Annotated in this window: 113 protein-coding genes and 1 pseudogene (2 of these 114 cut by a window edge); 55 read left to right on the forward strand and 59 right to left on the reverse strand. The window is 71.4% G+C overall.

Annotated features, from left to right (window positions below; all coding sequences use genetic code 11):
- Positions 1-530: the 5' portion of a carbohydrate ABC transporter permease gene (locus tag EDF28_RS12330; protein WP_123291962.1), read on the reverse strand. 418 nt of this gene lie to the left of the window's left edge; the window shows 530 of its 948 coding nt (coding positions 1-530); the start codon lies at positions 528-530; its stop codon lies beyond the left edge, outside the window.
- Between the two features lie 11 nt (positions 531-541).
- Positions 542-1804, reverse strand: coding sequence for an ABC transporter substrate-binding protein (locus EDF28_RS12335; RefSeq protein WP_243698072.1), 1263 nt, complete (start codon positions 1802-1804; stop codon positions 542-544).
- 168 nt (positions 1805-1972) lie between these two features.
- Between EDF28_RS12335 and EDF28_RS12340 the strand changes: the two genes are divergently transcribed.
- A complete protein-coding gene (locus EDF28_RS12340; RefSeq protein WP_123938511.1) occupies positions 1973-3229 on the forward strand; it encodes an ROK family protein in 1257 nt (418 codons plus the stop codon).
- Here EDF28_RS12340 and EDF28_RS12345 read toward each other — a convergent pair.
- Positions 3135-3863, reverse strand: coding sequence for a CoA pyrophosphatase (locus EDF28_RS12345; RefSeq protein ID WP_123938512.1), 729 nt, complete (start codon positions 3861-3863; stop codon positions 3135-3137). The two genes, EDF28_RS12340 and EDF28_RS12345, sit on opposite strands and share 95 nt — an antisense overlap.
- A 134-nt stretch (positions 3864-3997) precedes the next feature.
- On the reverse strand, positions 3998-4828 hold the full coding sequence (locus tag EDF28_RS12350) for a siderophore-interacting protein (RefSeq protein WP_185094232.1): 831 nt from the start codon (positions 4826-4828) through the stop codon (positions 3998-4000).
- A gap of 113 nt (positions 4829-4941) precedes the next feature.
- Between EDF28_RS12350 and EDF28_RS12355 the strand changes: the two genes are divergently transcribed.
- Positions 4942-5478, forward strand: a complete 537-nt coding sequence (locus tag EDF28_RS12355; protein WP_123938513.1) for a hypothetical protein — start codon at positions 4942-4944, stop codon at positions 5476-5478.
- Entirely contained in the window at positions 5475-6089 is a 615-nt protein-coding gene (locus EDF28_RS12360; protein ID WP_123938514.1) for a bifunctional 2-polyprenyl-6-hydroxyphenol methylase/3-demethylubiquinol 3-O-methyltransferase UbiG, read from the forward strand. The genes EDF28_RS12355 and EDF28_RS12360 overlap by 4 nt, the downstream gene beginning before the upstream one ends.
- A 31-nt stretch (positions 6090-6120) precedes the next feature.
- Here EDF28_RS12360 and EDF28_RS12365 read toward each other — a convergent pair whose 3' ends face one another.
- The gene (locus tag EDF28_RS12365; RefSeq protein WP_185094233.1) at positions 6121-6567 is read right to left on the reverse strand and encodes a DUF4279 domain-containing protein; all 447 of its coding nucleotides are present in this window, start codon (positions 6565-6567) and stop codon (positions 6121-6123) included.
- A 129-nt stretch (positions 6568-6696) separates the two neighbouring features.
- On the opposite strand from EDF28_RS12365, the gene EDF28_RS12370 reads away from it, so the two are divergent.
- The gene (locus tag EDF28_RS12370) at positions 6697-6945 is read left to right on the forward strand and encodes a hypothetical protein (RefSeq protein WP_235035885.1); all 249 of its coding nucleotides are present in this window, start codon (positions 6697-6699) and stop codon (positions 6943-6945) included.
- A 113-nt stretch (positions 6946-7058) separates the two neighbouring features.
- Here EDF28_RS12370 and EDF28_RS12375 read toward each other — a convergent pair whose 3' ends face one another.
- The 11 genes from EDF28_RS12375 to EDF28_RS12425 form a co-directional block, all read right to left on the reverse strand.
- Positions 7059-8042: a glycoside hydrolase family 16 protein gene (locus EDF28_RS12375; RefSeq protein WP_123938516.1), complete on the reverse strand. Its 984-nt coding sequence runs from the start codon at positions 8040-8042 to the stop codon at positions 7059-7061.
- 266 nt (positions 8043-8308) lie between these two features.
- Positions 8309-9502 (reverse strand): alpha-hydroxy acid oxidase, encoded by a 1194-nt coding sequence (locus tag EDF28_RS12380; protein ID WP_123292314.1) that lies wholly within the window; start codon positions 9500-9502, stop codon positions 8309-8311.
- A gap of 128 nt (positions 9503-9630) precedes the next feature.
- Entirely contained in the window at positions 9631-11109 is a 1479-nt protein-coding gene (locus EDF28_RS12385) for a rhamnulokinase family protein (RefSeq protein WP_123938517.1), read from the reverse strand.
- Between the two features lie 51 nt (positions 11110-11160).
- Positions 11161-13263: a bifunctional aldolase/short-chain dehydrogenase gene (locus EDF28_RS12390; RefSeq protein ID WP_123938518.1), complete on the reverse strand. Its 2103-nt coding sequence runs from the start codon at positions 13261-13263 to the stop codon at positions 11161-11163.
- A gap of 4 nt (positions 13264-13267) precedes the next feature.
- Positions 13268-14440 carry an L-rhamnose isomerase gene (rhaI, locus tag EDF28_RS12395; protein WP_123938519.1) on the reverse strand — a complete coding sequence of 391 codons (1173 nt, stop codon included), beginning with the start codon at positions 14438-14440 and terminating at the stop codon, positions 13268-13270.
- Between the two features lie 335 nt (positions 14441-14775).
- The gene (locus EDF28_RS12400) at positions 14776-17082 is read right to left on the reverse strand and encodes an alpha-L-rhamnosidase (protein ID WP_123938520.1); all 2307 of its coding nucleotides are present in this window, start codon (positions 17080-17082) and stop codon (positions 14776-14778) included.
- Positions 17083-17202: 120 nt separating this feature from the next.
- Positions 17203-18009 carry a carbohydrate ABC transporter permease gene (locus EDF28_RS12405; protein ID WP_235036067.1) on the reverse strand — a complete coding sequence of 269 codons (807 nt, stop codon included), beginning with the start codon at positions 18007-18009 and terminating at the stop codon, positions 17203-17205.
- Positions 18010-18095: 86 nt separating this feature from the next.
- Positions 18096-19031 carry a carbohydrate ABC transporter permease gene (locus EDF28_RS12410; protein ID WP_243649937.1) on the reverse strand — a complete coding sequence of 312 codons (936 nt, stop codon included), beginning with the start codon at positions 19029-19031 and terminating at the stop codon, positions 18096-18098.
- A 4-nt stretch (positions 19032-19035) separates the two neighbouring features.
- Positions 19036-20385, reverse strand: coding sequence for an ABC transporter substrate-binding protein (locus EDF28_RS12415; RefSeq protein WP_123938521.1), 1350 nt, complete (start codon positions 20383-20385; stop codon positions 19036-19038).
- A gap of 326 nt (positions 20386-20711) precedes the next feature.
- Positions 20712-21797, reverse strand: a complete 1086-nt coding sequence (locus EDF28_RS12420) for a LacI family DNA-binding transcriptional regulator (protein ID WP_123938522.1) — start codon at positions 21795-21797, stop codon at positions 20712-20714.
- Positions 21798-21876: 79 nt separating this feature from the next.
- Entirely contained in the window at positions 21877-22887 is a 1011-nt protein-coding gene (locus tag EDF28_RS12425; RefSeq protein WP_123938523.1) for a LacI family DNA-binding transcriptional regulator, read from the reverse strand.
- A 390-nt stretch (positions 22888-23277) separates the two neighbouring features.
- On the opposite strand from EDF28_RS12425, the gene EDF28_RS12430 reads away from it, so the two are divergent.
- The 6 genes from EDF28_RS12430 (at position 23278) to EDF28_RS12455 (ending at position 28138) form a co-directional block, all read left to right on the forward strand.
- A complete protein-coding gene (locus EDF28_RS12430) occupies positions 23278-24633 on the forward strand; it encodes an MFS transporter (protein WP_207906672.1) in 1356 nt (451 codons plus the stop codon).
- Entirely contained in the window at positions 24630-24971 is a 342-nt protein-coding gene (locus tag EDF28_RS12435) for an L-rhamnose mutarotase (protein ID WP_123938524.1), read from the forward strand. The genes EDF28_RS12430 and EDF28_RS12435 overlap by 4 nt, the downstream gene beginning before the upstream one ends.
- A gap of 78 nt (positions 24972-25049) precedes the next feature.
- Positions 25050-25307, forward strand: a complete 258-nt coding sequence (locus EDF28_RS12440) for a hypothetical protein (RefSeq protein WP_123291977.1) — start codon at positions 25050-25052, stop codon at positions 25305-25307.
- 23 nt (positions 25308-25330) lie between these two features.
- On the forward strand, positions 25331-25762 hold the full coding sequence (locus EDF28_RS12445) for a DNA methylase (protein WP_123291978.1): 432 nt from the start codon (positions 25331-25333) through the stop codon (positions 25760-25762).
- A 171-nt stretch (positions 25763-25933) separates the two neighbouring features.
- On the forward strand, positions 25934-26848 hold the full coding sequence (locus tag EDF28_RS12450; protein ID WP_123938525.1) for a metallophosphoesterase: 915 nt from the start codon (positions 25934-25936) through the stop codon (positions 26846-26848).
- A gap of 228 nt (positions 26849-27076) precedes the next feature.
- Complete coding sequence (locus EDF28_RS12455) at positions 27077-28138, forward strand: NADP-dependent oxidoreductase (protein ID WP_123938526.1); 1062 nt, start codon at positions 27077-27079, stop codon at positions 28136-28138.
- A 25-nt stretch (positions 28139-28163) separates the two neighbouring features.
- On the opposite strand, the gene EDF28_RS12460 is transcribed toward EDF28_RS12455, so the two are convergent.
- The 3 genes from EDF28_RS12460 to EDF28_RS12470 are packed head-to-tail and all read right to left on the reverse strand — an operon-like array spanning position 28164 to position 31091.
- A complete protein-coding gene (locus EDF28_RS12460) occupies positions 28164-29036 on the reverse strand; it encodes an ABC transporter permease (protein ID WP_185094234.1) in 873 nt (290 codons plus the stop codon).
- Positions 29023-29985 (reverse strand): ABC transporter ATP-binding protein, encoded by a 963-nt coding sequence (locus tag EDF28_RS12465; protein WP_123938527.1) that lies wholly within the window; start codon positions 29983-29985, stop codon positions 29023-29025. The genes EDF28_RS12460 and EDF28_RS12465 overlap by 14 nt, the downstream gene beginning before the upstream one ends.
- Positions 29986-30023: 38 nt before the next feature.
- Positions 30024-31091, reverse strand: coding sequence for a sigma-E factor regulatory protein RseB domain-containing protein (locus EDF28_RS12470; protein WP_185094235.1), 1068 nt, complete (start codon positions 31089-31091; stop codon positions 30024-30026).
- Between the two features lie 533 nt (positions 31092-31624).
- On the opposite strand from EDF28_RS12470, the gene EDF28_RS12475 reads away from it, so the two are divergent.
- A complete protein-coding gene (locus tag EDF28_RS12475; RefSeq protein WP_123938529.1) occupies positions 31625-33094 on the forward strand; it encodes an FGGY-family carbohydrate kinase in 1470 nt (489 codons plus the stop codon).
- Between the two features lie 86 nt (positions 33095-33180).
- Here the strand turns inward: EDF28_RS12475 and EDF28_RS12480 are convergent, their stop codons facing one another.
- From EDF28_RS12480 to EDF28_RS12495, 4 genes are read right to left on the reverse strand one after another with little or no spacing between them, the layout of a single operon-like run.
- The gene (locus tag EDF28_RS12480) at positions 33181-33663 is read right to left on the reverse strand and encodes a ribose-5-phosphate isomerase (protein WP_123938530.1); all 483 of its coding nucleotides are present in this window, start codon (positions 33661-33663) and stop codon (positions 33181-33183) included.
- Complete coding sequence (locus tag EDF28_RS12485) at positions 33660-35402, reverse strand: dihydroxyacetone kinase family protein (protein ID WP_123938531.1); 1743 nt, start codon at positions 35400-35402, stop codon at positions 33660-33662. Before EDF28_RS12485 ends, EDF28_RS12480 begins: the two co-directional genes overlap by 4 nt.
- 11 nt (positions 35403-35413) lie before the next feature.
- Entirely contained in the window at positions 35414-36730 is a 1317-nt protein-coding gene (locus tag EDF28_RS12490; RefSeq protein WP_207895492.1) for an MFS transporter, read from the reverse strand.
- Positions 36731-36757: 27 nt separating this feature from the next.
- A complete protein-coding gene (locus tag EDF28_RS12495) occupies positions 36758-37888 on the reverse strand; it encodes a zinc-binding dehydrogenase (protein ID WP_123672438.1) in 1131 nt (376 codons plus the stop codon).
- Between the two features lie 105 nt (positions 37889-37993).
- On the opposite strand from EDF28_RS12495, the gene EDF28_RS12500 reads away from it, so the two are divergent.
- Positions 37994-38806, forward strand: a complete 813-nt coding sequence (locus EDF28_RS12500; RefSeq protein WP_123938532.1) for a GolD/DthD family dehydrogenase — start codon at positions 37994-37996, stop codon at positions 38804-38806.
- A 25-nt stretch (positions 38807-38831) separates the two neighbouring features.
- Complete coding sequence (locus EDF28_RS12505) at positions 38832-39794, forward strand: sugar-binding transcriptional regulator (RefSeq protein ID WP_111084401.1); 963 nt, start codon at positions 38832-38834, stop codon at positions 39792-39794.
- Between the two features lie 164 nt (positions 39795-39958).
- On the opposite strand, the gene EDF28_RS12510 is transcribed toward EDF28_RS12505, so the two are convergent.
- The gene (locus EDF28_RS12510) at positions 39959-40483 is read right to left on the reverse strand and encodes a DinB family protein (RefSeq protein ID WP_123938533.1); all 525 of its coding nucleotides are present in this window, start codon (positions 40481-40483) and stop codon (positions 39959-39961) included.
- Positions 40484-40693: 210 nt separating this feature from the next.
- Here EDF28_RS12510 and EDF28_RS12515 point away from each other — a divergent pair, with 210 nt between their 5' ends.
- Positions 40694-42226: an MFS transporter gene (locus EDF28_RS12515; protein WP_123938534.1), complete on the forward strand. Its 1533-nt coding sequence runs from the start codon at positions 40694-40696 to the stop codon at positions 42224-42226.
- A gap of 232 nt (positions 42227-42458) precedes the next feature.
- Here EDF28_RS12515 and EDF28_RS12520 read toward each other — a convergent pair whose 3' ends face one another.
- On the reverse strand, positions 42459-43487 hold the full coding sequence (locus EDF28_RS12520; protein ID WP_123938535.1) for a GTP-binding protein: 1029 nt from the start codon (positions 43485-43487) through the stop codon (positions 42459-42461).
- Between the two features lie 57 nt (positions 43488-43544).
- On the opposite strand from EDF28_RS12520, the gene ykgO reads away from it, so the two are divergent.
- Positions 43545-43667 (forward strand): type B 50S ribosomal protein L36, encoded by a 123-nt coding sequence (ykgO, locus tag EDF28_RS12525; RefSeq protein WP_022905672.1) that lies wholly within the window; start codon positions 43545-43547, stop codon positions 43665-43667.
- A gap of 28 nt (positions 43668-43695) precedes the next feature.
- Positions 43696-44352 (forward strand): histidine phosphatase family protein, encoded by a 657-nt coding sequence (locus EDF28_RS12530; protein ID WP_123338752.1) that lies wholly within the window; start codon positions 43696-43698, stop codon positions 44350-44352.
- 100 nt (positions 44353-44452) lie between these two features.
- Here EDF28_RS12530 and EDF28_RS12535 read toward each other — a convergent pair whose 3' ends face one another.
- Positions 44453-46231 carry a glycerol-3-phosphate dehydrogenase/oxidase gene (locus EDF28_RS12535; RefSeq protein ID WP_123938536.1) on the reverse strand — a complete coding sequence of 593 codons (1779 nt, stop codon included), beginning with the start codon at positions 46229-46231 and terminating at the stop codon, positions 44453-44455.
- A gap of 191 nt (positions 46232-46422) precedes the next feature.
- Between EDF28_RS12535 and EDF28_RS12540 the strand changes: the two genes are divergently transcribed.
- From EDF28_RS12540 to ald, 4 genes are all read left to right on the forward strand, one after another.
- On the forward strand, positions 46423-47385 hold the full coding sequence (locus tag EDF28_RS12540; protein WP_165901120.1) for a sugar-binding transcriptional regulator: 963 nt from the start codon (positions 46423-46425) through the stop codon (positions 47383-47385).
- 49 nt (positions 47386-47434) lie between these two features.
- Positions 47435-48394: an AraC family transcriptional regulator gene (locus EDF28_RS12545; RefSeq protein WP_123938537.1), complete on the forward strand. Its 960-nt coding sequence runs from the start codon at positions 47435-47437 to the stop codon at positions 48392-48394.
- A 53-nt stretch (positions 48395-48447) separates the two neighbouring features.
- Positions 48448-49836, forward strand: a complete 1389-nt coding sequence (locus EDF28_RS12550; protein WP_123938538.1) for an FAD-binding oxidoreductase — start codon at positions 48448-48450, stop codon at positions 49834-49836.
- Positions 49837-49964: 128 nt separating this feature from the next.
- Positions 49965-51065 carry an alanine dehydrogenase gene (ald, locus tag EDF28_RS12555; RefSeq protein WP_123938539.1) on the forward strand — a complete coding sequence of 367 codons (1101 nt, stop codon included), beginning with the start codon at positions 49965-49967 and terminating at the stop codon, positions 51063-51065.
- A gap of 101 nt (positions 51066-51166) precedes the next feature.
- On the opposite strand, the gene EDF28_RS12560 is transcribed toward ald, so the two are convergent.
- The gene (locus EDF28_RS12560) at positions 51167-51967 is read right to left on the reverse strand and encodes a tryptophan-rich sensory protein (protein ID WP_123938540.1); all 801 of its coding nucleotides are present in this window, start codon (positions 51965-51967) and stop codon (positions 51167-51169) included.
- 164 nt (positions 51968-52131) lie between these two features.
- Between EDF28_RS12560 and EDF28_RS12565 the strand changes: the two genes are divergently transcribed.
- From EDF28_RS12565 to EDF28_RS12595, 7 genes and pseudogenes are all read left to right on the forward strand, one after another.
- Complete coding sequence (locus EDF28_RS12565; protein ID WP_243698069.1) at positions 52132-53115, forward strand: magnesium and cobalt transport protein CorA; 984 nt, start codon at positions 52132-52134, stop codon at positions 53113-53115.
- Between the two features lie 14 nt (positions 53116-53129).
- Positions 53130-55244: an alpha-galactosidase gene (locus EDF28_RS12570; protein ID WP_185094236.1), complete on the forward strand. Its 2115-nt coding sequence runs from the start codon at positions 53130-53132 to the stop codon at positions 55242-55244.
- Positions 55245-55315: 71 nt separating this feature from the next.
- Entirely contained in the window at positions 55316-56599 is a 1284-nt protein-coding gene (locus EDF28_RS12575) for a chloride channel protein (RefSeq protein ID WP_123338757.1), read from the forward strand.
- Between the two features lie 54 nt (positions 56600-56653).
- Positions 56654-56908: an antitoxin gene (locus EDF28_RS12580; RefSeq protein ID WP_395875205.1), complete on the forward strand. Its 255-nt coding sequence runs from the start codon at positions 56654-56656 to the stop codon at positions 56906-56908.
- Positions 56909-57042: 134 nt separating this feature from the next.
- Positions 57043-58335: an aminotransferase class V-fold PLP-dependent enzyme gene (locus EDF28_RS12585; protein WP_123938764.1), complete on the forward strand. Its 1293-nt coding sequence runs from the start codon at positions 57043-57045 to the stop codon at positions 58333-58335.
- Positions 58332-58781 (forward strand): Fe-S cluster assembly sulfur transfer protein SufU, encoded by a 450-nt coding sequence (gene sufU, locus EDF28_RS12590; protein WP_123291997.1) that lies wholly within the window; start codon positions 58332-58334, stop codon positions 58779-58781. The genes EDF28_RS12585 and sufU overlap by 4 nt, the downstream gene beginning before the upstream one ends.
- Positions 58782-58892: 111 nt before the next feature.
- A pseudogene (locus EDF28_RS12595) lies at positions 58893-59372 on the forward strand (GNAT family N-acetyltransferase); the annotation flags it as partial.
- A gap of 7 nt (positions 59373-59379) precedes the next feature.
- Here the strand turns inward: EDF28_RS12595 and EDF28_RS19265 are convergent.
- Together EDF28_RS19265 and EDF28_RS12600 are read right to left on the reverse strand one after the other, a co-directional pair.
- Positions 59380-59532, reverse strand: coding sequence for a hypothetical protein (locus EDF28_RS19265; protein ID WP_166673533.1), 153 nt, complete (start codon positions 59530-59532; stop codon positions 59380-59382).
- Between the two features lie 16 nt (positions 59533-59548).
- Entirely contained in the window at positions 59549-59980 is a 432-nt protein-coding gene (locus tag EDF28_RS12600; RefSeq protein WP_123938542.1) for a GNAT family N-acetyltransferase, read from the reverse strand.
- 63 nt (positions 59981-60043) lie between these two features.
- On the opposite strand from EDF28_RS12600, the gene EDF28_RS12605 reads away from it, so the two are divergent.
- On the forward strand, positions 60044-60613 hold the full coding sequence (locus EDF28_RS12605; RefSeq protein ID WP_123938543.1) for a uridine kinase: 570 nt from the start codon (positions 60044-60046) through the stop codon (positions 60611-60613).
- Positions 60614-60637: 24 nt separating this feature from the next.
- Here EDF28_RS12605 and EDF28_RS12610 read toward each other — a convergent pair whose 3' ends face one another.
- Genes EDF28_RS12610 through EDF28_RS12620 form a run of 3 tightly spaced genes read right to left on the reverse strand, consistent with a single transcriptional unit; the run spans position 60638 to position 62043 of the window.
- Entirely contained in the window at positions 60638-61213 is a 576-nt protein-coding gene (locus tag EDF28_RS12610; protein ID WP_173169265.1) for an HdeD family acid-resistance protein, read from the reverse strand.
- A gap of 52 nt (positions 61214-61265) precedes the next feature.
- Positions 61266-61508 (reverse strand): hypothetical protein, encoded by a 243-nt coding sequence (locus EDF28_RS12615; protein WP_243648910.1) that lies wholly within the window; start codon positions 61506-61508, stop codon positions 61266-61268.
- Between the two features lie 52 nt (positions 61509-61560).
- A complete protein-coding gene (locus tag EDF28_RS12620; RefSeq protein WP_123938545.1) occupies positions 61561-62043 on the reverse strand; it encodes a MarR family winged helix-turn-helix transcriptional regulator in 483 nt (160 codons plus the stop codon).
- A gap of 61 nt (positions 62044-62104) precedes the next feature.
- On the opposite strand from EDF28_RS12620, the gene EDF28_RS12625 reads away from it, so the two are divergent.
- The 3 genes from EDF28_RS12625 (at position 62105) to EDF28_RS12635 (ending at position 64451) form a co-directional block, all read left to right on the forward strand.
- On the forward strand, positions 62105-62473 hold the full coding sequence (locus EDF28_RS12625; RefSeq protein WP_123292001.1) for a VOC family protein: 369 nt from the start codon (positions 62105-62107) through the stop codon (positions 62471-62473).
- 66 nt (positions 62474-62539) lie between these two features.
- Positions 62540-63943 (forward strand): LLM class flavin-dependent oxidoreductase, encoded by a 1404-nt coding sequence (locus EDF28_RS12630; protein ID WP_220036386.1) that lies wholly within the window; start codon positions 62540-62542, stop codon positions 63941-63943.
- A 4-nt stretch (positions 63944-63947) separates the two neighbouring features.
- Entirely contained in the window at positions 63948-64451 is a 504-nt protein-coding gene (locus tag EDF28_RS12635) for a GNAT family N-acetyltransferase (RefSeq protein ID WP_123938546.1), read from the forward strand.
- A gap of 4 nt (positions 64452-64455) precedes the next feature.
- Here the strand turns inward: EDF28_RS12635 and EDF28_RS12640 are convergent, their stop codons facing one another.
- Together EDF28_RS12640 and EDF28_RS12645 are read right to left on the reverse strand one after the other, a co-directional pair.
- A complete protein-coding gene (locus EDF28_RS12640) occupies positions 64456-65043 on the reverse strand; it encodes a VOC family protein (RefSeq protein WP_123292003.1) in 588 nt (195 codons plus the stop codon).
- 117 nt (positions 65044-65160) lie between these two features.
- On the reverse strand, positions 65161-65916 hold the full coding sequence (locus tag EDF28_RS12645) for an SGNH/GDSL hydrolase family protein (RefSeq protein ID WP_221182563.1): 756 nt from the start codon (positions 65914-65916) through the stop codon (positions 65161-65163).
- A gap of 173 nt (positions 65917-66089) precedes the next feature.
- On the opposite strand from EDF28_RS12645, the gene EDF28_RS12650 reads away from it, so the two are divergent.
- From EDF28_RS12650 to EDF28_RS12675, 6 genes are read left to right on the forward strand one after another with little or no spacing between them, the layout of a single operon-like run.
- The gene (locus EDF28_RS12650) at positions 66090-67649 is read left to right on the forward strand and encodes an NCS1 family nucleobase:cation symporter-1 (protein ID WP_123338768.1); all 1560 of its coding nucleotides are present in this window, start codon (positions 66090-66092) and stop codon (positions 67647-67649) included.
- Positions 67650-67704: 55 nt separating this feature from the next.
- Entirely contained in the window at positions 67705-68469 is a 765-nt protein-coding gene (locus EDF28_RS12655) for an aspartate/glutamate racemase family protein (RefSeq protein WP_123938547.1), read from the forward strand.
- Positions 68466-69890 carry an allantoinase AllB gene (allB, locus tag EDF28_RS12660; RefSeq protein WP_123938548.1) on the forward strand — a complete coding sequence of 475 codons (1425 nt, stop codon included), beginning with the start codon at positions 68466-68468 and terminating at the stop codon, positions 69888-69890. The genes EDF28_RS12655 and allB overlap by 4 nt, the downstream gene beginning before the upstream one ends.
- Before the next feature lie 43 nt (positions 69891-69933).
- Positions 69934-71166 carry an alanine--glyoxylate aminotransferase family protein gene (locus EDF28_RS12665; protein ID WP_123938549.1) on the forward strand — a complete coding sequence of 411 codons (1233 nt, stop codon included), beginning with the start codon at positions 69934-69936 and terminating at the stop codon, positions 71164-71166.
- Positions 71163-72422: an allantoate amidohydrolase gene (locus EDF28_RS12670; protein ID WP_123938550.1), complete on the forward strand. Its 1260-nt coding sequence runs from the start codon at positions 71163-71165 to the stop codon at positions 72420-72422. The genes EDF28_RS12665 and EDF28_RS12670 overlap by 4 nt, the downstream gene beginning before the upstream one ends.
- Complete coding sequence (locus EDF28_RS12675; protein ID WP_123938551.1) at positions 72419-73252, forward strand: MurR/RpiR family transcriptional regulator; 834 nt, start codon at positions 72419-72421, stop codon at positions 73250-73252. The genes EDF28_RS12670 and EDF28_RS12675 overlap by 4 nt, the downstream gene beginning before the upstream one ends.
- On the opposite strand, the gene EDF28_RS12680 is transcribed toward EDF28_RS12675, so the two are convergent.
- Both EDF28_RS12680 and EDF28_RS12685 read right to left on the reverse strand, forming a co-directional pair.
- A complete protein-coding gene (locus EDF28_RS12680; RefSeq protein WP_123938552.1) occupies positions 73219-73734 on the reverse strand; it encodes an SRPBCC family protein in 516 nt (171 codons plus the stop codon). The genes EDF28_RS12675 and EDF28_RS12680 overlap by 34 nt on opposite strands.
- Positions 73731-74306: a GNAT family N-acetyltransferase gene (locus EDF28_RS12685; RefSeq protein ID WP_123938553.1), complete on the reverse strand. Its 576-nt coding sequence runs from the start codon at positions 74304-74306 to the stop codon at positions 73731-73733. Before EDF28_RS12685 ends, EDF28_RS12680 begins: the two co-directional genes overlap by 4 nt.
- Before the next feature lie 43 nt (positions 74307-74349).
- On the opposite strand from EDF28_RS12685, the gene EDF28_RS12690 reads away from it, so the two are divergent.
- Entirely contained in the window at positions 74350-75387 is a 1038-nt protein-coding gene (locus EDF28_RS12690; RefSeq protein ID WP_123938554.1) for a dipeptidase, read from the forward strand.
- 78 nt (positions 75388-75465) lie between these two features.
- Entirely contained in the window at positions 75466-76494 is a 1029-nt protein-coding gene (locus EDF28_RS12695; RefSeq protein WP_123938555.1) for a YhcG family protein, read from the forward strand.
- Here the strand turns inward: EDF28_RS12695 and EDF28_RS12700 are convergent.
- The gene (locus EDF28_RS12700) at positions 76485-77156 is read right to left on the reverse strand and encodes a DUF899 family protein (RefSeq protein WP_123938556.1); all 672 of its coding nucleotides are present in this window, start codon (positions 77154-77156) and stop codon (positions 76485-76487) included. The two genes, EDF28_RS12695 and EDF28_RS12700, sit on opposite strands and share 10 nt — an antisense overlap.
- 165 nt (positions 77157-77321) lie before the next feature.
- Here EDF28_RS12700 and cysK point away from each other — a divergent pair, with 165 nt between their 5' ends.
- Together cysK and epsC are read left to right on the forward strand one after the other, a co-directional pair.
- The gene (cysK, locus tag EDF28_RS12705; protein WP_123292013.1) at positions 77322-78260 is read left to right on the forward strand and encodes a cysteine synthase A; all 939 of its coding nucleotides are present in this window, start codon (positions 77322-77324) and stop codon (positions 78258-78260) included.
- A complete protein-coding gene (gene epsC, locus EDF28_RS12710) occupies positions 78257-78841 on the forward strand; it encodes a serine O-acetyltransferase EpsC (RefSeq protein ID WP_243692431.1) in 585 nt (194 codons plus the stop codon). The genes cysK and epsC overlap by 4 nt, the downstream gene beginning before the upstream one ends.
- Before the next feature lie 56 nt (positions 78842-78897).
- Here the strand turns inward: epsC and EDF28_RS12715 are convergent, their stop codons facing one another.
- A complete protein-coding gene (locus EDF28_RS12715) occupies positions 78898-79197 on the reverse strand; it encodes an excalibur calcium-binding domain-containing protein (protein ID WP_235035941.1) in 300 nt (99 codons plus the stop codon).
- Between the two features lie 155 nt (positions 79198-79352).
- On the opposite strand from EDF28_RS12715, the gene EDF28_RS12720 reads away from it, so the two are divergent.
- Complete coding sequence (locus tag EDF28_RS12720) at positions 79353-79727, forward strand: MmcQ/YjbR family DNA-binding protein (protein WP_123292015.1); 375 nt, start codon at positions 79353-79355, stop codon at positions 79725-79727.
- Here the strand turns inward: EDF28_RS12720 and EDF28_RS12725 are convergent, their stop codons facing one another.
- Positions 79728-80375: an MOSC domain-containing protein gene (locus tag EDF28_RS12725; RefSeq protein WP_123938558.1), complete on the reverse strand. Its 648-nt coding sequence runs from the start codon at positions 80373-80375 to the stop codon at positions 79728-79730.
- Positions 80376-80481: 106 nt separating this feature from the next.
- On the opposite strand from EDF28_RS12725, the gene EDF28_RS12730 reads away from it, so the two are divergent.
- Genes EDF28_RS12730 through EDF28_RS12740 form a run of 3 tightly spaced genes read left to right on the forward strand, consistent with a single transcriptional unit; the run spans position 80482 to position 81976 of the window.
- On the forward strand, positions 80482-81036 hold the full coding sequence (locus EDF28_RS12730) for an RNA polymerase sigma factor (RefSeq protein WP_111084365.1): 555 nt from the start codon (positions 80482-80484) through the stop codon (positions 81034-81036).
- Entirely contained in the window at positions 81033-81671 is a 639-nt protein-coding gene (locus EDF28_RS12735) for a hypothetical protein (protein WP_123938559.1), read from the forward strand. The genes EDF28_RS12730 and EDF28_RS12735 overlap by 4 nt, the downstream gene beginning before the upstream one ends.
- Positions 81668-81976 (forward strand): hypothetical protein, encoded by a 309-nt coding sequence (locus EDF28_RS12740; RefSeq protein WP_123938560.1) that lies wholly within the window; start codon positions 81668-81670, stop codon positions 81974-81976. The genes EDF28_RS12735 and EDF28_RS12740 overlap by 4 nt, the downstream gene beginning before the upstream one ends.
- Positions 81977-82142: 166 nt before the next feature.
- On the opposite strand, the gene EDF28_RS12745 is transcribed toward EDF28_RS12740, so the two are convergent.
- From EDF28_RS12745 to EDF28_RS12775, 7 genes are all read right to left on the reverse strand, one after another.
- Positions 82143-83309 carry a low temperature requirement protein A gene (locus EDF28_RS12745; RefSeq protein ID WP_260154948.1) on the reverse strand — a complete coding sequence of 389 codons (1167 nt, stop codon included), beginning with the start codon at positions 83307-83309 and terminating at the stop codon, positions 82143-82145.
- 92 nt (positions 83310-83401) lie between these two features.
- Positions 83402-84292: a phospholipase gene (locus EDF28_RS12750; protein ID WP_123938561.1), complete on the reverse strand. Its 891-nt coding sequence runs from the start codon at positions 84290-84292 to the stop codon at positions 83402-83404.
- Between the two features lie 289 nt (positions 84293-84581).
- Positions 84582-85037 carry a MarR family winged helix-turn-helix transcriptional regulator gene (locus EDF28_RS12755; protein ID WP_111084361.1) on the reverse strand — a complete coding sequence of 152 codons (456 nt, stop codon included), beginning with the start codon at positions 85035-85037 and terminating at the stop codon, positions 84582-84584.
- A gap of 186 nt (positions 85038-85223) precedes the next feature.
- Positions 85224-85874: a GntR family transcriptional regulator gene (locus tag EDF28_RS12760; RefSeq protein WP_123938562.1), complete on the reverse strand. Its 651-nt coding sequence runs from the start codon at positions 85872-85874 to the stop codon at positions 85224-85226.
- A gap of 141 nt (positions 85875-86015) precedes the next feature.
- Positions 86016-86807, reverse strand: a complete 792-nt coding sequence (locus tag EDF28_RS12765; protein ID WP_159573306.1) for a YqjF family protein — start codon at positions 86805-86807, stop codon at positions 86016-86018.
- Positions 86804-87202, reverse strand: coding sequence for a hypothetical protein (locus EDF28_RS12770; protein ID WP_123938564.1), 399 nt, complete (start codon positions 87200-87202; stop codon positions 86804-86806). The genes EDF28_RS12765 and EDF28_RS12770 overlap by 4 nt, the downstream gene beginning before the upstream one ends.
- Before the next feature lie 29 nt (positions 87203-87231).
- Complete coding sequence (locus EDF28_RS12775) at positions 87232-88506, reverse strand: phosphopantothenate--cysteine ligase family flavoprotein (RefSeq protein WP_123938768.1); 1275 nt, start codon at positions 88504-88506, stop codon at positions 87232-87234.
- 64 nt (positions 88507-88570) lie between these two features.
- On the opposite strand from EDF28_RS12775, the gene EDF28_RS12780 reads away from it, so the two are divergent.
- Positions 88571-89362 (forward strand): NRDE family protein, encoded by a 792-nt coding sequence (locus EDF28_RS12780; RefSeq protein ID WP_173169278.1) that lies wholly within the window; start codon positions 88571-88573, stop codon positions 89360-89362.
- A 57-nt stretch (positions 89363-89419) separates the two neighbouring features.
- On the opposite strand, the gene EDF28_RS12785 is transcribed toward EDF28_RS12780, so the two are convergent.
- Positions 89420-90328, reverse strand: a complete 909-nt coding sequence (locus EDF28_RS12785; protein WP_123938565.1) for an SDR family oxidoreductase — start codon at positions 90326-90328, stop codon at positions 89420-89422.
- 110 nt (positions 90329-90438) lie between these two features.
- Between EDF28_RS12785 and EDF28_RS12790 the strand changes: the two genes are divergently transcribed.
- From EDF28_RS12790 to EDF28_RS12800, 3 genes are all read left to right on the forward strand, one after another.
- Positions 90439-91548 (forward strand): LLM class flavin-dependent oxidoreductase, encoded by a 1110-nt coding sequence (locus EDF28_RS12790; protein WP_260154951.1) that lies wholly within the window; start codon positions 90439-90441, stop codon positions 91546-91548.
- A 149-nt stretch (positions 91549-91697) separates the two neighbouring features.
- Positions 91698-92327 (forward strand): hypothetical protein, encoded by a 630-nt coding sequence (locus EDF28_RS12795; RefSeq protein ID WP_123938566.1) that lies wholly within the window; start codon positions 91698-91700, stop codon positions 92325-92327.
- 360 nt (positions 92328-92687) lie between these two features.
- Entirely contained in the window at positions 92688-93179 is a 492-nt protein-coding gene (locus EDF28_RS12800) for a pyridoxamine 5'-phosphate oxidase family protein (RefSeq protein ID WP_123292028.1), read from the forward strand.
- A 135-nt stretch (positions 93180-93314) separates the two neighbouring features.
- Here the strand turns inward: EDF28_RS12800 and EDF28_RS12805 are convergent, their stop codons facing one another.
- A complete protein-coding gene (locus EDF28_RS12805) occupies positions 93315-94556 on the reverse strand; it encodes a hypothetical protein (protein ID WP_123938567.1) in 1242 nt (413 codons plus the stop codon).
- A gap of 226 nt (positions 94557-94782) precedes the next feature.
- Here EDF28_RS12805 and EDF28_RS19595 point away from each other — a divergent pair, with 226 nt between their 5' ends.
- A complete protein-coding gene (locus EDF28_RS19595) occupies positions 94783-95184 on the forward strand; it encodes a RidA family protein (RefSeq protein WP_235035960.1) in 402 nt (133 codons plus the stop codon).
- 118 nt (positions 95185-95302) lie between these two features.
- Here the strand turns inward: EDF28_RS19595 and EDF28_RS12815 are convergent, their stop codons facing one another.
- The 5 genes from EDF28_RS12815 to EDF28_RS12835 are packed head-to-tail and all read right to left on the reverse strand — an operon-like array spanning position 95303 to position 100727.
- Positions 95303-96976 carry an amidohydrolase family protein gene (locus EDF28_RS12815; protein ID WP_123938568.1) on the reverse strand — a complete coding sequence of 558 codons (1674 nt, stop codon included), beginning with the start codon at positions 96974-96976 and terminating at the stop codon, positions 95303-95305.
- A complete protein-coding gene (locus EDF28_RS12820; protein ID WP_123938569.1) occupies positions 96973-97632 on the reverse strand; it encodes a bifunctional 4-hydroxy-2-oxoglutarate aldolase/2-dehydro-3-deoxy-phosphogluconate aldolase in 660 nt (219 codons plus the stop codon). Before EDF28_RS12820 ends, EDF28_RS12815 begins: the two co-directional genes overlap by 4 nt.
- Before the next feature lie 55 nt (positions 97633-97687).
- On the reverse strand, positions 97688-98665 hold the full coding sequence (locus EDF28_RS12825) for a sugar kinase (protein ID WP_123938570.1): 978 nt from the start codon (positions 98663-98665) through the stop codon (positions 97688-97690).
- Positions 98662-99507, reverse strand: a complete 846-nt coding sequence (locus tag EDF28_RS12830; protein WP_123938571.1) for an IclR family transcriptional regulator — start codon at positions 99505-99507, stop codon at positions 98662-98664. The genes EDF28_RS12825 and EDF28_RS12830 overlap by 4 nt, the downstream gene beginning before the upstream one ends.
- Positions 99507-100727 carry an alanine racemase gene (locus EDF28_RS12835; RefSeq protein WP_185094237.1) on the reverse strand — a complete coding sequence of 407 codons (1221 nt, stop codon included), beginning with the start codon at positions 100725-100727 and terminating at the stop codon, positions 99507-99509. The genes EDF28_RS12830 and EDF28_RS12835 overlap by 1 nt, the downstream gene beginning before the upstream one ends.
- A 159-nt stretch (positions 100728-100886) precedes the next feature.
- Between EDF28_RS12835 and EDF28_RS12840 the strand changes: the two genes are divergently transcribed.
- Both EDF28_RS12840 and EDF28_RS12845 read left to right on the forward strand, forming a co-directional pair.
- The gene (locus tag EDF28_RS12840; protein ID WP_200849218.1) at positions 100887-102296 is read left to right on the forward strand and encodes an MFS transporter; all 1410 of its coding nucleotides are present in this window, start codon (positions 100887-100889) and stop codon (positions 102294-102296) included.
- Positions 102297-102460: 164 nt separating this feature from the next.
- Positions 102461-103237: an endonuclease/exonuclease/phosphatase family protein gene (locus EDF28_RS12845; protein ID WP_111084345.1), complete on the forward strand. Its 777-nt coding sequence runs from the start codon at positions 102461-102463 to the stop codon at positions 103235-103237.
- Positions 103238-103563: 326 nt separating this feature from the next.
- Here the strand turns inward: EDF28_RS12845 and EDF28_RS12850 are convergent, their stop codons facing one another.
- From EDF28_RS12850 to EDF28_RS12860, 3 genes are read right to left on the reverse strand one after another with little or no spacing between them, the layout of a single operon-like run.
- On the reverse strand, positions 103564-104181 hold the full coding sequence (locus EDF28_RS12850) for a methionine ABC transporter permease (RefSeq protein ID WP_111084480.1): 618 nt from the start codon (positions 104179-104181) through the stop codon (positions 103564-103566).
- Between the two features lie 50 nt (positions 104182-104231).
- Positions 104232-105314, reverse strand: coding sequence for a methionine ABC transporter ATP-binding protein (locus EDF28_RS12855; protein WP_123938573.1), 1083 nt, complete (start codon positions 105312-105314; stop codon positions 104232-104234).
- Positions 105314-106267, reverse strand: a complete 954-nt coding sequence (locus EDF28_RS12860) for a MetQ/NlpA family ABC transporter substrate-binding protein (protein WP_123672400.1) — start codon at positions 106265-106267, stop codon at positions 105314-105316. The genes EDF28_RS12855 and EDF28_RS12860 overlap by 1 nt, the downstream gene beginning before the upstream one ends.
- Before the next feature lie 146 nt (positions 106268-106413).
- Between EDF28_RS12860 and EDF28_RS12865 the strand changes: the two genes are divergently transcribed.
- Positions 106414-106908 carry a 2'-5' RNA ligase family protein gene (locus EDF28_RS12865; RefSeq protein ID WP_123938574.1) on the forward strand — a complete coding sequence of 165 codons (495 nt, stop codon included), beginning with the start codon at positions 106414-106416 and terminating at the stop codon, positions 106906-106908.
- A 69-nt stretch (positions 106909-106977) separates the two neighbouring features.
- Here EDF28_RS12865 and EDF28_RS12870 read toward each other — a convergent pair whose 3' ends face one another.
- From EDF28_RS12870 to EDF28_RS12880, 3 genes are all read right to left on the reverse strand, one after another.
- Positions 106978-108225 (reverse strand): FAD-binding protein, encoded by a 1248-nt coding sequence (locus EDF28_RS12870; protein WP_123938575.1) that lies wholly within the window; start codon positions 108223-108225, stop codon positions 106978-106980.
- 41 nt (positions 108226-108266) lie between these two features.
- On the reverse strand, positions 108267-109748 hold the full coding sequence (locus tag EDF28_RS12875) for an MDR family MFS transporter (RefSeq protein ID WP_123292040.1): 1482 nt from the start codon (positions 109746-109748) through the stop codon (positions 108267-108269).
- A 132-nt stretch (positions 109749-109880) separates the two neighbouring features.
- Positions 109881-110162, reverse strand: a complete 282-nt coding sequence (locus EDF28_RS12880; protein WP_228504877.1) for an acylphosphatase — start codon at positions 110160-110162, stop codon at positions 109881-109883.
- 166 nt (positions 110163-110328) lie between these two features.
- On the opposite strand from EDF28_RS12880, the gene EDF28_RS12885 reads away from it, so the two are divergent.
- A complete protein-coding gene (locus EDF28_RS12885) occupies positions 110329-111027 on the forward strand; it encodes an NrtR DNA-binding winged helix domain-containing protein (protein ID WP_123292041.1) in 699 nt (232 codons plus the stop codon).
- An 8-nt stretch (positions 111028-111035) separates the two neighbouring features.
- Positions 111036-111428, forward strand: partial view of a quinolinate synthase NadA gene (gene nadA, locus EDF28_RS12890; RefSeq protein ID WP_123938576.1) — the 5' end (the start) only. It continues 879 nt past the right edge of the window; the window shows 393 of its 1272 coding nt (coding positions 1-393); it begins with the start codon at positions 111036-111038; its stop codon lies off the right edge, out of view.

The following is a 111428-nucleotide window of genomic DNA, read 5'->3' on the forward strand; positions in this document are numbered from 1 at the left end:
GGGTTCGCCAGGATGCTCTGCTCGAGCGGACCGAAGCCGATCGCACTGGCCAGGGCCGGCAGGCTGTTCGCGAACAGGAACGAGAACACGTACGCGATGACGATGCCCGAGATGACCATCGGCAGCACGAACACCGCGCGGAGGGCGATCTTGCCGCGGATCTTCGACGTCAGCGCGATGGCGAGCAGGAACGCGATCGCGTTGACGACGATCACGGTGACGAGTGAGAACCCGAGGGTGAACAGGTACGCCTGCAGGATCGCGGGGTCGGAGAACACCGCGACGTAGTTCGTGAGCCCGATGAAGCGGAACTCACCGAAGCCGACGGAGTTCGTGAAGCTGAGCACGATGCCCATCACAGCCGGCAGCGTGATGGCGAGCGTGAAGAGCAGCAGGGTGGGGAGCAGGAAGGCGAGGAAGAGCGGTTCGATCCGCTTCCGCTTGTGGGTGACGGACGGGAGGCCCGGGGCGGCTCCGCCACGTCGGCGGCGGTCCGCCGTCGTGATGGCTTCGGTGGTCGTGGTTGCCATGGGACGTCTCCTTACGCGGCCGTGCGGAGCGCGAGACGCGCCCAGTCGGCGTCGAGGGTGCGGAGCTGGCGCTGCGGGTCGCCGCCGAAGGCGATCGACTGCGCGTAGTTCGCGACCGGGATCTCGGCGGGGATGAGCTGCGACGCACCGAGGTAGAAGGCGGCGTCGTCGTAGTACGACTGCATGCCGGTCAGCGCCGGGTTCGACGCCGGGGGAGCGTCCTTGCGGACACCGAAGCCGTTGTTGTCGGCGTTGTACTTGTCGTTGACCTTCGACTGCATCAGGAACGTCAGGAACTCGCGGGCGGCCTCCTGCTTGCGGGACGCCTCCGGGATCCAGAGCGCCAGGTCGACGTTCACCCGCACCTTGTTGTCCGCGGCGTCGTCGGTGACGGGCAGCGGGAACGTGCCGAGGTCCATGTCCTTGTTCGTCTTGGCGATCTCGCCGAGCGCCCACGGCCCCTGCAGGTACATCGCGGCCTTGCCCTGTGCGAACGCGAGGTTGCCGTCGCCGTAGCCGCGGCTGGCGGCACCGTCCTGGTGCCATGCGCGCAGCTGGGTCATGCGTTCCATCGGCGTCCGGAGGTCCTTCTCGAACGACACCGACGAGTCCTTGCCGACGCTCGTGCCCTCGCGTCGCAGTGCGTCGAACGTCTTCGGGGTGTCGATCGCACCGCCGACCGTGTAGTCGAACATGCCCTGCGCGATCGTCCAGTTGTCCTTGAACGTCCCGTAGATCGGGGCGATGCCGGCCTGCTGCAGCCGCCCGCAGAGATCGGCGAACTCGCTCCACGTCGTCGGCACCTCGAGCCCCTGCTCGGCGAACAGTGCCTTGTTGTAGATCACCGAGGCGGCGGTCACCGAGTACGGCAGCGCGCTCTTGCGACCCGGGTAGTCGGCGGTCTGCTGCATGAGCGGCCACAGGTCCGGGTTGATCGTGTCGGCCTGCGACAGGTCGGAGAGGTCCGTCAGGGCTCCGTGCTCGACGAACGGGACGACCGAGAAGTTGTAGTTCCAGCAGCCGAGGTCCGGCGGCCGGTTCCGGACGAAGTTCGCGGACATGCTCGAGGTTGAGTCGCGGACGACCCGCACCTTCGACTGGCTGTCGTGGAACTGCGCGATGACGCCGTCGAAGTACCCGATGACCTCGGGCTTCGAGACGTAGAACGTGATGGTCTCCGGCTTGGCGCTCGAGGACCCGATCGGGGCGCACCCGGCGAGCGCGAGGCCCGCTCCGATGCCGCCGGCTCCGAGCAGGAACGAGCGTCGGCTCACCGATGCCGCCGTCCTGGTCGTGGCGTGTGGTTGCACGTCGTCTCCGTCCGTCCGGACCCGGCAGCCCTGCCGTTCCGTCCTGCGATCGGCTCCGATGCCGACCGCGTGACTAAATCTAGCGACAAAATCTAATTACGCAAGGAACTCGTTGCGCGATAAGGTCACGGCATGCCGCCACCCCGTCGAACGAGCGCCGAGACACTGCTCGCGCACGCCTTCGACGCTGGCGCCTTCACCGCCACCGAGGCCATCGACGCCACCGGCCTGACCCGCTCGACCGTGCTGGCCGCGTGCGAGGAACTCGTCCGGCTCGGCTGGCTCCACGAGCTCGACGACGCCCGTGCCGCCGGGGAGTACCGGATCGGCCGGCCCGCCCGTCGCTACGAACTCGACACCGCCGCCGGGGTCGTCGTCGGCGTGGACGCCGGACAGCACCGGGTCACCGCCATCGTCGCCGACCTGCGCGGCACCGTGCTCGGGCGCGCCGAAGGGGCACTCGGTGAGTCGGGACTCGAGGTCCCCGTCCGGCTCGCAGTCCTCGCCGACACCGTGGACGACGCGCTCGCCGCCGCCGGAGCCGACCGCTCCCGCGTCCTGGTCACCGTCGTCGGCATCCCCGCGCCGGTCGACGCCGGCGGGGCATCGCCGGGCGACGGCGGCTTCTGGGACCGGATGAACCCGGGCTTCGCCGGCGCCGTCCCGCACGGCCGCGTCGTCGTCGAGAACGACGCGAACCTCGCCGCGCTCGCCGAGCGGCCGTCATCGGGGGACGCCTCGTTCGCCGCACTGCTCTCCGGCGAGCGGTTCGGCAGCGGCCTCGTGGTCGACGGTGTGCTGCTCCGCGGTGCCCACGGCGGCGCGGGGGAGATGCGTGTGCTCGACATCGTCCAGGGGGTCGGGTCGTCGGACGGCATCGGCGCGACGGCGCGGACGCTGGTCGCCGAGGCCGTCGCTGCGGGCGAGGTCCGGCCGGGCAGTCCGCTCGCGGTGGACGCCGGTGCCTCCGCCGTGTTCCGCGCGGCGCAGGACGGCGACACCGTGGCGCTGGCGATCGTCGACCGCCTCGGCGACCGACTGGCCCGCGTCTGCGTCCTGCTCGCCAGCCTGCTCGACATCGACCGCGTGGTCGTCGCCGGTGCGATCGCCCAGCCGGCGGTCGCCGTCATCGACCGTGCTCGTGCCCTGCTCGACGGCTGGCACTTCGACCCCGTGCCCGACCTGGTGGCGTCGACGCTCGGCGGCGACGTCGTCGTCATCGGGGCCGTCGCCCACGCGGTGGACGCGGTCCGTGCCGACCCGCTGTCCTTCCCCCTGGGCGGTACCGACCGGCTCAGTGTCGACGATCGAGCGGCAGTTCCCGCTCCCGATCCCAGTCCTCGGTCCACCCGAGCCGGTCGAACAACGCATCCAGCAGCATCGCGGTGAACCCCCACACCAGGTGGTCGTCGTGGTGGTCGTCGCCGTCGTCGTGGTCGCCGTGCTCCACATCGACGGTGAAGCCCGGCCCGCGCCACTCCTGACCACCGCGTCGGATCACCGTGACCCCGCGGTTCGCCGGGTCGAGCAGGTCCGCCACGGGGACCCGGAACACCGCGGCCGACTCGCGCTCGTCGACGACCCGGATCGGAGACGGCTCGCGCCACCACCCCAGCACCGGGCGCACCAGGTGGTTCGAGAACGCCAGCGGCACCGCGGGCAGCGTGCCGAGGACCTCGACGCCCGTCGGGTCGAGCCCGGTCTCCTCACGCGCTTCGCGGAGGGCTGCGGCGACGGCGTCGACATCGCCCGGGTCGATCCGTCCGCCGGGGAACGCGACCTCGCCCGGGTGCGCGCGCAGGGTCGTGGCACGCGCGAGCAGCAGGACGTCGAGGTCGCGTGGGACGTCGGCGGCGACGGCCGGGCGGTCGCTCGGGGTGCGGTCGAGCGTGCCGAAGAGCATCAGGACGGCGGCGTGCCGCGGGGTGGTCGAACCGGTGAGTTCGCCCGCCACGGGCCCGGCATCCGCCCACGCGTTCGCTGCGACGGTCGCGAGTGCCGCCCGTGCTCGCCCCTCGTCCATCACCCGCCCACCCTAGGCGTGCGGCGCTGGTGGCCGTGCGCCGTGTGCCGTGCTTCGTGAGCAGAAATGGTCGGGTCGGGAATCGGCACTCGACCATTCCTGCTCACGAAGTCGCCGAAGGTGCCCGAACGCAGTCAGCCGGACCGGCCCGCGCGCCAGTACCCGGTGAAGGCGATCCGCTCCTTCGGGATGCCCGCGCCGACCCAGTGGCGTCGCGCTCCGCCGGCGAGGGACTGCTCGCCGGCGACCCAGGCAGCGTGGTCGGGGCTCACCGACGATCGGGTGACCGCGTCGAGCGCCGCGGCTCCGGGACGTCGACCGGGTTCGCGGGTGATCCACGTCACGTCGATGCCGGTCGGGGCATCGATGGTCCGCACGTCGGCGTCCGTCGGGACCTCGAGGATCGCGGTGCCCTTCGTCGAACGGGGGAGCGACTCGAGGATCCCGGCTGCAGCGGGCAGGGCGCTCTCGTCCGCGACGATCGCGATCGGACGACCGAGGGCGTCCCGGTCGAAGCCGATGCCCTCGTCGATGAGCCCGGCCACGTCGCCGGGCTGTGCGCCGAGTGCCCACCCAGCCGCGGTCGGTCCGGTCGGTGCGTGGTCGTCACCAGTGCCGTGCACCACGAAGTCGACGTCGAGCTCGTCGCCCTGGTGCAGTCGGCGGAGGCTCCGCACGGTGTAGCTGCGGAGGATCGGTCGGCTCGCCTTCGCCATCGTCAGGAACTTCAGGTAGCTCACGGTGTCGAGCTTCTGCGGGGCCCGCGTGAGGTCACCGCCGTCCACCGGCAGGAACAGGCGGAACCACTGGTCGTAGCCCATGTGGGTGAATCGGCTCAGGTCGTCGCCGCCGAACACCACGCGGATGAAGGACGGCGAGATCCGTTCGGTCCGCACGACGTGCAGGGTGAGGAGCTCGACGCGTTCCGGCTTCGTGCGGGTCGCCTGCATATTCGTCCGTGCCATGTAGGTAAGGCTAACCTAACTAATACTCGAGCGGGAAGGCTCAGCCGACTCCCGGGCACCGTCGGCATGGTGGAGGAACCGAGGACCACTCGAACATTCGACGAGGAGACACCGTGGACCGCTTTCGACGACTCCCGCTGCCGGCACTGCTGCCCATCGTGTTCGTCCTGGTCGGCGGACTGTACTTCGCCATCGGTCTGGCTTCGAACCCCGACGGTGGCAGTCTGGCCGCTCGCGCGATCGGATCGCTCTTCTCCGCCGTCTTGATGACGGTGTTCTTCGGCTTCCTCATCGCCTACCGTCGCCGCCGAGCGGGTGGCACCGAGGGTGCTGCCGCGATCCAGCGAGCGGTGCGCTCCGGAGACCTGCCGGACGACGTCGACCACGTCGTGTGGACCCGCGAGCTCGAGTCGACCCGTAAGCGGTACCGGAACAACCGGGTCATCGTGCCGATCATGGTCATCGTCTTCGCGGCCTTCTCGGTCTGGGCAGCTCTGACGGTCAGTCCGTTCTGGTGGGCGATCCTGGTGCTGTTCGTGGGGATGTGCGCGTACTCCGTCTGGGAGACCCGACGGGCACTGCGGAACATCGACCACCTGCTGGCCACCCTGCGCGGAACCTGGACCGTCCCGCAGTCCAGCAGCCCGTGACCCAGCGCGTCCCGAGTCCGGAGCGGCGCTGGAACCACAACACGCACTTCCACGCCCGGGTGCTCGATGCCGTGCCGGACGGGGGGAACACCGCCCTGGACGTCGGGACCGGCAACGGTCTGCTCGCCCGTGACCTGTACGACGCGGGGCTCGACGTCACGGCGATCGACCTGAATGGGGACGTCCTGCGCGCCACCCGCGCCGCGAACGCCGACACCGGGATCCACTGGCTGCACGGTGACGTGATGGGACACGACTTCGGTCGGCAGTTCGACGTGGTGGCCTCGGTCGCGACGGTGCACCACCTGCCCGACCTGTCAGCCGGGCTCGCGCGGCTCGCAGACCTCACGGCGCCAGGTGGCACCCTGGTGGTCGTCGGACTCGCGAAGCCCACCCGGCTGCGTGATCACGTGCTCGGGTTGGCGGGTGTCGCGCAGCATCGTTGGTCCTCATGGCGGCGCGGTTACTGGGAGCACTCCGCGCCGACGTGCTGGCCACCACCGCATTCGTACGCCCAGGTCCAGCACATCGCGCATGCGGTCCTGATGGGGTCCGAGTACCGCCGACACCCGCTGTGGCGGTACGTGATCACGTGGCGCCGGCCGCGCTGACGCACGGGTGAACTGACGGCGCCGGGACTCATCAGACGTCGCGGTACGAGATCTCCATGTGCTCGGTCGACACGGGTGTCAGTTCGAGATCGAGCCCAGCGGCTCCCACCTGGCGCAACACCTCCGCCGGCACAACGAAGGTGTTCTCCTTGTGGTCGGTGATGAGGGACACCGACAGGCTGACCACGTAGCCCTCCTCGCGCAGATGCGCGAAAAGGTCCGCCGCGTTCTCTGGCAACAGCTGCAGGACCCACTGCACACGCCCCCAAGGGTCCTGCCCGTGGTCGGCGCGGATCTCATCGACGTGAACGACGCTGAACACGTTCCAAATCGATACGTCGAACACGTGGGGCCCCTCACCCTTGAGGTCGCCGATCTCGTACTGTTCGTCGGGCCTGACACCCAGGAGCTGTGTCACGTGCTCCGAAGAGCCCCGCTGGCCATGGATGTTCAGCTCCACCTGGATGTTCTTGATCACTCCGGCAGTGTCCCACTCGGGCTGCGCCGAGATCGCGGCGGGCTCTCCGCGTGGATGCGCCGGACTTCCACCAGCCGTGGTGTGCGCTGAGGATCGGCCAACGGACAGCGCGCACCTACACTCTCCATCGTGAGTAGACGGAGCCCGGGGCCACGCTTCTTCCGACGCCCGAAGCCCTTCGCCGGCGGGGAGGTCTGGATCGTCCAGCACGACGAGTCACCGGACAACACGGTCCTCGGCGTCTTCGCCACAGACGACGAGGCGTACGCCTTCATGGACACGGTCAAGGACGACTACGAGAACGGCGTGATCTGCTCGAGCTTCTCGATCCCGTACCGGTCCACCGACGGCGCCGTTCGGTATCAGGCCATGGACTGACGTCGACCTCGGTCGGCCTGTCGGCCACCCTGCGAGCGAGGCGCCAGTGAGCAGAAGACGTCCGGTCCCTGGTGGGAACCCGACGTCTTCTGCTCACTCAGTGGGCCGAACGCTCACTCCGTGGTGGAGACCCAGTCGATGAGCAGGTTGCCCTGGTCGCCCCAGTTGCCGACCTGGAACATGAAGCGGTGCGGGGTCGTCGGTACGTCGTGGGTGATCGTGTCGAGGACCTTGCCGTCGACGCTGTAGGTCACCGACTGTCCGGGCACCCAGTCCACCGTGTAGGTGTGCCAGTCGCGCCACGAGACGCCGGTGCCGATCTGGACGCGGTCGGCTTCCTTGCCCGGGGTCATCGAGTGGTGGAAGGCCGAGGGGCTGTCCTCGAAGTTGCCCTCGGGGAAGTCGATCTCGCCGTCGGACCAGGTGCCCGACGTCGGCCACAGCATGAACGCCGCGCCGTTGCCGTCGCCACCGGTCGCCTTGGCGCGGACGGAGAACGAGCCGCCGACGTGGTCCCAGGCTCCGGCGGAGGAGCCGAACGTGCCGGCCGCCCCCGCTCCGGTGCCGAGGGCGACGTCCATCACGCCGTCGTGCACCGAGACGGTCTTGCTCGGTGCGTAGATGCCGGAGGTGCCGTCGGGGTAGGGCTGCCACGACTGCGGGTAGAGCCGCGAGACGAGGCCGGTGACGGCGTCGGTGGTGAAGTCCTCGACGAACGAGGCGGCCGGCGCAGCGGAGGTGTCGGTGACCTCGTTCTGCGGTTCGGCCGCGTCGTCGGCTTCCGACTCCGCGGCTTCGGCGTCGTCGGTGGGCGCAGCCGCCTCGGGTTCTGCGGTCGGGGTGGTGTCCTCGATCGGCGCGGCCTCGGCGGTCGGCGCGGGCGTCTCCGTCGGCGTCGTGTCCGACTCCTCGTCGTCGGACGGGGCCGGGGTCGCAGTGTCCGAGGGGGTGGGCGTGGGGGTCACCGGGGCGTGCTGCCCGTGGCGGTGTCCGCCCCAGCCCCACCAGCTGTCAGCGGAGGCGGCGGAGGCGGTGGGGACTCCGAGTGCCAGGCAACCGGCGGTCGCTGCCGCCAGGATCGCGCGACGGCGGCTCATCGGGTGTGCCGTTCGGTGGTGAGGGTGGTGGGCGCGGGGGTCGTGCCGCGCATGGGCGTGCACGTGCTTCGGGTCGAGATGTCGGGCTCCTCGTGGTGCTCGGGCGCAGGATGCGGGGAGGGGACGGCGCGCCAGGGGGCAGGATGCCGAGGGGTTCGGTGACGCGTCCACGGACATCTTGCATCATTTGTGCCCCGTTCGGGGGTAATCGCCCGAATCGGCACTCGAACGCGCGGTGAACGGCGGGCAGCCCGCTGCCCGCCGCCTCAGCCGCGCGGCACCGGCTGCAAGCGCTGCAGCTGCGTCACGTGCCCGGGCTCGAGCTCGTCGAGCGACGTGACCCCGAGCAGCCGCATCGTGCGCTCGATCTGCTCCGACAGGATCTGGATCATCCGGTCGACACCGGCCTCGCCGCCCGCCATCAGCCCGTACAGGTACGCCCGGCCGACCATGGTGAACTTCGCACCGAGCGCCACGGCGGCGACGATGTCCGCGCCCGACATGATGCCGGTGTCGAGGTGCACCTCGGTGTCCATGCCGACCTCCTTCACCACGGAGGGAAGCAGGTGGAACGGCACGGGTGCCCGGTCGAGCTGGCGTCCGCCGTGGTTCGACAGCGTGATCCCGTCGACGCCCATGTCCGCCAGGCGACGCGCATCGGCCAGGGACTGCACGCCCTTCACGACGACCTTGCCCTTCCACTGGTCGCGGATCCACGCGAGGTCCTCGTAGGTGACGGTGGGGTCGAACATGTGGTCGAGGAGCTCCCCGACGGTGCCGGACCACCGGTCGAGCGACGCGAACGCCAGCGGCTCGGTGGTCAGGAAGTCGAACCACCACCACGGTCGCGGGATGGCGTTCAGCACGGTCCGGGCGCTCAGCTGCGGCGGGATCGAGAAGCCGTTGCGCTTGTCCCGCAGTCGCGCGCCGGCGACGGGCACGTCCACGGTGACGAGCAGCGTGTCGAACCCGGCCTTCTCGGCGCGGGAGACCAGCGCCATCGACTTCTCGCGGTCCTTCCACATGTACAGCTGGAACCAGTTGCGGCCGTTCGGGTTGGCGTCACGGACGTCCTCGATCGCCGTGGTGCCCATGGTGGAGAGCGAGAACGGGATGCCCGCGCGTCCGGCTGCCCGGGCCCCGGCGCGTTCGCCCTCGGTCTGCATCATGCGCGTGAACCCGGTGGGGGCGATGCCGAACGGGTACGCGACCGGCGCACCGAGCACGTCCCGCGACGTCGACACCGTCGACACATCGCGCAGGATCGCGGGCGTGAACTCGATGTCCTCGAACGCCTGCCGGGCACGGGCGAGGGAGATCTCGGCCTCGGCGGCGCCCTCGGTGTAGTCGAACGCGGCCTTCGGGGTGCGGCGGGCGGCGATGTCGCGCAGGTCCCAGATCGTCAAGGCCTGTTCGAGGCGCTGACGCCGACCGGGCAGCGAAGGCTTCTTGAACTGCATGAGCGGCGCGAGGTCACGCACCGTCGGCAGCTGCCGCTTGATCGGGGTCCGCCGGGCCGACGGGGTGCCCGGGGTGGCTGCCGGTGCGCCCGTGGCGGGGTCGACGCGGTGCTGGTCGTCGGTCGAGGTCATACAGACATCCTACGTCTCGAGGTGGATTGGCGGAGGGAAGCGTCGGAGGAACGCGGGGTGTACCGGACGGGCTCGACGGTGCGGGCGATCGTCGCGCGCAGGGCCTCGAGCGAGGCGCCGCGCAGGCCGCCGAGTCCGGCTGCCCGCGCCTGCACCAGGATGTTGCCGAGTGCCGTCGCCTCGACGGGCCCGGCCAGGACGGGCACCCCGGTGCGGTCGGCCGTCAGCTGGCAGAGCAGCCGGTTCTGCGATCCGCCGCCGACGATGTGCACCTGTCGGACGTCTTTGCCCGTGATGGTGCTGATCGTCGCAAGTGTCTCCGCGTACGCGGCGGCCAGCGACTCGAGGATCGAGCGCACGAACTCGGCCCGCGACGCGGGCGCGCTCAGCCCGTGGTCGCCGCACCAGGCGGCGATGCGCGCGGGCATGTCGCCGGGCGCCGTGAACGACTCGTCGGCGGGGTCGAAGACGGGGACCGGGGCCGTGACGGCCGCGGCGGAGGCGAGCAGGGCCTCCAGGTCGATGCGCGCGCCGTCACGTTCCCAGGTGCGGACGCTCTCGGAGAGCAACCACAGTCCGGACACGTTCTTCAGGAACCGGACGCGGCCGTCGACCCCGCCCTCGTTGGTGCAGTTCGCGTCGCGCGCCGCGTCCGACAGGACGGGTGCGTCGAGCTCGACGCCGACGAGCGACCAGGTGCCGGAGGAGATGTACGCGAAGTCCGGTTCGGTCGCGGGGACCGCGACGACGGCGGAGGCCGTGTCGTGCGAGCCGACGAGCGTGACGGGTGCCTGCCCGCCGACGGCGTCGGCGACGGACGGCAGCAGTGGCCCGAGTCGGTCGCCCGGGTCACGCAGGGTGGGCAGGAGGCCGGCCGGGAGGCCCGCAGCAGCCCGCAACGCCGGGTCCCACCCGCGGGTCGTCGCGTTCAGGACCCCGGTCGTCGACGCGTTCGTGCGCTCGGCCGCCTCGACACCGGTGAGCCAGTAGCCGAGCAGGTCGGGGACGAGCAGCGCCCGCTGCGCGAGCTGCAGGGACGGGTCGGCAGCGAACTGGAACACCGTGTTGAAGGGCAGGTGCTGCAGACCGTTCCGGGCGTACAGCTCGGCCGCGTCCATCCGTCGGTGCACGCGGTCGACGCCGCCCTCGTGCCGCTCGTCGCGGTAGTGGTACGGCAGCCCGAGCAGCCGACCGTCGCGCAGCAGGCCGTAGTCCACCGCCCACGAGTCGATGCCGATGCTCACGATCGCCGGGTGCGTGGCGAACGCCTGACGGAGGCCGTCGGTCACCTGTCGGTGGAGCTCGACGACGTCCCAGTGCAGGGCCTCGCGGTCGTGCTCGTGCAGGGTCACGGGGCCGTTCGGGAACCGGGCGACGTGCTCCATCCGGACGCCGTCGGTGTCGACGTGCCCGAGGATCACGCGGCCGCTGGTGGCCCCGAGGTCGACGGCGGCGACGGTGCCGCTGGTGGACATGCTCTTACCTCTTGTCGGACATCAGCTTGTCGTGCATCAGCTTGTCGTTCATCAGCGCAGGAACGCGGCGGCGACACCCGCGTCGACGGGCACGTGCAAACCGGTCGTGTGCGAGAAGTCGTCGGTGCAGATGGCGTAGACGGCGTTCGCGACGTTCTCCGGCACGACCTCGCGCTTGAGGATGGTGCGCTGGGCGTAGAACGCGCCGAGGTCCTGCTCCTCGATGCCGTAGGTCTTCGCGCGGTTCGCTCCCCAGCCGCTCGCGAAGATCCCCGAGCCACGGACGACGCCGTCGGGGTTGATCCCGTTGACGCGGACGCCGTGCTCACCGAGCTCCGCCGCCAACAACCGGACCTGGTGCGCCTGGTCGGCCTTGGTCGCCGAGTACGCGATGTTGTTCGGACCGGCGAACACCGAGTTCTTCGACGAGATGTAGACGATGTCGCCGCCGAGGCCCTGCTCGATGAGGACCTTCGCTGCCGCCTTGGACACCAGGAACGACCCCTTCGCCATGACGTCGTGCTGCAGGTCCCAGTCCTGTTCGGTGGTCTCGAGCAGGCTCTTGCTGAGCGACAGTCCGGCGTTGTTCACGACGAGGTCGAGGCCGCCGAAGTGCAGGAGGGTCTGCTGGATCGCCTGCTCGATGTCCGCTGCCGAGGTCACGTTCGCCGCGACGCCGATGGCCTGGTCGGTGTTCCCGATCTCGGCCGCAGCGTCTTGCGCCTTCGCCAGGTCGAGGTCGGCGATGACGACCGCGGCGCCCTCGGCGGCCAGGCGCTTCGCGATCGCCTTGCCGATGCCGCTCGCGGCTCCGGTGACCAGGGCGATGCGGGTGGCGAGCTTCTTGGGGGCAGGCATCCGTTGCAGCTTCGCCTCTTCGAGGGCCCAGTACTCGATGCGGAACTTCTCGGCCTCGTCGATGGGGGCGTAGGTGCTCAGCGACTCGGCACCGCGCATGACGTTGATCGCGTTGACGTAGAACTCCCCGGCGACGCGGGCGGTCTGGGCGTCCTTGCCGTACGAGAACATCCCGACGCCAGGCACCAGCACGATGAGCGGGTCGGCGCCGCGCATCGCGGGGGAGTCCGGGTTCGCGTGGCGGTCGTAGTAGGCCTGGTAGTCCGCGCGGTACTGCTCGTGGAGTTCGTGCAGGCGGGCGGTCTGCTCGTCGACGCTCGCGGTGGCGGGCAGGTCGAGGATGAGGGGCTTCACCTTGGTGCGCAGGAAGTGGTCGGGGCAGCTCGTGCCGAGCGCGGCGAGCTCCTCGGCGCGCGACGACGCCAGGAAGTCGAGCACGACGTCGCTGTCGGTGAAGTGCCCCACCACCGGCTTGTCGTGCCCGGCGATGCCGCGGATCGTCGGTGCGAGGGCGGCGGCGCGTGCATGGCGTTCGTCGGTCGGCAGCGCCTCGAAGCCTGCTCGGGATCCGCCGAACGGGTCGGCCTTCCCGTGCTCCGCGATGAACTGCTCGGCGGTGTCGATGATCCAGCGCGAGTTCGCCTCGGCCTCCTCGCTCGTCTCGCCCCAAGCCGTGATCCCGTGGCCGCCGAGGATCGTGCCGATCGCCTGGGGGTTGTCCCGCTTGATCGCGGCGATGTCGAGCCCGAGCTGGAACCCGGGTCGGCGCCACGGCACCCACACCACCGTGTCGCCGAAGATCGTCGACGTCAGGGCCGGTCCGTCCGCCGCCGTCGCGATGGCGATGCCGGCGTCCGGGTGCAGGTGGTCGACGTGCGCGGCGTCGACCAGGGCGTGCATCGCCGTGTCGATGGACGGGGCGGCACCGCCCTTGCCGTGCAGCGTGTAGTCGAACGCGGCGACCATCTCGTCCTCGCGCTCCACCCCCGGGCCTGTGTCTGATGCGTACATGTCCTGGAGGGCACGGACGCGGTCGACGCGCAGGACCGCGAGGCCCGCCGGGGTGAGGGTGCCGAGGTCGCCCCCGGAGCCCTTCACCCAGAGCAGCTCCACCGGCTCGCCCGTGACCGGGTCGGTGTCAGTGCCCTTCGCCGAGGTGTTCCCGCCGGCGTAGTTCGTGATCCGCGGATCCGAGCCGAGCGCGTTCGAACGCGCGATGAGCGCACTGATCGTGGTGTCTGCGTCGGTGCCGTGCGTTGCGGGGTCCACCCGAGCCTCCAGGTCGTTGATCGTCATCTGTCTACGCGCCCCAGCCGGCCTGGACGCCACCGACGCGGTCCTCGGCGATCGACTGCTGGTACCCGGAGTCCAGGTACGCGCGCATCGGGTTCGCCGGCAGACCGCGGGATTCGCGCCACGCGGCGAGGTCCGCCCGGACGTCGGTCTGGTACGCGTCCATGAAGACCTCGTTCGCGCCGAGGACGTCGTGGGCCTCCTGCGCTGCGGTCAGGGCCACGCGGTCGAGGAGCAGTGCCCGGGCCGTCATCTCCTGCACGTTGAGCACGGAGCGGATCTGACCGGGGATCTTGTCCTCGATGTTGTGGCACTGGTCGAGCATGAACGCGACGTCGTGGTTGTCGTAGCCGCCGCCGCGGATGACCTCGACCAGGATGCGGAACAGCTGGAACGGGTCCGCTGCGCCCACGATCAGGTCGTCGTCGGCGTAGAACCGCGAGTTGAAGTCGAAGCTGCCGAGCTTGCCGAGGCGCAGGAGCTGCATCACGATGAACTCGATGTTCGTGCCGGGGGCGTGGTGGCCGGTGTCGAGGCAGACCATCGCCTTGTCGCCGAGCGCGGCCGTCTGCACGTAGCTCGTGCCCCAGTCCGGCACATCGGTGTGGTAGAACGACGGCTCGAAGAACTTGTACTCGAGCACCAGGCGCTGGTCGGCACCGAGGCGGTCGTAGATCGTGCTGAGCGACTCGTGCAGGCGGTCCTGGCGGGAGCGCATGTCCTCCTGCCCGGGGTAGTTCGAGCCCTCGGCGAGCCAGATCTTCAGGTCGCGGCTGCCGGTGGCGTCCATCACGTCGATGCAGCGCAGGTGGTGGTCGATCGCCTTCTGCCGGATCGTCTCGTCGACGTGGGTCAGGGCACCGAACTTGTAGTCGTCGTCCTGGAACGTGTTCGAGTTCACGGTGCCGAGCGACACCCCGTGCTCTTCGGCGTGCCGCTTGAGGTCGCTGAAGTCGTCGACGAGGTCCCACGGGATGTGCAGTGCCACGGTCGGTGCGAGGCCCGTGTACTGGTGCACCTGGGCGGCGTCGGCGATCTTCTCGTACGGGTCGCGCGGGGTGCCGGGCGTGCTGAACACCTTGAAGCGGGTGCCGGAGTTGCCGAAGGCCCAGCTGGGCAGCTCGATCTGCTGTCGTGCGAGCTGGTCGGCGATGCCGGTGAAGGTCGGGGTCGATGTCATCGTGTCACTTCCTCGTGTGCGATTGAATCGTTTCATACAGTACGGGTCGCGGCGGGCTGCCGCAACCGCGTGGGGTGTGTTGCGTCGCGCACCCCGTTGCGGTCTTCGCGCCCCGGAGAGTCGGGGCGCGATGACCGCACGGGGGCGCGATGCGGGACGGGCGCGGGCGCGATGCGCGCACGGGGGCGCGGGACGGGCGCGGGCTGCGCGCCCCGTTGCGGCCTTCGCGCCCCGAAGAGTCGGGGCGCGAAGACCGCCCGGGGGCGCGACGCCGGGTGAGCGCCGTCAGGCGTCCCGCGCACCCACCGTGACCAGCCCACCGTCCGCTCCCCGCGCTACGCCGCCGGCACAGCAGCCGGCGCGCGCAGCTCGTGCGAGCCAGCGCCGAGCCGCTGCTCCGCAGCACCCGGCAAGCGCACGACTGCGGTGACGCCCTCCGGAACCTGTGCACGGACGAGCAGCTCGCCGTCGACGAGCTCCCACCGCACCGCGATGTGCCCGTGCACGGAGTCGAGCGACGTCGACGCCCACGTCAGGCCACCGCCCGGCTGCGGTGCGATGAGCACGGAGGCGTACCCCGGTTCGAGCGCCGACAGGCCGCCCACCACCCGGTGCATCCAGTCCGCCACGGCACCGAGTGCGTAGTGGTTGAACGAGGTCATCTCACCCGGGTTGATGGTGCCGTCCGGCAGCATCGAGTCCCAACGCTCCCAGACCGTCGTCGCACCCATCGTCACCGGGTACAGCCACGACGGGCACTCCGTCTGCAGCAGCAGCCGGTACGCGTCGTCGAGGTGTCCGGTCTGCGTCAGCGCGTCGGTGATGAACGGCGTACCCGCGAAGCCCGTCGAGATCCGGTACCCGGACTGCTCGGCCAGCTCCGCCAGGCGGTCGCCCGCACGGCGCTCGTCGTCCTCGTCGAGGATGCCGAACACGATCGCGAGCGCGTAGACGGTGGTGCAGTCGCTCCGGATGCGACCGTCGGTCACGTAGTGCTGACGGAACGCGGCCTGGAGGCCCGTGGCGAGCTCCTCGGCTTCCGTCGCCTCCGCCTCGTGGCCCGTCAACCGCGCCGCCTGCGCCACGAGGGTCGCGCTGCGGTACGCGCACGCCGTCGCGACGACGCCCGGGTCGGCCTTCGCCTTGGCGGCGTCCTCCGGCGGGGCGTCCGGGTCGAGCCAGTCGCCGAACTGGAAGACGGTGTCCCACAGGCCCTCGGGTGACAGGTGGCCCTTGATGCGGCGGAGGTGCGCCGTCATCGAGTCGAGCTGCTCCTCGAGCACCGCGGTGTCGCCGTACGCCTGGTACAGGGTCCACGGCACCCAGACGCCGGCGTCCGACCAGATGGCGGTGGCGTCGGGGGTACCGAAGTCCTCGGCGGGGGAGTACTTGAGCACGTCCGGCACCACGAACGGGATGACACCGTCGGCGTGCTGCTGCTCGAGCCACACGTCGCGGAGCCAGTCGCCCAGGAACGCGCGGGTGTCGAACAGGTAGGACGCCGTCGGCGCGAACGCCGCGATGTCGCCCGTCCAGCCGAGGCGCTCGTCACGCTGCGGGCAGTCGGTCGGGACGCTCAGGAAGTTGCCCTGCATGCCCCGGATGACGTTGTCGTGGAACGTGTTGAGCAGCTCGTGGCTGGACTCGAAGGTGCCCGTCCGGGTCAGGTCGGAGCCGACCTGCACCGCGGTGACGGCCGCGCGGAGTTCGTCGAGCGTGCCGGTCCAGCCGTCGACCTGGGCGTACCGGAAGCCGTGGAAGGTGAAGCGGGGCTCGAAGCGGTCCTCACCGCCGCTCAGGGTGAAGTGGTCCGTCGCCTTCGCGGTGCGCAGCGGGCGGGTGCCGAGCTCGTCGTGTTCGAGCACCTCGGCGTGCTTCAGGGCCAGCACAGTGCCCGCGGGCCCAGAGGCGACCACGCGGAGCCAGCCGACCAGGTTCACGCCGAAGTCGATCAGCGTCGCGCCGGACGGGCTCGTCCACACCTCGACGGGGGCGATCTCGGCGAGGGGTCGGACCGGCGGCACGGTGTCGGCGACGAGTTCGCGCTCGCCGATGTCGACGGTGCGCACGGCGCTGGTGCGTCCCTCGTGGCCGTCGACGCTCGGTGTGGTGACCTCGCCGGGCGTCAGGAAGGAGCCGTCGCGGAGTCGGGCGTCGATGTCCTCGCCGTCGTACAGCTGGTCGGCGGTGATCGCGCTGGACAGGGCCTGCCAGTCCGTGTCGGTGGCGACGAGCTGTTCGTGGCCGTCGGCGAAGGTGATGCGGAGCTCGGCGAACGCGGCGGGCTCGTCGGCGTACCAGCCGCCGCCGCCACCCCAGGCGAGCCGACCGGCGGCCCAGCCCTTGCCGAGGACGAGTGCGAGCACGGCGGCGCCACCTGCGGGCGTCTCGGTCAGGTGTGGCGTGACGTCGTGCGAGACGACGCGGATGCGCCACTCGTAGCTCGTCCACCCCGGTTCGAGCAGGTGGTCGGAGACGCGTTCGCCACCGAGCCACGCCTCGACGACGCCGAGGGCGCTGACGTCGAGGGTCGCGCTCGTGACGGCGCCGTGGCCGTCGTCGAGGGTGAACTCGCGGCGCAGGATCGGTGCGCTCCCGAGGTCGGCGTCGCTCGTGATGAACGGTGCTGTCCAGGCGGTCATGTGGTGTGTCCTTTCACGCGACCGGTCGTCGTCGACCGGTGCGGGGGTCCGGGGCCCGGCCGCCCGCCCGGGTGGGCGGTGCGGCGGAGGCGGGTCGCGCCTCCAGGCCGGGGTCGGGCGTCAGCCCTTGACGGCGCCGCTGGTCATGCCGGCGACGATCTGGCGGTTGAAGAAGATGTACAGGATCAGCGGCGGGATCGTGATGAGCAGGACGTCGGTGAACAGCAGGTTGAGCTGGCTTACCGACTGGCTCTGGAACGAGTAGAGCGTCTGCTGCACCGTGGCGTTCTCGGATCCCGGCAGGAAGTACAGCGGGTTCGTGAAGTCGTTGAACACCGTGACGGACTGCACGAGCACGACCGTGATGATGACCGGCTTGAGCAGCGGCAGCACGACGCCGAAGAACAGACGGATCGGTCCGGCGCCGTCGAGGACGGCTGCCTCGTCGAGCTCCTTCGGGATCGTCGCCACGAACGCCCGGAAGAGCAGGATGCAGAACGACAGGCCGAAGGTCGCCTCGATGAGGATCATCCCGCCCATGGTCTTGAACAGGTTGAGCCCCTGCAGCACCCAGATCGTCGGGACGATCGCGGGCGGGACGATGAGGCCCGCCAGGACGAAGAAGTTGATCACGCCGTTCCACTTGCTCGGACGACGCTGCAGCACGTACCCGACCATCGCGGAGAACACGACCATCACGATCACGCTGCCCACGGTCAGGACCGCACTGTTCAGGAACGCACGGACGATCACGCCGTCACCGGATCCGAACACGGCCTGCAGGTTCTGCCAGAGCTGCCACTCGGTCGGCAGGCTGAAGCCGAGCTGGTTCGCCTCGGCCGGGTTCTTCATGGCCTGCAGCAGGACGAAGACGAACGGCACCAGGAACACCACGAAGCTGACGACGATGGCGATCGAGCCGATGATCCACCGGCGGGTCCGGCCCGGGTGGCGGTTCCGGCTCGCCGGCGTCGGCGCACGGCCGGCGGTCCGGCGGGGGCTGGTGACGGCGGTCACAGGTCCGCCTCCTTGCGGTTGAGGAGCCACGAGATCGGGACCATGATCGCTGTGACGACCACGAACAGGACCACGTTGCCGGCGGTCGACAGGCCGTAGAACCCGGCCTGGTACTGCTTGTAGATGACGCTCGCGATGACGTCACTGGTGAACCCTGGCCCACCGCCGGTCATCGCCCAGATCAGGTCGAAGGACCGCAGCCCGCCGATCAGCGACAGGATGATGACGGTACCCATCGCGGGACGCGACAGCGGGAGGGTGATGTTCCGGAAGATCGACCACGCGCTCGCGCCGTCGACCCGTGCGGCCTCGAAGTACTCCTGCGGGATCGCCACGATGCCGGCGATGAAGATGAGCGTCGCGATGCCGACGCCCTTCCAGACGTCCACCGCGGCGACGCTCCACAGGGCGAGGGCCGGGTCGGTCAGCCACCCCGGAGTGGGGAGGCCGACCGAGCCGAGGACGCCGTTGATGATCCCGTGGAACGGGTCCATCAGCGCCTTGAACGTGATGCCGATGCCGATCGTCGACACGAGCACCGGGAAGAACACGACCGCCCGCAGGTAGCCGCGCCCCAGCACGGGCGACGTGAGGAGCAGGGCGAGGGCGAGTCCGATGACCACCTTCGCCGCGCTCGTCACGAAGCCGTACTGGAACGTGTGCACGAACCCGGAGACGAGCTGCGGGTCCTGGAAGAACCGGACGAAGTTGTCGAAACCGATGAAGGTCTGGTCGAACAGCGTCCAGCGGGTGAGGGAGAAGTAGAACCCGGCGAAGGTGGGGACCGCGAAGAACACGACGTACAGCGCGATCGCGGGGATGAAGAACCACGCGGGGTAGAACGAGCGCATCCGCTTGCGCGCGGGACCTGTCCCGCCGGAACCCGCTCGGGTCTTCGCCGGCTCGAGTGCCGTCGTGAGTGTCGCGGTCACCGTGTCACCAGCCCTTGATGCCGAGCTGCTGTGCCTGCTGGACGACGTCGTCGTCGTACTGGTCAGCACCCTTGGCCGCGTTGGTGATGCCGGAGCCGACCTGCACGCAGATCTTCTCGAGGTTCGGGCCCTTGATCGGGGACAGGAACTCGAGCGCCGGGCTCGCCTTGCCGTCGTCCAGGTACTTCTGCAGGTCGTCGATCATCGGGGGCACGTCGTCGGGCAGCGAGCAGGTCGAGATGACGTACGGGCCACCGGGGGTTCCGGTGTCGTTCTGCACCTTGCAGCCGTCGGCCGAGTTCGCGAAGGCGATGAACTTCTTCGCGGCGGCGAGCTCGTCACCCTCGGTGGTCTTCGGGATGTACAGGCCGTTCGGCTCCCAGATGGTCAGGTTCGTGTCGTCGGCGTCCTCGGCCGGCAGCGCGAACGCTCCGATGTCCGCGACCGCGTCGGGGCTGTCCTGCTGCAGGGTCGAGATCGCGTTCGTCAGCATCGGGTACTGCGCCCCGGTGCCGTCGGCGAGCATCTTCAGGCCGTTCGCCTGCGTGGCCGAGGCGTAGTCCTCGTTGTAGAGGTCCTTGTCCTTGCCCTCGGCGAGGTGGTCGAAGCCGGCGAGTGCGGGGTCCTTGGCGTAGGACTCCTTGTTCGCGGTGTAGTTCTCCGCCCAGTCCTTGTCCTGCGCCGTGATGTTGGCGAAGTCGCCGAGCACGAACAGCTGGCTGGTCCAGGTGTCGCCGTACGTCTGGATGATCGGGGCGACCTTGCCGGCGTCCTTGATCTTCTCGCTGTTGCTGATGAACTCGTCCCACGTGGTGGGGACGCTGAGTCCGAGGTCGGCGTAGACCTTCTTGTTGTACATGACGCCGCCGCCGAAGCTCGTGCCGAAGGGAGCGCCGTAGACGCCCTTGTCGGTGCTGACGACCTTGGTGAACTGCTCGTCGACGTCCTTCGTCCAGCTCTCGTCGGACAGGTCCACCAGGGTGTTGTCCGGGTTGAGGGCCTGCATGAGCGAACCGGAGTTGTAGTTGAAGACGTCGGCCATCTCGCCGGTCGACAGCTGGGTCTTCACCAAGTTGTCGCCGTCGGTACCCTGCGGGCGGGTGTCGAACTTGACCGTGATGTCGGGGTTGGCCTTCTCGAACGCCTCGATGAGCGGCTTCGCGGTGGCTGCGGTCGCGGGTGAGTTGTCGGCCTGGTAGGTGATCTGCACCTTGCCGCCGCCTTCGTCGGCGGAACCGCCGGACGAACACGCCGCGAGCCCGCCGATCAGGACCGTGGCGCCGCCGATGGCGACGAGCCGTTTGACGACGGCGCGCTTGGTGAGCGTCCTCGTGGTCAGGGAACGAGCTGACATTCCTTACCTCCTCGTAAGGCCCGGGGCGGGGTACCCCGGGTGAAACGGACCCGGATCCCGCGTCGTCGTGGGCTCCGGTTGCTGCTGTTTAGAACGTTTCAATCAGGATGGAACCACGTGGATTGAAGCGTGTCAATCGCTGTGCCGATTTCGTTACGGGAACGCGCATGCCTGGTGCGCGCGGTCCGCGTTGCCCGGCCTGCCCGCCCCGCCCCCACTCCACCCCACCCGCGAAAGCGACAGTGTGCCGCGAACTGTTCGCGCGGATCTGTCGCTTTGCCGGACCAGACGGCGTCCCGTGCCGCAGGACTGTCGCTTTCGCGCGCTCAGGCCTCGGTGCGGCGCGGGTCGCTCGGCGCCGTGGCCCGCGCGGCCGCTGCACCGGCGCGGCCGAGCGTGCTCTCGCGGGGCACGAGCTCGCTGCCGAGCACCACGGTGCGGTGGACGTGCATCGGGTCGGAGAGCTCCTCGAGCAGCAGGGCCACGGCAGTGGCGCCCATCTCCTCGCCGTGCATGGTGACCGAGGTCAACGGCACCGCGCCGCCCCACGCCACCGAGTTGTGGTCGCACCCCGACACCGGGATGTCCTCCGGCACGCGGATGCCGGCGGCTCGGAGCTCGGAGACGACCGCCATGGCGAGCAGGTCGGTGACGCCCAGGACGCCGTCGGGCCGTTCGGCGACCGGCATCGCGGCGATCCGCGCGCCGGCGTCGGTGCCGCCGGGCGGGTCGATGTCACCGGCGTCGACGTCGACGAGTTCGACTCCGGGGTGTTCCGCGATCGCGCGGAGGAGCCCCGCGCGGCGACGGGCCACCGGCTGCAGGTCGGGCCGGGCACTCACGAAGCCGATGCGTCGGCAGCCCTGCTCGATGAGGTGCTGCGCGGCGACGTACCCGGCCTGCTCGTTGTCGACGACCACCGAGCAGGCGTCCACCTCGGTCGGTTCGTAGTTGACGTAGACGACGGGCAGGCCGTGCTGCTTCGCCGCCTCGACCTGTGCGCGGGACTCCGTCATCGAGGCCAGCAGGATGCCGGACACCCGGGTGCTCTCGAGGAACGCGAGGTGTTCGCCCTGCGCCTCGAGGTCGTTCTCGCTGCTGGCGACGAGCAGGGTGCGCCGGCGTTCGCGGGCGGTCGTGTGCGCACCGCTCACCACGTCCGTGAACAGCGAGTTGCGGAGCGAGGCGACCACGAGACCGATCGCCCGGGTGCTGCCGGACACCAGTGCCCGGGCGTTGCGGTTCGGCGTGTACCCGAGTTCGGCGATCGCGTCGTGCACGCGTGTGGCCGTGGACTCGGCGACCCGCTCGGGGTGGTTCAGGACGTTCGAGACCGTCGCCAGCGAGACGCCGGCGCGAGCTGCGACGTGGTGCACGCTCGGCGGGCCGTCGCGCCGGGGGACATGCACCATGCTCCGATCGTAGGCCGCAGTGGCGGCCGATCCGTGCCGCAGAGCCGGTCAGGCTGGTGGGCAGACGCGAGGCGGTCGGCTACGCGTCGGCGACGGAGGACTGCCGGACCACGAGCTCCGGCGTGAACTCGACGTGCTCGAGGTCGATGCCCTGCCCGAGCTCGACCTGCTTCGTCAACAGCTCGATCGCCTGGCGCCCGAGGTCCTGTGCAGGCTGGCGCACCGAGGTCAACGGGACGACGGCTGCCTCGGCGAAGGCGATGTCGTCGTAGCCCACGATCGCGATCTCGTCCGGCACCGCGATCGTGCCGCGCATGATGAACGCCTGTTCGAGGCCGACCGCGAGCAGGTCGTTCGCCGCGAACACCGCGTCCGGCCGTTCGGCGCGGGCGCGTGCCTGGAGTTCTTCGCCGATGCGACGCCCTTCGAGCACCGACAGTGACGCGGTCGGCAGGACCTCGAGCTCGATACCAGCTGCCCGGGCCGCCGACAGTGCGCCGGCGTGCCGGTCGGCAACCTGGCGGATGCTGGACGGGCCGCCGACGAACGCGATGCGCGTCCGCCCGATGGCCGCGAGGTGCTCGACCGCGATGCGACCGCCCGCGACGTCGTCCACCGACACCGAGGCGAAGTGCTCGTCGTCGGCGCGGCGGTCGACGAGCACGACGGCGGTGCCCTGGTCACGCAGGCGGGCGAGGCGGGACAGGTCGTCACCGGCGGGGGAGATGAGCAGGCCGGCGACGCGGCGTTCCTCGAACAGGTCGACGTAGGTGCGCTCGCGGTCGGTGGACTCGTCGGAGTTGCCGATCAGGACGGCCAGGCCCTTGTCCATCGCGGCGTCTTCTGCACCGCGCGCGACGTCGGTGAAGAACGGGTTGCCGCCGTCGAGCACGATCAGGCCGACGGTGGAGCTGCGGCCGGCCCGGAGCTGGCGCGCGGAGTCGTTGCGGACGAAGCCGAGCGCGGCGATGGCGGACTGCACCCGGTCCACCGTGGTCGGGGCCACCTTGTCGGGGCGGTTCAGGACGTTCGACACTGTCCCCAGGGACACGCCGGCGAGCGCTGCCACCTCTCGCACACTGACCGCCATGTGGCCATCCTGGCATCGCACCTGCGCTTCCGGGCGGTGCGCGCCGTGATCTGTGGAAAACGGCGGACGGGAGGCGCGGTGCGGGCTGGACCCGGGCCTCCCGTCCGGTGGGTGGGCAGGTCCACCGAACGGTGCGAGATTGTAGGTGCGGCCGCGCCCCGTGCGTGCTCCGTTCCGGCGTCGCACCGTGCGTGCTGCGCCGCCACGTGCGAGGTTGGCCGCTCGGTGCGCGCTTGCAGCGCCGCACGGAGCGGGCAACCTCGCACCGAGTGAGCGACCGCGCACCGTGCGGACGCGCACAGCACGGACTTGCCAACGCCCGCTGGGTCGCACTATCGTCTCGCTGTCCCGTTGAAACGATTCACTGACGAACACGCGAACGGAGGACCAATGGCGGTCCGAATCGGAGCCCGGAGCACCACGGGCTGGAAGGCGACCGTCTCGGTCGCCATGTCGAACTACATCGAGTCGGGGTCGATCATCGCGATCGCCACGAGCCTCAGTCTGTGGCAGGCGCAGTTCCACGTCGGCGACCTCGAGGTCGGCCTCCTGGCGAGCCTGTCGGCGAACGCGTTCGGCGCCGCCGCCGGCGCCATCATCGGCGGGCCCCTGTGCGACCGCTACGGCCGGAAGTTCATCTACACCTACGACCTGCTGCTCTACATGCTCGGCATCCTGCTCGCGGTCTTCGCCGGCAGCTACGGCATGCTGTTGGTCGGCTTCATCCTGACCGGCATCGCGGTCGGCGCCGGGGTGCCGGCGAGCTGGACCTACATCGCCGAGCAGGCACCAGCGGACAAGCGTGCGGCCCACGTCGGCACCGCGCAGCTCGCCTGGTCGATCGGCCCGATGGTCGGCTTCGGGTTGGCCATCGCCGCCGCACCCCTCGGGCTGCTCGGCAGCCGGCTCATCTTCGCGCACCTGTTCGTCGTCGCCGCCGTCGTCTGGTGGCTCCGCCGCGGGCTGCCGGAGTCGGCGATCTGGAAGGACGAGCGCGCCGCGACCGGCACCGCGAACTTCTTCCACGGGATCACCCAGCTGTTCAGCCGGCGCCGGAACCTGACCGCGATGCTGTTCCTGTTCGGCGTCTACGCGCTCTGGAACACCGTCGCCGGGCAGGCCGGCATCTTCCAGCCGCGGGTGTACTCGGCCACCGGGGTCACGAGCGTCACCGAGCAGTACGGCCTGCAGATCCTGGTGTGGGGCTGCACCGTCGCCGCGACCTACTTCGGCTTCATGCGCTACGGCGACCGGGTCAGTCGACGGTTGCTGTTCGCCCTCGGCGCGGTGCTCGCGATCGTCGCCTGGGCCGTCCTGATCTACGCGCCGGCGAACCTCGGCACGCTGCTGTTCTTCGCCGTGGCGTGGGGCATCTCGTCGGGCATCGGTGCCCAGGCGTTCTACGGCCTCTGGACGAGCGAGCTCTTCGCCACCCGGTACCGGGCCAGTGCGCAGGGCGTGCTCTTCCTCGCCGCGCGGGTCATGGTCGGTCTGCTGAGCATCTGGTTCCCGCTGCTGCTGTCCGACATCGGGCTCCGTGCACTCGGTGGACTCATCCTGGGGCTCCTCGCGATGTCGTTCCTGGTCGGCACCATCTGGGCGCCGCGCACGCAGGGCAAGACGCTCGAGGCGATCGAGGCCGAGCGGTACGGCACCGTGACCACCGTCACCGGTACCGTGCGCACCGCCGACGAGCGCGCCGTGCAGGACGCCGAACAGCGTCGCCGTGCCGAGGCCGACCGGTGACCCGCGTCTGCTTCCGACTGCAGGTGCAGGCCGAGCACCTGGACGCCTACCGCGAGCGGCACGCCGCGGTCTGGCCGGCGATGCTCCGGGCGATCGCCACGGCGGGGCGGCGGAACTACTCCCTGTTCCTCGACGACGACGGCCTGCTGATCGGCTACTACGAGACCGACTCAGTGGCCGATGCCGACGCGTCGCTCGCGGCCTCCGAGGTCGCGACCGCATGGGAGGCGCACATGCAGGACCTGTTCGACGGTGCCACGGGTCGGGCGGACCAGACCGCGCGGGTGCTGCCCGAGGTGTTCAACCTGGAGGACAAGCTGGCCGCCGCCGCCGAGTGAGCCTCGCGCGGGCACCAAGCGCTCGGCACCTCGAACGGGGAGTCGTACGCCGTCGGTCCGCGGCCCTACGGTGGCGGGATGCGATTCCTGCGTGGCCGAAACCCGTTCCAGTTCGCCCTCGGTGCCCTCGCGATCCTGGGTGCGGTGATCCTCGTCGTGCGGTGGATCACGAGCTTCGTCGCGCCGCACACGTACAGCTACGCCTACATCGCGGGCGCCGGTGTCTCGATCGATCTGCCGTTCATCGTCGTCGTCGAGCTCGTCACGATCCTGTCGTTCGTCGGGTGGCTCGTCGTCGGCGCGCTGCACTGGGGGCCGCGGCGCACCGACGGCTGAACACCACGGGTAGCGTCCGGTCCATGGCCGACGTGACCCACGCCGCGGACCTCGGGATCGACCTGTCCGACGGCAAGCCCCAACAGCTCTACCGGTGGTTCCTCGCGAGCATGCTCTTCGGCCGGCCCATCCGGCAGGAGCAGGCGGCGGCGACCTACCGCGTCCTCATCGACCACGGGTTCACCAGCCCGGGGAAGTTCGCGGGCGCCGGACGCGAGCAGCTGCGGAGGGTTCTGGACGAGGGCGGCTACGCGCGGTTCGACTACCAGATGACCGATGCCCTGCACGAGACGATGCACACGCTCGACGCCGACGAGGGCTCCGTGTCGCACCTGGTGAAGACCGCGGCGTCGCGGAAGGACCTGCGCGAGCGACTCGCCGCGCTCAAGGGGATCGGTCCGAAGACGATCGAGATCTTCCTGCGGGACATCCCGGACGCGGTGCTGCCGGACTGACCGCCGGTGCGTGCCCGGGTGACTTCGTGAGCAGAAACGGTCGAGTCTGACGCCCCGACCCGACCGTTTCTGCTCACGAAGCGCTCGCGAAGCGCCCCGCCCTCGTCACGTCGAACCAGCGCCGACGACCCGCCCAGCCCGCCCATCGCCCCCATGGCTACCGTGGACCCCATGCAGCCGCCCGCAGCAGGAACCCTCCGCGTCCTCCACCTCTCCGACACCCACCTGACCGGCGACGGCGCCCTGCACCAGGGGTCCGTCGACACCACCGCAGCGCTGGACGGCGTGCTCGCCCGCGTCGACGGGGTGCCCGGCATCGGCCTCGTCGTCATCTCGGGCGACGTGTCCGAGGACGGCACCCCCGAGTCGTACGCCGCCGTCCTCGAGCGGGTCGGCGGATGGGCCGAGCGCCACGGAGCCGCCCTCATCGCGGTCCCGGGCAACCACGACCTGCGCGAGGGCTTCCGCCAGGTGCTGTCCAACGGCCACGTCCTCGGCGAGGGCGGCCGCCCCGTCATGCACACGATGGAGTACCACCCGCCGACCGTTCCGGTGTGGGGGCAGTCCCTCGTCGCCGGCCGGAGGATCGTCACGGTCGACACCAGCGTGCCGGGTGCCGGCTACGGCGAGCTGAGCGACGCCAGCCTCGAACGGCTCCGCACCGCGCTCGCCGGGGACCACGCCCCGCACGGCACGGTCGTCGTCCTGCACCACCCGCCCCTGCCGGCCCCGACCGAGCTGCACGAGGCGCTCCGGCTGCAGAACCCCGAGGCGCTCGCCGACGTGATCCGGGGTTCCGACGTGCGCGTGGTCCTGGGCGGGCACTACCACCACCACTTCGCCGGCTCGCTGGCCGGGGTCCCGGTCCTCGTCGCCCCCGGGGTCGCGAACGACACGGACGTCACCGGCGCCTACGACGAGGAATCGGCGACCGTCGACAGCGGCGCCCTCGTCGTCGACGTCGCCGAGGACGGCTCCGTCTGGTCGACGCCGCTGCGCGTCCCACGCCCCGACGCCGACCCACTCGCGTTCCACCTCGACGCCGAGACCGTCGCGTCCGTCATCGCGGCAGCCGGCAAGCACTGAGCGGCAGCCGGAAAGCATCGAGCGGCCGGCGTGCACTGAGCGCGCGACGCGCACCGAGCGCGCGAGGCGCACTGGACGTGCGCGACGGACGGACGGGAGGCCCGTGGCGGCGCCGCCACGGGCCTCCCGTCCGCTCGTCGGTACCGCCCACGGCCGGTACCCCGCCTGCTCGGGCTGCACGCGGGGAAACCGAGTAGGCCGGAGGCACACGCCAGCGAAGGAGCACCCATGCGGAACGGCAAGGCAGTCCAGTACGACCGGTACGGCGACTTCAGCGTGGTCGAGCTCGTCCCGCAGGAGAAGCCGACGGCCGGCCCCGGCGAGATCGTCGTCGAGATCGTCGCCGCCGGGCTGAACCACATCGAGCGCTTCCTGCGCGAGGGGAAGCTCCGGGACCACATCGAGCTCGAGTTCCCGGCACGGCAGGGCGTCGACTTCGCCGGTATCGTCCGGGCGCGGGGTGACGGCGTGAAGGACCTGCGGGTCGGTGACGAGGTCATGGGGCACGCGCCCCAGGGCGGCTCGCACGCGAACTGGATCGCGGTGCCGCGTGGTGCCGTCATCAAGAAGCCCGAGTACGTCGGGTGGGAGGTCGCAGGTGGCCTGTACCTCGCCGGGTGCACGGCGGTGTCGGTGGTGCGATCGCTCCGCCTCGGACCGGACGACACCGTCGTCATCACCGCTGCAGCGGGCGGTGTCGGCCACATCGAGAGCCAGCTGGCGCACGACGCCGGTGCGACCGTGATCACCCTCGGCAGTGCGCGCAACCACGACTACCTGCGGCAGATCGGCACGCTGCCGGTCGTGTACGGCGAGGGCGAGGAAGACCGCATCCGAGCGATCGCGGACGGCCGGCCGATCACCGCCTTCATCGACAACCACGGGGAGAGCAACGCCGAGCTCCTGGCCGAACGCCTCGGGGTCGGGGCCGAGCGCTTCGTGTCGTCGGACGAACGCCGCGACATCGAGCTGCGGTTCCTGCGCGCCCCGGCAGAGGACGAGGAGACCCGGGAACTCCTGACCCTGCTGGCGAAGGCCCTGCAGGAACGTCGCTTCCAGGTGCTCATCTCGGGCTTCTACCCGTTCGAGTACATCGTCGAGGCGTACGAGGACCTCGCCGAGATGAAGTCACGCGGCAAGGTCGTCATCGGGATGCAGACGGTCGAGACCGGAGCACGGCTCGACTGGTACCGCTCCGAGAAGGCCCGCGACCTGCGGGACCGCTACGCGGATGCGCGCGGCTCGGAGGCGGAGACGATGGCGGGCGGCTCAGCGAGCCCGGCGAGCTGACGGCGGTCGGGCTCGGCGGTCGGGCTCAGCTCAGGATGTCCTTCGAGGCGAACCGGCTGTACGCCAGCGCGCCGAACACGACGACGTAGCCGAGCTGCAGCAGTGCGTTCGACCCGAACGAGTCGAACGAGATCGGGTCGCGGAGCAGGTCGCCGAACCCCAGCCACTGGTGCGAGAACAGGTACGGGTGCAGCCAGTCGAGCTGGGGGAGCTGGTCGAGGACCTGGGAGGCCCCGGCCAGCACCACCGTCGCGGCCATCGCCCCGACCGGCACGTTCGTCAGCGTCGACGCGAACATGCCGATCGCCACGAGTCCGAGCATCGACATCGCCACGTACAGGGCGAGGAGCAGTGCCCGACCGGCGTACGACGCTCCGCCGACCTGGGTGCCGGACAGCAGCGTGACCGGACCGATCGGGAACAGCACGGCACCGATCGCCGCACCGACGAGCACCACGAGCAGCGTCGCCGCCAGGCAGAACGCGACCGCGCCGGCGAACTTGACCAAGATGAACCGCACCCGGCCGGTCGGTGCGACGAGCAGGTAGCGGATGGTGCCGTGGCTGGCCTCGCCCGCGACGGTGTCGCCCGCAACGACGCCCACCGTGAGGGGCAGGAACAGCGGGATCGACACCGTCAACGCGGTGAACGCCACGAACAGGCCGTTGTTGGTGATGTCGCCGAGGAACGCCGGGCCGCCGTCGTCGCCGTCGGTCGTCAGCTTCACGGCGACCGCGATCAGGACGGGGACGAGCGCGAGCGCCCCGAGCATCGCCCAGGTACGGCGACGTCGGAACACCAGTGCGAGTTCGGAGCCGAGCAGGGCGAAGGGACGCTGGCGGCGCGGGGCCTCGGCATCGGCGTCGGGCAGTGCACGGGCAGTGTCAGGCAGCGACATCGAAGCCCTCTCCGGTGAGCGCGACGAACAGGTCCTCGAGCGTGCCGCCGCCGACCGTCAGCCCACGGACGCGGACGTCGGCGCGGACGAGTTCGGCGGTGATGGTCTCGGGCAGCAGCTCGTGCGGCAGGTCGGCGACCAGGACGTCCGCGCCGCCGTCGTGCCGGGGGACGAGTCCGAGCCGGCTCAGCACGCTGCCGGCCTGCCCGATGTCGGGCGTGCGGACGGTCACGGTGCGTGCTCCGGCGGACCGCAGCTCGTCGAGTTCGCCCTGTGCCACGAGCTTGCCGGTGCGCATCACCGCGGCGTGGGTGCAGACCTGCTCGATCTCGGCGAGCAGGTGGCTCGACACGAACACCGTCGTGCCGTCGTCCGCCAGGGACCGGATGAGGTTGCGGACCTCGCGCGTGCCCTGCGGGTCGAGCCCGTTCGTCGGTTCGTCGAGCACCAGCAGGTCCCGCGGGGAGAGCAGTGCGTTCGCCAGGCCCAATCGCTGCTTCATGCCGAGCGAGTACGCGTGCGCCTTCTTGTCCGCCGCGTGCGTCAGGCCGACACGGTCGAGGGCGCTGGCCACGCGGGCCTTGCGGGTGCGCGGGTCCGACGTGGGGTCCGCCGCGTCGAAGCGCTGCAGGTTCGCGCGCCCGGACAGGTACGGGTAGAAGGCCGGCCCTTCGACCAGGGCACCGACGCGCGGCAGCACCTGGTGGAGCGCCTTCGGCATCGACTGGCCGAGCACCTCGATCGTGCCGCCGGTCGCGCTCGACAGCCCGAGGAGCATCCGGATCGTGGTCGTCTTGCCGGAACCGTTCGGCCCGAGGAAACCGAACACCGCGCCGCGCGGCACCGACAGATCGATGCCGTCGACCGCGCGCTGCTTGCGGAAGACCTTCTGGAGGCCCGTGGTGCGGATCGCGAGGTCGTTGCCCGTGGTCGGACGGGTCGCGTCCACGGCGGCCGGTTCCGTCGTGTGCGCGGGTTCCGGTGCGCTCACTTCGCGGCGGCGACCAGCGACGACACCGGCACGGCGCCGGCGAGGACCCGGCCGTCGTCGGTCAGGTAGACCGACACGAGCGAGGTCTGCACGGCACGGCCGCCGTCGACGGCCTTCGTGAGCTGGCCGAGCAGGCCCGAGGCCTCGTCGCCGAGGGACGACTGGTCCACCGTGCCGGCGGGGAGCTCGGCGATCGTGCCCCAGCCCTCGCCCGTGAAGGTCGGCTCGTCACCGTCGTGCGCACCGCGGGCGTGGTCGCCCTTCGCGTGCGCACCGTGCTCGGCGTCGGACAGGTCCTTCTCGGTGACCTTCGCGTTCGCCGGGGGCGTGAAGTCGAAGAGCCGTGCGGCCGGTGCGCCGTAGTCGAGGCTCGTGAACCCGACCTGCACCGCGGGGTCGTCCTGCCCGGCGGCCTGGATCGTCGCGCGCAGCGGGAGCCCGGTCTGCTGGTCGACCGCCAGTCGGACCGTGCCGACCAGGGTGTCGGAGGACTTCGGCGTCAGCGTGATCTGCCAGGCGTCGTGACCCGCGACGCTGACCTCGGTCGGCTTCGAGACCGTGGTGCTGGCGTCGATGGCCTGCTCGGCGATGTCGGTCGGCGTGGTGGCGCCGTCCTGCAGGTCCTTCGCGGTGTCGGAGGGCAGGGTCACGTGCGTGGCCGTGCGCTCCTTCGAGTCCCAGGTCCAGACCTCGGACCCGTTGCGGACCACGTCCTGCTCGGCGAGCTGCTGCGTCAACTGCACGCGCTGCTTGTCAGCGCCGTCGACGTACACGCGGGCGGTGTGCGACGAGGTGAGCAGCCCGAGCACGTCCGAGGCGTCGCCCTCGAGCGAGGAGCCGCCGGAACCGGTCGGCAGTTCGGGGAGTCCGAGGTCGCTCGACTGCGAGAGCTTGCCGGAGTACTGCGCGTCCGAGGACTTCGCGATGCTGGCGATGACGTCGGCCGCGGTCGGGTTCGTCCCCGCGATCGGGTCGTTCGCCGCGTTCGCGATCATCGGGGCGGCGACGGCGCCGGCGACGACCACCGGCGCGATGACTGCTGGCAGCCAGGCTGACTTCTTCATCGGGTTCCCCTCGTGGAGCATCGGAGTCGTGAGTACGGTACGTCCGGCCCCCGACAGGACGCTGGGCGTCTCGACTGGGGAGAACATGTTGTCCACACTCGTTCATCGGACCCCACCGCGTCGTCAACCTCCGGTATGATCGGACCCATCACGATCAGCCCGTCGCCATTCGGCCCGGGCTGATTTTCTTTTCACCTGGGGGTGTGGTGGTCGAGTACTCGAAGCCCTGGCTCACGCTGGATCAGCAGGTCGAGCAGAGTCGGTTACTACCGCCTGACGGGGCTACCTCCACCCGCTCCGACAGCCGGACTCCGTTGATCGTGGATGCGAAGTCGCGGGGCACATCACGCTGCGTGAGACGTACCGAACCGGAGCGTCGATCGAGCACGCCCGTTCCCTGATGGACTTCGACCGCGCGCTGCGGATCTCGGCGCGCCGGAGAGTTGGGGTCTGGAGTCGATCTGGCGGCCCGCGGAAGGTTCGTAGACTCGGGACGCGACCGACGGCGGTCGCGTGGCGGCGAAGGAGGCGGCATGCGGGCGGTGCTCGGTCTGGACATCGGGACGTCGAGCACGAAGGCGCTGCTGGCCCGGTTCGACGGCACCGTGATCGCCGAGGTGAGCCGTCGGCACGACGTCGACCGTCCTGCCCAGGGACTGGTCGAGATGGACGCGGCCGTGTGGTGGGACGAGTTCACGACGTTGACGCACGAGCTCCTCGCGCTCGTCCCGGATGCCGACGTGCAGGCCGTGGGCGTGAGCGGCATCGGCCCCTGCGTCCTGCTGACCGACGACGTGGGTGATCCGCTGCGCCCGGCGGTCCTGTACGGCATCGACACCCGGACGGCCGACCTGCTCGACGAGGTCACGGCGGAGCTCGGGGGCGAGGACACGATCCGCGCCCGGTGTGGCTCCGGACTGAGCACCCAGGCCGCCGGCGCGAAGCTCGCGTGGGTCGCCCGCCACGAGCCCGACGTCTGGGAGCGGGCGGTCCGGTTCACGATGCCGGCGTCACGCGTGGTGGAGCTGCTGACGGGGGAGTACGTCCTCGACCACCACTCGGCCAGCCAGACCACGCCGCTCTACGACGTCCACGAGAACACCTGGATCACCGAGTGGTGCGAGCAGCTTGCGCCCGGCCTGCCCCTGCCGCGGCTGCTGTGGTCCGGCGACCAGGCGGGCGTGGTGACGCGCGAGGCGGCCGCGGCCACGGGCCTCCCGGTCGGTATCCCCGTGACGGCCGGCACCATCGACGCATGGGCGGAGGGCGTGAGCGTCGGGGAGTCCGTGCCGGGCCGGATGTTCCTGCAGTACGGCACCACGATGTTCATGATCGCGCCGACCGCCGAGCCGACGCCGGTGCCGGGCATGTGGACGACGGTCGGGACGCACCCGGGGCAGCCGAGTGTGTCGGGTGGGATGGCGACCTCCGGGGCGATCACCGACTGGCTGCGTCGGCTGGTCGACGGCGAGTGGCCGACGATGCTCGAAGAGGCTCGGTGTGCGGGCATCGGCGCGAACGGGCTGCTGATGCTGCCGTACTTCGCGGGGGAGCGGACGCCCATCGCCGATCCGGACGCGCGCGGGGTGATCGCCGGGCTGACGGTGCGGCACACGCGTGGGGACATCTACCGGGCGACGCTCGAGGCGACGGCCTACGCGGTCCGGCACAACATCGAGGTACTGCGTGCGGCCGGGGTCGAGGTCCGCGAGCTCGTCGGGGCCGGCGGCGGGTTGCTCGGACGGCTCTGGCCGACGATCGTGAGCGACGTGACCGGGCTGCGGCAGACGGTGCCGTCGGTGACCGTGGGAGCGTCGTACGGGTCGGCGTTCTTGGCGGCGCAGCTCGTGGCCGACGTCGACATCCGGCAGTGGAACCCGCCGGCCACGGTCATCGAGCCGGACCCCGTCGCGACGGCGGCCTACGAGCCCGGGTACCGCGACTACCGCGAGCTCTACGAGGCGACGAAGGCCGTCGTGCACCGGCTAGCCGCGCGCAGCTGACCGTTCGACACCGCGCAACGGACACAGCACCGCGCAGATGCACGGTGCTGTGTCCGGAACCTGGTTCCGCGGGAGTGCCGCCGCGCCTACGCCTGGGCGTCGACGCCGGCGGGCGCGCTGCCGTCGTACTCGCAGATGGCCTGGACCTTCGAGGCGCTCGCGCTCGTCCGGTCGAACTCGTAGCCCAACCACTCCTTCGCCATCCGGCGGGCGACCTCGACGCCGACGACCCGCTGGCCCATGCAGAGGACCTGGGCGTCGTTCGACAGGACCGAACGCTCGACGCTGAACGAGTCGTGCGCGGTGACGGCGCGGATGCCCGGGACCTTGTTCGCCGCGATCGCGACGCCGAGTCCGGTGCCGCAGATCAGGATCGCGCGGTCGGCCTCACCCGACGCGACGAGTCGCGCTGCGTCGACGGCCACGTGCGGGTACGCGGTGTGCCCGTCCGCGTCGACGCCGACGTCGACGACCGACGCCACCCGCGGGTCGGCCTGCAGGTCCTGCTTGATGATCTCCTTGTAGTCGAACCCGGCATCGTCCGAGCCGATCACGAGACGGTACGTCATGCGTGTGTTCCTTCCAGTTCGTTCGCACGGGCAGCGAGGACTTCGCCGACCCGCGTGAGGATCATCCCCATCGAGGTGGCACCCGCGTCGGGTGTCCCCAGGCTCTTCTCCGCCAGCGGCCGGGCACGCCCGACCTTCGGCGTGAGGTCGGCTGTCTTGTCGGCCTCGTCACGAGCGACTTCCGCTGCAGCCTGCCACGCGTCGGTGAGCGAGGAGCCAGCCGACACCGAGGTCCGCAGTGCATCCACGAACGGCAGCAGTGCGTCGAGCAGCGTCTTGTCCCCGCGGGACGCCCCGCCCAGGTGGACGATCGAGTCGGCGAAGGCCTGTGCGGCCTCCACGACGTCGGACGCCTCGTACGCGGAGCGGTCGTCGCGCAGCGACCGTCCGAAGGCCTCGAGTGCCGCACCCCACAGGACTCCCGAGGTGCCGCCCGCGAACTCGGCCCACGCGTCACCGGCGCGTCCGAGGACGAAGGCGACCCCTGCCTCCTGGCCGACCCGGTCGACTGCCTTCCGAGCCGCGCCGATCCCCTTGACCATGCCGCGTCCGTGGTCGCCGTCGCCGGCGACGGCGTCGATGCGGCCGAGCTCCTCCTCGTGCTCCCGCAGGAGCGCGTCGATCGCCTCGATCGCGTCGCGTGCCGTCTGCGCGGCCTGCCGGGAGGCATCACTCGCGTCCGGCACGACCGTCGCCTCGTCCTCGGCGTCGTCCACCGCGTCGGCCGGCAGCAACGCTGCGATCGGCGCGGCCGCCTTGCGGTACGCGGGCGTGTAGGTGTCGGCACGCCACAGGGGGTCGAGCTCGTCGTCGAGCCACTGCAGGGTCAGCGAGCAGCCGCCCATGTCGAGGCTCGTGACGAGTTCACCGACCTCGGGTTCGACGATCTCGAGGCCGGCGTCCCGCAGCAGCGGGAGGACGCGTCCCCAGAGCAGGAACAGTTCCTCGTACTTCGTGTCGCCGAGGCCGTTCAGGATCGGGGCGACCCGGGTACCCGCGTTCGCCGGTCGGTCGGCGAGCAGCCGTTCGACGAGCAGCCCCGCGAGGTCGGTCGCGCGGAGCAGTGGGACGTCCTCGATGCCGGGCTCGCCGTGGATGCCGAGCCCGAGTCCGAGGTGGCCGTCGGGCACGGTGAAGAGCGGCTCGGTGGCGCCGGGCATGGTGCACCCGGAGAACGCGACACCGATCGTGCGGGTGGCGGCGTTGCTGGCGTTGCCGAGGCGCTCGACTTCGTCGAGGTCCGCGCCCGCGGCGGCCGCGGCACCCATCGCCTTGAAGACCGAGAAGTCCCCGGCGATGCCACGGCGCTTCGACTCCTCGTCGGCGCTCGCGATGTCGTCCGTGACCACGACGATCCGGGTGTCGATGCCCTCGGCACGCAGCCGCTCGGCGGCGAGCCCGAAGTTCATCGTGTCCCCGGCGTAGTTGCCGAACGACAGCACGACGCCCTTCCCCTGGTCGGCCGCCTTGGCGACCGAGTACACCTGCGCGGTGGACGGCGAGGTGAAGACGTTGCCGACGACGGCGCCGGTGGCGAACCCCGGGCCGACGATCCCGCAGAACGCGGGGTAGTGGCCGGAACCGCCGCCGACGACCACCGCGACCTGGGGGTCGGCGCCGTCGGTGGGCAGGGTGACGACGCCGCCGTGGACGCCGCGGACGCGGTCGGCGTAGAGCGCGAGCCAGCCGGCGAGCTGGTCCTCGGCGAACTCGTCGGGGGCGTCGTGGATCGTGGTCATGCTGGAGTCCTTCAGTGGGAGGTGCGGGTGCCCTGCGGCACCTTGAGGAAGTGGATCATCACGAACGCGCAGGCGTACAGGCCGACGAACGTCCAGGTCGCGGCCTGACCGCCACCGCCGAGCGCGAAGACCGCGGCGACCACACCGGTGCCGAGGAACGCCGCGCCGCCGGCCGCCGTCGTGTACATCGCCATCGCGGCGCCCTTGTGCTCGGGGGCGAGCGCCGGCATGATCGCGCCCATCGGCACGAAGCCGGCGAGCAGGCAACCGAACACGCAACCGGCGACGACGGAGAGCACGTAGCCCCAGTCCGACCCGGCGGGGACGAGCTGCGGGACGTACCACCAGGCGATGAGGCCGAGGGCAGACCCGACGATGCCGAACCACTTGACGGTGCGCTGCCAGCCGATCTTGTCGCCGACCCAGCCGAACAGGGCGTTCACCAGGATGTTCGTCGCGTAGACGCACACGGTCATGAGCAGCCAGCGGCTCTGGCCCCACCCGCGCTCGTTCGCGATCACGGCGGGCAGGACGACGAACATGCCGAACTCGGGCGCGGTGTTGATCAGGCGGACCAGGAAGCCCATCAGGATCTTCGGCCGGGTGACGGTCAGACGGATGCCGCTCGTCAGCACCTGCCAGGCGCTCTCTCCGGCCGGGGCGATGCGGGAGAACCCGTTCGGCAGCCGGACGCCGAACAGCATGATGAGGAACCCGATCACGACGAGGCCGATCGAGGCGACCATCGCGCCGGTCTCACCGATCGTGCCGCCGCCGAACACCGGGATGGCGCCGATCGCGAAGAGGGAACCGAGCGTCGGCAGGCCACCCGTGAAGGCGACGTAGAACCAGCCGACCGCCGAACCGTTCCGCTCGACCGGGGTGGTGATGTTCACCCAGACCAGGAACGCGAAGGCGAAGAGCGGGTAGCCGAAGCCCCGGACGGCGTAGGCGACGGCCGCGAACGGCACGCTGCCGATGTTCAGCGCGAGCAGGAAGAGCACCTCGAAGACGACCCAGACGGCGAACCCGAGGATCATCACCCGGCGCGGCCCGATCAGGTCGGAGAGGGCGCCGGAGACGTAGCTGCCGATCAGGGCGGCGAGGCTGTAGAAGGTCACGATCGTCGCGACGGTGGCCTCGGGGCTGCCGAGGACCGCGACCATGTGCGGGGTGATGAAGTTCGACTCGACGCCGTTCCCGGTCATGAAGACCAGGACGGCGACGAACCCGAGGGCGAGCGGGCGGGGGATCCCCATCCGGTCGAGGCGGCCCTCGGCGCGAGGGGTCGTGGGCGCACCGGTGGCGCGCTGTGTCGTCGTTGACATGCTTGCTGACTCCAGGGGTCGGCGGGCTCAGGCCTGCAGGGACGGGAGGATCGAGACCTTGACGCTCGCGCCGGCGGAGTCGCCGACCAGGTCGAGGGCCTCTTGGAACCGCTCGAGCGGGAACTGGTGCGTGCAGATCTCCGACATCGGCAGGGTCTCGGCCTCGAGCAGCTTGATCGCCGCCGGCCAGGTGTGCGGGCCGAGGTGGGCACCCCGGACGTCGAGCTCCTTGTCGTCCGAGATGATCGACCAGTCGACGGAGACGGCGTCCTTGAACACCGAGTACTCGACGAAGGTGCCGAGTTTGCGCAGCAGGTTGAGGCCCTGCGGCACCGCCGACGGGTGGCCGGTCGCCTCGATGTAGACGTCGGCGCCGTAGCCGTCGGTCAGTTCCTTGACCCGGGCGACGGCGTCGTCCTCGGCGATGTTGATCGTCAGGTCCGCGCCGACCTTGCGTGCCAGCTCGAGCTTCGCCTCGACCACGTCGAGCGCGATGATCCGGAGCGGGTTCTTCTGTCGAGCACCAGCGATGGCGGAGAGGCCGATCGGTCCGGCGCCGGCGATCACGACGGTGTCGCCGAACTTGATGTCGCCCCGCTCGACGGCGTGGAACGCGCAGGACAGCGGCTCGGCGAACGCGGCGACCTGACCGGGCAGGGCGCTCGACACGGGGTGGGTCAGGGCCTTGGCGGGGACGAGCACGTACTCGGCCATCGCGCCGTCGTAGCCCTTGAAGCCGAACATGTCGTGGACGTTGCACATCCAGTACGCGCCTTCGAGGCAGTAGCGGCACTCCCAGCACGGCACGATCTGCTCGCACGCGATGCGGTCCCCGAGCGAGACCTTCCGCTTCGCCAGGGTGTCGTCGTCGCCGGAGACGATCGTCCCGACGAACTCGTGCCCGGGGATGCGGTCCGTCTCGGCCCAGGCGGCGCGGTTCTCGTCACCCCAGAACTTCGCGGCGCCGTGGTAGCACTTCAGGTCGCTCGCGCAGATGCCGACGGCGTCGGTGCGGAGCAGGAGCTCGCCGGGGCCGGGCGTCGGCACGGGGCGTTCCTCGAGCCGGTAGTCGCCCGGGCCGTGGACGACGACGGCTCGCATCGTCGTGGGGATGGTCGTGGTGGCGGTCGTGGCCGCGTTCTCGGTCGTCGTCGACATGCGCTGCTCCTTCGTTGGATGGCTTCGGCGACGACTGTACACCTCGCAGAACGTTTGTCCAGAACACAATTTCTGCTAGGTTCGACCCGACGCAAAGGAGCGAATATGACGACCAGCACCACCCCCGACTTCGCCGCAGCCCTGCGCCCGGGCCCGGACACCGTCGACCTGACGAACGACTTCACCGGCCGCACCGCAGTGGTGACCGGCGGCGCCTCCGGCATCGGGAACGCCATCGCCCGGGCACTCGCCGCACGGGGTGCGCGGGTCGCGATCGTCGACGTCCGTGCCGACGGCGCCACGACGGCGGCGGCCGACCTGCCGGCCGCGGGCCTCCCTGCCGGGTTCGGCTGCGACGTGACGGACGAGACATCCGTGGCGCGCACCGTCGCCGACGTCGTCGCGCACTTCGGTCGCGTCGACGTGCTCGTCAACTGCGCCGGGATCGCCGCACTCGCTCCGGCGGACGAACTGTCCGCCGAGACCTGGTCGAGGACGATCGACGTCAACCTGACCGGCACCTTCCGCGTCGCCCAGGCCGTCGGCCGGCACATGCTCGCCGCCGGGTACGGGCGCGTGGTGAACATCGCTTCGCAGGCCGCGCACGTCGGCATCGACGGGCACGCCGCCTACTGCGCCTCGAAGGCGGGCGTCATCGGACTCACCCGTGTGCTCGCGCTCGAGTGGGGCGGTCGCGGCGTCACCGTCAACACCGTGTCGCCGACCGTCGTGCTCACCGACCTCGGCCGTGCCGCGTGGGCGAACGAGAACGGCATCCGGCACCAGGACGAGATCCCCACCGGCCGCTTCGCCACCCCCGACGAGATCGCCGCCGCGGTGCTGTTCCTGGCGGGGGAGTCGAGCGCGATGGTGAACGGCGCCGACCTTCGGGTGGACGGCGGGTTCACGATCCGCTGAGGTGTGCCGGGGATACGATCGGCGCATGTCCGCCGAGAACCCCGCCGCCGAGGGTGCCCGGACCCGGTTCCCGCTCGACACCGTGTACCAGGCGGCGCGGATGTACTACCTCGAGGACGCCACCCAGGTCGAGATCGCCTCGCGCCTCGGTGTCTCGCGTCCGACGGTGTCGCGGCTCGTGGCCGAGGCGCGCAAGGCCGGACTCGTCCGCATCGAGGTCGTCGACCCGTTCCAGGACGAGACCGTCGCGCTCGCCGAACGGCTGCAGGTCGTGCTCGGCATCCGAGCGGTGCACCTGGCCGCCGTCACGCACACCGCCACGCTCGGCGCCGACCTCGCCGCACCCCTGGCCGCTGCGGTCGAGGGCATGGGACTCGTCCCGGGTGACGCCGTCCTGATGTCGTCGGGCCGCACGGTGTACGACGTCGCACACGCCGGCATGCCGAGCCTGCCCGGCGTGCAGCTCGTCCCGACGGTGGGCGGCCAGGCCGACCCGATGCCGTGGTTCCAGACGAACGAGATCACCCGGACCGCTGCGGAGCACTCCGGAGCGATCCCCGCCTTCCTGTTCGCGCAGGCGCTGCCGTCGCCCGCGATGCGGTCCTCGCTCGACGAGGACCCGGCCTTCCAGCACGTGGTCGGGCTCTGGGGCCGGGCGAAGGGCGCGATCCTCGGCATCGGGGCGCCGACCCCGACGCGCGACGCCCTGGCGCGGGGCGTCCCCGTCGAGGACGCCGCGTTCGACCACGCCGCCGGTGACGTCTGCCTCAACTTCTACGCCGCGGACGGCTCGCCCATCGAGTTCCCCGGCAGCGACCGGATGGTCCGGACCTCACGCGAGGTCCTGTCCGGTGTGCCGCACGCCGTCGGCGTCGCCGTGGGCAGTGCCAAGGTCGGGAGCATCGTCGGCGCGGTGCGCGGGGGGCTCGTCAACGAGCTGGTGTCGGACGCCGCGACGGCCCGCGCCCTGCTCGACGCGCTCGCCTGAGCGGTCTGCTCGGCGCCTGGCAGGTGCGCGTTCCTTCCCAGAACGGGCGCGATGGAAGGCGCTTTCGGGCATACCTGGTCGTTTCTTCGTGGCAGGTACGCCCGATTCCGGCAGGTACGCCCGATTCCGGCAGGTACGCCCGATTCCGGCAGGTACGCCCGAACCTAGTGTGTGCGCCGCACGTCCCAGAGGTGGTGGACGGGGTCGTGCGCGTAGTACGTCGCGAGGCTCGCGACGGTGAAGGCGCTGCCGTCCGACCGCAGTCCGGTGCGCTCGAGCTGGTCGTCACGGACCTCGTCGAACGCCCGCGCTGCCCGGTGTGCGGCCTCGCCGAGCTCCCGGACGACGACGGCCGGGTCCTGCTCGCCGTACCGGTCCTGGACCGCGGTGGCGTCCTGGTCCCAGTTCGGGAACGTCGGGGCGTCCTCTTTGAGCATCAGGGCGAGCCGCTCGGTCATCTTCCGGTGCACGTCGCGCACGTGGGCGCCGTACTCGAGTGCCGACCAGGTGTGGTCGTCGGGACGCTCGCGCACGTCATCCCGGCCGAGTTCGGTCGGCCACGCGGTCGTGTTCGCGTCGATGATCCCCGGCACGTCGCGGATCGACACCGTGGTGCCGTCGTAGCCGCACTCGGGGCAGGTGCCCTCGATGACCCAGGTCCAGCTCTTCGTCTCGGGTTCGATCGCCATGCGCCGATGTTATGTCCTCGTTACTCAGCCTTCCGGATCCGCAGGCGCATGCGGATCGGGCCCTCCCCCCGTTCGGGTGACACGCCGCTGCCTGGGAATCACCGGCCAATGACATTTCGGTCGCTCGGTAACGTCGCTCGCTGTTCCTGAGCCGGTCTCCACCGGCCCGAGCCGGTCCCTGCCGGCTCGTCACGATCCTCGAGGAGAGACATGGGCTCCGATCCCAGCCATACCCCGACCCGGCCGCACCGACGTCTGCGCGAGAGCGACGTCACCGTGGTCGACAAGAGCATGATGCGCCGCGCGGTGAGCGGCATGGTCGTCGGCAACACGATGGAGTGGTACGACGTCGGCGTCTACGGCTACCTGGCGGTCACGATGGGGAAGGTCTTCCTGCCGACCGCCGAGCCCGCCGTGCAGATCCTGTTCAGCCTCGGTGTCTTCGCTGCGACGTACATCGCCCGTCCGCTCGGCGGCATCGTCTTCGGCCGTCTCGGCGACCGCATCGGGCGCCAGAAGGTGCTCGCGACGACGCTCATCATGATGGCGGCGTCGACGTTCCTCATCGGAGCGCTGCCCGCCTACGCGACGATCGGGGTGTTCGCACCGATCGTGCTGGTCGTGCTGAAGCTGGCGCAGGGGTTCTCCACCGGCGGTGAGTACGCCGGTGCGACGACCTTCGTGACCGAGTACGCCCCGGACCGTCGCCGCGGGTTCTTCGCGAGCATCCTGGACTTCGGCAGCTACCTGGGCTTCGCGCTCGGAGCGACCGTGGTCTCGGTGCTGCAGATCACCCTCGGCGAGGACGCGATGGTCGCCTACGGCTGGCGCTTCCCGTTCCTGGCGGCCGGTGTGATCGGCGTCGTCGCGATCTGGTTCCGTCTGCGCATCGAGGAGTCGCCGGTGTTCCAGGCGACCCAGGCGGCGCAGGAGGCCGCGTCCGAGACCCGCGCGTCCTTCGACGGAGAGCGTCCCGCGAACGTGCTCGTGATGGTCCGGGACCACTGGCGGCCGATCGTCATCGCGATCATGCTCGTCGCGGCGTCGAACACCGTCGGGTACGCCCTGACCTCGTACATGCCGACCTACCTGACCGACTCGCTCGGGTACTCGCCGCTCGACGGCACACTGCTGACGATCCCGGTGCTCCTGCTGCTGGCGGTCATGCTCCCGCTCACCGGCAAGCTGTCCGACAAGCTCGGTCGACGCGTCGTGATGTGGATCGGTGCCGCGACGACCGTGGTGCTCGTCGTGCCGGCGTTCATGCTGATCGGGCACGGTGCGCAGTGGTCCACGCTGGCCGGACTCGGGCTGCTCGCACTGATGACCGCGCTGTGGGTGTCGAACCAGGCGGCGTCGCTGCCGGCGCTGTTCCCGACCTCGACGCGGTACGGCGGTATGGGCTTCGCCTACAACATCGCCATCGCGGTCTTCGGTGGGACCACACCCCTGATCGTGCAGGCGCTGCTCACCGTGACCGGGGACGAGCTCGCTCCGGCGTACTTCCTGATGGCGATGAGCGTCGTCGGCGCGATCGGTGTCTTCTGCATGAAGGAGTCCTCGCGCCGTCCGCTGCCGGGTTCGATGCCGGCGGTGGAGACCGAGGCCGAGGCGAAGGAGCTCGTGCTCACGCAGGACACGAACCCGAACCTGGACCTGGGGGACCTGCCGTTCGCCGCGCAGGACGCTGCCGCCCGGGCCGCGGGCGACGCCGCCGAAGCCGAGGCCGTGCCGACGCGCTGACCCTGGGGGCGCTCGCGACGTGACCACGGACGGGAGGCGCGGTGCAGGTCCGACCTGCACCCCGCCTCCCGTCTGTGCGTGCGCATGCTGCGACGATCCACGCGTCGATCGACTCGTGTTCTGTCGGAAGATGCGCACGCACCGGATGCGTGCACATGCTGCGACGATCCACGCGTCGATCGACTCGTGTCCTGTCGGAAGATGCGCACGCACGCACCCGCGCGCACCCGCCTCACTCGTGCCGGTGCTCCGACGCCGGGTCCACCGCCGGCCACACGGGGAACGGGTCCGCCCACCCGCGCCACAGATCCGGCCCGGCCAGCAGCTCCGGCGGCGTGAGCAGCGCCCCGTCGAGGGCCCGTTCGATCGCCCGCACGTCGAGCCGCTCGCCGACGAACCACAGCGCCTGCCCGATCGGGGCGTCGGCGTCCCACGACGGGTTCGCGGTGGGGTCGAGCGCGAGCATCGCCCCGAAGCTCGACCACGAGCCGACGTGGTCCGGGCGTGATGCCAGCCGGAAGAACCCCTTCGAGCGGAGCACCCGGCCCGAGGCCCCGGCGGCCAGGTCTCGCTCGATCACGGTGGCCAGCCGCCCTGGGTGGAACGGCAGCGGCTCCCGGTAGCGCATCGCGACCAGGTCGTCGCGGGCGTCCCGGCCGGTGTCGGCGCCGCTCGACAGGGCGCGCATCCACCCGGCACCCGAGGCCAGGACCCGAGCGGCCCCGCCGTTCGACGCGGGCAGGTCGCGCGCGGTCCGGAGTGCGGGCAGCGCCACGATCACGGCCTGCGGCGCGAGCCGGTGCAGCAGTGCGACCAGTGCGCGACGGCGGCGCAGGGACAGTGGCGCGAGACGGTCGAGCGCGATGACGGTCGCGTACTCGACGAGGGACGCCACCCGGTCGGCGGCCACGAACGCGTCGTCGACGTCGGACCACAGCAGGTGGGCGACGTCGTCGGCGCGCAGTACCCCGACCACGTGCCGGAGCAGCCGGTCGTCGCCGGTCTCGCTCCGGGCGGCGTTCGCGAGCATCATGCCCACGGCGCGGGCGTCGGAGCCGGGCTGCAGCGTGACGACGAGGCCGTGGTCGGCGTCGGGTCCGCAGGCGCGGTCGAGGTGGTCGGCCCGCTCGGCGACCGCGCGGGCCGCGGCGAACGCACTCCCGTCGACGTGCATCCGGTGCCCGGTGGTGATCCGGGCGGCGACGCGGTCGGCGTCGGCCTCGTGGAGGGCGGTGACGAGGGTGATGGCAGCAGCACGCATGTCGGGTACCCTACCTGAAAACCGTTCTCAACAAGAGAGCGCCGACGGAGGAGAACCATGAAGGTCCGCAACTCGCTCAAGGCACTGAAGAAGATCCCCGGCTCGCAGGTCGTCCGTCGCCGCGGCCGGGTCTACGTCATCAACAAGCAGAACCCCCGCTGGAACACCCGCCAGGGCTGACGTCGGCGGTGGTCCGTAGGGTGGATCCATGCGACTGCTGCTCATCCGCCACGGCCAGACCCCCGCGAACGTGAACGGTGTCCTCGACGCCGTGGTGCCCGGACCCGGCCTGACCGAGCTCGGCCAGCAGCAGGCGGACGCCCTGCCGGCAGCCCTGGCGGACCGGGGGATCGAGCGGCTCTTCGCCTCCACCATGGTCCGGACGCAGATCACCGCGGCGCCCCTGGCGGCGTCGCTCGGACTCGAGCCCGTCGTGCTGCCCGGTCTGCGTGAGATCGAGGCCGGGGACACCCAGGGCAAGAGCGACACGGTGTCCGTGCAGCTGTACATCTCGACGGTGCACGGCTGGTCCGGCGGGGACCGCACGACCCGGATGCCGGGTGCGGAGAGCGGGCTCGAGTTCTTCGAGCGGTACGACGACGCCGTGCGGCAGATCGAGGCCACCGGCGTCGGCGTGGCGGCGGCGGTGAGTCACGGTGCGGCGATCCGTACCTGGGCGAGCGCAGCCGCCGACAACACCCCTGACCACTTCGGCACCAAGCGCCACCTGGAGAACACCGGCATCGTCGAGCTCGAGGGGTCCTTCGCCGACGGCTGGCACCTGGTCGACTGGGAGGGCGAGCCGATCGGTGGTGACCAGCTCATCGACCGCACCGCGCTGGACCCGACCGGCGAGCGGTTCTGACGCGCGATCGCGACCGGGCGAACGGAACGAGACCAGACGAACGACGGGAGGCCCGGTACCAGCTGGTACCGGGCTTCCCGTCTGAATGCGGTCGCGTCGACTACGCGAGCTGCGACGCCGACGCCTGTGCCGTTGCGGACGCCTGTGCCGTTGCGGACGTCAGCGGCACGATCACGCGGTGCGCCTCGCGCAGCACGTCGAGCGTGCGCTGGACCTCGTCCGCGCGCTCCTCGGGCGTCCAGTCGAGCGCCCCGGCGAGCACGTCGGCCAGCTCGTCGAGCAGGTCGATCGTGACACCACCGACGAACGCCAGGTTCGTGCGGCGCAGCACCACGTCGACCAGGTGGACGGCCTGCTCGTGCTCGGCGAAGTACGCGACCTCGGCGCGGGTGAGCGACGGGTCGGACTCGAGCGCCTCGAGGGGGCCGTCGGTCAGGACGTCCACGACCTCGGCCGCACGGGTGCCGTAGCGCTCCAGCAGGCCTTCGACCAGGGACTCGTCCAGACCGTCACGGTGCGAGGTGATCCACAGGGTGCGCTGCGCGTCGGTGGTGGGGAACTCCTTGCCACCGCCGATCGCCATGCCGGTCGTGTCGACCTTGCGGGTCATGCCGAGCTTCGTGGTGGCCTCGGTCGACAGGTGCGCGGCGAGGGCACGGAACGTCGTCCACTTGCCGCCGACGAGCGACAGCACGGTCGACTTCGGCAGCCCGGCGATCTGGGTGTCCACGATCCGGTAGTCACGCGACACGAAGCCGGGGGCGGTGTCCTCGTGGCGGGGGAGCGGGCGGATGCCGGAGTAGCTGTAGACGATGTGGTCGCGGGTGACGTCGATCTGCGGGAACACGTGCTTCACGAGCCCGAAGAAGTAGTCGATCTCCTCGTCGGTGGTCGTGACCGGCTTCGAGGGGTCGGCGTCGATGTCGGTCGTGCCGATGAGGACCCGGCCCTTGAGCGGGTAGATGAGGACGATGCGTCCGTCGTCGTTCTCGAAGAACAGCTCGCGGCCCTTGGTGGCCTCGAGCAGCTCGTCGTTCTGGACGACGATGTGGGAGCCCTTCGTGCCGCCCATGAACTTCGTCTCGCCGCCGAACGCCTCGTTCGTCAGGTCGGTCCAGGGGCCGGACGCGTTGACGACGACCTCGGCGGTGAACACGAACTCCTCGCCGGTCTCGCGGTCACGCAGCAGCACGCCGCCGTCGCGGGTGCCAGCTGCCTCGACGTAGTTCGTCGCGCGGGCGGTCGCGGCGGAGCCGGTTCCGGTGCCCGCGGCGATGCCGTCCTTGAGGACGTCGAGGGCCAGGCGCTCGGGCTCGTGCACGCTCGCGTCGTAGTAGGTGCCCGTGTACTTCAGGTCCTTGTTGAGGGCGGGCATGTCCTCGAGCGCGGCCTTCTTGGTGCGGAAGACGTGCTTCGGGACGGAGCCGCCGTCGCGCGAGAAGGAGTCGTAGATCGTCATGCCGATCTTGATGAGCATCGCGCCGCGCTCCTTGGTGGAGCGCTGCTTGTGCGTCAGCATGCGCAGCGGGGCGTTCATGATGCCGGAGAACGTCGAGAAGATCGGCATCGTCGTCTGCAGCGGCTTGACGTAGTGCGGGGCGATGCGGATGAGGCCGTTGCGCTCCTGGACGCTCTCGCGCACCAGGCGGAACTCGCCGTTCTCGAGGTAGCGGATGCCGCCGTGGATCATGTGGCTCGACGCAGCGGACGCACCGGAGGCGTAGTCGCCGCGCTCGACCAGGGCGACGTCGACGCCCTGCAGCGCGAGGTCGCGGAACGTGGCGATGCCGTTGATGCCGCCGCCGACGACGAGGACCTGCGCGTTCGGGCGCTCGGTGAGGGCGGTCACCGTGTTCCGGGGCTGTGTCTTCTTCGACATGGTTCGTCGCTTCCTTCGTCTGTTCTCGTGGTCAGGATCGATCGTGCGCCGGTTTGGGAGGTCGGGCAACTTGCGTGCACGAACGTGCAGCACACGTGTCGTGCACTCGGATCCGGGGGCCGGGAGGCGCGACAGGGGTTGCAGAGGCCGTGCACGTCCGTGCATGGTTGCGTTCGACAGATCGGAGCACCATGAGCGATGCGGCTCAGCCCATGCGCACGCAGCAGGCGCTGCGCGCCGCCCACCTGTACTACCTGCAGGACCTGACGATGGACGCCATCGCGGACGAACTCGCGACCTCGCGCTCCTCGGTGTCGCGCCTGCTGAAGTACGCCAGGGACACCGGCCTCGTCGACATCCAGATCCGCTCACCCCTCGACCAGGCCGCCGCGCTGAGCCGCAGCATCCGCTCGCGGTTCGGCGTGCACGCGCACGTCGTCCCGGTGCCGGACCACACGAGCGACGTCGACCGCCTGGAACGTGTCGCCCTGTCCGCCGCCCGGATCCTGACGCAGTACGTCGAGTCGAACATGGTGATCGGGATCTCGTGGGGCTCGACGGTGAGCGCGGTCAGTCGGTACCTCGTGCCGAAGACCACGCACGGGTCGACCATCGTGCAGATCAACGGCGCCGCGAACACCCGCACCACCGGCATCGTCTACGCCTCGGAGATCCTGCGGCGGTTCGGCGAGGCGTACGGCGCGTTCGTGCAGCAGTTCCCGGTGCCCGCGTTCTTCGACGACCCCGCCACGAAGGAGGCGCTGTTCCGCGAGCGCTCGATCCGCCGTGTGCTCGACCTGCACGAGCGGATGGACCTGGTCGTGTTCGGTGTCGGCGCCCCGCAGGCCCCGGTGCCGTCGCACGTGTACTCCGGCGGCTACCTCGACCCCGCGGACCGCGACGAGCTCACGAAGGCCCAGGTCGTCGGCGACGTCTCGACCGTGTTCTACCGGGCCGACGGGTCGTGGCGGGACATCGGCGTGAACGCGCGCGCGGGCGGCCCGGACCTCGACACCATCAAGCGCGCGCCCCGTCGGGTGTGCGTCGTCGCGGGCCGGTCGAAGGCCGCGTCGTTGCGGGGTGCGCTGGCGTCCGGGCTCGTCACGGACCTGATCCTGGACGAGAGCGTCGGGCAGGCGATCCTGCAGCCCTGAGTCAGGATGTGACCCGGTTCTGTCGGGGGTGCCGGGTACGGTCTCGGCCATGGTGATCTCGATGGACCGACCGGGCGGCCGGTACTCCCGTCGCGTGGTCGGCACGGACGTCGACCAGGCGCTCGCGTTCTTCGGGCGCGACTACGACTTCCGGGCACCCGCGGTCCGGCGCACCCGCCCCACCGCGCACTGGGACTTCGCCGGCGTCGGCGACGACCGGATGTCGCTGCGGTCGTCGCGGTTCATGGTCGACCTGCGCAGCGAGAGCCAGGTCGACGACGAGTTCCTGGTGGCCTGGATGCGGAGTGGCTCCAGCCGGATCACCTGCGGCGGCGAGACCTGGGCGCTCGAAGCCGGCGCGCCCGTCGTGCTGCCGTTCGCCGAGCCGTACTCCCTGCACCACCGCGACATCGCGCTGAACCTCGTGCACCTGGACCGCGACTTCGTCCGGGCGCTGGTCGGCGAGGACGACTTCGCCTTCGAGCCGATGCAGCGCCCGACGGCTGCGGGCACGGCCGCGTGGCAGGACGTGGTCCGGACGCACTCGTCGACGTGGCTCGACGTCGACCACGACCTCGACCCGATCGCGCAGCGCGACATCGCCGAGGCCTTCGCGACCGCTGCGATCCGTGCGTTCCCGCAGCGCGATCGCTGGCGCTCGACCGTGGCCGGCGGCGGTCCGGAGCACGGCCGCGTCCGCCGGGCGCTCGACTTCGTGCACGAGCACGCCCGCGAACCCATCGGCACACCCGAGATCGCCGCGGCGGCGGGGCTCAGCCCGCGCGGGCTGCAGCAGTCCCTGCGACGGCACCTCGACCAGACGCCCGGCGACCTGCTGCGCGAGGTGCGGCTCGACGGTGCGCGGGCGGACCTGCTCGGGGGCGCGCGCGACGAGACCTCGGTGGCCGAGATCGCCCGGTCGTGGGGCTTCGGGCACCTCGGGCGGTTCTCGGCGACGTACCGTGCCCGCTTCGGCGAGCTGCCGAGCGAGTCGCTCCGCACGCGCTGACCGCCGCGGGGCACCGAGCCGGGGAGTCCACCCGGCGGCGGTAGCGTGACGACATGGACACCGTCGTCACCGCGCTCCGCTCCGCACTGCAGGACCCCGACGGCACCGTCGTCCGGACCGAACCGGGCGTGCTCGACGCCGCGCGGACCGACAAGTCCGGCTGGATCGCACCCGGCGGTCCGGTCGCCGTCGTCGAGGCCCGCACCGTCGAACACGTGCAGGCGACACTCCGGACCTGCTCGGCCCTGGGCGTCCCCGTCGTCCCGCGCGGCGCCGGCACCGGTCTGGCGGGTGGCGCGAACGGCACCGAGGGCACGGTGGTGCTCAGTGTCGCGCGGATGGACCGCATCGTCGAGGTGTCCGTCGAGGACGAACTCGCCGTCGTCGAACCCGGGGTGCTCAACGGTGCGCTGAACGCCGCCGTCGCCGAGCACGGGCTGCGCTTCGCACCGGACCCCGCGAGTGCGGCGATCGCGAGCGTCGGCGGGAACATCGCCACGAATGCCGGTGGTCTGCGGTGCGTGAAGTACGGCGTCACGCGCGAGGCCGTGCTCGGACTCGACATCGTGCTGGCGGACGGCCGGCTCGTGTCGACCGGCCACCGAACCGTGAAGGGGGTGACCGGCCTCGACCTGACGGCGTTGCTCGTCGGGTCCGAGGGCACGCTCGGCGTCATCGTCGGCGCCACGGTCCGACTCGTCCCGATCCCGGCGGGTGAGCCCGCGACCCTCGGGGCCGTCTACCCGTCCGTGCAGCAGGCGGCGGCCGCGGCAGCGGCCGTCGTGGCGGGAGCGGACCGGCCGTCGACGGTCGAGCTGCTGGACGCCCTCGCCCTCGAGGGGATCGCGGCGTACCTCGGATCCGAGGTGATCGTCGAGACGGTGGGGAGCACCGCGGCGGGCGGGGTCTTCCTGCTCGTGGAGTTCGACGGTCCGGGCGCGACCGAGGCCGCGCTGGGAGCCGTGCCGCGCCTCCAGGCCGAGGGCGGAACCGTGCACCTGGCCGGGTCGGCGGCGGAACGCGAGCGCCTGCTGACGATCCGCCGGTCCTTCCACGCCGCGATGGAGTCGCGAGGCCGGGTGCTCATCGAGGACGTCGCCGTGCCGCGCAGCCGGCTCGCCGAGATGTTCGCCCGCGTGGAGGAGATCGGTCGCGAACACGGTGTCCCGATCCCGACCGTGGCGCACGCCGGCGACGGCAACCTGCACCCGAACTTCGTCTTCGACGGCGACGAGGTGCCGGCTCACGTCTGGGACGCCGCTGATGCGATGTTCCGTGCCGCGATCGAGTTGGGCGGGACACTGACCGGCGAGCACGGCGTGGGGGTGTTGAAGCGTCGGTGGATCGGTGACGAGCTCGGCGACGACGTGCTCGAGCTGCAGCGGGGGATCCGACGGGTGTTCGACCCGGCAGGCATCCTGAACCCGGGCAAGGTCTTCTGAGCGACTGATCGCCGAATCTCATCGCACGGATGCGCCGTGCGTCGTCAGGATCTTCGGCCGTAACGCCACCGCAACGAATCCGGCGCTGAATGGTGTGGACGAGAGCACCACCCACGAAGGAGTCTGCGATGCGCATCGGCGTCCCCACCGAGATCAAGAACAACGAGTACCGCGTGGCGGCCACCCCGGCGGGTGTCGCGGAGCTGGCGCTGCACGGCCACCAGGTCCTGGTGCAGGCCGGCGCCGGCACCGGGTCGGCGTTCCCCGACGACGAGTACCGCACCGCGGGCGCCGAGATCGTCGACACCGCCGCCGAGGTCTGGGCGCGCGCCGAGCTGATCCTGAAGGTCAAGGAGCCGGTGGCGTCCGAGTACCCGCTCATCCGTCCGGGCCAGGTGCTCTTCACGTACCTGCACCTGGCGGCCGACCGCCCGCTGACCGACGCGCTCATCGACTCCGGAGCCACCGCGATCGCCTACGAGACCGTGCAGCTGCCGGACCGCTCGCTGCCCCTGCTGTCGCCGATGTCCGAGGTCGCCGGGCGGCTGTCGGCCCAGGTCGGCGCCTACAACCTGATGCGCACGAACGGCGGACGCGGGCTGTTGCTCGGTGGGGTGCCCGGCACGCCGAAGGGCCGCGTCGTCGTGATCGGCGGTGGCGTCGCGGGCGAGCACGCGGCGACGATGGCGCTCGGCATGGGGGCCGACGTCACGGTCTTCGACATCAGCCTGCCCCGCCTGCGCGCGCTCGACGCCCGGTTCGACGGGCGGATCACGACGCTGCGGTCGTCGGCGCACGCTATCGCGGAAGCCCTGCGGGACGCCGACCTGGTGATCGGTTCCGTGCTCATCCCCGGGGCGTCCGCGCCGAAGCTCGTCACCGACGCCATGGTCGCGGACATGCGGCCGGGATCGGTGCTCGTCGACATCGCGATCGACCAGGGCGGCTGCTTCGAGGGCTCGCACCCGACCACGCACGACGACCCGACGTTCGCGGTGCACGACACCGTGTACTACTGCGTGGCGAACATGCCCGGCGCCGTCCCGCGCACGAGCACGATCTCGCTGACGAACGCGACGCTGCCGTACGCGATCGCGATCGCCGACCGCGGGTGGGAGGCCGCGCTGGCCGCCGACCCGTCGCTCGCCCTCGGCCTGAACGTGCACGCCGGCCAGGTCACGAACGAGGCCGTGGCGGCCGCGCACGGCCTCGTGGCGTCGGCGCGGTAGGCCGGCCGCCTGCGGGCCCGGCGCTGGCGCGCGTTGTTTCGCGCTCAGCGACAGTTCACGCAGCCTCGCGGCCGTGAACTGTCGCTGAGCGCGAATGTTGGCTACGCCGTGCGCGCCGCCAGGCCACGCGCGCCGGACCACCCCGCACGCGCCCGCACGGCGACCGTCACCACGACGACCGCGGCGGCTGCGACCACCGCGGCCACGGCGGTCGGCGTCGACACCAGCGGACCGTCGAGCCGCGCGACCGCCACCCAGGCCAGCCCCCAGGCCAGGGAGAGCATCGGCGCCAGGCGACCCCGACCCCACACCGCCAGCAGCAGCCCGACGAGCCCGGCCACCGCTGCGACGAGCACACCCCAGACGTCCTGCCCGAGGTCGAAGCCCCGGAAGCCCGCTGCCGTCAGCACCGCGGCCGTGTTCGCTGCCGTCGCGACGCACACCCACCCGAGGTAGAGGCCGAACGTGCCGTCGGTGACGATCGCCTCGACGACGCCGGAGGGCTTCGTCCGTCGCAGGATCGTGAACGTCCAGATCAGCACCGCGAGCAGGGCCACGATGATCGGTTCGCTCGCCCACAGGAACCCGAACTGCACCGACAGGATCCACGCCGCGTTGAGCAGCAGGGACAGGATCGCCGGCACCGCCAGCTTCGCGTGCCGGTCATCGTCCGACGTGCGGAAGAGCTGGCGGATGGCGTAGGCGATGAGGCCGACGTAGACGACGCTCCAGATCGAGAACGCCGGGCCGTCCGGTGCGATGGCGGTCGACGACGCGGACAGTGCTCCGCCGGCAGCGTCTTGGATCGGCGTCCCGCCGGCCGCGCCGGACCCGACGAACGCCCCGACCACCGCGACGACGGCACTCACGGCGACTGCGATGCGCTTCCAGATCCTCTTCATGACCGTTCCCTTCGTCAGCATGCTGATGACCTGAACCGTAGGCGGGCGGTCATGTCGGGCGCGCAGCGTGCGTTCAGCCTGTGGGGGACGGCGGACTGGAGGCGCGTGGCGGGCCCGCCACGGGCCTGCCGTCCGAAAGCCGGTCACCTGCGTACGGTGGTCGCGTGAGCGTCGAGATGAACACCGTGTACGTCGACCGGATCGCCCCGATGGCGAGTCCGTCGCTGGACGACACCTTCCGGATGCTCGACGAGCAGGGCGCGAGCGCGTGCATCGTGCTGTACCAACCGGACGCGCAGGAGCTCGGCGACGTCGCGGTCGCCCTGGGCCTGCACGAGCTCGCGGTCGAGGACTCCGCCGAGGGGCACCAGCGGCCGAAGCTCGAGCGGTACGGCTCGACGCTCTTCGTGGTCCTCAAGCCCGCGCTCTACAACGACGGGCAGGAAGAGGTGGCGTTCGGCGAGGTGCACGCCTTCGTCGGCGAGGACTTCTTCCTCGTCGTGGTGAAGGCCGACCCGCGCGGCAAGCCGACCGTCCCGCGAGCGCTGCAGCGGATGAGCGGCAAGCCCGGCCTGGTGACGGTCGGACCGCAGGCGCAGCTCTGGGCGCTGATGGACACGATCGTCGACGGCTACGTGCCGGTGATCGACGGGCTGGAAGAGGACATCAACCAGATCGAGGACCAGCTGTTCGCGGGCGAGGCCGGGGTCTCGCGGCGCATCTACGAACTGTTCGGCGAGGTCGTCGACTTCCAGCGTGCGGCCCGACCGCTCATCCACATCATCGAGAACCTGCACCGCGGCGCCGAGAAGTACCACCTGCCGATCGAGATGCAGCGCCGGTTCCGCGACGTCCTCGACCACGCCATCCGCACGGTGGAGCGGCTGGACACGTTCCGGCAGCTGCTGCAGAACGCCCTGACGGTCGACTCGACCCTGGCGGCGCAGAAGCAGAACGACGACACGAAGCGGATCTCCGGCTGGGCGGCGATCCTGTTCGCCCCGACGCTCATCGCCGCCATCTACGGCATGAACTTCACGCACATGCCCGAGCTGACGTGGACCTGGGGCTACCCGCTGTCGATCGTCGGGATGGTCCTGTTCGCCGCGATCCTGTGGGTCGTGTTCAAGGTCAAGCGCTGGTTCTGAGGAAGACTGGGGCCGTGACCTCGTACGACCTCGTCCACCTGACCGCCGGGGGCGTCTCCCTCGTCCTCGACTGCCGTGACCACGCGCTGCCCGCGGTGGTGCACTGGGGAGCAGCCCTCGGGCCACTCGACGACGACGCGCTCGTCGCACTCGCCGACGCGGACGTCGCCCCCGTGGCCCAGAACGAGATGGACGACCCCGTCCGTGTCGCCGTGCTGCCCGAGCCGAACCGCGGGTGGAGCGGACGACCCGGCCTGGCCGGACACCGCGACGGCCACGACTGGTCGCCGGCGTTCACCGTCCGGTCGCTCGACGTGACCGACACGACCGTCACGACCGAGGCTGCCGACGACACCGCGGGGCTCGCCGTCCGGCTGACGATCGAGGTGCTCGTCTCCGGACTCGTCCGTGCCCGGGCTGCCGTCACGAACACCGCCGACGGCGTCTACACGGTGGACGACCTGACGGTGGCGATGCCGATCCCGTCCGGTGCGCGCGAGGTCCTGGACTTCGCCGGTCGATGGGGCAAGGAACGCACCCCGCAGCGCCGCGAGCTCGTCGTCGGTACCCACCAGCGTGAGAGCCGGAAGGGCCGGACCGGTGCCGACGCCGCGACCGTCCTGACGGTGGGGGAGCCCGGCTTCGGCTTCGCCCGCGGTCAGGTGTGGGGCGTGCACACCGGTTGGAGCGGGAACCACCGGCACCACGCCGAACGCCTGTCGACCGGGCGCCAGGTGATCGGCGGCGGCGAACTGCTGCTGCCGGGCGAGGTCCGGCTCGGCACGGGCGAGACGTACGAGGGGCCGTGGGTGTGGTTCGCCCACGGTGACGGGCTCGACGAGCAGGCCCGACGCTTCCACCAGTGGCTCCGGAGCCGGCCGCAGCACCCGACGACGCCGCGGCCGATGACGATCAACGTCTGGGAGGCCGTGTACTTCGACCACGACCTCGCCCGGCTGACCGACCTGGCGGAGCGCGCCGCGGCCCTCGGGGTCGAGCGGTACGTGCTCGACGACGGGTGGTTCCGCGGCCGCCGGAACGACCACCTCGGGCTCGGCGACTGGTACGTCGACGAGGACGTCTGGCCCGACGGGCTCGGGCCGATCGTGGACCGTGTCCGGGCGCTCGGCATGGAGTTCGGCCTGTGGTTCGAACCCGAGATGGTGAACGAGGACAGCGACCTCGCCCGCGCCCACCCGGAGTGGATCATGCAGGCGGACGGCCGACTGCCGATGCGGTCCCGCGACCAGCAGGTGCTCGACCTGGCGATCCCCGAAGCGTACGAGTACGTGCTCGAGCGGATGACGGCGATCATCGGCGAGTACGGCATCGAGTACGTCAAGTGGGACCACAACCGCGACCTTGTGGAGGCCGGGTTCCCCGGTGCCGGCGCGGCGGTGCACGAGCAGACCCTGGCGACGTACCGGCTGATGGCGACCCTGAAGGAACGCTTCCCGTCGCTCGAGATCGAGTCGTGCGCGTCGGGTGGCGCCCGGGTCGACCTCGGCGTGATCGAGCACACCGACCGCGTCTGGGTGTCCGACGACATCGACCCCCTCGAGCGGCAGCAGATGCACCGGTGGACGCAGCAGCTCCTGCCCCCGGAACTCCTCGGCGCGCACATCGCGAGCGGCAGGAACCACTCGACGGGCCGCGTCCACGACCTGGCCTTCCGGGCCGGCACCGCGCTCGTCGGGCACCTGGGCATCGAGTGGGACCTCACCGAGGCGACGGCGGAGGAGTCGGCGTCGCTGGCCGAGTGGATCGCGCTGTACAAGGAGCTGCGCGGGCTGCTGCACGGCGGCGACCTGGTGCGCATGGACGAGGTCGACGACTCCCGGCTCGTGTACGGCACGGTCACGCCGGACCGGCAGCAGGCCGTCTTCTTCCTGGCGAGCATCGGGCGGTCTGAGGTGTCCGGCACCGGTCGGGTCACCTTCCGCGACCTCGACCCGGACGTCTCGTACCGCGTCGACCCGATCGTGGTCGGTGACGGGCACGGGATCGTCCGGCCGGACTGGTGGAGCGGCGCACGGGTGTTCAGCGGTCGGGTGCTCGGCACGGTCGGCCTGCACCCGCCGCTCATGCCCGCCGACTGCGTGGTCCCGTTCCGTCTGACGGCCGTCTGACGGCCGTCTGACGGCAGGTGGGACGACCGGGAGGCCCGGTGCCGGTGATCGGAGCCGCTAGGGTTTCCGACATGCCGCGCTCCGGACACGCGACCCCCGTCTGGGCGCTCAAGCTCGCCGTCGTCACCGCCCTGGTGGGCGTCTCCGGCGGTATCGCCGGCATCGCCGTGTGGCTCGCGCTGCAGCTCATCCAGTTCGTGGCCTTCGGGTACGGCTTCGGTGGGCACCTCGAGGCGGCGGACGCACCGTCGGCGCTGAACCGGTTCCTCGCCCTCGTGGCCGCCGGTGTCCTGACGGGCTTCGCCTGGTGGGCGCTCCGGCGCTGGGGGCGTCCGATCGTGTCGGTCACCGCGGCGGTCGGCGGCAAGCGGATGCCCGCACTCGCGACCCTGGCGAACGCCGGCGTGCAGATCCTGGCGGTCGGTCTCGGCGCCTCGATCGGCAAGGAGGTCGCGCCGCGCGAGGTCGGCGCCTGGCTCTCCCAGCTCGTCACCCGTCGTGCCGGTCTGACCCCGCGCGAGACGAAGATCCTGGTCGCCTGCGGAGCGGCAGCGGGCCTCGCCGCGGTGTACGACGTCCCGCTCGGTGGTGCGCTGTTCGCCGTCGAGGTCCTGCTCGGCGAGATCAGCTTCGCCACGGCCCTGCCCGCGTTCGCCACGAGTGCCGTCGCCGCGTTCGTCGCCCGGCTCGTGATCCCGGACGAGGTGCTCTACCACGTGCCCGCGATGCACATGTCGCCGTCGCTGCTCGTCTGGGCGATCATCGTCGGGCCCGTCCTCGGCCTGGCGGGCGTCGGGTTCGTGAAGCTCACCAACCGGCTGCAGGGCATCGCGCCCAAGGGCTGGCACCTGCTCGTCGTGCTGCCGGTGGTGTTCGCGATGGTCGGGCTCATCGCGGTGCCGTTCCCCGAGATCCTCGGCAACGGCCGGGCGCTGGGCATCGTCGCGATGAACGCCTCGCTCGACGACGACACCGTCGCCGGCCTGGCGCCGATCGTGCTGCTCCTGCTGCTCGGCGTCGTCCGCACGATCACCACGTCGGCCACGATCGGTGCCGGCGCGGTCGGCGGCACCCTGACGCCCTCGATCGCGATCGGTTCGGCGATCGGCGGCGGCCTCGGTGGCGCGTGGCTCCTGCTCTGGCCGGCCGACGGCCCGGGCCTGGCTGCCTTCGCGTTCGTCGGCGCCGCGGCGTTCCTGGCGACCACGATGCGGGCCCCGTTCACGGCGCTCGTCCTGGTGGTCGAGTTCACACAGGAGGGCACCGACATCCTCATCCCGTCGCTCCTCGCGGTGTCCGGGGCGGTCGCGGTCGGGTACGTCCTGGCACGTCGACGCAGCGCACAGATGGTGTGAACACTTCGTCACGTTCCGGGACAGAGGTCGGTTCTGCGGCCTACGATCTGCGGCATGACGGAGCGATGGGCTCCGCACCGAGCTGAGGAGCAGGCCATGGCGGGGTTCGACGACATCACGAAGAAGGCCCAGGACTTCCTGAAGGACAACAAGGTCCAGGACGCCCTGAAGAGCGAGAAGGCCGAGGACATCAGCGACAAGGTCCTCGGGGGCGTCGCCGACGCGGTCAAGAAGGCCACCGGCGGCAAGTACGACGACAAGATCGACGGTGCCCGCGACGCTGCGGACAAGAAGATCGGCATCGAGTAGCCCCACCGTGCGACGGCCCAGGACCCGGCGTGGTCCTGGGCCGTTCCCGTGCCGACTGGACGCCGTCGGGAACAACGGCCACCATTGACGGGTTGCTCCGGACAGCAACACCAGGAGGACGAGACGTGACAGTCGTGGCGCCGAACCAGCCGCTCACCGAGGCCGAGGTCGAGACGATCAAGTCGGACTTCCCGATCCTCGCGCAGGACGTGAACGGGCAACCGTTGGCGTACCTGGACTCCGGGGCGACGGCGGAACGCCCGACCCAGGTCCTCGACGCCGAGCGCCGGTTCCTCGAGCACGACAACGCCGCCGTTCACCGCGGCGCGCACACGCTCGCGGCCCTGAGCACCGATGCCTACGAGGACGCCCGTGCCACCGTCGCCGACTTCATCGGCGCTGCCGGTCCGAGCGAGGTCGTGTGGACCGCGAACGCCACCGACGCCCTCAACCTCGTTGCCTACGGCATCGCGAACGCCAGCCGTGGCCGGGGCGGGGTCGACGCCGCTCGCTTCCGCATCGGACCGGGCGACGAGATCCTGGTCACCGAGGCCGAGCACCACGCGAACCTCGTGCCCTGGCAGGAACTCGCCGCGCTGACCGGTGCGACGCTCCGCTGGGTCCCGGTCGCCGACGACGGCACCTGGACCGCCGAGGACGCCGCGGCCCTGATCACCGACCACACCAAGGTCGTCGCGTTCGCGCACGTCTCGAACGTCACCGGCATGGTCGCCCCCGTCGAGCAGATCGTCGGTCTCGCCCACGCCCGCGGCGCACTGGTCGTCCTCGACGCCTGCCAGTCCGCGCCGCACCGGCCGCTCGACGTGCAGGAGCTCGGCGTCGACTTCGCCGCGTTCTCCGGGCACAAGATGCTCGGCCCGAACGGCATCGGCGTGCTCTGGGGCCGCAGCGAGCTGTTGAACGCGCTGCCTCCGTTCCGCACGGGCGGGTCCATGATCACCACCGTGACCATGGAGGCGTCGGAGTTCATGCCGGCACCCGAGCGGTTCGAGGCCGGCACGCAGCCCGTCTCGCAGGCCGTCGCCCTGGCCGAGGCCGTCCGCTACCTGCAGGGCATCGGCATGGAGCGTGTCCGCGCGCACGAGGAGCACCTCGCCCGGCGCATGCTCGACGGCCTGGCCGCCGTCCCCGGCATCCGCGTGGTCGGTCCGCCGGTCGGCGTCCCGCGATCGGGCCTGGTGTCGTTCGACGTCGACGGTGTGCACGCCCACGACGTGTCGCAGTACCTCGACGCGCAGGGCATCGCCGTCCGCTCGGGGCACCACTGCGCCCAACCCCTGCACCGCCGACTCGGCCTGGTCGCCACCAGCCGCGCGAGCACCTACGTCTACACGACCGAGCACGACGTGGACCGGTTCATCGCGGCCGTCGGCGAGGTCCGCGGCTACTTCGGAGCGACCGTATGAACTCCCTCGACAGCCTGTACCAGCAGGTCATCCTCGACCACGCCAAGGCCCGGCACGGCGACGGCGACCTGCCCGACGCCGACGCCTCGCACTTCGAGCGCAACCCCACGTGCGGCGACGAGATCACCGTCCGCATCCGTCTCGAACCGGGCACCGACCGCATCGCCGGTCTCGCCTGGCAGGGCGACGGCTGCTCGATCTCGATGGCCTCGGCATCGGTCCTCACCGACATGGCCGTGGGCCGCACGGTCCCGGAGCTCCTCGCACTGACCGACGAGTTCCGCACGATGATGCGCTCCCGCGGCATCGGCGAGCCCGACGAGGACGTCCTCGAGGACCTCATCGCCTTCCACGGCGTCTCGAAGTTCGTCATGCGGGTCAAGTGCGGCATGCTCGCCTGGGTCGCGGCGGAAGCCGCTGCGCGTGAGGCGACGGCGTCCCGCTGAGCCGGGTGCGGCTCGCGATCGCGACCACGTGACGGCCGGGAGGCCCGTGGCGGGCCCGCCCCGCGCCTCCCGTCCGTCGCCGGGAGCGTCTCGAGCGTCCGAAGCGACGAACGGAGGACAGCGGTGATCGTCGAGGTGCGCCGCCCCGGCGGGGCGGAGTCCGACCTGATGGTGCGGACGTACCTGACCGAGGTGGCCTCGCGCTGGTACGGGCACGACGCGACGCCTGCCGAGGTCGATCTCGCACTGGCCGACGAGCCGTACGACGACCTGCAAGGGGACAGCGGCGTGTTCCTGGTGGCGTCCGACGGTGGACGACCGGTCGCGTGTGCCGGCGCCCGGTTCCTCGACGACGTGGCGGAGCTCACCAAGGTGTTCACGCTGCCGAGCCACCGTGGACGGGGCGTGGGGTCGGCGCTGCTGCGCCGGCTCGAGGCGGAGTGTCGTGCGCGGGGGATCGCGTCCCTGCGACTGGACACCCGGGCCGAGCTCGCCGAGGCCTGCGCGCTCTACGAACGGCTCGGCTTCGTGCAGGTCGCGCCGTTCAACGACGACCCGTACTCCGACCGCTGGTACGCGAAGGCGCTGTAGGCCCGGCTCAGGGGCGGTACTCGTCCCGCGGCTTCGTGGATCGGGTAGGTGGCTGGGCCGGGGCGGTGGCACCGCCGGAACCGATGGCGCTCAGTACGGCGGCCAGGTACTGCAGCGTGGTCAGCATCACCCGGCCGATGGATCGCAGGACGTGGCTCATGCGTCGAACCTACCGTTCAGACGTGACGATGCGTCATGAAGACGTCGACGTCGTCCTCGGTGTCAACGCCGAAACCGTGCCGTTCGTAGAGCCGGCGTGCGGGGCTTCCCTGCAACACGTTGAGTCGGGTTGCGCCCGTGTGGGAGTCGGACAGGACGGTCCGGAGCACTGTGGACCCGATGCCGCGCCCCTGGATGTCCGGCGCGAGGTAGAAGTGCTCGACCCAGCGGGTGTCGTCGTCGATTCGTGTGGCGATCGAGCCGACATCGCGGCCGTCGACCACGACGACACGGGTGTGCTCGGGCGCGAAGGCATCACGCATCCGCCCGCGGACCCGGACCGCGTCGAAGCGGCCGAGACGCTCCAGGTCGGCACGGAGGACCTGTGCACGCAGCTCGACGAGCCACTCGATGTCCTCGGGGATGCTGTTCCGCAGTGTGACGTCCACCCGTCGAGCCTAGAAGTCGTCGGCACCGATCCCGTGCTGGTGATCGGCTCGTACGCTGGTCCGATGGATCAGGACGGTGTCATCGACCTCGTGGCGGCACGCCGCGCCTCGGCCGGGCACCCCATCGTCGTCGGCATCTCGGGGTACTGCGGCTCCGGGAAGTCCACGCTGGCGCGCAGTCTGGCCGGGACGGTGCCGGGCGCGGTGCGGATCCGTGGAGACGACTTCCTCGATCCGGAGCGGTCCCACCGGCGGTCGGGTGACTGGGACGGTGTCGATCGGGAGCGTCTGACGTCGTCCGTCCTCGAACCGCACCGGACGGGGCGAGCGAGCACGTTCCAGCGGTTCGACTGGTCGGTCCGGGCACTCGGTCCCGCGGAGCCACTGCCGACGACGGACGTCGTGGTCGTCGACCTCATCGGCCTCTTCCACCCCGACGCGATGCCGCACATCGACGTGGCGGTCTGGTGCGACGTGGACCTCCACACCGCCGCTCGTCGCGGCATGGCCCGCGACCGCCAGCTCGGACGTGACCACGACGACCTGTGGCAGGACGTGTGGATCCCCAACGAACGCGACTTTGAAGCGCAGTTCGCCCCGAGGGACGCTGCCGACGTCGTCTTCGACGGGTGACGAACCCCCGCACAGAGGCCGTGGTCAGGCCGCTCGACCGGCGGTCGTGGCGGACCGGTGAGCGCGTCCGACGGTGACCCCGAGGGCGATCTGCACGATGCCGAACAGGATCAGGAAGCCCGCGATGGCGACGACGGCCAGCGCTGCCCCGATGGACGGCAGGTTGATGACGAGCACGCCGATGACGATGCTGAGCACCGCGGCGCCGATCGTCAGGGCACGGTTCGTCGGTGTCGGGGCGTAGAGCAGGGTGATGCCCTCGACCAGCCAGGCGAAGCCGATCACGAACGCGATCCACCGCACCCCGACCGGCGGGGCGACGAGCGCCACGATGCCCCCGGCGAGGATCAGCGCACCGAGGACGACCAAGCCGATGCGGCGGCCGGTGCCGATCCCGTGGGCGAACGCACGGACGATCATCGACAGGCCGGACACCAGCAGGTAGATGCCGAACACCCACGCGACCGCGAACAGCGTCGCGTGCGGGAGCACGAGTGAGGCGACACCGACGAGGACCGCCACGATGCCGACGATCAGCAGCGCGGTCCGTAGTCGTCGATCCCCGCCGACGTCGGTGACGACGTCGTCCTGCAGCGCCATGGCGTCCGCCCTTCCCTGAGAGGATCTGGTCCTGCGCGCTTCTGCGTCAGGGCTACTCCTCGGAACTGCCCGTGTCCGGTGCCGATACGGACGCATCGGTCCGCGCGGGGTTGATGCGGCGTGGCGGACGCGCTGGCCACGTGACGAGCAGCAGCACCGCGAGCGGGCCGAACAGCAGCGTCAGGAGGAACCAGGTCCACGCCGATCGGTTCCGGGTCCGGGCGTACCCGCCGGCGAGCATCGCGACGCTGAGCCAGAGGCTCGACAGGTACAGGCCGGTGAAGTCCTCGTGCACGAACGGTTCCCTTCGAGAGATACATCAATACCGGTCGAAGGGTAGCGCGTCCTCAGACCGTGCTGGCCTCGTCGTTGGTGGTGCGGCGGAGTGAGCGCACCATGCTGCGCAGCGCCCCCCGCGCCGCCACCTGCTGCTCACCCGACAACCCGTCGAGCATCCGGACCTCGACGCCGCGGACAGCCGCGCTCGCGAGCTCGAGGCTCGCCCGCCCGCTCGCCGTCAACCGCGTCGGGAGCGCCTTGCCCACCGGCGCCTCGGTGGCCCGCGTCACGAAGCCGTCCCGTTCCAGGGCCTGCAGCAGCACGTTCATCGACTGCCGCGTGACGAAGGCGCCGCGTGCGAGCTCGGAGTTCGACAGCCCGGGCCGCTGTGCCAGGAGTTCGAGGCACGAGTAGTGCGTCATCGTCATGCCGAGCGGGCGCAGCACGGCCTCCATCGCAGCGCGGAGCGCGCTCGCGGCTTCCTTGAGCAGGTATCCGAGGGACGTCTCGAGGTCGATGACGTCGCTGCTGTCGGTGCCGTCTTGACTCATGTCAGGAGTCTGACATAGGTTGTGCCGTGTCAGAAAACTGACACAACCGAAGGAGCACCACATGCCCGTCACCGGCCCCGACTTCATCTCCCTGCAGACCCGCGACCTGGCGGCGTCGCAGGCGTTCTACGAGCAGTACCTCGGTCTCGTCCGCTCCCAGGCCGGCCCGCCACACGCCGTCGTCTTCGAGACGACGCCCATCGCCTTCGCGCTGCGGGACGTCGTCCCCGGCACCGACCTCGACGCGGTCTCGCAGCCGGGCATCGGCGCGGCGATCTGGCTGCACGCGACCGACGTGCAGGCCATCCACGACGCCCTGGTGGCCGACGGCCACACGATCGTGTCGGCACCGATCGACGGCCCGTTCGGCCGGACGTTCACGTTCGCCGACCCGGACGGCTACCAGGTCACGCTCCACGACCGCGCCTGAGCTGCGGCCGTCACGCTTCGTCACGATGGATGACGGACGCAGACCCCGCACGTAGCGTCGCCAAGCGTGACCAGCAGCAGCGAACCCCGGCAGATCCGCTTCAACGCGTTCGACATGAACTGCGTCGCCCACCAGTCCTCCGGGCTGTGGCGGCACCCGCGCGACCGATCGCGGGACTACCGCGACCTGACGTACTGGACGGACCTGGCGAAGACGCTCGAAGGTGGGGCGTTCGACGGCATCTTCATCGCCGACGTGCTGGGCACGTACGACGTGTACGGCGACTCGAACGAGGCCGCACTCCGCACCGGCTCGCAGGTGCCGGTCAACGACCCGATCCTGCTGGTGTCGGCGATGGCGTCGGTGACCGAGCACCTCGGCTTCGGGATCACGGCGGGGACCGCGTACGAGCACCCGTACCCGTTCGCCCGGCGGATCTCCACGCTCGACCACCTGACCAAGGGGCGCGTCGGCTGGAACGTCGTCACCGGGTACCTGCCGAGCGCCGCGCGGAACATGGGGCAGACCGACCAGCTGTCGCACGACGACCGCTACGACGTGGCCGACGAGTACCTCGAGGTCCTCTACAAGCTGTGGGAGGGCTCGTGGGAGGACGACGCGGTCGTCGCCGACCGCGAGTCCGGGGTCTTCACGGACCCGGCGAAGGTGCACCCGATCGAGCACCACGGCACGCACTTCGACGTGCCGGGCATCCACCTGTCCGAGCCGTCGGTGCAGCGTTCGCCCGTCATCTACCAGGCGGGCGCGTCGCCGCGCGGCATCCGCTTCGCAGCGGAGAACGCCGAAGCCGTCTTCGTGGGCGCACCGACCGTCGAGCAGCTCGCGTCGACCGTCGCGAAGGTCCGTGACGCCCTGGAGGCAGCTGGTCGCGACCGCTACGCCGCTCGCGTCTACACACTGCTCACCGTGATCACGGACGCCACCGACGAGCTGGCCCAGGCGAAGTACGAGGACTACCTGTCGTACGCGTCGGAGCTCGGTGCCCTGGTGCTCAACTCCGGCTGGATGGGCGTCGACCTGTCGCAGTGGGACCTCGACGAGCCCCTCGGCGATGTCGAGTCGAACGCGATCCAGTCGGCTGCGGCCAACATCGCGGCGGCGACCGGCGAGGACGGCAGCTCGTGGACGATCCGCGACCTCGCCCGGCACACCGCGATCGGCGGACTCGGGCCGGTCGCCGTCGGCGGGGGAGCGACCATCGCCGACCGCCTGCAGGAGATCCAGGAGCTCACCGACGTCGACGGCTTCAACTTGGCGTACGCGGTGACGCCGGGCACGTGGGAGGACGTCATCGAGTTCGTCATCCCCGAACTCCGGGCGCGCGGGGCGTACCCGACCGGCTACGAGCCCGGTTCGCTGCGGCACAAGCTGCACGGCCGCGGTGACCGGCTGCCCGACGAGCACCGTGGGGCGTCGTTCAGGATCGGCAGCAGCGCGGTCGTAGGCTGACCGGGTGATCGAACCGTCCGTGTCCGTGCGTCCAGCGGCCCCGGACGAAGTGTCGGCGTGTGTCGACCTGTGGGTCGCAGCGGTCGCGGCACGGGACGGCGTGCCGGAATCCGAGGCGGTGCGAGCCCGCGCGGCGTCGAAGTTCGCCGTGCCTCGGGTCGCCCTGCTCGTCGCTGTCGGAGCGGCCGGTGCGATCGACGGCTTCGCGCTCGTGACGGCGCCGGGGTCCGGGCGGTCGACCGACCCGTCCGACGCCGCCTACCTGTCGCTGCTCGCCGTCCGCCCGGACGTGCAGGCGCGGGGTGTCGGGCGTGCGCTCCTGGCCGCGTCGGTCGACGCGGCGTCGGCGGCGGGACACCCCGCGGTGGTCCTGCACGCACTCGCCGGCAACGAGCGAGCGCTGCGGCTCTACGAAGCCGGCGGGTTCCGGGCGGACGGGGTCGAGTTCCCGCACGCCCTGACGGGCGGGCCGACGCGGACGTACATCGCGACGGCCCCGGCGCGCTGAACCGTCAGACGCGCCACTTCGGTCGCGGGGCGTGGTCCTCGTACGACTGCCGACTCGGGTAGGTGATCAGCTCGATCGTCGATCCCCACGGCGTTCCGACGTACACGAACCGGTTGCCGAACCCACCCTCGTTGCCGCCGAGGTCACGCGGGTCGGCGTACCGCTGGCCGCCCGCCGTCTCGATGTGCGACAGCGCGTGGTCGATGTCGTCGACGTAGAACGCCACGTGCTGCCAGCCGAGGTCGCTCGCGCGGACGGCCGGGCGCTGGTCGGGGCCGTGGTACTCGAAGAGCTCGAGTCCCGGCCCGTTCGGCAGCGCGAGCATACGCAGTGCCCCCTGGGCCATGGTCTTCGGGATGCCGAGGCGCCGCTGGACGTCGGGTTCACCGCGGAGCGGTTCGCTCCGGAGGAACCGGTCGTACAGGGGGACGGCGTCGAGTCCCAGGACGAAGAAGTCGGTGGCCTGGTCGATGTCGGGCACGGTGAGGCCGATGTGGTCGATGCCGTGTGCGGTGCTGGGGGTGCCCGTCGGGGTGGTGACGGTTGCAGGACGTGTCGCGGTGGTGCCGGATGGGCGTGGCGCAGTGTGCATGGTGCCGTCTCCCCTGAGTTCGGCTCGGACGTGGATCACCCGAGTAGAACGGCTGTTCGCGGGGGAGGACAAGCGGAGCGCGGGACGCGTGCGGAGAACCGCCGCGATCGTGCGTGATCAGTCGACGGGGGTCCACGCCGGGTAGGTTGCCGAGCGTCCGTCGCCCGAGGACCGCCGGGTGACGCGGCGCTTTACCCAGGGCAGGACGTGCTCGCGGTAGTAGCGGAGTTCCTCGGAGAGTCGGGTGCGGCCGGTCTGTTCGGACGCCGGCTCGATCGGTGCCGGTCCGTCCTCGATCGCGTGCAGGGCGAGGTCCGCGACGCGCTGGTGGCCGGTGTCGTTCATGTGCAGCCGGTCCTCGGACCAGAACTCGGCACGGCGCAGGTGCGGATCACGGGACACGTCGACGAAGGGCAGGTCGTACCGGTCGGCGAGGTCGGCGAGGGCGTCCGCCCAGGCGTCGCCGCGCGCGTTGATGAGGCGTCCGAGGGGGAGTCGTGCGCTCGGGTCGGCGGGGCTCAGCAGCGCCAGCCGGACCCCGCGGCCCAGGACCGTGTCGACCGCCGCTTCGAGTGGTGCGATGAGGGCGTGGGCGTCGAACCGTGGCCGCAGCAGGTCGTTGCCGCCCGCGCAGAACGTGATCAGCGTCGGTGCGGGGTCGAGTGCGAGAGCCGCGTCGAGCTGCTCTCCGAGGACCCCGGCGAGCAGGCGCCCGCGGACCGCGAGGTTGGCGTACCGGACGTCTGCGTCGTGCGCACGGGCCATGCCGCTCGCGAGTCGGCCGGTCCAGCCGGGGAACGGTACGGCGCCGGCGTCGCCGATGCCCTCCGAGAAGCTGTCGCCGATCGCGACGTAACGGATGGTGTCGGGCATGCGGCCATCATCGTGCACATGTCTGTGCACGTTCTGGTGTGGAACGAGCGTTTCAGGACAGCGACCACGACACACGACCGTTACACGAGGGAAACGGCGGGCGCGAAGAGGCTCCCTAACTTCTGTGGTGGAGGCGATCACCGCCTCCCCACCCCACTCCCTCGGAGGACGCCATGGCTACCGATCTCGTGACACCCGTCGCAGCGCCCCACGCCCCCACCACGACCGCCGCACCCGCTGGTGCCGGCGTCGTCAAGCCCGGGTACGACCCGGCGCTCACGAACGAGGACCTCGCCCCGCTGCGCAAGCAGAGCTGGACGAGCTACAACTTCTTCGCCTTCTGGATGTCCGACGTGCACTCGGTCGGCGGCTACGTCACCGCCGGGTCGCTCTTCGCACTGGGCATCGCGAGCTGGCAGGTGCTCATCGCCCTGGTGGTCGGCATCCTGATCGTGCAGGTCTTCGCCAACCTCGTCGCCAAGCCGTCGCAGCGCACCGGCGTGCCCTACCCGGTCATCAACCGGGCGGTGTTCGGGGTGCTCGGGGCGAACGTGCCCGCGATCATCCGCGGGCTGATCGCGATGGCCTGGTACGGCGTGCAGACGTTCCTCGCCGCGCAGTCGCTCAACATCATCTTCCTGAAGTTCATCCCCGCCTCGGCCGGGCTGCTCGACCACTCGTTCCTGGGGCTGTCGGCGCTCGGGTGGATCTCGTACGCGATCCTGTGGGTCGCGCAGGGGGCCCTGTTCTGGATGGGCATGGAGGCCATCAAGAAGTTCATCGACTGGGCGGGCCCGGCGGTGTACGTCGTGATGATCGCGCTGGCGATCTACCTCGTCAGCCAGGCAGGCATCGGCAACATCTCGTTCACGCTGTCGGTGGGGGAGCCGCTCTCGTTCGGCGCGTCGATCCCGGTCATGCTCTCCGCGGTCGCCCTGGTGGTCAGCTACTTCTCCGGCCCGATGCTCAACTTCGGTGACTTCTCGCGCTACGGCAAGTCCTTCGCGTCCGTCAAGCGGGGCAACTTCTGGGGCCTGCCGATCAACTTCCTGTTCTTCTCGGTGCTCACCGTGCTGTGTGCGAGTGCGACCGTGCCGGTCTTCGGCAAGCTCATCACCGACCCGATCGAGACCGTGCAGGCGATCGGCGCCCCGTTCGCGATCCTGCTCGGCGGCCTGACCTTCGTCACGGCGACGGTCGGCATCAACATCGTCGCGAACTTCATCAGCCCCGCGTTCGACTTCTCGAACGTCGCTCCGCGCAAGATCTCGTGGCGAGCCGGCGGCATGATCGCCGCGGTCGGCTCCGTGCTGCTGACCCCGTGGAACTGGTACGGCAACGACCAGGCCATCCTGTACACGCTCGGGGTGCTCGGCGCCCTCATCGGCCCGCTGTTCGGCATCCTGATCGCCGGGTACTACATCGTCGGGAAGCAGCGCATCGCCGTCGACGACATGTACACGAAGGACACCTCGGCCCGGTACTGGTACCGCGGCGGCTTCAACCCGAACGCCATCGGTACCCTCGTCGTCACCGGGGTGGTCTCGGTCGCCAGTGCGGTCCTGCCGCCCGCGCTCGGGATCCTGCCGGGGCTGAACAACTACAGCTGGTTCATCGGCTGCGGCCTGGGACTGGTGGTCTTCTGGGGCCTCGAGCGGGTCCGGCCGAGCATGCCGGAGCTCGCCTCGGACGACCCGACGGTCGACGACGGCGCCGCCGTCGGACGAGCCTGACACGCCCCGCACCACCAGCGACACCCGCACCGCCCGCACCACCGGAAGGACCCCGATGCGCATCCGCGTCGTCAACCCGAACACCACCGCCTCGATGACCCGCTCGATCGGCGTCGCCGCCAACGCGGTCGCCGGCCCGGGCACCATCGTCGAGGCGGTGAACCCCACGATGGGCCCGGCGTCGATCGAGAGCCACTACGAAGAGGCGCTCGCGGTGCCGGGGCTCCTCGAGCAGATCGCGCTCGGGGAGCAGGACGGCGTGGACGCCTACGTCGTCGCCTGCTTCGGTGACCCGGGCCTCGACGCCGCGCGGGAGCTCGCCGCCGGGCCGGTCATCGGGATCGCCGAGGCGGGCTTCCACGCAGCGGCGATGCTCGGGCGCCGGTTCGGCGTCGTGACGACCCTGGCGCGGACGACCGGACGGGCCCACGAGCTCGCCGAGCGCTACGGCTTCGCGTCGCTCGTCACCGAGATCCGGGCGTGCGAGGTCGCGGTGCTCGAGCTCGACGACCCCGCTTCGGGCGCACGCGCCCTGGTGATCGAGGAGTGCCGGGCCGTCATCGCCGGCGGAGCCGACGCGGTCGTGCTCGGCTGCGCGGGGATGGCGGACTTCTGCGCCGAGGTCTCGCGGGCGATCGGGGCACCGGTCGTCGACGGCGTCGCCGCGGCGACCGTGCTCGCCGAGTCGCTCGTGCGGCTCGGGCTCTCGACGGGCAAGCACGGCGAGTACGCCACCCCGCCGACGAAGGCGATGTCGGGTCTGCTGGCGGGCTTCGAACGCCAGCCGGCGGCGGGCGCGACGGTCGGGGCGGGCGCATGACGGGCCTCCCGGCCGACGGCAGCACCGAGTCCCGCACCGACGTCGACACCGACACCGTCGCGGACCTCGTCCTGCGCGCAGATCGCGCCTGGATCGACGGAGCCTTCCGGCCCGCAGCGGTCGTCGTGCGCCACGGCCGCGTCGACACCGTCCTGCCGGTCGACGCAGCCGTGGCCGCCGTCGACGACCGCACCGTGCCGGCCGACCAGGTCCTGCTGCCCGGCCTCGTCGACACCCACGTGCACGTCAACGAACCCGGACGCACCGAGTGGGAGGGGTTCGCGTCCGCGACCCGGGCCGCCGCACTCGGCGGGGTCACGACCATCATCGACATGCCGCTCAACTCGATCCCCGCGACGACGACGGTCGAGGCGCTCGCCGTGAAGCGCGCGAGTGCCGAGGGGCGGGTCGCCGTCGACGTCGGGTTCTGGGGCGGGGCGGTCCCCGACAACGCCGGCTCGCTCGGCGCACTGCACGACGCGGGCGTCTTCGGGTTCAAGTGCTTCACCGCGCCGTCCGGGGTCGACGAGTTCCCGCACCTCGACGCCGACCAACTGCGCGACGCGATCGAGGAGGTCGCCCGGATCGACGCCCTGCTCATGGTGCACGCCGAGGACCCCGAGTTCCTGGTCGACCACGCCGCGCTCGGCGGCCACTACGAGGACTTCCTCGCCACCCGCCCGGTCGACGCCGAGCGGTCCGCCATCGCGCGGGTCATCGACGGCGCACGGGCCACCGGCGCGCGGGTCCACATCCTGCACCTGTCCGACGCCGGAGCGATCCCGATGATCCGCGCCGCGAAGGACGACGGCGTCCGGATCACGGTCGAGACCTGCCCGCACTACCTGTCGTTCGAAGCGGGGTCCATCCCCGACGGCGCGACCGAGTACAAGTGCTGCCCGCCGATCCGTGACGACGCGAACCGTGACGCCCTGTGGGCCGGCGTGCTCGACGGCACGATCGACATGATCGTGTCGGACCACTCGCCGTCGACCGCCGACCTCAAGGTCGACGACTGGGGACTCGCCTGGGGCGGGATCGCAGGCCTGCAGGTCGGCTTCCGAGCCGTCTGGACCGAGGCCCTCCGCCGCGGCGTCCCGCTCGAGGTGCTGTTGCCGCTGTTCACGACCGGTCCGGCAGCACTCGTCGGCTTCCCCGACCGCGGGGTCATCGCCCCCGGCGCGCTGGCCCACTTCGCCGTGTTCGACCCGTCCGCCACGGCGGTCATCGACGTGGCCGGCCTCGCACACCGCAACCCGGTCTCCGCGTTCGCCGGCCTGGAGGCCCGTGGCCGCGTCACCGAGACCTGGCTGCGCGGGCGCGTGGTGGCGTCCACCGCGTCCGGCGTCACCGCCGTCGCGGGGCAGCTCGTCGCGGCTCCCGTGACCGCGGATGCCCGGGTCACCGAAACACGTCTGTAACGATCGTTCCGGTACGCTCGTGACTGGAACGGAAGGACCAACCATGCACCCCGTGAACCCGCCAGCCCGCCTCCTCATGGGCCCCGGCCCGATCACCGCCGACCCGCGTGTGCTCCGCGCCCTGTCGACCCCGCTCGTCGGGCAGTACGACCCGTGGATGACCTCCGCCATGAACGACACCCAGGAGCTCTACCGCGGTGTGTTCGGCACCACGAACGAGGCCACCGTGCTCGTCGACGGCACCTCGCGCGCCGGGATCGAAGCGGTGCTCGTGTCGCTCCTCGCGCCGGGTGACCGCGTGCTCGTGCCGGTGTTCGGCCGGTTCGGGCACCTGCTCGCCGAGATCGCGGGCCGTGCCGGGGCCGAGGTCCACACCATCGAGACCGCGTGGGGCCAGGTCTTCACGCCGTCCGCGATCGAGGACGCCATCGTCCGTGTCCGGCCGAAGGTGCTGGCGATCGTGCAGGGCGACACCTCCACCACGATGAACCAGCCGCTCGACGAACTGGGCGCGATCTGCGAGCGGCACGGCGTGCTGTTCTACACCGACGCCACGGCGACCGTCGGCGGCAACCCGCTCGAGGTCGACGCCTGGGGCATCGACGCCGTCAGCGCCGGCCTGCAGAAGTGCCTCGGCGGGCCGTCCGGCAGTGCGCCGGTCACCGTCTCGCCGCGTGCGACCGCCGTGCTCGACGAGCGCCGCAGCGTCGAGGCCGGCATCCGCGAACCCGGTGACGACGTCGCCGACGAGCCGATTCGCTCGAACTACCTCGACCTCGCGATGATCCTGGACTACTGGGGTCCGCGGCGGCTGAACCACCACACCGAGGCCGCGTCGATGCTCTACGCCGCCAACGAGTGCGCCCGCATCCTGCTCGACGAAGGGCGCGAGCAGGCGATCGCTCGGCACGAACTCGCGGGCCGCGCGATGCTGCAGGGCGTCCAGGCGCTCGGGCTCGGGGTGTTCGGTGACGTCGCACACAAGATGCACAACGTCGTCGCGGTGGAGATCCCGTCCGACGTCGTCGGCGACCAGGTCCGTGGTTCGATGCTCGACGACCACGGCATCGAGATCGGCACCTCGTTCGGACCGCTGCACGGCAAGGTCTGGCGCATCGGCACCATGGGCTACAACGCCCGCAAGGACACCGTCGTGACGACCCTCGCCGCCCTCGAGCACGCGCTCCGCCGGGCGGGGCACGCCGTCCCGCACGGCGGTGGGGTCGACGCGGCCCTCGACGTCTTCTCCGGTGCGCCGGTCGGGGTGCTGGCGTGAGCGCGGCCCCGGTCGTGACCGCCACTGCCCTGGGCACCGCCGACGCCGAGCTCGTGGCGCGCTGGTGCGACGAGCTGGCCCTGGTCACCGAGGAGACCGGCCGGATCACCCGCGTGTACCTGTCGCCCGAGCACGCACTTGTCAACGGGATCGTCGCCGGGTGGATGCAGGACGCCGGACTCACCACCTGGCAGGACGCCGCCGGCAACCTGCACGGACGGATCGACGGCGCGACGCCGGACGCCCCCGTGCTGCTGCTCGGCTCGCACCTCGACACCGTGGTGGACGCCGGCCGCTACGACGGGATCGTCGGGGTCCTGATGGCCATCCGCACCGCTGCGCGACTGACGGCCGAGGGACCGCTGCCCGTCGCGCTCGAGGTCATCGCGTTCTCCGACGAAGAGGGGACCCGCTTCGGCAAGGCGCTCCTCGGGTCGTCCGCCGTCGCCGGGGTGTGGGACGAGTCCTGGTGGGACCTGGCGGACGGCGACGGCGTGACCCTGCGCGAGGCCTTCACCCGGTTCGGGCTCGACCCGGCCCGGGTGGGTGACGCGGCGGCCGACCCGACGACGCTCGCCGGGTACCTCGAGGCGCACATCGAACAGGGTCCGTACCTCGAGCAGGCCGGTCAGGCGCTCGGCGTCGTCACGAGCATCGCGAGCGCCCGACGCTTCTCGGTCGAGGCCGTCGGCGAGGCCCGGCACGCGGGCGGAACGCCGTACGAGCGCCGCCACGACGCGCTGCTCGCCGCGGCCGAGGCCGCCTTGGCCGTCGAGCGGATCTGCCGGGCGTCGCACCACGTCGGCACCGTCGGCACGATGACCGTCGAACCGGGCGCCGTGAACGTGGTCCCCGGGCTCGCACGGTTCTCGGTGGACCTGCGCGGCGAGTTCGACGACGGCCGCGACGCGGTGTGGGACGAGCTCACGAAGGCGTTCTCGCTGATCGGGGAACGACGCGGGGTCAGCGTCACGCCGACCGAGGTGCACCGCGCGCCGGCGGTGTTCTGCGCGCCGCGGCTGATGGACGCCGTCCGCGCCGGCATCGAGTCGACGGGCGAGGCCGCGCCGATGGAGCTGTTCTCGCGAGCTGGACACGACGCCATGTCGCTCGGGCTCGTTACCGACGTCGCGATGCTGTTCCTGCGCAACCCGGACGGCATCAGCCACCACCCGGACGAGTTCGTCTCGACGCCCGACATCGCGCTCGGGCTCGACGCGCTCGCCGTCGCGGTGGAGCGGGTGGCCCGGGCATGAGCGCCGCCGGACCGGACGTCCGCGCCCGCATCGACTCCGTCTGGGAGCAGCTCTCGCCCGCCGAACGACGCGTCGCCGCGATGGTCAGGCACGACCCGGAACTCCTGCTCGTCGGCACCTCGGCCGAGCTCGCCGCCGAGTCGGGCACGTCGAAGGCCACGGTGTCCCGGCTCGTCCGGTCGCTCGGGTTCCAGGACGCGGCCGAGGTCCGGCAGAACCTGATGTCCGCACGCGGCTCCGGCCTGCCGTGGGTTGCGGAAGACGCCGCCCACGTCGACCAGCGCGCCGTCGAGGCCCGCAACCTCGACGCGGCCTTCGCCTCGCTGGCCCGTGCCGATCGTCCGCGACTCGCTCGCCGCATCGTCCGCGCTCATCGCGTGCTCGTGTTCGGGGAGCGCGGCGCCTACCCGGTGGCGCTGCAGCTCCGCGCGCAGCTCGCCCAGGTCCGCTCCGACGTCCGGGTCGGTCCGGCACCGGGGCAGCGGCTCGGCGAAGAGGTCGCCGACCTCGACCGCCGTGACCTCGTCGTCCTGGTGACCGTGCGTCGGCACACGGCCGGGGTCGACCGGATCGTGCGGCACTGCGTGTCGACCGGCGCCGACGTCGTCGTGCTGGGCGACCCGACCGCAGCCGTCATCGCGGCACCGGCGAACACCGCGATCCTGTGCCCGGTCGACTCACCGGCGGCGTTCGACTCGATGGCTGCCCTGTTCGCGGTCGTCGCGGCCATCGCGAACGACGTGTACGAAGCCTCGGGACCGGCCGGCCGCGCGCGGGTCGACGCGGTGGCGAGTGCCTACGACGCGCTGGGGGAGCTCGCAGCGCCCTGACCGTCGGGGCTGTCGGGGCCGTCGCGGCCGTCGGCGTGCAGCTCGGTGGCGAGCGACGCGTTGCGCTCACGGATGAGCCGCGGCAGGTAGCGCTCGAGGGCGACGACCTCGGCCAGACGACCGAGCGGGCCGAACGGTGCGCGGAACGTGATGGTGTCGACCATGCGCGTGCCGCCGGCCGACGGCTCGAACCGGTGCTCGTGGTGGAAGCGGGCGAACGGCCCACGCACCTGTTCGTCGACGAACCGGTGCGGAGCCTCCAGAGCAGTGATCCGACTCGTCATCCGCCAGACGACCCCGAAGTGCCGCGCGCGCCAGGTGACGGACTCGCCCAGGCCGATCGTGCCGGACGTCGTGCCGGCGACGGCGCGTTCGTCGGTCGCAGCCATCGACCGCTCGTGCGCGCCGATGTCGAGCGACAGCGCGAACGCGCGCTCCGGCGGTGCCGCGAGCTCGGTCACCACGCGGAACGTCACCGTCACGAGGCTGGCCAGACCGTCGGCGTCGAGCGGTCGTCATCGCGCAGAGCAGCCGCGATGAGCTGGTCGTGGCGTCGTCCGCGGTGGAACACGCCGGACCGGAGCCGTCCCTCGTAGCGGAGCCCGAGCCGCTGCGCGATCGCCGCGGACGGGGCGTTCGCCGCGATCGCCCGCCACTGCACGCGGACGAGCGCGAGTCCGTCGGGCGACGGCGCGAACGCCCACGCCAGGACGGCGGCTGCGGCCTCGGTCACGAAGCCGTGGCCGCGACCGTCCGGGTGCACGGCGTAGCCGACCTCGGCCGCGCCGTCGACGAACCCGAACAGTCCGATCGTCCCGAGGAGTCGGAGGTCGTCGGCCCGCCGGATGCCGAACTCGTAGCGGGAGTCCGTGGACCAGCCAGCGCGCACGACGTCGGTGATCCAGTGGTACGCCTCGGCGTGGCCGTACGGCACCGGTACCGGCGTGTAGGCGACGACGTCGGGGTCGTTCGCGTACCTGATGACGTCCTCCGCATCGGACGGTTCCGGCACGGAGAGCACCAGGCGATCGGTCCGGAGGGTGACGGGGTCCACGCACCGAGCCTAGCCACGGGGACGTGCGCGGTAGCGTCGGGGCATGACGTTCGACGCGATCCCGTTCCCGGTCATCGACGGCCACAACGACCTGCCGTGGGAGCGCCGCGAGGCCCACGACTCCGGGGTCGAGGGCATCGACACCGAGGTCGACTCGCTGCACACCGACCTGCCGAAGCTCCGCGCCGGTGGGGTCGTCGGCCAGTTCTGGTCGGTCTTCGTGCCCGTCGACGAACCGGACCCCGTGCGGACGACGCTGCAGCAGATCGACCTGGCGCACCGGATCATCGAGCGGTACCCGGAGTCGCTCGCACTCGCCCGGACGGCGGCCGAGGTGCGGGCGGCGGTCGAGTCCGGTCGGATCGCGTCGCTGCTCGGCGCCGAGGGCGGGCACTCCATCGGCGACGACCTGGCGGTGCTCCGCGTCTTCGCCCGACTCGGCGTCCGCTACATGACGCTCACGCACAACGACGACACCCCCTGGGCCGACTCGGCGACGGGCTCGCGTCCGCACGGCGGGCTGACCGATCGCGGCCGCCAGGTGGTGGCCGAGATGGAGCGGATCGGCATGCTCGTCGACCTGTCGCACACCGCACCGGCGACCATGCGGGACACCCTCGACGTCGCCACGCAGCCCGTCGTCTTCAGTCACTCGTCCACCGTCGCCGTCGACGACCACCCGCGGAACGTGCCGGACGACGTGCTCGCCCGGTTGTCGGACAACGGCGGCATCGTGATGATCACGTTCGTCCCGAAGTTCGTCTCACGCGACTGGGCGGACTGGGAGGACGCCGGCTCGGTGGGGGAGCCGCCGCTCGTGACGGTGTCGGACGTCGCCGACCACGTCGAGCACGCCCGCGACCTCGCCGGCGCAGCACACATCGGCCTCGGCGGGGACTACGACGGCACCCCGGTGCTGCCGCCGGACCTGCGTGACGTGTCCCGGTACCCGGTGCTCGCCGCCGAGCTGCAGCGGCGCGGGTGGGGAGCGGACGACCTGCGGGCGCTCGCCGGGGGCAACGTGCTGCGGGTGCTCGAAGCGACCGACGAGCGGTTCGCGCGGACGGCGTTCGTGCGCTGACCCTGGCCATGTGCCCTCGCACGTGACGTCCATACCGATTCGTGGACGGCGCGTGCCAGCAACCCCCACGATCGGCGGATGACTGATGGATCGACGCTCCCGGCCGAGTACGAACACACGTTTCGAGTGATCCGCGAACAGGTGACCGCGACGCGGCATCGCGTGCAGCTGGCAGCGAACGCGCAACTGGTGCACCTGTACTGGTCGATCGGCACGGTCCTGCTCGAGCGGTCGAAGAGCGGGCAGTGGGGGAGCGGTGTCCTGAACCGGCTCGCCGACGATCTGCGAAGCGAGTTCCCGTCGATGAAGGGGCTGTCGGTGACGAACCTCAAGTACATGCGGCAGTTCGCGGCAGCCTGGCCTGAGGAAGCATCAATTGGTCCACAGCTTGTGGACCAATTGCCGTGGGGGCACATCCGTGCTCTGCTCCCAGTGGCGGAGCCTGATCGCCGGGCTCGGTACGCAGTAGCTGCAGTTCAGGGCAGCTGGTCGCGCAGCGCGCTCGTGCACAACCTGCGAACTCGTGTCTTGGAGCGCAGCGGGACTCCGCCAACGAACTTCAGTCGTCTCCTGGACGAAGACGGTGCCGATCTGGCTCGGCAGATGACCCGGGACCCGTACGTGCTCGACTTCCTCGCCGTCGACGGCGACCTCGACGAGCGAAAGCTCGAGCGCGCACTGGTGCAGCGGATCGAGGAAACCCTCCGCGAGTTCGGTACCGGGTTCGCATTCGTCGGGCGGCAGGTGCACTTCGACGTCGATGGCAACGACTTCTTCGTCGATCTCCTCTTCTTCCACGTCGAGCAGCTCCGGTACGTCGTCGTGGAACTCAAGACCGGGGAGTTCCGGCCGGACAACATCGGGCAGCTCTCGTTCTACGTTGCCCTCGTCGACGGCGAGCTCCGCCGCCCAGCGCACGCTGAAACCGTCGGGCTGTTGCTCGTCGCGGGCAAGAACGACGCCGTCGTCCGGTACGCACTCGGCGCGTCCAACGCCCCGGTGGGAGTGGCTTCGTTCGATCTGCTGCCAACTGAGCTGCAGCGAGCGCTGCCTTCGGAGGCGCAACTCCGGCGGGCGCTGCGGCCAGCGGAGGACGCTCAACCGTAGGTGGGGTACTGCGGCCAGCCGTCGGGGCTGTCCTCCCAGTCCTGCTGGCGGCCGTACGCGGTGCGGTCCATGATGTGCGCGACCGGCAGGATGGCCTCGGTCCCACGCGATCCGGTGGCGTACGTCAGGTAGGGCACGCCGTCGCGCAGCAGGTAGTACGAGTAGCCCGGCACCGGACCGTCGTAGTCGTCGTGGTGCAGGGTCCAGCCCCAGTCGTCGTGGTAGCTCGTGGCGCCCGACGACACCCACCGGTGCGGCCAGCCGTGCAGCTCTCGCCAGCGCTCGAGCTTCTCGATCGGAGCCTGCGAGACCATGGCGAACGCGATGCCCTCGTCGTCGAGCCGACCCGTGTTCGCCGGCAGGTTGTCCACGGCCCAGGTGCAGCTCGGGCAGCCGTCGTCCCAGTCGGGCGCGAACATCACGTTCTGCACGAGGAGCAGGTAGCGGCCGTCGAACAGCTCGGAGAGCCGGACCGGGCCGTCGGCGCCCTGGAACTCGTAGTCCTCCACCTGGACCATCGGGAGTCGGCGGCGGGCGGCAGACACACGGTCGCCGTGCCGGGTGAGTTCCTTCTCGTCGCGGACCTGGGTGGCGAGTGCCTCGTCGAACGCGGCACGGTCGACCACGGGCGGTGCGACCTCGGGTTGCTGCAGCTTGGACATGGCGACCTCCTCGTCGTTGCCCGGCACCGTACGCCCAGGTGGGCCACACGGCAACGGGAGCCGATGCCGTGGACAGGACCACCTGGGGTCCGGTCGCTAGGATCGGGCGCACACCGCGCCTCCAGGAAGAGCGATGCGCGACCTGACCCGATGAGGACGGACCGGATGAGCGGCACGATCTACGACAACATCTCCCAGGCGTTCGGCAACACCCCGCTCGTCAAGCTGAACCGGCTGCCGAAGGCGGGCGGCGCCGAGGTGCTGGCCAAGCTCGAGTTCTACAACCCCGGCGCCAGCGTGAAGGACCGCCTCGGCGTCGCGATCATCGACGCGGCCGAGCAGTCCGGCGACCTGCAGCCGGGCGGCACCATCGTCGAGGGGTCGTCGGGCAACACCGGCATCGCCCTCGCGCTCGTCGGTGCGGCCCGCGGGTACAAGGTGATCATCACGATGCCGGAGACGATGAGCGTCGAGCGTCGTGCAGTGATGCGCGCCTACGGTGCCGAGATCGTGCTCACCCCCGGTCCCGAGGGCATGAAGGGCGCGGTCGAACGCGCCGCCGCGATCGTCGACGAGACGCCCGGCGCGATCCTCGCCCACCAGTTCGAGACCGCCGCGAACGCCGCGATCCACCGGAAGACCACCGCTGAGGAGATCCTGCGCGACACCGAGGAGCACGTCGACGTGTTCGTCGCCGGCGTCGGGACCGGTGGCACGATCACGGGTGTCGGCCAGGTGCTCAAGGAGCGCGTGCCCGGCGTGCAGATCGTCGCGGTCGAGCCGAAGGACTCCCCGCTCCTGACCGAGGGCAAGGCCGGACCGCACAAGATCGCGGGCATCGGTGCGAACTTCATCCCCGAGGTCCTCGACCAGTCCGTCATCGACGAGGTGTTCGACGTCGAGCTCGACGACGCCCTGCGTGTGGCGCGGGCGCTCGCGACCGACGAGGGCATCCTCGCCGGCATCTCGTCCGGCGCGATCATCCACGCCGCGCTCGAGATCGCAGCGCGACCCGAGAACGCCGGCAAGCGCGTCGTCGCGATCGTCTGCGACACCGGGGAGCGCTACCTGTCGACGGTGCTCTTCGAGGGACTCACTGCGTGAGTCGTTCCGTCCGACGAGGCGTGCTGCGGACGGTCCGGGAGGACCTGGCCGCAGCACGCCGCGGCGACCCCGCCGCCCGTGGTGACCTCGAGAACGCGATCGTCTACTCCGGGCTGCACGCCATCTGGACCTACCGCGTGACGCACCGGCTCTGGCTCGCCAGGGGCCTGCCCGGATCGCGGTTCGTCGCACGGGTCATCGGCCAGGCAGCACGGTCGGTGACGGGCATCGAGATCCACCCTGGCGCCCGCATCGGCCGTCGGTTCTTCATCGACCACGGCATGGGCGTCGTGATCGGGGAGACCGCGGTGATCGGGGATGACGTCGTGCTGTTCCACGGGGTGACCCTGGGCGGGCGCGGTGGCGACCACGGCCCAGGGGCCCGCCGGCATCCGGTCGTCGGCGACCGCGTCGTGCTCGGCGCGGGATCGTCCCTCATCGGGGCGATCAGCATCGGGCAGGACTCCGTCGTCGGTGCGAACACCGTGGTGACGAAGGACGTCCCCGCGGGGTCGGTCGTCACCGGGGTCGCCGGGACCGCCCGCCCGAGGTCCGGGCACGAGGGCGTCCCGACGCTCTGAACGCCCCGCCGGGTCGACGGGGCGTTCGAGGGCCAGCGCTTCGGTGCGTCAGCGCGTCAGCTCTTCTCGCAGGCGATGCCGTCCTTGTCGCGGTCGAGCTTCGCGTTCGCCTTGTACAGGGCGTCGTCCTTCTTCACCGTGCCCTTGAGCGCACGGGTCGTGGTCTTGCCGCCGGAGACCACCTTGTTCTTCGTGACGGACTTCTTCGCGATGCCGCCCGAGTACACCTTGTGCACCGCGGTGCAGTTGGCGTAGGTCTTCGGGGCGGCCTGCGCGGTGGAGGCCCCGCCGACGACGACGGTGGTGGCGAGGACTGCGGTGGCGGCGGCGATGCCGAGGGTACGGATGATGCGCACGGGTTCCCCCTGGAACGAGTGGGTGATCGCCGGAGCGACCGCCGCGTCGGGTACGCGGCGACCTGATCCTACGATGTGAACGACGCTCATGACATGCCCCCGAACAGGTCCGGTCCGCGAGCCGCGGTGTCGGGCGTCTGGGGCATGCTGGGTGCATGGACGGCGCGCAGTTGCACGAGATCGCGAGTCGCACCGCGATGGGCCTGCCCGCGGTGTTCGAGACCGAGCCCTTCGGCGAGGGCGCCCTGGTCTACAAGGTCGTCGACAAGATGTTCGTGATGACGAGCGAGCTCCGTGGTGTGCCGATCGTCAACCTGAAGTGCGCGCCGCCGCACGGGGCAGCACTCGTCCGCGACCACGCCGAGATCACACCGGGGTGGCACATGAACAAGCGGCACTGGATCACGCTCGCTCCCGGTGACGGCATCGACGAGACCCTGGTCGAGGACCTCGTCGCGAACGCCTACGACCTGGTCGTCGCCGGGTTGCCCCGAGCGAAGCGGCCCCTCGACCCGACGCGCGGCGACTGATCAGGAGCTGGCGGCTGCCGAGGACCGGGCGAGCACCTTCGAGACGTCGCGGACGACCTTCGGCGCGAGACGCTCCCCGGACTCGAGCACGGCACGGGCACGCTCGGGGGTCAGCCCCGCGAAGACCTCGCCGATCGTCACGCCGTGCTCCGGCCGGTACGTCACGACGACCGGGTCACCTGCTGCCACCGGGCCGGACTTCACGACCCGCAGGTACGCGCCCGGACGGCCTTCCTCGGTGAACCGCCGGACCCACTTGTCGACGCCCATCCGGCGCGCGAACGTGCCGCACGGGATCCGCGGGATCGTCACCTCGAGCTCCAGCGTCTCGCCGATGCGCCACCGCTCGCCCGTCACGGCCCCGGTGACGTCGACACCCGTGGTCCGCAGGTTCTCGCCGAACAGGCCCGGCGGGATCTCGCGCTCCAGCGACGCGGCGAAGTACGCGGCGTCCTCGTCGGCGTAGGCGTACACGGCCTGGTCCTCGCCGCCGTGGTGCTTCCGGTCGGCCTGGACGTCGGCGTACAGCCCGAGCGGTCGGACCCGGACCTTGCCGTCGACCGGACGCTTGTCGATGGCGGTGACGCCGATCGTGCCGGAGTCGGGCAGCAGGCGGTCGACGCGGCAGACGGCGGTGACGAGCGACATGCCACAACTCTGGCGCAAGTGTGACGAGAAGTGTGACGATCCGCAGTCCTCGCGCGTCCCATCAGCGGCCGACCTCGTTCCCAGCCCCGACCAGTAGAAGGAAAGCGTGCACCACCAGTCCCTCGCCGAGCTCGACGACGCGGTCCTCGCCGGCCGGTCGTCCGATGGCGACGTCCGGGCCTTCGAGGTCCTGATCCGCCGCTACACGCCGCTCCTGCGCGCCTACGCCCGTCGGACCCTGGGATCGACCGACGAACTCGACGACGTCGTGCAGGAGACCTTCATCACCGCGTGGGACCGCCTTGACCGGCTCGAGGACCACGCCAAGGTGAAGTCCTGGCTGATGCGGATCCTCAGCCGGAAGTGCCTGGACCGCATCCGGGCCCGCCGGTTCCACGACGACGTCACCGAACTCGAGGTCGCCGCACCCGCCGACGACGCTCCCGACCGGGTCGCCGAGGCCCGCTCGCGCGAGGAAGCGGCGGAGACGGCGCTCGCTGAACTGCCCGAAGCCCAACGACGCTGCTGGATCATGAAGGAGGTGCTCGAGTACAGCTACGACGACATCGCCGCAGAACTCGACCTGCCTCCCTCGACGGTCCGCGGACTCCTGTCCCGAGCGAGGAAGAACATGATCCGACTCATGGAGGGATGGCGATGAGCGACCTCGACGCACTCGAACTCGACGACCTCGACGGCCACTCCATCGACGAGCTCGCCGACTACCTGGACGCCGGCATGCAGCCGCCGGACCCCACCATCGACGGCTCACCCGCGTGCCAGAACGCCCTCGCGGCGATCCTGCGCGTGCGGCACGCGTCGCTCGGCTCCCTCGAGGCCGCCGCCCGCGACGAAGCCCCGGCCGACGAGTCGTGGATCGGCGGCGTGCTCGCCAACATCTCGTTGGAGTCCCGCTCCGGACGGGACGTCCCGCTCCGCGCGCAGTCCGAGTCGGAGCGCCCGGTGATGACCGAGGGAGCCATCCGATCGCTCATCCGCCGGACCGGCGACGGTGTTCCCGGCGTCCTCGTCGCCCGGTGCCGGCTCGAGGGCGACGTCACCGAACTCGCCGCACCGATCCGCGTGGTCGTCGAGGTCGCGATCATGTCCGGCCCGTCGATCGTCGCGACGGCGGACCTGGTCCGCACCGGGGTCGCCCAGGCGCTGGCCGAGCAGACCGACCTGGTCGTCGAGTCGATCGACGTGGTGGTCCGCGACCTGCTCGAACCGCAGCCCGACGCCGACGACCCGCACACCGACACCGGCACCGAGATCGACACCGAGGGGATCCGATGAGCACCACCGACGACACCGTCGCCGCGGTCGAACAGGCCGTGGTCGACGTGCCCGGCGTCACCGACCTCTACCGTGCCCGCCCGACCGTGGCCAGCACGGTCAGCGCCGTCCGCGGCATGGCGTCCAGCACGGCCCCCGCACGCATCGTGGTCGACGACGGCGTCCTGCGGGTCGTCATCGGCACCGACGGACACCGCCCCGCGCCCGAGGTCGCCCGCGCCGTGCACGACGTCGCCCTGACGACGGCGTCGGCGCACGGCCTGGCGCTCACGCGGGTCGACGTGCGGGTCGCGCGGGTGGGGTGAACCCGGCTCGTCAACGCGACACAGTCCCGTCACCGTGCACGGACCGTCCCGCTGAAGCGACAGAATCCCGTGAACCGTTCGCGGGATTCTGTCGCTTCGGCGACGGCGGACGGGAGGCCCGTGGCGGCGCCGCCACGGGCCTCCCGTCCGACCCCCGGTCGCGTCCTCAGCGCACGCGGTGCGTCCCCGGCCGCCGCTCGGCGACCTCGAGCACCACGACGATCGCGGCGACGAGCACCGCGGTGGCGACGAGTGAGACGTCCGGCACCGCGATCGTCGCGAGGATCGCGACGGCGAGCACGACGACGATCGCGTTCCACCCGGCGGACAGCGACGGCCGGAGTGCGAGCGCCCAGATCGCGAGCACGAACAGCGCGACCGGGACGGCCACGGTCGCAGCCACCGTGGCGTGCGACAGGTCGGCCTCGCCGGCGTCCGCGCTGACCGCGACCTCGATCCCGGCCGGCAGCGCACCCGCGGCGGCGAAGACGAAGTAGTGGCCGTAGCCGAACACGAGCGCGCTCGGCAGGTTCCGGATGTGGTCGTGCTGCTCACGCGAGAAGTAGATCCACCACAGTCCGGCGACGATGACGAGCCCGGCCGCGGCCAGGACGAGCAGCGACGCGAGGTGGTCGGCCTGGGCGATGCCGTCGATGACCGCGTTCGCCGAGGCGACGAGCCCTTCGCCCAGCACGATGAGGGTGAACAGCGCGTACCGCTCGGCGATGTGGTGCGTGTGCCACGGCGTCGTCTCGCCCGTGCCCTCGGCGATCGGCGGGACGAGGACCTCGAGCAGGACGAGGACGGGGAACGCCCACGCCGTCGATCCCTGCGGCAGCGCGAGCATGCCGACCCAGAGCACCTGCACGACGACGATGCCCACGGCGTACCGGAGCGCGGTGCGGCGGTACCGCGAGGACGACACGGCGACGCGGAGCCACTGCGCCACCATCGCCAGGCGCATCACGACATAGCCGATCACCGGGACCGTGAAGTCCCCCTCGGCCATGGCGGCGTGCACCCCGGCGGCGAGCACGAGCACGCCGGCCATCTGCACGAACGTCGTGACGCGGTACAGCCAGTCGTCGGTGTCGAACGAGGTCGCGAACCAGCTGAAGTTCAGCCACGCCCACCAGATGGCGAAGAACACCATGGCGTACGCCACCACCGCGGAGCTGACGTGCCCCTCGGTCTCGATCTCGTGCAGGTTGGTGGCGGCGAAGCCCACCGCGACGACGAACACCAGGTCGAACAGCAGTTCCAAGGGGCTCGCGGCACGGTGTCCCTCGGCGGGGTCGCGGGGCGCCATCCGGCGTAGTCCGATCGTCGTCACCCGGCATGCCTACAGGACGAACGGCCCCGGGCGGTACCCGGGGCCGTTCGACGTGCAGGTGCGTGGGCCAGCAGGCGGCCGGCCCGCGCCGCTCAGTAGAAGTTGCTCGCTTGCGAGTGCGCCCACGCCGAGCACGGGGTGCCGTACGCGGCGCTGATGTACTGCAGGCCCCACTTGATCTGGGTCGTGGCATTGGTCTGCCAGTCGGAGCCGATGGTCGCCATCTTCGAACCGGGCAGCGCCTGCGGGATGCCGGTCGCCCCGCCGTTGGCGTTGACGGCCTGGTAGTTCCAGCCGGACTCCTTGGTCCACAGGTTGTCGAGGCACTGGAACTGGTCGGAGCCCCAGCCGTACTCGGAGGACGCCAGCGAGGTCGCCGTCGCCTTGGCGCCTGCGACGGTGTTGCCCGCCGCCAGCTTCTGCGCGGCCTCCGCTGCTGCTGCGGCGGCCCGCTTCTCGGCGGCGGCCTTCGCGACGGCTGCTGCCTTCGCGTCGACGTCGCGCTTGTCCTGCGTGGCGCTGGCCTGCGCGACGTGCGCGGTCGACTCGACGGTCGACGAGATGCGCGTCGTGAGCGCGGCGCCGGACAGCTCCGGGTAGTCACTGAGCGCGTCGATGTGCTGCTCGAGCGAGGCCGTGTCGGTCTTGGCGTTCGCCGTCGTCATCACGGTCTTCGCGGTCGAGATGGTCGCCGCTGCCTGGGCTCGGTCGAGGGCGGTGCCGCGCAGGGCGGGCTGGGCCGTCGCGGTCGCGCTCGCGGTGCCGGTCGGCATGCCGAGCGCTTCGCCGATGGCGGGCTGGGTGCCGATCGTGAGGGCACCGCCGGCGACGGCGAGGACCGCGGCGCCGCCGACGATCAACGTCGCACGGTGTCGGAGCGCACGGTGGCGGAGGGCGCGGCGCACACGCCGGCTGGGGGAGTTCAGGGCCTCACGTCGGGTCGAGGCGGTGGTGGTGGGGAGGTCGGGGGTGTGTCCTGGCATCGGTTCCGGTGGTCGGGCGGTTCGTGGTGCGGGACTCCGGGCTGCGCGGCACGTCGGGGACGGTGAGCGATGCTGCGCGCGTCGAGGTGCGCGCAGCAGGGGAGTCCGGCGAACCGGGGAGGACCGGACGGTGGTGTGGGGCCCGTCCGTCCGCCGCGACCGGCCCTAGGGAGGCCGCCGTCGGGCGAAGCCGACACGATGACTCGTCAGACTGGATGACGCGTCCAGGATCGCTGGCAGAACCGTCCGTCCACCCGTTGGTAACGGTTCGGTAACGGCCGGTTCGGACCTAGAACGTGTGAGGTTCCTGGGTGCGGTCGCCCTGGGCGACGCGTTCGAGGGCGTCGAGCGCTCCGGCGATCGCGGTGACGTCGGACTCACCGAGCTCGGCGATGAGCTCGGCGACGATCCCGGTGCGGTCCGAGCGTGCTCGTTCGACCGCCGCGATGCCCTCGTCGGTGGCCGAGACCATGAAGGCGCGGCCGTCCCTCGGGTCCGCCTCGCGCTCGATGAAGCCGCGCTGTTCGAGCTCGGTCAGGATGCGGGTCATCGTGGGCTTCGTGACCACCTCGATCCGCGACAGGTCGCCCGGGCGCAGGGGTCCTTCGCGCTGGATGGTGGCGAGTGCGGACACGATCCCGTACCCGAGCGAGGCCGAGTCCGTCCGTGCTCGCCGGTTGATCCGTCCGACCGCCGCGGCCAGACGTGCGGCGACCTCGGTACGGTCCGTCGATCGAGGACTCATGTGCTGCTCCGGGTGGGCGATCGGGTGGTCGCCAGCGATGCTATCGGCTCGCCGGATCCGCAGTCTGGGAGCGTCGTGCGCGTCGGTCGCGGGCCGGGACGGGGTGTCCGGGAGGCCCGTGGAACGCGGACCGCCCGCCTCGCGTGCGCGAGACGGGCGGGTTCCTGTACGGCGGTACAGCCGGACTCAGTGCTTCTCGCCCGGCAGCTGGTGGATCGCCTCGGTCGCGAGCTCCGCGGCGACGTTGTCGCCGGACTCGGTCGCGGTGCGCAGCCGACGGAAGTCCGCGGTCATGCGGTCCCAGTCGACGAGCTCGTCGAGGTTCGGCAGGCGCAGGCGGAAGGCCAGACCGTCCATGGTGTCGCGGCACACGCGTTGCAGGTTCTCGTTGCCGCACTCGGCGACGTAGAGCGCGAACACGTCGAGCGAGTCGTGGTTGACCGCAGCGACGTCGTGCGACTCGAGCTCGGCGATCGTCTTGTCGAGCTGCGCGAGGATCTTCTTCCGTGCACCCGCGCCGAGGCGCGGGACCGCGAGGCGGACGACACCACCGAACAGCACCCCGAGGGTCTGCATCGCCTCGATGACCTCGGCGGGGTTCGGCGTCGTGACGCGCGTGTACCGGTTCGGCGCCATCTCGATGAGGCCGGCGCGGGAGAGCTGGCTCAGCGCCTCGCGGATCGGGGTGCGGGAGACGCCGAGCCAGGCGATGAGCTCGTCGTCGTTGAGCCGCTCGCCGGGGACGAGCGTGCCGTCCATGATCGCGTCGTGGATCTTGTGCCGGACGGTGTCGCGGAGCAGCTGGTGCTCGGTCGGGGCGCTGCGGGGGACCGGCATGCGTTCTCCTTCGATCGGGGCGCGGTCAGTGCACGCGCACCGATCAACGTACCTGATATGAGACCGGCGTTCCGCTCGGCTCAGCGCGTGTCACGGGGCGGTCGAGGTCGTCCTGGGCGGCATCGTCCGTGGCGTGGTCGCTCACCGCACGACCCCACCCCAGGCGTACCGCACCGTGGTGCCGTCGACGACGAGCAGCGAGTCGGGTGCCCGGTCGAACAGCCCCGGCATGCCGACGGCGTCGGGCAGGTCCCCCTCGAGCCGGTCGAGGTGCGCGGCCCGAACGGTCAGCGGCGGGTGCTGTCGCTGCCAGAACAGCGTCTGGGCCAGGTACCGGGCGTGGATGCCGGCGCGGGTGGTGAGCTCGGCGGCCAGTGGCGTGTCGACGACGTCACCGGCGGTGACCCGGATCGAGGCCGCGTGCCGGGGTCTGGCCGTGCCCGAGGGGCGTTCCTGCCGCAGCGACCGCGCCCAGCGCACCGGGTGCAGTGCACGTGCGGGGTGCCGGACCGACCGGTGCGCGACGACCTCGCCGCGGCGGCGCGACCGGGCGTGCGCGAAGGTGTACGGCACGCCGAGCAGCGCGTGTGCGGCCACGATCGCCGGCACGTTCGCGGTGTCCACGGTGCGGTACGCGACCCCGCGCCGGCCCTGGTCGTCCACGGTCAGGACCTCGATGGTGACCTCGGTCATGCGGCCGAGGCGGCCGGCGGAGGGGAACGGCGGCACCCGCGTCTCGTGGAAGACGTAGGCCGTGAGTCCCACCCAGGCGCTGCCGTCGACCACGTCGGGGCGCGTCCCCCGCGGGACGAGTCGCGCCAGCGAGCCCGGGTCGTGTCGCCAGTGCGCGAAGACGACGTCGTCCCACGCGTGCTGGGTCACCGGCCGGTGCAGCAGCGGTGCGGCCGCGCGGGTCCAGGAGGGCTGGGTCACCGCTTCGGTGCGTGCCGACCGACGCGCACGGCCCACAGGACGAGCGGGGCCTGCAGCGGGAGCCGCAGCACGGAGACGAGCCGCATCGCCCGGGTCGACCGCGGGCTGTCGAGCAGGTCGTTCGCCATCTTCACGTTCGCGGGGAAGACCGCGGCGAACAGGGCAGCTGCAGCCCACCCCGAGGCCCGGCGAGTGGCCGGGAACACGAGCCCGGCGGCGATGCCGAGTTCGGCCACGCCGGACGCGACCGTCGTCAGCCGCGGTGGCAGTGTGTCCGGCACGATCCGGTCGTAGTGGCGCGGCTGCAGGAAGTGGGTGACGCCGGCCCCGCCGAGCAGCACCGCGAGCAGTGTGGCAGTCCGGGTGGCTCGTTTGATCCGCTCACGTCGTCGCATACCCCCATCGTGCTCGCCCGTCCTCGGAATCAGGTCAGTGCGGTCGCGACGAGGTCGAGGACCGCCGCCGCCACCTCGGCCTTCGTACCCGAGGTCTCGCGGACCACCTCGCCGCCCGGCACCAGGACCTCGATCGCGTTCTCCTCGCGCTCGAACCCGGCCGACCAGCCGACGTGGTTCACGACGAGCAGGTCGGCGGGCTTGCGCGCGATCTTCGCGCGGCCGAGTGCGATGCGGGCGTCGCGGTCGGGTTCGGTCTCGGCGGCGAACCCGACGATGACCTGCCCGGTGCGCCGCGCCGCCACCAGGTCGGCGAGCACGTCGGGGTTCCGCACCAGCTCCAGCGTCATCCGCTCACCTTGGGCGTCCTTCTTGAGCTTCTCGGCGAGGACCTCGGCCGGCCGGTAGTCGGCGACGGCAGCGGTCATCACGACGACGTCGGCATCGACCGCCGCGGCGTGCACGGCCTGGGCGAGCTCGAGCGCTGACCCCACCGGCACGACGGTCGCGTCGATGCCCGCGGTCAGGCCGGCCTCGACGTTCGCGGCGACGACGGTGACGACGGCGCCGCGCGCCGCTGCGTCGGCGGCGATGGCCAGGCCCTGCCGGCCGCTCGACCGGTTGCCGACGAAGCGCACCGGGTCGAACGGCTCGCGGGTGCCGCCCGCGCTGACGACCACGCGGACGCCGGACAGGTCGCCCTGTTCGCCGCGGGCCCCGGCGCCGGACTGCGTCCCCCCGTCGGTGCCGGCGCGACGCCCCGCCCCTGCACCGCCCGGGCCGTCCAGCACGGCGAGCGCGGCGGCGACGATGTCCTCGGGTTCCGTCATCCGGCCGATGCCGGCGTCGTCGCCCGTCAGCGCGCCGACCACCGGTCCGACCAGGTGCACGCCCCGCTCGCGCAGGACGGCGACGTTGGCCCGGGTCGCGGGGTGTTCCCACATCTGCGGGTGCATCGCCGGCGCGACGACGACCGGGGCGTCGGTGGCGAGCAGCGTCGTGCCGAGCAGGTCGCTCGCCAGGCCGTTCGCCATCCGTGCCAGGGAGTCCGCGGTCGCCGGGGCCACCACGACCAGGTCCGCGCGACGGCCGAGGGCGACGTGGCGGACCTCGGAGACGTCGTCCCAGACGCTCGTGGTGACGGGGTTGCGGCTGAGTGCCTCGAGCGTCGGCAGTCCGACGAAGCGCAGCGCCCCCTCGGTGGGGACGACGTGCACCTCGTGCCCGCGCTTGACGAGGTCGCGGACCACGCCGACGGCCTTGTAGGCGGCGATGCCCCCGGTGATCCCCACGATGACGGTCAGGGTGCGCTCTGCTGCTGCGTTCACGCCGCTCACGCTACCGGGGGCACGTGCGAGGATCGACGGCATGTGCACCGTCGTCGTCCGCGTCGACCCCGGGTCCGCGTGGCCCGTCACCGTGCTCGCCCTGCGGGACGAGTCACCCGAGCGTCCGTGGGATCCGCCCGCTGCGTGGTGGCCCGATCGCGACCCCGGGGTCCGCGGCGTGCGTGACCGTGCTGCCGGCGGTGCGTGGCTCGCCGCCTCGGACCGCGCCGGACTGGCGGTCGTGCTCAACCGCGGCGAACCGGTGCCGAGTGTCGACGGCACGTGGACGACCCGCGGCGTGGTGCCGGTCGACGCCGTCGCCGACGACCTGCTGCCGGGACACGACGGCACGCTGCCGACCACCCGCGCGTTCAACCTGGTGCGGGCGACCGCCGACGGCGCCGCGGTCCTGACCTGGGACGGCACACGGGTCCGAACGACCGAGCTCGGCCCGGGCGTGCACATGGTGACGCACGGCGAACCGGACGACCCGGCGGCGCCGCGCATCGGGCGGTGGCTCGAGGCCTTCCGTGCCGCGGACGCCCCGGTCGGGCCACCGGTGCTCGGACCCTTCGACGAACTCCGGACGGTGGACGCGGGCGACGACGCCGGAGACGGGTGGAGCGGCTGGTTCGGTGTCCTGGCCGAGTCCGCAGCGCTGCCGAGCGACCACCCCGACGCGATCCTCCGCGACGCGCACGAGGCCGAGGGGCACATGACGACACTGTCGATCGTCGCCGCGGCGATCGGTCCGGACCGCACGGTCCTGCAGCACGCCCGCCTGACCGAACCCGGACGGCTGGACGGGTCGGTGGAGCTGCACCGCGCCTGACGCGGGCGGCGCGCCGGACGCGCCACGGGCCTCCCGGCCGCGCCCCGCGCCCCGCGCTCAGAGGGGCGGACGTGTCCCGGTGAGGTCCTCGGCGACGGCCCAGAGCGAGCGGGCGAGGTCGGCGCTCCGTGCCGACCCGGGGATCGAGACGGCGGTCGTCGGTCCGGTCAGGCCGAAGGGGCCGGCCGGGCCGTAGTAGGCGCCGCCGACCGCGTTCGGGCCGACCGCGGCGTAGAGCAGCGGCTCGGTGCCCTGCTCGACCGCCTGCGTGAAGGGGAGCGCGCGGTTGTTGGACCGCACCGGCTTCGCGCGTCCGAGTGAGCGCCCGGCCGACTGGAGGTTCGTGCGGGTGTAGCCGGGGTGCGCCGCGGTGCTGACGAGGGGGACGTCCGCCTCGACGGTCAGTCGGTGCAGGTGCAGCGCGAGGAGCAGGTCGGCGAGCTTGGACTGGCCGTAGGCGCGCCAGCCGTTGTACCCGCGTTCCCACTGCAGGTCCCCGAATCGGATCCGGCCGGGGATCGCGGCGAGGCTCGACATGGTCGCGACCCGCGGCGCCTCGGCGCGCAGCAGCGAGGGCAGCAGCAGGTTCGTCAGCGCGAACGGGCCGAGGAAGTTCGTGCCGAACTGCAGCTCGAACCCGTCGACCGTCTCGAAGCGCTGCGGCGGCGCCATGACCCCGGCGTTGTTCACCAGGACGTCGATCGGGCGGTCCTCGCCGACGATGCCGTCGGCGAAGCGGCGCACGCTCGCCAGGTCCGCGAGGTCGAGTTCGCGCACCTCGACGTCGGCGTTCGGGTGGGCTGCGCGGATCTCGGCCGCGGCGGCATCGCCCTTCGCGGTCGTGCGCACGGCGAGCACGACGCTCGCGCCGGCGGCCGCGAGACGGGTCGCGGCTTCCTTCCCGGTGCCACTGTTGGAGCCGGTGACGACGATCCTGCGTCCGGTCTGGTCAGGGAGCTTCGGCATGCGGGCGACCGTACACGCGGGCGCTGGCCGTGCCGGCCCGCCGGCCTGGCCCTGGCGGCCCGATCGTGATAGTTTGATGCAAACGCATGGAAATGCGACCAGGAGGAACCATGAGCAACGCATTCGGCACCGACCGCCCCTCGGACGTCCCGCCGCCCGCACCCGAGCGGATCGGACGCGTGGAGCTCGGCATCGACACCTTCGGCGACGTCACCGAGCTCGCCGACGGCAGCCTCAAGTCCGACGCGCAGAGCATCCGCGACGTCGTGGCCCAGGCCGTCCTCGCCGACCAGGTCGGCATCGACTTCATCGGCGTCGGCGAGCACCACCGCGCCGACTTCGTGGTGAGCGCACCCGAGGTCGTCCTCGCCGCGATCGCCGCCTCGACCTCCCGCATCCGGATGGGCTCCGCCGTCACGGTGCTGTCGTCCGACGACCCCGTGCGCGTCTACGAGCGCTTCGCCACCGTCGACGCGATCTCGGACGGCCGTGCCGAGGTCATCCTCGGGCGCGGTTCCTTCACCGAGTCGTTCCCGCTGTTCGGCCACGAGCTCTCCGACTACGAGGTCCTGTTCGAGGAGAAGCTGCAGCTCTGGGCGGCGCTGCGCGGCGGCGACGCCGTCACCTGGTCCGGCACGAAGCGCGCGAGCCTGGTCGACCAGGACGTCTTCCCGAAGCTCGAGCACGGCGCCATCCCCACCTGGATCGGCGTCGGCGGTTCCCCGCAGTCGGTGATCCGTGCGGCGTCGTACGGCCTGCCGCTGTTCCTCGCCATCATCGGCGGGCAGCCGGCGCAGTTCGCCCCGTTCTCGCGGCTGTACCGTCAGGCGCTCACCCAGCTCGACCTGCCGCAGCAGCCCATCGCGATGCACTCGCCGGGCTTCGTCGCGGCGACCGACGAGGAAGCCGCCGAGCGCTACTGGCCGTACCACAAGGCCGTCACCGACCAGCTCGGCCGGGAGCGCGGCTGGCCGCCCCTCGACGTCGCCGGGTACCACGCGGGCCTGTCCGCCGGTGGCTCGCTGTACGTCGGGTCGCCGGAGACCGTGGCGCGGAAGATCGCCCGGAACATGCGGATCCTCGGCGCCTCGCGGTTCGACATGCGCTACGCGACCGGTCGTCTGCCGCACGAGGACATGCTGCGGTCCATCGAGCTCTACGGCACCCGGGTCGCGCCGCGCGTGCGCGAGCTGCTCGCCGAGCCCGTCCCCGTCCCGTAGGCGGTCAGCCCGGCGGGCCTACCCCGCGAATGCGACAGATCGCCGCGGAACGTTCGCGGCGATCTGTCGCTTTCGCGCACCCGTCGGCCGGGAGGCGCGGGTCGGCTCCGTCGGTCCGGCTCACGGGCGTGCCGGGTACGGTCCACGGCATGCCGTCACGCCCCAGCACCCCACCCGTCGAGCGCCGGTTCCGCGGCCGGATCATGGGCGTCGGCACCACCTCGGGCGTCCGGATCGTCGTCGGGATGTGGGACCGCTCGCCGTTCGGGGCGTTCACCGACGTGTTCCTCGAGCTCCCCGACGGCACCAGCGTGCTGCTCGCGCCGGACGAGATCGTCGCCGCCTACGTCTCCGGCACCTACCGGTTCGACACCGTGTCCGTGGTCGACGTCCGGGCCCGACGGACGGCACGTGGCCTGGAGCTCGACGCCGGCGCCCTGCAGGTCTCGGTCGACGTCGGCACGATCTCACCGCTCGGCCGGGTGCTGCGCGTCGTGCCGAAGCCGATCGCCCGCGACCCGCGGTGGCTCGCCGCGATCGACCCGATCGCCCGGCTCGTCGCGCCCGGATCCGGCACCGCCGGCTCGGCGGGGAACGGACGCCGCGAGTACTACGGCGTGACCGGCGCGCACGACGTCACCGGCGTGCGCGGGACCTGGGCGGGGGAGCCCCTCGGCACCTTGGTACCGCTCGACCCGCCCGTGGCGTTCGGCTTCGCGTCGATGCCGCGGGTGCCGCAGGTCGTCGACGTCGAGACCACCATCCGCGAGCCCGCCTGACGCGTTCCGTACGGGTGCATCTTCCGTCGATCCACCACCGGATCGACTCGTGGAGTGTCGCTCGTTGCGCATGCATCCGGTGCGTGTGCATGTTCCGACGATGCACGCGGTGATCGTCTGGTGGAGTGTCGCTGTGTGCGGACGCATGGAGCGCGCCGGACCGGGTGCGGGCACTGCGGACCGGCCACCTGCGTGGCCGGACGTGTCCGGGGGAGTCGGCGCGGGCCTCCCGGTCGGGGTGGTGCTGCCGTGTGCCGGACGCGCCCAGCGTCGAGGGGCACACTGGCGGGAACGGTACGGCCCCGCCGGACCCGCGGTCGAACGTCGGGACGGGTGGGGCGCACGACGCAAAGGAGCATCATGACCGACACGCAGACCGACCAGCGCGCCGCCATCTCGGACATCGTCCACGGCGCCCACACGGCCCTGTTGACGACGGTGAGCGAGGACGGCCAGCTGCACGCCCGGCCCCTCGCCGTGCAGGACAAGGCGTTCAACGGGACCCTCCGCTTCCTGGTGCAGGACGGCAGCGAGAAGGTCGACGACATCGCCAGGAACCCGCACGTCAACGTCTCCATCGAGTCGCAGGGCGGCTACCTGTCCATCGCCGGCACCGCCACGGTGACGCAGGACAGTGCCGTGATCGACGAGCTGTGGTCACCGTTCGCCGAGGCCTGGTTCCCGGACGGCCGCGACGACCCCTCGATCCGACTCCTCACCGTGTCGGGCGACTCGGTCGAGTACTGGACGCAGGACACCGGCCCGGTCGGCAGCCTCGTGCAGACGCTCAAGGCCGCACTCGGCAAGCAGAGCCAGCCGGACACCGGGGACCACGGGACCGTCGAGCTGTAGGGGCGGGGCGGGCTCGGCTCGGCTCGAACCGACTCCGAACGACGGGACCGATGTCGTACGACGTCGGTGCCGTCGTTCCGCGTCGGAGCTGCCGTCGTGCCGATGCCGGGGCCGCTGCCGGCGTCGCCGTCCTCGCTACGGAGGCCCGAGCAGCCAGAGCACCGCGACGAGCACCGGCTGCCCGGCCAGCGCCGCGGTGACGAACGTCCACCGCATCCACGGCTTCGCGACGAGCTCCGGCGAGCCGAACAACGGCGCCAGGGGCATGAGCAGCCGCGGGGTCGAGGCCATCGGCAGCGACACCGCGAAGATGTAGAGCGCGTAGGCGGCCGAGTACAGCACGGTCGTCGAGCCGAGCCGCTGCGTCGACCGGCGGAGCAGCCAGATCGGGAACCCGAGGAGCAAGAACACCACGATCAGGATCCCGCCGACGCCGAGCCAGCGCCCGGCGATGAGGAACCACGGCGACAAGGGCACGAAGTCCACGCGGCCGATGAAGTTCACCCACCACGACATCTCGGTCTCGAGGTAGGCGTTCGGCGTGCCGGTCACGTGCGACGCGATGACCGGCCACGCGAGGCCCGCCGCCACCATCACGGCGCCGGCGGCCACGACCTGCACCTGCTCGCGGAGCGGGAAGGTGTCGAGCACCCGCCCGGTCTCACGGCGAGCCCGGACCCACCGCACCAGGGCGATGACCCCGAGCACGAGCGGGACAGCCAACGCACCCGGACGGGTGAAGGCAGCGGCGACCCCGAGCACGGTGAGCAGCCCGTACCGGCGACGCTCCAGGGCGAGCAAAGCGCCGAACGTGAGCGCGAGGAACATGCTCTCCGCGTACCCGACCTGCAGCAGGAACGACAGCGGCCCGCACGTGAAGAAGAAGACTGCCCACATCGCGGCGGCGTTGCCCGCACGGTCGCGGACCAAGCGGTGCAGCAGGTACGTCGCCAGCAGACCGGCCAGCACGGAGATGAGCGGGGCGCCGACGGTGAACGGCAGCCCGGTCGATGCGGTGAGCATCCGGATCGTGAACGGGAACGCCGGCAGGAAGGCCCAGGCGTTCTGCGCCACGTTGCCGACGGCGTCGAGCGGCAGCACGTCGGGGTACCCGTGCAGCGAGATCTGCTCGTAGTACTGACCGTCCCAGGCGGTGAGGAACGCCGTGAAGCCGTGCCCGTTGCCCCAGATGGCGTTGTCCGGCATCGCCCGTCCGATGAGCGGGTACGCGAGTGCCAGCCACAGCGTCGACACGAGCCGGCCGCCGGTCCAGACGAGCAGCACGGCCGCCCACGCAGGCAGGGAGGTCACGGTGTCGAGTGCGCGGCGCCGTCCGGTCGCGGCGGTCCCGGTGACCGCGCCGTCGAGCCGGCTCATGCGCGTGCTCGGCGCGAACCCGTGCGCGCTCGGCGGCGTTCGGGCAGGGAGGACGGCACCCGGCCAGGGTAGTCGCCCTCCACCTGGGTGGTCGGTGCGGCACCCCGGACGGGAGGCCCGCCCTGCGTTCTGCAATACGGAATCGGTCGGGTGCGTGGTCGGCTCTCGAGGCGGCCTTCCGCCTAGCCTGGAGTCCGCCCACGACCGACGAACCACAGGAGCAACCGTGCCGAACCCCACCGCGCCGAAGACCGCCATCGTGACCGACAACGCCCCGAAGCCCGCCGGGCCCTACAGCCAGGGCATCGTCGCCAACGGCTTCATCTACACCGCCGGGTTCGGCCCGCAGGACCCCGCCACGGGTGCGATCGCCGACGACGTGGCTGGTCAGACCGCGCAGGTGCTGGCCAACGTCGCAGCGGTCCTGGCCGAGCACGGTGCCACCCTCGACGACGTCGTGAAGTCCACGGTGCACCTCGAGCACTCCGACCGCGACTTCCCGGCCTTCAACGAGGAGTACGCGAAGCACTTCTCGCAGCCGTACCCGGTCCGCACCACCGTGCAGTCGCACCTGGCGAACATCCTGGTCGAGATCGACGTCGTGGCGGTGCTGCCGAGCGCTTCGTGACGTCGGCGCAGGCTGTGTGAAGCCTCACCGAGGCGCGGCACCGTGCTGCGTCCCTGACCGTGCTGCGTCACCGGCTCGGCTGCGTCACCGGCCGCGCTGCGTCACCGGCCGTGCTGGGTCACCGACCCCCGGTGCCCGCTGCTCCCTGCTCGTGGTCGATCCGACCCGGGTGGCGACGCAGCCCGGCACCGGGGGTCGCGTGCGTCAGGGCGCCCTCGGCCAGCACGGGGACGCCGGCGACGAGGACGTCGTCGATGCCCTCGGCCAGGCGCATCGGTTCGTCGTAGGACGACCGCGCCGCGACCCGATCGGGATCCACGACCACGAGGTCGGCGACCGCCCCGACGGTGACTGAGCCCCGTCGACCGAGGCCGAGTCGCTCGACCGCCGTGGTGGACAGGTGCCGCGAGGCCTCGCGCCATGTCAGGAGCCCCGTGCGGGCGAAGTCCTGCAGGTAGCGTGCGAACGTGCCGTACGCGCGTGGGTGCGGGTGCGTGCCCACGAAGATGCCGTCGGACCCGGCCGTGTGCCCGGGCAGTCGGAAGAGCGGTGCGAGGTCGTCGGCAGTCCGGGGACGGGGCACGCGCATCACGGCGGTGACCTGCAGGGCCGAGTCGACCAGGACGTCGAGGGCCAGGTCCACCGGATCCGTCCCGGTCGCCTCGGCGGCGTCGGCGAGGGTGCGGCCCTGCAGCGCGTGGAACTCGGCGGCGGGCACGTGCGACAGCGTGATCTGCTCCGCCCAGCCGGTGCCGAGGTCGGCGCGGGACAGCACGCGGTCGAGCACGGCCGCCCGGACCGCGGCGCGACCCTCGTCGTCGGCGATCGCGTGGGCGAGGTCCTCGGTGCCGGGGCGGGCGAGGGCCGCGGGCAGCAGCAGCATCGACAGGATCGTGCAGCCGCGCGAGTACGGGTAGGCGTCGAACGACATCGGGGCGCCCTCGGCCTCGAGTTCGGCCAGTGCCGTCACCGCGAGGTCGACGGGCGCGTGCAGGTGGGAGACGTGTGCGCGGACGCCCGACGCGCGGACGATGTCGGCGATCTCGTCGAGGCCGGCGCGGGCGTTCCCCTCGTAACCACCGCGCATGTGTGACACGTAGAGGCCGTCGACGGCAGCGACCTCGGTGCAGAGCGCAGCGAGTTCTGCAGTGCCGGCGAACAGGCCGGGGACGTAGTCGAGCCCCGTCGCCAGGCCGACCGCACCGTCCGCGAGGCCGTCGCGCACGAGCTCCCGCATCGCGGCCAGCTGCGCGCTGTCCGCCGGCCCGGGGTCGTCGCCCATGACCTGGTGCCGGACCGTGCCGGCGGGCACGAGCGTCGCGACGTTGATCGGGGTCGTGCCGTCGTAGGTCGTCAGCAGGCCGTGGACCCCGCCACCGCGGTACGTCGGGTGCGGGCCGTCGATGGCGGCGAAGTACGTGTCGGCGTACGAACCGTCACCCGGTGCCGGTCCGACGCCGTCCTGTCCGGTCACGATCGTGGTCACACCCTGGCTCAGGAGCGCGAGCTGCACGCCCTCGTCGAACACGAGCGACCCGGCGTGCGAGTGCGCGTCCACGAAGCCCGGCAGCACCAGGCGTCCGTCGCAGTCGATCACGTGCGCGTCGGCAGGGGCGTCCAGGTCGGCACCGACGGCGCGGATGACAGCGTCGGCGACGAGGACGTCGGCGTGCACCGGGGCCCCGTCCGCACCGAGCACCGACCCGCCGCGCAGCAGGACGCCGCCGCCGGCGGACTGCTCGCCGGTGGGCTGCTCGGAGCCCGTCACGTGCTCGGGATCGCCGGTGGTCATCGGTCGAGCGCCGCGACGAGGCGGCCGGCCCGCTCCCGCAGGGCGTCGAGGTCGCCCGTGGTCAGCGCGTCGCCGACGAGCGGGGACCCGAGTCCGACGGCGACCGCACCGGCGGCCAGGTAGTCCGGGGCGTCGTCGACCCCGATGCCCCCGGTCGGGATGACGTCGACGAAGTCGAGCGGTGCCAGGACCTGCTTCAGGAACGCGGGGCCGCCGAGCTGCGCCGCCGGGAACACCTTCACCGCGCGGGCACCGAGCCGCCACGCGTGGACGATCTCGGTCGGGGTCGCGGCACCGGGGTACCAGCCGAGGCCACGCTCGTGCGCGCGCTCGCCGAGTTCGGCGTCGAGGTGGGGACTTACGGCGAACGAGGCGCCGGCGGCGGCGGCATCGTCGAGCTGGCGGACGTCGAGCACCGTGCCGACGCCGATGGACGCCGCGGAACCGTACCGCTCCACCGCCCACGCGATGCCCTCGCGCCAGCGTGGGGTGTTCGTGGTGATCTCGATCGCCGTCACGCCGGACTCGACCAGGGTGGCGATGACGTCCTCGACGTGGTCGCCGGTGCCGCCGCGGAGGATCGCGATCGCCGGTCCGGCCTGGTGGCGGTGCCGTGCGCCGGCGTGCTGCTCGGTGCTCGTGGTGTCGTTCGTCATGGTGCGCTTCCTCGAGTGGTGGTGTTCGGCGGACACGGTGTCGGCGGACGCGGTGTCAGCGGTCGACGTGGTCGTGCACGGTGTGGTCGGTGTCCGACGGGTCCGGGGCGTGGTGCAACGCGGCCGGGTCCGGTCGGCGCCAGTCGCTCTCGATGGTGCAGGCGAGGGCGCCGGCGTCGGCGGCCCGGTCGAGCGCCTCGGCGGCGTCCGCTCCGCCCATGCTCGCCGCGAGCCAGCCCGCGACGAACGCGTCACCGGCACCGACCGGGTCGACGACGCGCACCGGGGTCGCGGGCCGACGGACGAACACGCCGTCGATCGACGCCACGGCGCCGCGGGAGCCGAGCTTCACGACCGCGCGGCCCCGTGCCAGTGCGGCGAGGTCGTGCGCGAGTGACTCCTCGTCATCGTCCTGTTCGTCGCGGTCGAGCACGAGTCGGGCCTCGTCGTCGCCGGCGAACACCACGGCGGACCGTGCTGCGACGGCTCGGTACCGGTCTCGTGCAGCGTCGGCGCCGATGAGCTTCGGCCGGTGGTTGACGTCGAACGACACCGGCACACCGGCGGCGGCAGCCCGGTCGAGCGCTGCGGTCACGGTGTCGTGTGCGGACTCGGAGAGCGCGAGGGTGATCCCGGTGACGTGCACGAGCGCAGCGGTCTCGACGACGCTGCCGGGCAGGTCCGTCGCGGCCAACGCCGAGCCGGCCGAACCACGGCGGTGGTAGGTCACCCGGGTGCGGCCGTCGAGCAGCCGCTCCTTCATCATGATGCCGGTGGATCGCTCGGCGTCGGGGACCGCGAGGACGTCGACGCCCTCCCCACCGATGTCGGCGGCGACCCGGTCGCCGGCGGGGTCCGTGCCGACCCGACCGATCCACGTGGCCGGCACCCCGGCGCGGACCAGGCCGATCGCGACGTTGCTCTCCGCGCCGCCGGTGTCCACCCGCATGTGCTCCAGGTCCGGCACCGCGCCGACGTCGCGCCCGGTCAGGAGCAGCATCGTCTCGCCGAACGTCAGCACCGTGCCGGTCACCGGGCACCCCGCGCGAGGGCGAGCTGCGCCGACGAGGACCCCAGCGCGACGGAGATCTCGTGGGCGGTCCGCACGACGCCGTCGCCGAGTTCGCGGACCGCCGCTGCGGGGAACCGCGAGGCCAGCCCGGAGATGCTCATCGCGCCGACCACCTGGTTCGCGTGGTCGAACACCGGGGCGGCGACGCACCGGATGTCCGGCTCGTTCTCGCGGTCGTCGATGCCGTACCCCCGTCCGTGCGTGCGGTCGACCTCGTGCCGCCAGTGGTCGTCGTCGGTGATGGTGTGGTCCGTCATGACCTGGGCCGGTTCGGCGAGGACCCGGTCGAGCAGCTCCGGTTCACCGAACGCGACGATCGCCTTGCCGGACGCCGTGTTCCGCATCGGCAGGCGGTTCCCGATCCGGGAGCCCATGCGGACGGTGCCGCGGGTCTCGACCTTGTCGACGTAGACGATGTCGGTGCCGTCCGGCACGACGAGGTGGCACGTCAGCCCGGTCTGCTCCGCCGTCCGACGCAGGAACGGGGCGGCGGCGGAGCGCAAGTCGATCCCCTCGAGGTAGCTCTGCCCGAGCAGCAGGGCACCGAGGCCGAGCGTGAACCCGGCGTCCGCGGTGCGGCGCAGCAGGTCGTTCTCGAGCATCGGGGCCGTCAGGCGGAGCACCGTCGACTTCGAGGTGCCGAGCTCGGCGGCCAGCACGGACAGGCTGACGGACACCGCGCCGCTGCGGGTCCGGTCGGCGATGCAGTCGAGCAGGCGGAGCGCGCGACGCAGGGACAGTGCGGCGTTCCGGGCAGGACCGTCGCCGTCCGTCGGCACCGGGGCCGCGGTGGTCGCGCGCATCAGAACCACGTCGCGATCGTCCGGAGCACGGTGTCGTCGTCGGCGAGGACGTGCACCTGCCGCCACTTGTCGAACACCGTGCAGGGGTGCGAGATGCCGAACACGACGACGTCGCCGGGCGTCAGCTCCGGGGCGCCGTCCGCCAGCGCGAGGTAGCAGTGCTGGTCGTCGAGGCGGGTGACGGTGACCGCCCCGGGCGGCGGGACGACCTGTGGGGCGCCCGCCGGGCCTCCTGGCAGGGTCGGCCGTACCGACCGCACCACCGGCAGCCCTTCGTCGAAGGAGATGTCGCGCTTGCCCACGGCGACGAACGCGAGTCCGGGCTCCGGGCAGGACGTCACGCGTCCCCAGACCTCGATCGCGGCGATGAGCGAGCCCTCGGCCGGGTGCCGGCCGAAGGGCGTGCGCTCGGCGTAGAAGCCGTCGTCGTGGGTCAGGTACGCACCCGACCGCAGCAGCACGTCGAGGTCGTCGGTGCGGTGCGCCACGGCGTCCACGACGGCGTCGAACCAGGCGCTGCCGCCCATGCTGAGGAGCCCGCGACCGTCGACGAGCCCGCGGACGTCCTCGGCGACGTCGAGCACGCCGGCGACGTACTCGCGGGCAGCGTCGACGCCGGGCAGCCCGCCCTCGTACCCGGAGACACCGCGGAGCACGAGCCCGGCGTCGTGGGCGAGCAGCGCGAGGGCACGCGCGTCGTCGGGGGAGCGGACCCCGGTGCGCCCGCCCGGGAACCCGAGCTCGACCAGGACGTGCAGCTCGCCGGCGACGGTGCCCTGCGCGGCGACGGCGGCGGTGACGCCCGCGGCGGAGTCGACGTAGCAGAGGACGTCGGCGTCCGGGTCGACCGTGCGTCGCGACGCGAGCCAGGCGAGGCCGGCGGGGTCGAGGACCTCGTTCGCGACCAAGATCCGGTGCACGCCGTGCTCCCACGCGACCATCGCCTGCTGGACGGACGCGACCGTCACACCCCACGCTCCGGCGTCGATCTGCCGCGCGGCGAGGTCGGGTGCCATGTGCGTCTTCATGTGCGGTGCGAAGAGCAGCCCGTGGCGGTCGACGTAGGCCTGCATGACGGCGGTGTTGTTCGCCAGGGCGGACTCGCGCAGGGTCATCACGGGCAGGTGGGCGCGGTCGAGGACGTGGTGCGGAGTGCCCGCTGCCGGGTCCCAGGCGCCCTTCGTGGTCACGGTCCCGGTCGTCGGGTCGGCGTCGGTCATCGGTGAGCCTCCTGTCGTCGCGCAGCCTCCACGCTCCCGCTCGGCGGACCCGCAGGGCAACGCGCTGGTGCGCATCATTCTGCAATGCACAACACGATCGCGGAACCTCCTGACACGATCCCCCCGCGACCCGGCACCGGGCATAGCCTTTGACGCGACATGGCGACGACGATGACGACACCCAGACGGCGGACGGGCAGCACGGCGGTCGCCGTGCTCGTGGCGGGGACCTTCTTCATGGAGCTCCTCGACGGCACGATCCTGGCGACCGCAGCGCCCGCGATGGGACGCGACCTCGGCGTCGACTCGGCCGCGGTGGGCGTCGCGATCACCGCGTACCTGGTCACCCTGGCGGTCTTCATCCCCGTGTCCGGCTGGCTCACCGACCGGATCGGGTCCCGCACCGTCTTCGCGGGCGCGATCGCGCTCTTCACGATCGCATCGGCACTCTGCGCGATGTCGACCGGCCTCGTCGACCTGACGCTCTGGCGCATCCTGCAAGGGCTCGGCGGTGCGCTCATGGTGCCCGTCGGCCGGCTCGTGGTGCTCCGGAGCGCCGGTCGCGAGCAGCTCGTCACGGCCATCGCGATCCTCACCTGGCCCGCCCTCGCCGCGCCGATCATCGCCCCGTTCATCGGCGGCGTGCTCGTCGACACCCTGACGTGGCACTGGATCTTCCTGATCAACATCCCGCTCGGCGTCATCGCGTTCGTCGCCGCGCTCGTGCTCGTCCCGCAGGAGCGCGCCGCGCAGCGTGTGCCGTTCGACTGGTTCGGGTCGCTGCTCGCGTGCTTCGGCCTCGGGTCGCTCGTCGTGATGGCGTCGCTGCTCGCGCTCGACGTCATCCCGGTCCTGGCCGTCGTGGTGTCCGGTGTCGTCGGCGCCGTCTGCTGCTGGTTCGCGATCCGGCACTTCCGCCGGGCACCGCACCCGATCATGGGGCTCGAGGCGTTCCGGCTCGAGACGTTCCGGGTGTCGCACGCCGGCGGCAGCCTGTTCCGCCTCGCGGTCTCCGCGGTGCCGTTCGTGCTCCCACTGCTGTTCCAGGACGCCTGGGGCTGGAGCGCCGTGCTCGCCGGGTCCGCCGTGCTGTGGGTCTTCGTCGGCAACCTCGGCATCAAGCCGATGACGACGCCGTTCCTGCGCTGGTTCGGCTACCGCCCGGTGATCATCGTGTCGAGTGCGATCGCGGCGCTGACCGTCGTCGCGATGGCGTTCATGACCGAGGACACCCCGTTCTGGCTGCTCGCGGTCCTGCTCGTCGTCAGCGGCGCCGCCCGCTCCGTCGGCTTCACGGCGTACAACACCATCGCCTTCGCCGACGTCGAGCAGGCCGACATGACCCCGGCCAACACGCTCTCGTCGACGCTGCAGCAGACCGCCGCCGGGTTCGGCGTCGCCGTCGCCGCGGTCGTGATCCGCGCGGCCGGCGGGCTCGGTGGCGACGGCCCGTACTCCGTCGCGTTCTGGGTCATCGCGGCGTTGCTCGCCGTCGCGTGCGTCGAGGGCATCCTGATGAGCCGCACAGCGGGGGACACCGTCCGACCCGCCCGCCGGGTCCGCGCCTGACCCGGGCGGTTCCACGCAGCCCTGCGCGCGGCCCGCGACTGTCCGTTTCCGTCACGGTCACACGCGCGAAACCCGACAGGCGTTACAGTCTCAGCATCCGTTTGCGAACGCCGAGTACGGTTGCCGCGGCAGGGTGACCCGGACCACCCGGACAGGAAGGCAGCATGGCCGCGCCAGAACAGCAGAGCACGATCGCCACCGACGCAGGCGTGCCGCCCACTGCCCTCCGGGTCGTCAGCTACAACCTCCGGGAGCACACTGCGAACGGTGAACTCGCCGCCCTGGCCGAGGCCTCCGACGCCGACGTCCTCTGCGTGCAGGAGTGCGACAGCAACGACCTGGCCCCGTCGATCGGTGGGCTCTCGCTCGCCGCGTCGACCCGCACGAACCGCCTCGGGCTCGCCATCTACAAGCGCGACGACCGCTTCGAGGTGCAGGACTTCAGCATCCACTCGCTGCAGAAGTCCCTGCACGACCGGGTCCTCGCACCCGCGCACGAACGGCTCATCGCGATGCACCTGCGCGACACCGAGGCCGACGCCGAGGTCGTCGTCGCTTCGTTCCACGCCTCACCGCTGACCGCGACGAACTCCCTGCGTCGCAAGCAGATCGAGGCGGCGCACCAGTTCCTCCGCGAGCTCGCGAAGGACGTCCCCGCGGTCATGGTCGGCGACTTCAACTACCCCTGGTTCCAGACGAACCTGCGTCGCAAGATCGAGCAGGGCGGGTTCGCACTGTCGCTGTCCGACCAGCCGACGTACCTGCGGTACCGCAAGTTCACGGGCCACTTCGACTTCGCGACGAGCGTCGGGCTGCACATCGCCGGCGTCGAGACCCTGCCGGCGGGTATCTCCGACCACCGTCCGATCCTGGTGCGCGCGCACTACGAGCACCCCGGAGCGACCGGCACGATCGAGACCGTGGAGTCCCCGGCCGCCTGACCCGCGCGCATGTCGTCGACTGGTCAGCAAGTGTCGGCCGGCGGTCCGGCAGACGACACGTCGTGACCACTCGGCGGGCGACGGCGGGAAGTCGTGACTGCTCGGCGGGCGACGCTGGGCGCGCCGGTGGAGCCGGCAACGCACTGGAGGCCCGGTGCCGGTCTCGTGTACCGGCGCCGGGCCTCCAGTCGGTTGCGGCCACAGCACGTGGCGAGGCGGCGAAACGCGCCGCGCCCGCCGTCGCGTGGTCACGAACTGTCGGCCAGCGTTCCGCCGAGCGACACGTCGTGACCACTCGGCGGACGTGAGCGGGGAGTCGCGACCCGTCAGCGACGCAGGGTCGCGCGCGCCAGCCGGTTGCCGACGAACTGGCCGAGCTGCACGATGACGACGATCGCCGCCACCGACACGTACACGATCCACCAGTCGTACCGCTGCGATCCGTAGGTGATCGCGTACTCACCGAGTCCACCGCCACCGATCAACGCACCCTGCGCCGTCATGTCGACGATGCCGATGTAGATGAACGTGTAGCCGAGGATGAGCGGCCCGAGGCCCTCGGGGATCAGGACGGTCAGCAGGATCGAGATCGGGTGAGCGCCCGACGCGCGAGCCGCCTCGACGACGCCGGGGTCGACCGCGAGCAGGTTCTGCTCGACGATGCGCGACACCGCGAAGGCCGCTGCCAACGAGATCGCGAAGGTCACCGCGGGCACGCCGATCGTGGTCTGCACCACGACGCGCGACAGCGGGGCGATCGCGGCGAGGAAGATCACGAACGGGATCGGCCGGACCAGGTTCACGACGACGTTGATGATCGTGTACGCGGTGCGGTTGCCGAGCAGGTTGCCCGGCCGGGTCGCGTAGAGCAGCAGCCCGAGGGCGAGCCCGATGACGCCGGCGATGACGAGTGACACGAGCGACATCACGATGGTGTCGCGCATGGCGGCGAGGAAGACGTCGAACGTGTCGATCAGGCTCTGGAACGAGTTGTTCACGCTGCTGCCTCCTCGTCGGTCGTGACGCCGTCGGCGCGCAGGGCGGCGACGGCGCGATCGATGGCGTCCGGTGCACCAGCACCAGCACCAGCACCAGCACCGGCGTCGGCGACCCCGCCGGCCGTCAGCTCGTACGTGAGCGAACCGATCCGGCGCTCGCGGATCTCGCCGACCCCGCCGTAGACGAGCTCGGCGGTGACCCCTGCGGACCGGAACACCGCGTCGATCCGGTTCTGCAGCCCGGCCTCGTCGGTGATCTGCACGGTCACCAGACGACCGGGGTGGCGTTCGCGCAGGCGAGCGAGCGTGTCGACCGAGGGGCGGTCGTGCAGCGCGGTGCGGACGAACCGCTGCGCAGCGCCCGTCTTCGGCGCGGAGAACACGTCGTAGACGTCCCCGACCTCGACGACGCGTCCCTGCTCCATCACGGCGACGCGGTCGGCGATCTGCCGGACGGCGTCCATCTCGTGCGTGATGACGATGATCGTCACGCCGAGTTCCTTGTTCACCCGGCGGAGCAGCCCGAGCACCTCGGACGTGGTCTCCGGGTCGAGGGCGCTGGTGGCCTCGTCGGCGAGCAGCAGGTCGGGCGACGCCGCGAGGGCCCGCGCGATGCCGACGCGCTGCTTCTGACCGCCGGACAGCTGCTCCGGGTAGGCGTGGGCGCGCTCGAGGAGCCCGACGAAGTCGAGCAGCTCGGCCACGCGACGGTCCCGCTCCTCCTTCGGCACACCGGCGACCTTGAGCGGGTACGCGACATTGCCGGCGATGGTGCGAGACCGGAACAGGTTGAACTGCTGGAAGATCATCCCGATGTTGCGACGCGCCAGACGGCGATCCCGCTCGGGGATCGCCGTCAGTTCCTTGCCCGCCACGGTGACGGTCCCGGAGCTGGGGAGCTCGAGGGCGTTCACCAGACGGACCAGGGTGGACTTGCCGGCACCGGAGTACCCGATGACGCCGAGGACCTCTCCCTGGTGCACGTCCAGGGAGACGTCCTCGACGGCCACCACGGTCTCGCCGGTGTCGGCGCGGCGGTAGTGCTTCGAGACGCCGCGGAGTTCGACGAGGACCGGCACTACTCCGCTGCCGCCTTCGCGTCGGACTCGACCGTGGTGAGCTCCTTCTGCAGCGAGGCGGCGCTCTCGTCGCTCGGGACGGCGTCCGGGTAGTCCTTCGCGAAGACCTTCTGCACGGCGTCGTCCTGGAACAGCTTCGCCAGGTCGAGGTACGTCTTGTTGGTCTTGTCGGCGTCGCGGACGGCGAAGACGTTCACGTACGGGGCAGCCGAGGCGCTCTTCGGGTCGTCCTGGAAGATCGCGTCCTTGGTGTCGAGCCCGGCCGAGGTGGCGTAGTTCACGTTGACGATCGCGCCCTCGACGGAACCCTGCTGCAGGGCGTTCGCGGTCTGCGAGGCGTCGAGCGTCTGCACGTCGACCTTGTGCGAGGTGATGTCGGCCGTGGTCGAGAAGGCGTTGCCGCCGTCCTTGAGCTCGAGCAGGTCGGCGGCCTGCAGGACCAGGAGCGCACGGGCCTCGTTGATGGCGTCGTTCGGGATCGCGACCTTCGCGCCGTCCTCGAAGTCCGCGACGTCGGAGACCTTCGTCGAGTACAGCGGCAGCGGGTAGACGGCCGTCGCGCCGATCGGCTGCAGGTCGTCGTCCGAGGTGACGTTGTAGTTCGCCAGGTACTGGATGTGCTGGAACTGGTTGATGTCGATCTGCTTGTCCTTGAGCGCAGGGTTCGGCAGCGAGTAGTCCGAGAAGTTCTGGAGCTTCACGGTGACGTTGAGCTGCTCCTTGGCGGCCTTCACGTACGTGTTCCAGTAGGGCAGCGACTTGTCCGAGACACCGATGGTGACGGTCTTCGGCGCAGCGTCACCGGCGGCAGCGCCACCGCTGTCGCCACCGGAGCGCACGACTCCGACGATGACGGCGACGACGATCGCCACGACGACGATGACGGCGGCGATGATCCAGCCGATCGGGCGCTTGCCCTTCGGCTTCTCGGGCAGTGCGGGGGCTGCGGACATGCTGGTGCTCCTCGTGGGCCGTGCTGTGCGGGGGAGCCGCGGTGGTCCGCGGCGTGGAGTCGAGTGTGACGGGAGCGGGTCCCCGGTGCGAGTTCCGTTCCGCCGTGTTACATCGCCGTCACGGGGTGCATTGGTTCACTCGGTACGTGCGCAGCATCGAACTCGTCCTCGACGGCCCCTCGGACGCGGCGGTCCGGGCACTCTGGCAGACCCTCGTCGCCGCGGAGCTGCCGAGCCTCGGCCACTCGGGCACGAACGACCCGCACGTCACCCTCGTGGCCGGCGAGGCGCTGCCCGTGCCGACGGACCTCGACGTCGCGGTGCCCGAGGCCCTGCGCGTCGCCGGTGTCCTGCTCTTCCCCGCCGGCCCCGGTCGGCACGTGCTCGGCCTCGGCGTGGTCGTCGACGAGCCACTGGCCCGCTTCCACCGCGCGGTCGACGCCGCCGCTCCGGGCTCGGTCGACTCGTCGCTGCCCGGTCGGTGGGCGCCGCACGTCACCCTCGCTCGGCGGATCCGCGACGTCGACCTGCCGGCGGCGCTCCGGGTCCTCGCTGCGGACGGGCCCCTGCCCGAGGTGCTCACCGTGGGCGGTCTCCGGCACTGGGACGGGGGTGCGAAGGTGGTCACCCGCCTGCGCTGACGCACGCTGCGGACCGGCACCGGGGCGCGGGTGCGCAGGTGCGCAGGAGCGTCGGACTGGAGGCGCGGGTCAGGCCCGCAGCACCCGCTCGCCGAACGCGGATGCGAACGTCCGGTCCGGGTCGGCTCGTGCGATCAGCTCACGGACGTCCGCCACCCTCGGGTACAGCTCCGCGATCGCGTCGCCGTCGAGCGAGCTCATCTTGCCCCAGTGCGGTCGCCGGTCGAACGGTGCGAGCCGCGCCTCGAGGTCGGGCAGCAGCGCAGCGACCGCCTCCGGGTGCTTCTGCCAGGTGAACGCGATGCAGAGCACGTCCTCGCCCTGGGTCGGGCTCAGCCAGAGGTCGTCGGCCGCCATCGTCCGGAGCTCGCACACGTGCAGGTGCGGCTGGATGCGGTCGGCCAGCCCGCGCAGGGCGTCGAGCGCCGCCGCCGCGTGCCGGAGCGGGACGAAGTGCTCGCTCTGCACCTCGGACCCGTGGCTCGGCACGGACTCGATGGGGAAGTGCGGCAGCCGGTCCCACCAGGGGCCCACCGACCCGTCGCGCGCCGTGTGGTGGCCGTCGCCGGGGGAGCCGGGCAGCCGGGGAGCGCCGAACAGGTCGTCCGGCACGGCGGTGTCGTCGGCGCCGTCGGGGACCCGGGACTTCACGAGCGCCTCGCTGATCTCGTCGCCGAAGACCGTGTAGGCGCACACCGAGTACCCGGCGGCGTGGACTGCGGCGACGTGGTCGGTGAACGTGCTCCACGGGAACGGCCCGTACGAGTCCTGCCGCATCCGGTACGTGGGTTCGAGGTCGAGCGTGACCCGGGTCACGATGCCGAACAGCCCGAGGTGCAGGGCGGTGCCGGGGAACGCCGGGTCGGTGCGGTCGACGGTCCGGAGCGAACCGTCGGGGCCGAGCAGTTCGAGGGACCGGACCGCGGTGGTCAGCGAGCCGAGGGTGGTGCCGGAGCCGTGGGTGCCGGTGGCGACCGCGCCGCCGACGGAGATGTGCGGGAGCGAGCCCATGTTGTGCAGCGCGAACCCGGCGCGGTCGAGGTCGGGAGCGACGACGCCGTAGCGGGTACCGGCTCCGAGGGTCGCCGTCCGCCGCTCGGGGTCGACGACCAGGTCGGTGGGGACCGCGGTCAGGTCGAGCAGGACCCCCGGGGCGTCGGCGGAGTCGTTGAACGAGTGCCGGGTGCCGAGCCCGTGCACCCGCGGGGAGCGTGCGACGACCTCGGCTGCTTCGTCGATCGAGCCCGGTCGGAGCACCTGCTCGGCCGTGTACGTGACCGTGCCGGACCAGTTCAGTTCGCTCGCCGTCGACCGCATGCCGCCCACGATGCCACGTGGACCCGTGGGCGGCACTGCTGTCAGTGCGCGGGCGGGGGCGTCGGCGCGCCCTCGGGCACCGCCGGACGGGTGACGAAGACCGATGCCAGGATGCCGAACAGCGAGATCACCGCGCCGACCATGAACGCGGTCTTCACACCGGAGGCGGTCGCAGCGGCCACGGCGTCCGCACCCGCGCCGGTCGCTGCCGTGGCGGCGCCGATCGTGAGCAGGGTGACGAACAGGGCGGTGCCGGCGGCTCCGGCGAGCTGCTGCGCCGTGCCGAGGACCGCGCTGCCGTGCGAGTAGAGCTTCGGGGGCAGGCCACCGAGCGCCGCCGTGAACAGCGGGGTGAAGGTGAGCGCCAGGCCGATGCTCAGCACGACGTGCGCCCCGAGGACGAACCACACGCTGGTGTCCACGCCGACCGTGGAGAGCGCCCAGAGCACCGCGCTGACGATGATCGAGCCGGGGATGAGCAGCACGCGCGGTCCGCGACGGTCGTAGATGCGTCCGACGATGGGGGAGAGGAGCCCCATGAGCAGCCCGCCGGGGAGCAGCAGCAGTCCGACGTTCAGGACCTCGAGCCCGAGGACGCGCTCCAGGTAGATCGGCAGCAGGATGAGCGTGCCGAACATCGCCATGAAGCTCAGCGCCATCGCGACGATCGGGACGGTGAAGCCGCGGGTCTGGAAGGTGCGCAGGTCGAGCAGGGCGCTGTCGGTGCGCTGCAGTCGGGTCTGACGGAGGATGAAGACCGTCAGGGCGACGGCACCGACGACGAGCGCGGTGACCGGGACGAACAGGCCGGTGGTGCCGGCCTCGCCGATGCTGGACAGGCCGTAGACGATCCCACCGAACGCGAACGCGGACAAGATCACCGAGACGACGTCGAGCGGTGCCCGGCGGGGCGTCGAGACGTTGCGGACCTTGACCATGCCGAGGATGAGCGCAGCGATCGCGATCGGCAGGACGAAGCCGAACAGCCAGCGCCAGTCGAACGCGTTGAGGATGAGCCCGGAGATCGTCGGGCCGATGGCCGGCGCGACCGAGATGACGATCGAGATGTTGCCCATGATGCGGCCACGGTGGGCCGGGTCGACGAGGGTGAGCACCGTCGTCATCAGGAGCGGCATCATGATCGCGGTGCCGCTGGCCTGGACGATGCGGCCGACGAGCAGCAGCGTGAACCCGGGTGCGAGCAGGGCGATCAGGGTGCCAGCCGAGAACAGGCCCATCGCCCAGACGAAGACGGGGCGGGTGTTGAACCGCTGCAGCAGGAACCCGGTGATCGGGATGACGACCGCCATGGTGAGCAGGAAGCCCGTGGTCAGCCACTGCCCGGTCGCCGCACTGATGTCGAGGTCGTCCATCAGCCGCGGCAGCGCCACGCCCATGATCGTCTCGTTGAGGATGACGACGAACGCGGAGACGAGCAGCAGCCCGATCACGAGACGGGTCTCGGCAGCGGTCGGTTGCGAGACGCTTCCCGTGCGGGGGGCGGAATCGACGGCCTGGGTCATGCGGGAGCTCCTGGTGGATCACGACTGGTGGAACGAGGTGGCGCAGAACGCGCAGACAGGGCAACCGCCTGAGTGGATTCGATTATTCCGCTCCGCACCGACATCCGCACGTGAACGGTCGGGGCGACCGGGTCAGTGCAGGATCGCGAACCCGTCGGCGTCGCCGTGCGGCACGACCGGCCGGAACTCGACGTCCGTCACGGTGGCCGACGGCGGCCCGCTCCGCAGGCACTCCATCAACGTCTCGACCGCGACCGACGGCCCCTCGGCCTCGACCTCGACGGTGCCGTCCCAGAGGTTCCTGGCGTACCCGACGAGGTCGAGCCCGTCGGCCTTCCGTGCCGTCCAGTACCGGAACCCGACCCCCTGGACGGTCCCCGACACCACGGCATGCATCCTCGTCACCGTCGTCATGATCCTCACCGTATCCACGCGGGGCCTCCCGGAGTTTTCGGCCTCGTGACGATCTGTTTCCGGTTCGTGACGACCCGGAGGCCCTCACGGGCGCAACACACCGCGAAGCGGTGATAGTGTCATCGCAACCCGAACACTTCGAGTCAGAATGACATTAAGGTCCACCATGGACGAAGCAGGCACCCGCGTCGCGGTCTCGACCGTGATCGTCGCGCTGCGCCCGCACCCCGACACCGGGGCGCCGGCGCTGTGGATGCCGCTGGTGCGCCGGGTCGCCGAACCGTTCGAGGGGTCGTGGGCGCTGCCCGGCGGCTGGGTCGGCGTCGACGAGGGACTCGAGGACTCCGCCGCGGCCCGACTGCGCGAGACGACGAACGTGCAGCCCCGCTACCTCGAACAGCTCTACGCGTTCGGCGACGTCGGCCGCTCACCGAGCCGGGTGGTGTCGATCGTGTACTGGGCGCTCGTGCACCCGGACGAGGCGAACGTCGTGCCGGACGACTGGAACGTCCGCTGGTTCCTCGCCGACGAGCACCCGCCGCTCGCCTTCGACCACGACCGGATCGTGGAGTACGCGCTCTGGCGGCTCCGCACCAAGATGTCGTACTCCCGCATCGCCCAGGCCTTCCTGGGGGACCGGTTCACCCTCGCCGAGCTGCGCGGGGTGTACGAGGCGGTGCTCGGGCGCGCGCTCGACCCCGCGAACTTCCGTCGGCAGGTCGAGAAGACCGACGCGATCCTGCCGACCGACGAGACCACGAGCGGGGGTCGGCACCGTCCGGCCCGGCTGTACCGCTCGAACCCCGACCTGGCCTACGCGGACAACGGCCCGCTGCAGCAGGGCACACGACCGCAGAACCGATAGGAACCACCGTGTCCATCGCGACGACCATCGACCTCATCTCGAACGGCAAGGCCGGCGGCAGCACCTGCACGCCCGACCTCGCCATGCCCACGTGGGACTTCGACTCCCGGCCCGGGTACGGCCCGGGCTCGTCGATGACCGACGTCATCCCGACGAGCGCACCGCGGCAGGGCGTGCTGCCGGACGAGTACAAGACCGCGCCGACCGACGAGCTGCACGAGCGCATCGAGCGGGCGAAGGCGACGCTCGGCGACCGGGTCGTCGTCCTCGGGCACTTCTACCAGCGCGACGAGGTCGTCCGGCACGCGGACTTCCTCGGCGACTCGTTCCAGCTCGCCAACGCGGCGCTGACGAAGCCCGACGCCGAGGCCATCGTGTTCTGCGGCGTCCACTTCATGGCC

The sequence above is a fragment of the Curtobacterium sp. PhB137 genome (assembly GCF_003814955.1).
In the GTDB taxonomy this organism is placed as follows: Bacteria; Actinomycetota; Actinomycetes; order Actinomycetales; family Microbacteriaceae; genus Curtobacterium.

What these genes read in the sequence shown, in the direction of transcription:
- cysK (WP_123292013.1), top strand. Translation starts at nt 77,322, where the DNA reads ATGAGCGGCACGATCTACGACAACATCTCCCAGGCGTTCGGCAACACC.
- EDF28_RS12640 (WP_123292003.1), bottom strand. Translation starts at nt 65,043, where the DNA reads ATGCACACTGCGCCACGCCCATCCGGCACCACCGCGACACGTCCTGCA.
- EDF28_RS12540 (WP_165901120.1), top strand. Translation starts at nt 46,423, where the DNA reads ATGAGCGATGCGGCTCAGCCCATGCGCACGCAGCAGGCGCTGCGCGCC.
- EDF28_RS12530 (WP_123338752.1), top strand. Translation starts at nt 43,696, where the DNA reads ATGCGACTGCTGCTCATCCGCCACGGCCAGACCCCCGCGAACGTGAAC.
- EDF28_RS12655 (WP_123938547.1), top strand. Translation starts at nt 67,705, where the DNA reads ATGCGCATCCGCGTCGTCAACCCGAACACCACCGCCTCGATGACCCGC.
- EDF28_RS12450 (WP_123938525.1), top strand. Translation starts at nt 25,934, where the DNA reads ATGCAGCCGCCCGCAGCAGGAACCCTCCGCGTCCTCCACCTCTCCGAC.
- EDF28_RS12485 (WP_123938531.1), bottom strand. Translation starts at nt 35,402, where the DNA reads ATGACCACGATCCACGACGCCCCCGACGAGTTCGCCGAGGACCAGCTC.
- EDF28_RS12625 (WP_123292001.1), top strand. Translation starts at nt 62,105, where the DNA reads ATGCCCGTCACCGGCCCCGACTTCATCTCCCTGCAGACCCGCGACCTG.
- EDF28_RS12830 (WP_123938571.1), bottom strand. Translation starts at nt 99,507, where the DNA reads ATGCGCGCGACCACCGCGGCCCCGGTGCCGACGGACGGCGACGGTCCT.
- rhaI (WP_123938519.1), bottom strand. Translation starts at nt 14,440, where the DNA reads ATGACATCGACCCCGACCTTCACCGGCATCGCCGACCAGCTCGCACGA.
- EDF28_RS12495 (WP_123672438.1), bottom strand. Translation starts at nt 37,888, where the DNA reads ATGTCGACGACGACCGAGAACGCGGCCACGACCGCCACCACGACCATC.
- EDF28_RS12350 (WP_185094232.1), bottom strand. Translation starts at nt 4,828, where the DNA reads ATGGCACGGACGAATATGCAGGCGACCCGCACGAAGCCGGAACGCGTC.
- EDF28_RS12880 (WP_228504877.1), bottom strand. Translation starts at nt 110,162, where the DNA reads ATGACGACGGTGACGAGGATGCATGCCGTGGTGTCGGGGACCGTCCAG.
- EDF28_RS19265 (WP_166673533.1), bottom strand. Translation starts at nt 59,532, where the DNA reads ATGAGCCACGTCCTGCGATCCATCGGCCGGGTGATGCTGACCACGCTG.
- EDF28_RS12860 (WP_123672400.1), bottom strand. Translation starts at nt 106,267, where the DNA reads ATGTCCGCAGCCCCCGCACTGCCCGAGAAGCCGAAGGGCAAGCGCCCG.
- EDF28_RS12385 (WP_123938517.1), bottom strand. Translation starts at nt 11,109, where the DNA reads ATGTCCACCAGCGGCACCGTCGCCGCCGTCGACCTCGGGGCCACCAGC.
- EDF28_RS12460 (WP_185094234.1), bottom strand. Translation starts at nt 29,036, where the DNA reads ATGTCGCTGCCTGACACTGCCCGTGCACTGCCCGACGCCGATGCCGAG.
- EDF28_RS12740 (WP_123938560.1), top strand. Translation starts at nt 81,668, where the DNA reads ATGAGCACCACCGACGACACCGTCGCCGCGGTCGAACAGGCCGTGGTC.
- EDF28_RS12720 (WP_123292015.1), top strand. Translation starts at nt 79,353, where the DNA reads ATGGACGGCGCGCAGTTGCACGAGATCGCGAGTCGCACCGCGATGGGC.
- EDF28_RS12400 (WP_123938520.1), bottom strand. Translation starts at nt 17,082, where the DNA reads ATGACCGCCTGGACAGCACCGTTCATCACGAGCGACGCCGACCTCGGG.
- EDF28_RS12885 (WP_123292041.1), top strand. Translation starts at nt 110,329, where the DNA reads ATGGACGAAGCAGGCACCCGCGTCGCGGTCTCGACCGTGATCGTCGCG.
- EDF28_RS12690 (WP_123938554.1), top strand. Translation starts at nt 74,350, where the DNA reads ATGACGTTCGACGCGATCCCGTTCCCGGTCATCGACGGCCACAACGAC.
- EDF28_RS12650 (WP_123338768.1), top strand. Translation starts at nt 66,090, where the DNA reads ATGGCTACCGATCTCGTGACACCCGTCGCAGCGCCCCACGCCCCCACC.
- EDF28_RS12840 (WP_200849218.1), top strand. Translation starts at nt 100,887, where the DNA reads ATGGCGACGACGATGACGACACCCAGACGGCGGACGGGCAGCACGGCG.
- EDF28_RS12430 (WP_207906672.1), top strand. Translation starts at nt 23,278, where the DNA reads ATGGCGGTCCGAATCGGAGCCCGGAGCACCACGGGCTGGAAGGCGACC.
- allB (WP_123938548.1), top strand. Translation starts at nt 68,466, where the DNA reads ATGACGGGCCTCCCGGCCGACGGCAGCACCGAGTCCCGCACCGACGTC.
- sufU (WP_123291997.1), top strand. Translation starts at nt 58,332, where the DNA reads ATGAACTCCCTCGACAGCCTGTACCAGCAGGTCATCCTCGACCACGCC.
- EDF28_RS12755 (WP_111084361.1), bottom strand. Translation starts at nt 85,037, where the DNA reads ATGAGTCCTCGATCGACGGACCGTACCGAGGTCGCCGCACGTCTGGCC.
- EDF28_RS12760 (WP_123938562.1), bottom strand. Translation starts at nt 85,874, where the DNA reads ATGCCGGTCCCCCGCAGCGCCCCGACCGAGCACCAGCTGCTCCGCGAC.
- EDF28_RS12645 (WP_221182563.1), bottom strand. Translation starts at nt 65,916, where the DNA reads ATGCCCGACACCATCCGTTACGTCGCGATCGGCGACAGCTTCTCGGAG.
- EDF28_RS12725 (WP_123938558.1), bottom strand. Translation starts at nt 80,375, where the DNA reads ATGTCGCTCGTCACCGCCGTCTGCCGCGTCGACCGCCTGCTGCCCGAC.
- ald (WP_123938539.1), top strand. Translation starts at nt 49,965, where the DNA reads ATGCGCATCGGCGTCCCCACCGAGATCAAGAACAACGAGTACCGCGTG.
- EDF28_RS12695 (WP_123938555.1), top strand. Translation starts at nt 75,466, where the DNA reads ATGACTGATGGATCGACGCTCCCGGCCGAGTACGAACACACGTTTCGA.
- EDF28_RS12750 (WP_123938561.1), bottom strand. Translation starts at nt 84,292, where the DNA reads ATGCCAGGACACACCCCCGACCTCCCCACCACCACCGCCTCGACCCGA.
- EDF28_RS12515 (WP_123938534.1), top strand. Translation starts at nt 40,694, where the DNA reads ATGGGCTCCGATCCCAGCCATACCCCGACCCGGCCGCACCGACGTCTG.
- EDF28_RS12820 (WP_123938569.1), bottom strand. Translation starts at nt 97,632, where the DNA reads ATGACGAACGACACCACGAGCACCGAGCAGCACGCCGGCGCACGGCAC.
- EDF28_RS12425 (WP_123938523.1), bottom strand. Translation starts at nt 22,887, where the DNA reads ATGGCGGTCAGTGTGCGAGAGGTGGCAGCGCTCGCCGGCGTGTCCCTG.
- EDF28_RS12390 (WP_123938518.1), bottom strand. Translation starts at nt 13,263, where the DNA reads ATGACGATCAACGACCTGGAGGCTCGGGTGGACCCCGCAACGCACGGC.
- EDF28_RS12445 (WP_123291978.1), top strand. Translation starts at nt 25,331, where the DNA reads ATGGCCGACGTGACCCACGCCGCGGACCTCGGGATCGACCTGTCCGAC.
- EDF28_RS12605 (WP_123938543.1), top strand. Translation starts at nt 60,044, where the DNA reads ATGGATCAGGACGGTGTCATCGACCTCGTGGCGGCACGCCGCGCCTCG.
- EDF28_RS12700 (WP_123938556.1), bottom strand. Translation starts at nt 77,156, where the DNA reads ATGTCCAAGCTGCAGCAACCCGAGGTCGCACCGCCCGTGGTCGACCGT.
- EDF28_RS12470 (WP_185094235.1), bottom strand. Translation starts at nt 31,091, where the DNA reads ATGAAGAAGTCAGCCTGGCTGCCAGCAGTCATCGCGCCGGTGGTCGTC.
- EDF28_RS12440 (WP_123291977.1), top strand. Translation starts at nt 25,050, where the DNA reads ATGCGATTCCTGCGTGGCCGAAACCCGTTCCAGTTCGCCCTCGGTGCC.
- EDF28_RS12795 (WP_123938566.1), top strand. Translation starts at nt 91,698, where the DNA reads ATGCCGTCACGCCCCAGCACCCCACCCGTCGAGCGCCGGTTCCGCGGC.
- EDF28_RS12770 (WP_123938564.1), bottom strand. Translation starts at nt 87,202, where the DNA reads ATGCGACGACGTGAGCGGATCAAACGAGCCACCCGGACTGCCACACTG.
- EDF28_RS12505 (WP_111084401.1), top strand. Translation starts at nt 38,832, where the DNA reads ATGTCCGCCGAGAACCCCGCCGCCGAGGGTGCCCGGACCCGGTTCCCG.
- EDF28_RS12665 (WP_123938549.1), top strand. Translation starts at nt 69,934, where the DNA reads ATGCACCCCGTGAACCCGCCAGCCCGCCTCCTCATGGGCCCCGGCCCG.
- EDF28_RS12550 (WP_123938538.1), top strand. Translation starts at nt 48,448, where the DNA reads ATGGACACCGTCGTCACCGCGCTCCGCTCCGCACTGCAGGACCCCGAC.
- EDF28_RS12575 (WP_123338757.1), top strand. Translation starts at nt 55,316, where the DNA reads ATGCCGCGCTCCGGACACGCGACCCCCGTCTGGGCGCTCAAGCTCGCC.
- EDF28_RS12790 (WP_260154951.1), top strand. Translation starts at nt 90,439, where the DNA reads ATGAGCAACGCATTCGGCACCGACCGCCCCTCGGACGTCCCGCCGCCC.
- EDF28_RS12475 (WP_123938529.1), top strand. Translation starts at nt 31,625, where the DNA reads ATGCGGGCGGTGCTCGGTCTGGACATCGGGACGTCGAGCACGAAGGCG.
- EDF28_RS12580 (WP_395875205.1), top strand. Translation starts at nt 56,654, where the DNA reads ATGACGGAGCGATGGGCTCCGCACCGAGCTGAGGAGCAGGCCATGGCG.
- EDF28_RS12870 (WP_123938575.1), bottom strand. Translation starts at nt 108,225, where the DNA reads ATGCGGTCGACGGCGAGCGAACTGAACTGGTCCGGCACGGTCACGTAC.
- EDF28_RS12380 (WP_123292314.1), bottom strand. Translation starts at nt 9,502, where the DNA reads ATGCAGTTCAAGAAGCCTTCGCTGCCCGGTCGGCGTCAGCGCCTCGAA.
- ykgO (WP_022905672.1), top strand. Translation starts at nt 43,545, where the DNA reads ATGAAGGTCCGCAACTCGCTCAAGGCACTGAAGAAGATCCCCGGCTCG.
- EDF28_RS12815 (WP_123938568.1), bottom strand. Translation starts at nt 96,976, where the DNA reads ATGACCACCGGCGATCCCGAGCACGTGACGGGCTCCGAGCAGCCCACC.
- EDF28_RS12875 (WP_123292040.1), bottom strand. Translation starts at nt 109,748, where the DNA reads ATGACCCAGGCCGTCGATTCCGCCCCCCGCACGGGAAGCGTCTCGCAA.
- EDF28_RS12835 (WP_185094237.1), bottom strand. Translation starts at nt 100,727, where the DNA reads ATGACCGACGCCGACCCGACGACCGGGACCGTGACCACGAAGGGCGCC.
- EDF28_RS12480 (WP_123938530.1), bottom strand. Translation starts at nt 33,663, where the DNA reads ATGACGTACCGTCTCGTGATCGGCTCGGACGATGCCGGGTTCGACTAC.
- EDF28_RS12340 (WP_123938511.1), top strand. Translation starts at nt 1,973, where the DNA reads ATGCCGCCACCCCGTCGAACGAGCGCCGAGACACTGCTCGCGCACGCC.
- EDF28_RS12490 (WP_207895492.1), bottom strand. Translation starts at nt 36,730, where the DNA reads ATGTCAACGACGACACAGCGCGCCACCGGTGCGCCCACGACCCCTCGC.
- EDF28_RS12510 (WP_123938533.1), bottom strand. Translation starts at nt 40,483, where the DNA reads ATGGCGATCGAACCCGAGACGAAGAGCTGGACCTGGGTCATCGAGGGC.
- EDF28_RS12455 (WP_123938526.1), top strand. Translation starts at nt 27,077, where the DNA reads ATGCGGAACGGCAAGGCAGTCCAGTACGACCGGTACGGCGACTTCAGC.
- EDF28_RS12520 (WP_123938535.1), bottom strand. Translation starts at nt 43,487, where the DNA reads ATGCGTGCTGCTGCCATCACCCTCGTCACCGCCCTCCACGAGGCCGAC.
- EDF28_RS12345 (WP_123938512.1), bottom strand. Translation starts at nt 3,863, where the DNA reads ATGGACGAGGGGCGAGCACGGGCGGCACTCGCGACCGTCGCAGCGAAC.
- EDF28_RS12850 (WP_111084480.1), bottom strand. Translation starts at nt 104,181, where the DNA reads ATGCGCGACACCATCGTGATGTCGCTCGTGTCACTCGTCATCGCCGGC.
- EDF28_RS12420 (WP_123938522.1), bottom strand. Translation starts at nt 21,797, where the DNA reads ATGGTGCATGTCCCCCGGCGCGACGGCCCGCCGAGCGTGCACCACGTC.
- EDF28_RS12415 (WP_123938521.1), bottom strand. Translation starts at nt 20,385, where the DNA reads ATGTCAGCTCGTTCCCTGACCACGAGGACGCTCACCAAGCGCGCCGTC.
- EDF28_RS12805 (WP_123938567.1), bottom strand. Translation starts at nt 94,556, where the DNA reads ATGAGCCGGCTCGACGGCGCGGTCACCGGGACCGCCGCGACCGGACGG.
- EDF28_RS12675 (WP_123938551.1), top strand. Translation starts at nt 72,419, where the DNA reads ATGAGCGCCGCCGGACCGGACGTCCGCGCCCGCATCGACTCCGTCTGG.
- EDF28_RS12800 (WP_123292028.1), top strand. Translation starts at nt 92,688, where the DNA reads ATGACCGACACGCAGACCGACCAGCGCGCCGCCATCTCGGACATCGTC.
- EDF28_RS12545 (WP_123938537.1), top strand. Translation starts at nt 47,435, where the DNA reads ATGGTGATCTCGATGGACCGACCGGGCGGCCGGTACTCCCGTCGCGTG.
- EDF28_RS12785 (WP_123938565.1), bottom strand. Translation starts at nt 90,328, where the DNA reads ATGCCGAAGCTCCCTGACCAGACCGGACGCAGGATCGTCGTCACCGGC.
- EDF28_RS12500 (WP_123938532.1), top strand. Translation starts at nt 37,994, where the DNA reads ATGACGACCAGCACCACCCCCGACTTCGCCGCAGCCCTGCGCCCGGGC.
- EDF28_RS12780 (WP_173169278.1), top strand. Translation starts at nt 88,571, where the DNA reads ATGTGCACCGTCGTCGTCCGCGTCGACCCCGGGTCCGCGTGGCCCGTC.
- EDF28_RS12845 (WP_111084345.1), top strand. Translation starts at nt 102,461, where the DNA reads ATGGCCGCGCCAGAACAGCAGAGCACGATCGCCACCGACGCAGGCGTG.
- EDF28_RS12375 (WP_123938516.1), bottom strand. Translation starts at nt 8,042, where the DNA reads ATGAGCCGCCGTCGCGCGATCCTGGCGGCAGCGACCGCCGGTTGCCTG.
- EDF28_RS12620 (WP_123938545.1), bottom strand. Translation starts at nt 62,043, where the DNA reads ATGAGTCAAGACGGCACCGACAGCAGCGACGTCATCGACCTCGAGACG.
- EDF28_RS12610 (WP_173169265.1), bottom strand. Translation starts at nt 61,213, where the DNA reads ATGGCGCTGCAGGACGACGTCGTCACCGACGTCGGCGGGGATCGACGA.
- EDF28_RS12535 (WP_123938536.1), bottom strand. Translation starts at nt 46,231, where the DNA reads ATGTCGAAGAAGACACAGCCCCGGAACACGGTGACCGCCCTCACCGAG.
- EDF28_RS12560 (WP_123938540.1), bottom strand. Translation starts at nt 51,967, where the DNA reads ATGAAGAGGATCTGGAAGCGCATCGCAGTCGCCGTGAGTGCCGTCGTC.
- EDF28_RS12735 (WP_123938559.1), top strand. Translation starts at nt 81,033, where the DNA reads ATGAGCGACCTCGACGCACTCGAACTCGACGACCTCGACGGCCACTCC.